This window comes from Kribbella amoyensis (assembly GCF_007828865.1).
GTDB lineage: Bacteria > Actinomycetota > Actinomycetes > Propionibacteriales > Kribbellaceae > Kribbella > Kribbella amoyensis.
This window is the reverse complement of the sequence record NZ_VIVK01000001.1, coordinates 5,852,668-5,968,010: the sequence shown is the minus strand read 5'-3', so window position 1 is coordinate 5,968,010 and position 115,343 is coordinate 5,852,668. Positions and strand designations below refer to the sequence as shown.

Below are 115,343 nucleotides of genomic sequence, written 5' to 3'. Positions count from 1 at the left end.
GTGGTCGGGCGCCAACGTGTCGCAGTACTTCGAGCGCCTGCTCACCGCACTGGCCAAGGACCTGAAGGTCAAGACCAGCACGCCGTTCGCCGAGTTGCCGGCGAAGGCGAAGAAGGCGCTGCTCACCGGCCACGACCGGCAGGTCCACGTGTCGTACAAGAACCGGTACGGCCGCGAGCGCTCGTACTACACCACCTTCGAGGGCGTGATCCCGTACGTCGAGCGCCGGCACGCGGAGGCGTCCAGCGACACCAGCCGGGAGCGCTTCGAGGAGTACATGCGCGAGGTCCCGTGCCTGGCCTGCAACGGCGCCCGGCTGAAGCCGATCTCGCTCGCCGTCACCCTCGGCGGCCGGAACATCGCCGAGGTCAGCGCGATGTCGATCGACGAGGTGCACGGCTTCCTCGCCGACATGGAGCTGACCCCGCGGGAGAAGCAGATCGCCGAGCGGGTGGTCAAGGAGATCGGCGAGCGGCTGCGGTTCCTGCTCGACGTCGGTCTCGACTACCTCGCGCTGAACCGGCCGGCCGGCTCGCTGTCCGGCGGAGAGGCGCAGCGGATCCGGCTGGCGACCCAGATCGGGTCCGGCCTGGTCGGTGTCCTGTACGTGCTGGACGAGCCGTCGATCGGTCTGCACCAGCGGGACAACCGGCGGCTGATCGACACCCTGGTCCGGCTCAAGGAGCTGGGCAACACGCTGATCGTCGTCGAGCACGACGAGGACACCATCGACCACGCCGACTGGGTGGTCGACATCGGCCCCGGCGCCGGCGAGCACGGCGGCCAGGTGGTCGTGTCCGGCACCGTCGACGACCTGCGGAACCACCCGGACTCCATCACCGGGGCGTACGTGTCCGGCCGCAAGGAGATCCCGATCCCGGCGGTCCGGCGGCCGCTGACCGAGGGCCGCGAGCTGACCGTGTACGGCGCTCGCGAGCACAACCTCAAGGACATCGACGTGACGATCCCGCTGGGCGTCTTCGTCGCGGTCACCGGGGTGTCCGGCTCGGGCAAGTCGACGCTGGTCAACGACATCCTGTACACCTCGCTGGCGCGGCAGATCTACGGCGCCCGCGCGGTGCCCGGCCGGCACACCAAGATCTCCGGCCTGGACCTGGTCGACAAGGTGATCCACGTGGACCAGTCGCCGATCGGCCGCACCCCGCGGTCCAACCCGGCGACGTACACCGGGGTCTGGGACCACGTCCGCAAGCTGTTCGCCGAGACGCCCGAGGCGAAGGTCCGCGGGTACCAGCAGGGCCGGTTCTCGTTCAACGTCAAGGGCGGCCGATGCGAGGCGTGCTCGGGCGACGGCACGCTGAAGATCGAGATGAACTTCCTGCCCGACGTGTACGTGCCCTGCGAGGTGTGCCACGGCGCCCGGTACAACCGCGAGACGCTCGAGGTGCACTACAAGAGCAAGACGGTCGCGGACATCCTGGACATGCCGATCGAGGAGGCGTCGGAGTTCTTCGCCGCGATCCCGGCTATTTCCCGGCACTTGAAGACCCTGGTCGACGTCGGGCTCGGGTACGTCCGGCTCGGTCAGCCGGCCCCGACGCTGTCCGGTGGTGAGGCTCAGCGGGTGAAGCTGGCCTCCGAGCTGCAGAAGCGCTCGACCGGCCGGACGGTGTACGTGCTGGACGAGCCGACGACGGGTCTGCACTTCGAGGACATCCGCAAGCTGCTGGGCGTGCTCGGCGGACTGGTGGACAAGGGCAACTCGGTCCTGGTCATCGAGCACAACCTCGACGTCATCAAGACCGCCGACTGGATCGTCGACCTCGGCCCCGAGGGCGGTCGCGGCGGCGGCACCCTGGTCGCCGAGGGCACCCCGGAGGAGGTCGCCGCCAACCAGGCGTCGTACACCGGCCGCTTCCTGGCCGAGATCCTCGAGGGCCGCGCCGCCAAGCCCAGCGCCAAGAAGCTGGCCACGGCGGCCAAGGCGACCGCGGCCCGCAAGGCCCCGGCCAAGAAGGCGGTGGCCAAGAAGACCGCGGCCAAGAAGGCTCCGGCCAAGAAGACGGCAGCGAAGAAGACAGCCGCCAAGCGGGCCGGCTGACCTTCTCGCTCGCCCCGCCGAGGGTTGGTTGATATTGGCAACCACCTCGTGGCGGGGCAGCGGGTGGCGCTTCCTGCCATGGCAGGAAGCTGTCGGGGGCTTCTCGGTTCGACCTGGCCGCAAAGGCTGTCGGGGCGGACCGCGCGGCTGGAACTGTGGACCGGGTGGTGCGTCCCGGGGCGAACCCGCGAGCGTCTAGATTTAGGCGGGACGTTTGAGTGCGGACGAAGGGGTGCATGTGTCGCGGCAGTACGACACCCAGCTGATCGAGTCGGTGGCCGTCCGGCGCCGGCGGCTGCGGGAGGCCTGGCTGTTCGGGGCCGCCCGGACGCGGCACACCCTGGACGAGGGCGTCACGAAGCTGTTCGCCAGCGCGGCCGTCGCGGCTGTGGTCTGCGCGGGCTGCGTCGGGTATTCCTTCATCCAGGACTCGAAGGGCAAGGACCCGAACGGACCCGTTGCCCCGAGCCCCAGTGCGCCGGCCAGTACGGGCCCGACCACCCCTGGCGGTTCGCCGACGCCGAGTGCGTCGCCGTCGCCGCGACGGACCTGAAATACCTGTGAAATCAGCGGATTCGGACCGCTTCACCAGGGAACCGGGAGCGACCCCGGCCACGTCTATGGTGAGGACGTCGGGAGCCGGCATCGAGAACTCGGAGGGACAGCAGCGGTGAGTGGACAACGTTGGGACATGGGTAAGGACACCCTGAGCACCCTTTCCAAGAAGACGGGCACCAACACCCAGGATCTCGGTGGACTGGTGAAGAAGCTGGCCGCCGCGGCCCAGCCGCTGGAAGGCAAGATCCAGGGCTCCGGGTACCAGGCGTTCCAGAGCTTCAAGGGCCGGGTCGACGGCATCGCCGCGGACCTGAACGCCGGCCTCGCCGCGATCGCCAAGGGCCAGGCCGGCATGGACGCCGCGACCCGGACCGGTGAGAGCGACATGGCCCAGGCCGCCAAGAAGGCCGAGGGCGCGGCGAACTTCGACGGCGCCAAGTTCAACAAGCGCTGAGACGGGGAGAGACACAAAGATGTCGGGACGCAACAGCTACGACAGCGGCGCCAGCAGCGAGACGCAGGCGTCGATCAAGAGCCTGTCCGGCCAGATCGAGACGCTGATCGCCCAGCACAAGTCGAACGTGAAGGCCATGCGCGGCGACGCCACCATGACCAAGGTGATGGACGACTACGGCGCGGTCGAGGAGAAGTTCAACGCGGCCGCCACCGAGGTCCAGGGCATCATCAAGTCCCTGGCGCAGACGCTGGCCGAGTTCGACGGCGCCGCGGACACGGCGTTCCAGAAGGCCTCGAAGGCCGTGCAGGACATCGGCAACACCTGACAGACACAGCAAAGAGGGTGGGGCGACCGGCGCGCTGACGGCGTGCTGGTCGTGACCCTTTGCCGCGGGACGGATCGGGTACACGGGTGAGCCCTGCTCGGGGGCGTCGAGAGGTAGAGCAATGGTCAACTGGACGGTCGAAGCCACGGCGGCGATGGAGAGTCTCAAGGGGCTCCAGACGAAGGCCGGCGGCTACGAGGGGATCGGCAAGAAGCTCAGCGATTCGCTGACGACGGCCGGCGAGCAGGCGTCGATGAGCGGCAAGGGCGGTCCCATCGGGATCGCGATCAGCGAGTTCGTCGACAAGTGGAAGGACTCGCTGCCGGGCATGGTCAAGCACACCGGCGACGTCCTGAAGGGCACCGCGGACGCGCTGACCGCCCTGGCGAACGGGCACGAGGAGATGGCCCGGATTGCCCAGCGCGGCATCCAGCGCACCGACGGGGTCAGCCCGCGCCAGGTCATCCGGAACGCAGCGGCCGCGGCCGCGCCGAAGCCGCCGCGCAACGCGGTCTGATCGGGGGAACCACGCCATGATCAAGCCCGAGGGCATCCCGAAATTTCTCGGTGACCTGACCAGGGTCAGCGCCGCGGCCACCGACCTGAGCGAGGTCGGCGGCGAGATCGTCAAGATCGCGCAGGACCTGGAGCTGACCTTCCGCAACGGCATGAACGCGCACTACACCAAGGGTCCGGAGAAGGACCGGCTGGTGGACGCGATGCTGCCGGTGAAGGAGGAAGGCGAGAAGTTCGGACCCGAGCTCACCAAGGTCAGCGGCGCGCTGCACACCTTCGTCGAGGAGGTGCAGAAGCACGTCACCGACCTGAAGAACGTCCGGACCCGTGCGTACAACTTCATCAAGAAGGTTGGGAACACGCCCGAGGACGAGATCGACGACAACGAGGACTGGGTCAACGAGGAGAACCAGCTCCACAAGGACCTGCAGGCCGCGCAGGACGGCATCAGCGGTGCCGAGACGCGGTGTGCGAACAAGATCGCCGCGCTGTACGGCGGCCGCAAGTGGGACGAGGCCAGCGGTCACCGTGACGGCGACCCAGAGCCGGAGCCGGTGGACGAGGACAAAGAGCCGCCGTGGGGCAAGCCGCTCGAGTACGACGCCCCGTGGTACGAGGACTGTGTCGACTTCGTCGGCGGGGTGCTCAAGGGCATCTTCGTCGACGGCCTGCTCGGCACCCTGGACGCGCTCACCACGCTGATCCCGATCCAGCCGCTGCTGAAGTCCCTCGGCGTGAACTCCATCTTCGGCTACGAGCTGAAGGGCTGGAGCGACTGCGGGAACGCCTGGAAGGGCGTCGGCCTGACCCTCGCCTCGGCGGCGATGTGGGCCATCCCAGGTGCGAACCTGCTGATGCACACGATGTTCCCCGAGACCGCGGCGTACCTGGACAATGTCGGCCTGACCGTGCTGAAGGGCATGGTCGCCTGGGACATGTGGGGCGAGGATCCGGGGCGAGCTGTCGGCCAGCTGGGCTTCAACATCATCACGACGGTCGGTACCGGTGGTGCCGCCGGCGCCGTTCGCGGTGCGGCCATCGCCGGCAAGTACGGCGGTATGGCGGCCAAGGTCGCCAAGGGCGTCGACGTCGGCATGAACGTCGCCAACAAGTTGCGCCCGGGTCAGCTCGCGATCAACACCGCGCTCAAGCTGCCCAAGGTCAGCGACCTGGTCATCAAGGTCGGCAACACCCCGGTGATCGGCGGAATGGCCAAGTTCAGCGGCCTGGACATTCCCACCTCCAAGGGGGGAGGTCTGCCCAACGTCGGCCGCGTCGACACCCCGAGTGTGTCCGCTCCCGACCACACCCCTGCCTCGGTCGGCTCGCACAGCTATGGCGACTCGAGCCCGTCGTCGCACAGCAGCAGCCCGTCCGGCGGCTCCGACGTACCGTCCGGCCACTCGTCGTCCCCGGGCGATTCGAGCCCGTCGTCGTCGCCGGGCGATTCGAGCCCGTCGTCGCCGGGGGATTCGGCTCCGGCCACCCCGACGAACCGCGACGCGACCCCGTCGTCCCCGGACAGCCCGAGTTCCCACAGCTCGGACTCGCCGTCCACCTCGCACGGGTCGGACTCTCCGTCGAGCCACAGCTCCGATGCGCCGGCTTCACGCAGCTCCGACTCGCCGTCGAGCCACAGCTCGGACGCGCCGGCCTCGCGTGGTTCGGATTCGCCTTCGACCTCGCACGCTTCGGACTCTCCGTCGACTTCGCGCGGGTCGGACTCGCCGTCGTCGCACAGCTCGGACAGCAGCCCGGCGAGCCATGGGTCGGACGCGCCGTCGAGCCGCAGTTCCGACGCGCCGTCGACGCACAGCCCGGACGGGTCGCCCTCGGGTACGCCGACCCACGCCGACGCTCAGACCACCCCGAGGACCCACACCCCGGACGGACCGTCGACCCGTACGCCCGACGCCCCGCACACCCCGGACGCGCCGCGCACCCACACGCCCGACGCCCCGACCCGTACCCCGGACGCACCCGCGGCCCACACCCCGGACACCCCGCGCACGCACACGCCGGACGCGCCGCGTACCCACACTCCGGATGCGCCGCACACGCCTGACGCTCCGCGGACGCACACCCCGGACGCGCCGGCCCGAAGCCACATCGATTCGCGCCTGCACCCGGATGGTCCGCCGACCCATGGTCCGAGCCGGATCCCGGAGCGGCTGAACCCGGACAGCCACACGCCGGACGCGCCGCCCCCGGGTCACATCGACTCGCGCCTGCACCCGGACGGTCCGCCCACCAGCGGTCCGAGCCGGATCCCGGAGCGGCTGAACCCGGACAGCCACACGCCGGACGCACCGCCCCCGGGCCACATCGACTCGCGCCTGCACCCGGACGGTCCGCCCACCAACGGCCCGAGCCGGATCCCGGAGCGCCTGAACCCCGACGGCCACACTCCGACCCGTACGCCGGACGGCCCGACCCACACGCCCGACGCGCAGACCCGCACGCCGGACGCCCCCACGCGTACACCGGACGGGCCGACGCACACCCCGGACGCCCCGACGCCGCGCGGAGCCGACACCCCGCCGGTAGTCGCCCCGCACGTCGGCCCCGGCCGGGCAGGCGGTCCCGACACGCCGCACGGCACCACACCGCACAACCCGAACCAGCCGCACAACCCGAACCAGCCGCACAACCCGAACCAGCCGCACAACCCGAACCAGCCCAACCAGCCGCAGGCGCCCGCACAGCCGCCTCGCCCGGTCGGACGTCCCGGACAGCAACGGCATGACGTGGATCCGGCCCGGTACAGCCCGAAGGACACGTTCGGCCGGCTGCTGAAGAAGCTGAAGGCGAAGGTCGGCGACAATCCGCTGAAGAACGTCGCGGAGTGGATCCGCGAGGGCAACCCGCATTTCAAGGGCGGCAAGGGCCACCCGAGCGCGACCAACAACTGTGGTGACAACTCGCGTGCCTTCGCCGACACCCTGCAGGGTGGCGAGCCGCGTCTCGCCAACCGCGACCTGCAGATGGGCTACGACAAGAACGGCAAGTGGGGTCCGACGCCGGGTGAGCGTCAGGAGATGTACGAGTACACCGGTGTCCGGCCGGACGCCATCCAGGTCCGGGACCCCCACGGGCGACCGATCGACCCGAGGACGCTCCAGCCAGGACCGGGCCGTGACGCGGCCGCGCATGACTACACGGTCGGCGCCTACCGGGCGATCTTCAACGAGCTGCGTAACCAGCCGCCGGGAACGGTCGCCATCATCGGCGGTAGCTGGGCGCGGAAGGCCGCGGACAGCCCTGTCAGCGGGCACTGGTTCAACGCGTTCGTCGACGACACCGGCAAGGTGAAGTGGGCGGACATGCAGTCGGGCGAGGTCTCGGACTTCCCGCCGCAGTACACGGCCGTGTTCGACGAGCTCGAGGTGATGACACGTCGGCCGGGTGGGGACTGGCAGTCTCCGATTGCCCCGAGCCACAAGGTCGACGGCATCAACCAGGTGCCCAACCCGTGGCCGGCGAACCATCCTCAGCGGCCGAGCTGGCAGCCCCAGTTCCCCCAGAACCCGCCGCACCAGCCGGCCTACCCACCGCACAACCCCCAGCAACCGCATGCTCCGCAACAGCCGCATGCCCCGCAGCAGTACCCGAACGCCCCGCAACAGCCGCATGCCCCGCAGCAGTACCCGAACGCCCCGCAACAGCCGCATGCTCCGCAGCAACACCCGCATGCGCCGCAGCAGTACCCGAAGGGGCCGCAGCAGTACCCGAACGCCCCGCAACAGCCGCATGCCCCGCAGCAACACCCGCATGCGCCGCAGCAGTACCCGAACGGGCCGCAGCAGTACCCGAACGCCCCGCAACAGCCGCATGCCCCGCAGCAGTACCCGAACGCCCCGCAACAGCCGCATGCTCCGCAGCAACACCCGCATGCGCCGCAGCAGCCGCATGCTCCGCAGCAACACCCGCATGCGCCGCAGCAGTACCCGAACGGGCCGCAGCAGTACCCGAACGCCCCGCAACAGCCGCATGCCCCGCAGCAGTACCCGAACGCCCCGCAACAGCCGCATGCCCCGCAGCAGTACCCGAACGCCCCGCAACAGCCGCATGCCCCGCAGCAGTACCCGAACGCCCCGCAACAGCCGCATGCTCCGCAGCAGCCCCACGCTCCGCAGCAGCAGTCGCATGCTCCGCAGCAGTACCCGCATGCGCCGCAACACCCGCAGCAGCCGCATGCGCCCCAGCAGTACCCGCAGCAGCCCCACGCTCCGCAGCAACACCCGCATGCTCCGCAGCACCACCCGCATGCTCCGCAGCACCACCCGCATGCTCCGCAGCAGCCGCAGTACCCGCATACGCCGCAGCAGCAGCACCCGCATGCTCCGCAGCACCACCCGCATGCTCCGCAGCAGCAGCACCCGCATACCCCGCAGCAGCAGCACCCGCATACCCCGCAGCAGCACCCGGCACAGCCGCACACGCCGATGCCGCACCAGCAGCCGCACACCCCGCAGCAGCCGCACGCACCGCAGGCGTCTTCGCATCAGCGGTCCCCCGAGGGGGAGCGTCCGCGGGATCCGCGGGAGGACTTCATGGATCGGCGTGAGCCGGTTCGTGAGCGGAACCCCGAGGGGGAGCGTCCGCGGGATCCCCGGGAAGACTTCATGGACCGGCGTGAGCCGCGTCCGGAGACTCCGCAACCGCCGACGCGGCAGGGCAATCCTGACCTGCCCGACCCACGACAGATCCCGGACCGGCTGCACCCAGATGGTCCGCCGGCGCCGCATGACCCGAACTGGCTCGACAACCGGCTGAATCCGGATGGTCCGTCGGCGCCGCACCCGGATGCTCCGGCGGCACCGCGTGACCCGAACAGATTCGACGACCGGCTGCACCCGGACGGTCCGCCCGCGCCGCACGACCCGAACTGGGCCGACAACGCGCTGCACCCGGACGGTCCGCCCGCGCCGCATGACCCGAACTGGCTCGACAACCGGCTGAATCCGGATGGTCCGTCAGCGCCGCACCCGGATGCTCCGGCGGCACCGCGTGACCCGAACAGATTCGACGACCGGCTGCACCCGGACGGTCCGCCCGCGCCGCACGACCCGAACTGGGCCGACAACGCGCTGCACCCGGACGGTCCGCCGGCGCCGCATGACCCGAACTGGCTCGACAACCGGCTGAATCCGGATGGTCCGTCAGCGCCGCACCCGGATGCTCCGGCGGCACCGCGTGACCCGAACAGATTCGACGACCGGCTGCACCCGGACGGTCCGCCGGCGCCGCATGACCCGAACTGGCTCGACAACCGGCTGCACCCGGACGGTCCGCCCGCACCGCACGACCCGAACTGGGCCGACAACGCGCTGCACCCGGACGGTCCGCCCGCACCGCATGACCCGAACTGGCTCGACAACCGGCTGAACCCCCGGCCGGACACGCCGCACTCCGGCGCGCCCGTTCACCAGCCGCCGAGGGACGACTGGGGTTCGGCCCCGGACAACCCACCGCACAACCCCGCGAACGACACCCCGGCGACGCCCGACCGGACGCCTGACACCCCGGACAAGAAGGCGGACACCCCACCCGACACCGCCGCAAACCAGGCGGAAGCCCCCGGCAGTTCCCAGGCCGGCGATCAGGACTGGACGCCGAGCCCGGAGAAGTTCGGTATCACCAAGAAGGAGGGGTTCGACCCCGCCTTCCACCACAAGGCGCTGGGTGACCAGTTCGATCCGCGGGTGCACGACGCCGACGGCACGTTCTCGGTCGAGGAACGCGCGATCGCGGACACGGTCCACGAAGAGCGTGGCTGGCGGGTCGACGCCCGCCCGCCGGACCACACGGTCGCGGGCCGGAAGAACCCCGAGTGCATGACCCGCAAGTCGCCGGAGCACGACGGCACCGTCACCGAGTACAAGACGCTGCGGCCGGAAGACGCGGGCGACGACGCGTCGGTCGCCGTGCGGCGGAACATCGGGACCGCGTCGAAGCAGGTACCGCCGGGCGGCGAGATCGTCATCGACGGCCGCAAGGTCGGTCTCACCGAGGAGGACGCTCGCCGGGGGTTCGTGCGGGCGGCCGGGCAGCCGCACAGCAAGATGGTCTCGACGGTGCACATCATCGTGGCCGACGGCCGGATGCTGACTTTCGTGAAGGAGGGCTGATGCGCGCGCGGGAGTACCTGTACGTGCGGACGACGGAGCCGGTGGCGGCTGAAGCGGAGTACCTGCGGAAGCTGTACGACCTGGAGCCGATCCCGGACGGGGCGGACGAGCCGGACGAGATCGGGCTGCGCGGCCCGGCCCGGACGGCCGACGCAACGGTCGGGTACGAGATCCAGCCGAACACCTACGTCGTGTTCGAGCCGGAGCCGCAGGAGGTGCAGGCGATCGACGGGTACCCCGTCGAGATCGCCGTCTGGCTCGGCCGGGACGAGGGCACCCAGCGCCAGGAGGCGCGGCTCGTCTTCGAGGACCACGTGCGCACCCGCCCAGATGTTCCGGTGCTGCTCTGTCACGATGTCAGCGCACTCATCGCGGCGTACCTGCCGGAGAAGGGTGTGTACGACTTCCCGCCCGGAACGACGATCGACGCGGCCCACCAGGACCGGTGGCGCGACTGGGCGCTGGCGTGAGCATGGCGCGAGGAGAGGACTGAAGGTGGCAGACGAGATCGACCAGGCCGTGCTGGCGCAGGCCCGGCAGACGTTGGCGGACTGGGTCAACGAGAACGCGGACGAGGACGACGAGCGGATGGACGCCGACTCGTTCGCCGGGTGGCAGGCCGGGACGCAGGACGAGTTCTTCGTGTTCACCTCGCCTGGCGGCTACACCAACATGCTGTACCTGGTCGGTGAAGGCGTCGTACACCCGTTCTCGTACGCGACCGAGACGCTCGAGTACGCCGTGGCCGCGGCGCGGGCCGAACGCGACGGCACCGAGCCCCCCGAGCGCCCGGGGCCGGCGATCACCTGGGAGAACTGGAACGAGGAGTAGGACCAGACGGACGAACCGGGGCCTGGCTGGTGCGGCCCCGGTTTTGCTGTCAGCGGTTGAGGAAGCGGCGCCAGGCCGACGTTCGCAGGGCCTTTGGGAGGGCTACCGCGGGGGAGTGGTCCAGGGTGACCGGTAGTTCCGCGAGGAGTTCGCCGACGAGCCAGTAGACGCCGGGGCTACAGGGGTCCTGGGCCTCGTCGTGGGACTTGGCGACCCAGCGGGCGAAGGAGTCCGCCCGGGCCTGCATGTCCTCGCGGCGATCCACCGGGCAGACCGCGAGCAGGTCGGTCGACGGGACGGCGAGCAGGGTGCCTCGGCCCTTGCCCGCGTTCGGGAGGTGCCGGTCGTGGTCGACCAGGGCCATGCCGACGGTCTGGTCGCCGGGGCGGCTGAGTACGGACCAGGGCAGGTCGTCGACGGGTTCGAGGGTGAGGCCGGCGAGGTTCTCCAGGGTCAGTTCGAGGCCGGACGGGCGGTCGGGCAGGTGGAGTCCGTGCATCACCCGGCGGACCTGGGTGAGCCGGTGCCAGCCGGATCCGACCTGCAGGCCGAAGACGATCTCGAAGTACCGGCCGAACGGGACGCTGAGTCCGGCCAGCAGGCTCGGCCGACCGGCGGACCAGCCCTGCCGGCGGAGGGTCGCGCGCTGCCGGGACACCACGTCGCCGTACAGGTGTTCGTCGGTGGCGATGCCGATCTCGTCGACGACGGCGCGGAGCCAGTCGTCGACCGTGCGCGGCCAGAGGTGATGAGGTTGCTCACGGCATCGATCGACGAGCTCGGCCAGACCGACCTCGGCGCTCGAGGTCAGACCACCGCGGCTCCAGTGCAGCTTGACGATCGGGCCGGCCGGGTCGAGTTCGGCGTCCGGCAGCAGCACCGGCAACAGGTCCGCGACCAGGTCCAGAACCTGCCGTCCGTCGAACGGTGTCTCGGTCATCGAAATGAGCCGCCTCTCCACTAGAGTCCGGTGCAGCATGCCATCTGAGGCGTTCACGTGCAGTCGAGGGGCCGGTCGGCTCAGCTGAGGAGAGAAAGTGTCGACACGACTCGTGCACCGCCCGGCGCGGAGCACCCGGAGTATCGACACCGGGCAGCCGCGGGTCATCGAGACTCCGCCGCCCGGCGCGCGCGGCAAGGCCGGTGGCAACCCGATGCAGGCGCTGATGCCGGCCGTCGGGGTGCTCGGCTCGGTCGGCATGATGAGCACGATGCGGACCGGGATGTCCGCGGTGATCGGTGTCGGGGTGTTGTTCCTCACCTTGGTCGGCACCTTCGGGATGGCGTTCTCGCAACGCGGCCGGGCCGGCAAGGAGAGCCGCGAGCAGCGCAACCGGTACCTGGACTACCTCGAGCGGCTGCGCGACGAGTTCGGCAAGATGGAGCGCGAGACCCGCAAGCAGGCACTCGCCCTGAACCCGCCGGCCGACGCGCTCGTCGACGCGGTGCGCGACCCGGCCCGGCTCTGGGAGCGGCGCCGCAGCGACCCCGACTTCCTGCTGGTGCGCTGCGCGACCGGGCGGATGCCCGTCGTCCCGGCGACCCTGGCCTCGTCCGGTTCGATGATGGACCCGCCGGACCCGTTCATGATGGCCGAGGCGGAGGCGCTGGCCCGCCGGTTCGCGCTGATGCCGGACATGCCGTTGACGATCCCGCTGGACCTGTCCGGCAACGTCAGCATCGTCGGCGACCGTGACGGCGTGGTCCGGATCGCCCGGGCGCTGCTGCTGCAGGCCGCGGTCTTCCACGCGCCCGAGGACCTGGAGATGGGCGCGAGCTTCCCGCCGTCGGCGCTGGACCTGTGGCAGTGGATCGGCTGGCTGCCGCACGCGGTCGACCCGGAGCGCCGCGAGGGCCCGCACCCGTTCCGCCGGATCGCCGCCAAGCCCGCCGAACTGGCCGACCTGATCCGCGACGAGGTCGCCGCCCGGGCGAACCTGGCCAGCGAGGCGAAGCGCGGTTCGCTCGGCGACCAGCGCCGGATGCTGCAGCGCCTCCTGGTCCTGCACGACACGTACGGCGACGTCGCCACCGAGGTCACCACGGCGGACCCGACGCTGAGCGCCGGTGACGTCGGCGTGACGGTGCTGCACCTGGTCCAGGACCGGATGCAGGAGCCGAGCAACGTGGCGATCCGGGTCACCGTCCAGGACGGCGAGGTCCTGGTCGAGGACCTGCGCGGCGGTGGGTACATGACCGCGCAGGGCCGGCTCGACGACACCCCGCTGGCGACGGCCGAGGGGTTGTCCCGCACGCTGGCGCCGCTGCGGCTGTCCGAGGAGTCGCTGGAGGAGGACGCGTCGCTCAAGACCGTCGACTTCATGGGCCTGCTCGGCATCGAGGACCCGGGCGCGGTCGACCTGGACACGATGTGGCGGCCGCGGCACGAGCGCGCGTTCCTGCGCGTCCCGCTCGGCATGGACAGCCACGGCCAGCCGGTCGTACTGGACCTGAAGGAGTCCGCCCAGCTCGGTATGGGTCCGCACGGTCTCTGTATCGGTGCGACCGGTTCCGGTAAGTCCGAGGTACTCCGCACGCTCGTCATGGGCCTGCTCGCGACGCACTCGCCGGAGGACCTGGCGATGGTGCTGATCGACTACAAGGGTGGTGCCACGTTCGCGCCGTTCGACGGCGTCCCGCACGTGGCCGGCATCATCACCAACCTGGTCGACGACCCGAGCCTGACCGAGCGCGCGTACGCGAGCCTGGCGGGCGAGGTGCAGCGCCGGCAGCAGATGCTGAAGGACGCGGGCAACGTCGCCAACATCACCGACTACCGGTTGCTGCGCCGGCAACGACCCGAGCTGCCGCCGTACCCGCACCTGTTCGTGCTGATCGACGAGTTCGGTGAGCTGCTCACCGCCCGGCCGGACTTCATCGACCTGTTCCTCTCGATCGGCCGGATCGGCCGGTCCATCGGCGTCCACCTGCTGCTCGCCAGCCAGCGCGTCGAGGGCGGCAAGCTGCGTGGTCTGGAGACCTACCTGTCGTACCGGCTGGGTCTGCGCACGTTCTCCGAGGAGGAGAGCCGGACCGTGCTCGACACCGACGACGCGTTCCACCTGCCGCCGCTGCCGGGTTTCGGGTACCTCAAGGTCGACACCAGCGTGTACCAGCGGTTCCGCGCGGCGTACGTCTCCGGGCCGTACAAGGGCCGCGTGGTCGCCGAGGAGGAGAAGGCCGCCGACGGTCCCGCCGTCCGCCCGTACCTGGTCACGCCGTACCAGCAGCCCGACCTGGAGAAGCTGGCCGCGGAGGACAAGAAGGACGAGGACAAGGACGACTCCACCGAGCGGTCCACCGGGCCGACGGTGCTCGGCGTGTTCGTCGACCAGGTGAAGCCGGCCGCGACCGCGGTCCCGCAGGTCTGGCTGCCGCCGCTGCCGAAGGTCTGCACCCTGGACCAGGTCGGCGGCCCGGTCGACATCACCGCGGCCCGCGGTCTGCAGTTCGCCGTCCAGGCCCCGCCGATGGCACCCGCGGTCGGTGTGATCGACGACCCGCGCAAGCAGAGCCAGAGCGTCTACCGGATCGACCTGACCCGGGCCGGCGGCCATTGCGCGCTGATCGGCGGACCGGCGTCCGGCAAGACCACCTTCCTGCGCACGATCGTCTCGTCGCTCGCGCACAGCTACACGCCGCAGGAGGTCGCGGTGTACGCGATCGACCTGGCCGGCGGTGGTCTGCAGCCGCTGGCCGACTTCCCGCACGTCGGTGGGGTCGCGATCCGGACCGACCGGGAGAAGATCCGGCGCACGCTCGAAGAGGTCCGCGGCATGCTGGACGAGCGCGAGCTGGTCTTCCGCGATCGCGGCATCGACACGATGGAACGGCTGCGCGAGCTGCACGCGAGCGGCCAGGTCCCGGAGCTGCCGGTCGCCGACGTGGTGCTGGTGCTGGACAACTACGGTGCGATCAAGACCACCTTCGACGACCTCGAAGAGCCGATGAGCGACCTGATCCAGCGCGGCAGCAGCTACGGCATCCACGTCGTCATCACGATGCTGCGCTGGAGCGACGTCCGGATGGCCACCCAGGCGCTGTTCGGCACGGTGCTCGAGCTGCGGCTCAACGACCCGACCGACTCGAACATCGACCGCCGGCTGCAGGAGACGATGCGCAACGCCGGAGCGGGCCGCCTCCTGACCCCTGGGAAGAAGCTGTTCGCGCAGCTCGCGCTGCCCCGGGTGGACAGCCTGCTGCAGGACGACGACCTCAGTAACGCGATGCAGGGCCAGGCGCTCGCGCTCGGCTCCGCGTGGCAGGGTCCCGGCGCGCCGAAGGTCCGGATGCTGCCGTACCGGCTGGAGCGCAAGAGTCTGCCGAACCCGCAGACCGAGGCGGTCAAGGTACCGATCGGCCTGGACGAGACCGCGATGGCGCCGGTGCTGCTCGACCTGTTCGAGCGCGACGGCAACCTGGTTATCTTCGGCGACACGGCCTCCGGTAAGACGAACCTGCTGAAGCTGGTCATGCAGCAGCTGATCGACCGGTACAGCTCCGACGAGGTGGTGTTCGCGGTGATGGATCCGCGGCGCGGCCTGCGCGGGTTCCTGCCGGACAAGTACCTCGGCGGCTACGCGACCAGCGGCCGGGTCGGCGCCGGCCTGGCCACGGGCGTCGCGGGCGAGCTGGAGAAGCGGCTGCCGGACGACCTGAGCGACGCGGCCCCCGCGCCGGTCGCCGGGCCGAAGGTGATCGTGGTCGCGGACGACTACGACCTGCTCACCAGCGGCGGCCAGGCCCCGATGGACGCGTTCCTGCCGTACATCGCGTCCGGCCGCGACATCAGCCTGCACTTCGTCATCGCGCGCCGGGCCAGTGGCGCCGGCCGCGCGCTGTACGAGCCGTTCCTGACCACGGTGATGGAGAGCGGGACGGCCGGGCTGGTGCTCTCCGGCGACAAGGGCGAGGGCGCGCTGTTCACCGGTGCGACGCCGGGCAACTTCCCGGCCGGCCGCGGACTGTTCGTCCGCCGTGGTGAGCGGCCGTCGCTGATCCAGACCGCACTGGCGGACGGTACGACGTCCGCCCCTGAGGGAGAAGGCGGAAACAAGTGAGCTACGACGTGGTGGCGCTGATCGACGGCAGACCGTCGTACCAGGACGTGCTGGCGGGGATGGTCGCCGCCGGGCCGGACTGGCTGGTCCGCGACGTGTCCGACGGCGCCGTACTGCAGCTGTGCGACCCGCAAGGTCAGCCGCTGGCCTCCTTGGAGGCGCCGATCCTGATCCAGGTCCCTGGCGAGGTGGAGCGGCTGCTCGGCCCCGAGGTCGCCGACGTGCCGACGCCGGTGTGGTGGATGGAGGTCCGGGCGAACCCGCAGGACGGCGGCCCCGAGCTCGCCGACCGGTACGCCGCGACCCTGGTCGAGCGGCTCGGTGGCCGGGTCTGGAAGCCGGCCCCGCCGCCGTTCAACCCGCCGCCCGGCACCACCGGTGCCGACGCGGCGCCGGCCGCCGCCCAGAACGATGCTGGAGGCAACAATGCCTAACCCGGTCGAGCTCAGTCCGGCGATCGACCTGTGGACCGACAAGGTCGTCGTGATCATGCAGGACCGGCCGGTCGTCGGGATGTCCGCGTGGCTGGTGGACGCGCTCGCCGCGGCCGAGGCGGCCGGTCTCGGCGTCCAGCTGGTCACCCCGGCCACGACCCGGCTGACGTTCGCGGTCCGGACCACGCTGTTCAGCAGCCGCGAGTCGCGCTGGGTGGTCACCGAGCCGAACGGCGAGGGCGCGTACGACGGTCTGGGCGGGTCCAAGCTGCAGTGGAACGGCGAGATGTTCGCCGGTGTCGCCGCCGGGGAGCAGGACAAGGTCGACATGAGCCCGACCTTCGTCGCGGTCGACCTGGAGCTGCCCTGGCAGTTGCTGGTCACCGCGCGGTTCCGGTACCAGGCGCTGGAGTCGACCGTCGTCGGCAAGGCCGCCGAGCGGCTGTTCACCGAGCTGACCGGCGTCGCGCCGGCCGGCTGGGGTACCGCCGAGCCGGTCACCCAGCCGTGGAACGTAGGCCAGCTCACCTCGTACTGCCGCCGCCGCGCGCCGAAGCCGACCTGGCTGTCTGTGGTCGGTGGCAAGGACGGCCTGAGCGCGACCGGTTCGGTCGAGATCCACCGCCGCCCGGCCGGGCTGGAGGAGGTCATCACGATGGCCGTCGCCACCCCGGACGGCCTGCCGACGCCGGACGACGTCCGGAAGGTGGGGGAGCGGCTGGCGAACTCGTTCACGCTGGTGTCGTTCTTCGCCCAGGGCGCCCGCGGCAACGGGGAGGACACCAACGAGATCCCGCACTGGACCGGCGTCCCGGCGCCGATGGCGATGGCCGTCGGCAGCGACGCGCTGGAGTCCGGCGGGCTGGCGAAGGCGATGGACCTCGGCGACGCCGTCGAGATCGTGCCGGAGAAGATCGGCCCGGCCGCCGCGCCCGTCGTCTGGTACCCGATCGGTGACGGCAAGAACCAGCTGGACTGGAACAAGTACAGCGCGCTGCTCGGCCGGCTGGTTCCGCCCGGCGCACCGGTCGGGGCGTAGGACCATCAAGTTGTTGTTGGCAACGATCAGAGAGGTGTGACGGGTGGCTGCGGTCTACAGCCGGGTGACGATCATCGGGCGGCAACGCCAGATGGACGCCGTACTGCCGGTCGACGAGCCGTTGGGCCGGCTGATGCCGGACCTGCTGCGGATGCTCGGCGAACCGGTCGATCCCTCCCCACGGCGCCGGTACCTGACCACGCCGACCGGGCAGACGGTCTCGCTCGAGCTCACCCTGGGCTCGGCGCAGATCGGTGACGGTGCCGTGCTGCGGCTGGCGGCCGAGGGCGAGGTCCCGCCGCCGCCGACCGTGTACGACGTGGCCGAGGAGGCCGTCGACGACCTCGAGCGGCGCGGCACCACCTTCCAGCGCAAGCACCGGCACTGGGCCTCGGGCGCGGCGTTGATCTTCGCCCTGCTCGCGGGCGCGATCGCGCTGGCTCGCGCGACCCAGGCCGACGTGGCCGCGTTCATCCTGCTCGTGGTCGCCATCATCACCGGCCTGGGCGGTGTCGTGCTCGGCCGCGCCGGGCAGAAGACGACCGCGATCACGCTGCTGATCGTGACCCCGGTCCTGCTCGCCGTCGTCGCCTGGAACCTCGGCCTCTCCGAGGACTGGTCGACGCCGATGCGGGCCGGTCTCACCGCGCTCGGCCTGGCCCTCGGCCCGCTGCTGTTCGCGATGGCCGGACTGGCCGGTGGTGGCCTGGTCGGTGGCGGTACGGCGCTGACCTTCGCGGTGATCTGGATCGTCGGCGTCGCGGCCGGCGTGTCCGCGGACAAGCTGAGCGCGTTGATCGCCGTGGTGGCCGTGCTGCTGCTCGGTGTGCTGCCGCGGCTCGCGCTGTCGATGTCCGGGCTGACCGCCCTGGACGACACCCGCGCTCGTGGCAAGGAGGTCGGGCGCCCGGACGTGGAGGCCGCGCTGAACGCCGCCCACGTCGGCCTGGCGTTGTCCGCGACCGCGATCGCGCTCTGGTCCGCCGCGGCCGGTGTCGTGCTCGCCCTGCACGGATCCGCCTGGACCGTGAGCATCGCGGCCCTGCTGGCGCTGCTGTTGTGTGCCCGGTCACGGCTCTACCCGCTGGCCGCGGAGGTGCTCGGGCTGTTCGCCGCGGCCGCTGTCGTGGTCGCCGCGCTGGTCCAGGATCTCTCCCAGGAATCGGTGGGTGGCACACTGGTAGCAGTCGGGCTGCTCGTGGTGGTGGCGATGGTCGGTGCGTTCGGCCTGAGCTGGACGCCGCAGGACCACGTGCAGGTCCGGCTCGGCCAGGTCCTGGACCAGATCCAGGTACTGGCCGTGGTCGCGCTGGTCCCCTTGGTGCTCGGTGCCTTCGGGGTGTTCAGCGATCTGCTCGACGTCTTCTGATCGGATGGTATGACCGGGCCGAACTGGCAGGCGGACATGATGAACCGCCTCGACGACGATTCGGCGGCGGCCGGTACTTCCGCCGCGCCCACCCCGCCCGCTGCTGAGGCGGACACGGCGCAGCAGCCTGCCCAGATGCCGGAGGCCGCTGCGCCCGAGCCGACGATGGCGCCGCCTCCTCGGCCGTCCGGTGGAGGCTGGGGCGCCCCGGTACCACCGGAGCAGCAGCAGCCACCTCAGTACCAGCAGGGGCCAGCTCAGGGTCAGGGGCAGTATCAGCAGGGGCCGCCCCCGCAGCAGTATCAGCAGCAGCCGCCCCAGCAGTCGTACGGTCCGCCGTCGCAGCAGCAGCACTACCCGCCGCAGCAGTACAACCAAGGTGGGTACCAGCAGCAGTACGCGCCGCCGCCTCCGCAGCAGCCGCAGTACCAGCAGCAGTACGACCCGAACTACGGGCCGGGGTACCCGCAGTACCAGCAGCCGCCGGTGCAGCAGTACGAGCAGCAGCAGTTCGAGCAGCCGCCGTACGGTGGAGCGCCGCAGCAGCAGCCTGCGCCGTACGAGCAGCCTTATCAGCAGCAGTACGCCCCGCCGCCGCAACAGCAGCAGTACCAGCAGCAGCCGCCGCCGTATCAGCAGCAGCAACCACCGCCGTCGCAGTACGGACCGCCGCCGCAGCAGTACCAGCAGCAGCAGCCGCCGTCAGGTGACGGGAGCTGGAACCAGCCGCAGGACTCCGGCGGCTGGGACACGCCGACGGCCGACAGCGGACCGACCGAGCACGCCTACACCCCGGCGTACCACGACCCGCTGGCCGGACCGTTGCCAGTGGCAAGCGACTCGGTGGGGTTGCAGCACGAGGACCGGGCCGGAGCGGGAGCGTTCTTCCGCCGGATCGGGCGGTTCGCGGCCGAGGCGGCGTACATCGCCGGCGCGTCCGGGCGGATGCAGCGCGATGTGGAGAACATCGCGTTGATCCGGCGCCCGATCGGGATCGGCCGGATGATCGGCGTGATCGGTCCGGTGCCGCAGAGCGGGACGTCGACCGTCACGGCGCTGATCGCGGACGCCTTCGCCTCGCAGCGGTCCGACCTGGTCCTGGCCGTCGACGCCTGCCCGCGCGAGGGCAAGCTGACGCACCGGATCGACCAGGGCATCGCCAACACCCCGGGATCGCGGGTCCAGCTGGCCCGCGCCGAGCCGACCGGTGAAGCGATCAGCGAGGTCCTTGCCTCCCGCAACGTCGGCGGGGCGAACCAGATCCCGCTCTCACTGGTCGACTGCCCGGCCGGCCTGTACGACGAGGCCACCGCGTACGTCGCGGGCGCGGCACACGCCGTCGCGCTGGTGATCCCGTCCAACCGGGACGACGCGCTGGCCAGCATCAACCAGCTGGACCAGCTCAGCTCGGCCGGTCAGCAGATGCTGGTGCAGAAGGGCCTGGTCATCATCGCGGAGAACCAGCCGGACGACCCCGAGCCGGTCCGCTGGCTCCAGTCGGCCGTCTCCGACCGCGGTATGGGCTACGTGGTCCTGCCGTACGACGCGCACCTCGCGAACGCCTGGCCGATGCGCCCGGACCGGCTCGAACCGGCGACCCGGCGCGCCGTCCTCGAGCTCGCCGCCCGCCTGGTCCAGCGCGCCACCCGCTGACCCGGTGCGCCGACGCGGCAGCGGGTCAGCTGTGTTGGTGGTGGACGCGGCTGATCTACGCCTCGGCTGAACCGTTCACGGGATCAGGTCGTTTGTCCGGGTAGGGCCCGATTTGGTCGGGTCGGGTATGAAGGCAAATAGCAGAGCGTTCAACTATTCCGAGCACAGCTCCTGGAGGTCCAGATTCATGAGCGACGACAGCACGGCCGAAGCGACCCCGCTGACCGACAGTCTGCGTGACCGGCGGGCGGTGCTGCGGGGTGCCGCGGTGGCCGGCCTCGCCGGAGTGAGCGTGCCGGTGCTCGCCGCGTGCGGTGAGGACGGCGGTTCGAGCGGCGCCGGGTCGGACCCGACGTCGGCACCGTCCGGCGCACCCTCGTCCGCGCCGTCGAGCGCCCCGTCCAGCGCGCCGACCAGCGGTGGCGGCGGGGGAGCGGTCCTCGGCCCGGTCTCGGACGTCCCGGTCGGCGGCGGCAAGATCTACCCCGACGCGAAGCTGGTGGTGACCCAGCCGACGGCCGGTCAGTTCAAGGGCTTCACGGCCGTCTGCACCCACATGGGTTGCCTGGTCAGCAAGGTGGAGAACGACACCATCGACTGCAACTGCCACGGCAGCAAGTTCAGTACGAAGGACGGCAGCGTGGTGAACGGTCCGGCCGACAGCCCGCTCGCGGCGGCGAACGTCACCGTCGACGGCAACAACATCCTCGGCCCGGCCTGACACGGGGGAAGGGCCCGGCCGTCGAAACGGTCGGGCCCTCGGGTTCCCTGCGGCCCGGTGAAGTGGGAGGACCGGGTCTAGCGCCGGGAGATCAGCGCTGGGCGCTCGGGTCCACCGCACCTACGAACAGCAGCTTGTTCGGGGAACCGGTGCCCGGGTCGCCCACCTTGTCCGGCGTCGCCGCACCGAGCAGCGCGGTCGCCACGTCGGCCGGCTTCGCGTCCGGGTGGTCGGCCAGGTAGAGCGCGATGCCGCCCGCGACGTGCGGGGTCGCCATCGAGGTACCGCTCATCTTCGCGGTCGCGTCCGGGCTGGTGATGCCGACCGACTCGACGTCCACGCCGGGGGCGAACAGGTCGACGCACTTGCCGAAGTTGGAGAACTGCGCCTTGCCGTCCTGGTCGTCGGTCGCGCCGACCGTGATAGCGCTCGGCTCCTTGGCCGGCGAACCGCCGCAGGCGTCCGAGCTTTCGTTGCCAGCAGCAACGGCGTAGGTGACGCCGGCGTCGATCGAGGACTTCACCGCGGCGTCGAGCGCCTCGTCGGCCGGACCACCGAGGCTCATGTTCGCCACGGCCGGCTTCTTGGCGTTCTTCGTCACCCAGTCGATCCCGGCGACGACGGTCTCGGTCGAGCCGGAGCCGTTGCAGTCGAGCACCCGGACACCGAACACCTTGGCGGCCTTGGCCAGGCCGTAGGTCTCACCGGCGATGGTGCCGGCGACGTGGCTGCCGTGTCCGGCGCAGTCGATCCCTTCCTGGCCGTCGCCGACCGTGTCGGTGCCGACCGACGCGCGGCCGCCGAAGTCCTTGTGCTCGGGGTAGATGCCGGTGTCGATCACGTAGACGTTCACGTTCTCGGCGGTCGACGCGGCCTCGTACTTCTTGTCCAGCGGCAGGTCGCGCTGGTCACTGCGGTCCAGGCCCCACGGCGGGTCGTCCTGGTTCGCGGTGAACTTCTGGTTCTGCTGGACGAACGCGACCCGCGAGTCGCCGGCCATCTTCTGGGCCTGCTCCTCGGTCATGGACGCCGAGAAGCCGTGCACGGCCGCGGTGTACTGCTGCCGCACCTTCGCGTCGTACGAGGTCGCCAGGCTCTGCGTGGTCGCCCGCGTGGACGCGGCGGACCGGCTGTTGGCCAGGACGACGACATAGCTGCCCGGAATCGCCGCCTGGCTGCCGGCACCGCGGATGGCGGTGCTGGGGGCAGGGGTGGCCTCGTCGGCGTCACTCGCGGTGGCGGTGAAGACGAGACCGGACACGGCGAGCGCGGATGCCGCTGCGGCGCCGAGGACGGCCCGCGCACGGCGCGGGCTGAGGAATGGGGACATGGGCGGAACTCCCTCGAGTCAGCGCAAGGCCGGGTGCCTCACGCACGGTCCTGCACGTCAACCCTGAGCGAAAAGTTACGCACCGCGCTCATCCCAGCTCGTGATACCCCGGGAGATATGGGTCAAGTTGCAACACGATCGCCGGACGGCCGTGAAGCCGATCCCTTGCCCCGCTCAACGACGACTGCCAGGTCAAGAACCCTGCCGCGCCTGGTGGTTGGCGTGCTTGCGGACCACGAACTCGTACGCCGCGTCGATCAACGGCTGGAGCTCGGCGAGAGTCTCGGCAGACGGCGACAGCACGCAGATCCAGTACTGCGGGCCGTAGACGGGGTGCGGCATCACGGTGTCGAGCCGGGTGTGGTCGACGTCGGCGGGCGGCTCCGGGAAGAGGGATCGGTACAGCGGCTTGGGCAGGCCGAGGTTGAGCCGGTAGACGCCCGGGCGGTCCAGGTCCGAGTCGGAGTCGTAGCTGTCGGCGGTCACGACGGTGGCGAACGGCTGCCGGCGTTCCGGCGGGAGATCGCCGGCCGGGTCGTAGACGAAGAAGCTGTCGCCGTTGGCTTCGAGCACCCGGACCCCGTCGAGGGTCAGGGCCGAGATCACTGCGTCGATGGTCATGCTTCAAGCGTCTCATTGAAGCTGCAGTAGAGACTTTTGCGCACCGAGGGACCGTCCGCGGGGGTTTGTCGGCGGGGCGAACTAGGGTGTTCGGGTGGCTGATCCGTCGTCGTACCGCCCGGCTCCGGGCTCGATCCCCGACTCGCCCGGGGTCTACCGCTTCAGCGATGCCGGCGGGCGGGTGATCTACGTCGGCAAGGCGAAGAACCTGCGGGCCAGATTGTCGTCGTACTTCCAGGATCTGGCCAACCTGCACCCGCGGACGCAGTCGATGGTCACCACCGCCGCCAAGGTGGACTGGACCGTGGTGTCCACCGAGGTGGAGTCGCTGCAGCTCGAGTACTCCTGGATCAAGGAGTACGACCCGCGCTTCAACGTGAAGTACCGGGACGACAAGTCGTACCCCTGGCTCGCGATAACCCTCAACGAGGAGTATCCGCGGGTGATGGTCGGGCGGGGGCCGAAGAAGAAGGGCGTGAAGTACTTCGGGCCGTACAGCCACGCCTGGGCGATCCGGGAGACCGTGGACCTGCTGCTGCGGGTGTTCCCGATGCGCTCGTGCAGCAAGGGCGTGTTCAACCGGCACCGCCAGATCGGCCGGCCCTGCCTGCTCGGCTACATCGGCAAGTGCGCGGCGCCGTGCACGGGCCAGGTGAGCGAGGAGGAGCACCGGCAGATCGTGGACGACTTCGCCGCGTTCCTGTCCGGCCAGACCGCGACGTACGTGCGCCGGCTGGAGAAGGAGATGAAGGCGGCCGCGGCCGAGCTGGAGTACGAGAAGGCGGCGAAGATCCGCGACGACCTGGCCGCCCTGGAGAAGGCGCTGGCCAAGAACGCGGTGGTGCTCGGTGACGGCACCGACACGGACGTGATCGCGCTGAGCGAGGACCCGCTCGAGGTCGCGGTGCAGATCTTCTACGTCCGCGGCGGCCGGATCCGCGGTCAGCGCGGCTGGATCGCGGACAAGGCGGACGGCACCGCGAGTACGGGGGACCTGGTGTCGCGGTTCCTGCAGCAGATGTACGCGGGGGAGACCGGCGACGCGATCCCGCGGGAGATCCTGGTCCCGGTGGCGCCCGGCGACGAGGAGGCGCTGGCCCAGTGGCTGACCGAGCTGCGCGGGTCGAAGGTGGCGATCCGGGTCCCGCAGCGCGGGGACAAGAAGGCGCTGATGGAGACCGTCGAGCGGAACGCCCTGCAGACGCTGACGATGCACAAGACCAAGCGGGCCAGCGATCTGACCGCGCGCAACCTGGCGCTGGAGGAGATCCAGACCGCGCTCGATCTGCCCGAGGCGCCGCTGCGACTGGAGTGCTACGACGTCTCCAACCTGCAGGGCACCGAGGTGGTCGCCTCGATGGTGGTGTTCGAGGACGGCCTGCCCCGCAAGAGCGAGTACCGGCGGTTCGTCATCCGCGGTGTCGACGGGCAGAACGACGTGGCCTCGATCGCCGAGGTGCTGACCCGGCGGTTCAAGCGGATGCTGGACGAGCGGTCCACGCTGAGCGACGACGAGGACCCGACGGCGAACCTGGTGGACCCGGAGACCGGCCGGGCGAAGAAGTTCTCGTACGCCCCGGGCCTGGTCGTCGTCGACGGCGGTCCGCCGCAGGTGGCGGCCGCGCGGCAGGCGATGGACGAACTCGGCCTCGGCGACATCCCGGTCTGCGGGCTGGCCAAGCGGCTGGAGGAGGTCTGGCTGCCCGACGACGAGGACCCGGTGATCTTCTCCCGGACCTCCGAAGGGCTGTACCTGCTGCAGCGGCTGCGCGACGAGGCGCACCGGTTCGCCATCACCCACCACCGGAACCGGCGCTCCCGGTCGATGGTGGAGAGCGTGCTCGACGAGGTACCAGGTCTCGGCGAGGTCCGGCGCAAGACGCTGCTGCGGCACTTCGGTTCGCTGAAGAAGCTGCGGCAGGCGACGCTCGACGAGGTGGCCGCGCTGCCCGGGTTCGGGCGGCGGACCGCGGAGTCGGTGGTCCTCGCGGTGAACGCTGCCGCAACGAAGGCCGACACGGGCCGGGCCCCGGCGATCAACATGGCCACGGGCGAGATACTGGACGACGACGGCCCGGAGCCTGCCGGGCCGCCTGACGGGGAGAACTGAACTGCTGATGGACGAGTCGAGCGGCAATCTCATCATCGTGTCCGGGATGTCGGGCGCGGGCCGGAGCTCGGTCGCGGACGTGCTCGAGGACCTGGGCTGGTTCGTCGTGGACAACCTGCCGCCGATGTTCCTCACCACGATCGTCGAACAGGTCGTCGGGACCGGTGCCTCACCCCGGCTCGCGGTCGTCGTCGACGTGCGGACCGGGATGTTCTTCGACGAGCTCGGGTCCGCGATCCAGGACCTGCGCACCAAGGGGTACCGGCCGTTGACGCTGTTCCTGGAGGCGTCCGACGACGTGATCGTGCGCCGGCAGGAGTCGGTCCGCCGGCCGCACCCGTTGCAGGGCGAGGGCCGGCTGCTGACCGGGATCCAGCGCGAACGCGAACTGCTCGGCGACATCCGGGCCGGCGCCGACCTGGTGATCGACACCTCGAACCTGAACATCCACCAGCTCGCCGCGAAGATCGTGAACGCCTTCGGCGACGAGGAGAACGTCGAGCTGCGCGCGACCGTGGTGTCGTTCGGGTTCAAGTACGGCATCCCGGTGGACGCCGACGTGGTGGCCGACATGCGGTTCGTCCCGAACCCGTACTGGCAGCCCGACCTGCGCCCGATGACCGGCCAGGACAAACCTGTGTCAGACTTCGTCCTCGGCCATCCGCTGGCCCAGCAGTTCCTGCAGAACTACGTGGACGTGCTGGACACCCTGCGGACCGGCTACCTGAACGAAGGCAAGCGGTTCGTCACGGTCGCGATCGGCTGCACCGGTGGGAAGCACCGGAGCGTCGCGATGGCCGAGGAGATCGCGAAGCGGCTGCGGGAGAAGGGGTCACCGACCTTGGTCGTGCACAGGGATCTGGGGCGGGAGTGACGCGAGCCCCACGCGTCGTCGCACTGGGCGGAGGGCACGGCCTCGCCGCCTCCCTGTCCGCCCTCCGGCAGGTCACGGACCAGCTGACCGCGGTGGTCACGGTCGCGGACAACGGCGGATCGTCGGGACGCCTCCGGCGTGAGCTGGGCGTCCTGCCGCCGGGCGATCTGCGGATGGCGCTGGCCGCGTTGTGCCGCGACGACGAGTGGGGACGGACGTGGGCCGACGTCCTGCAACACCGGTTCCGCAGTGACGGCGAGTTGCACGACCACGCGGTCGGGAATCTGCTGATCGTCGCGCTCTGGGAGCTGCTGGGCGAGGCCGTCGACGGTCTCGACTGGGTGGCCCGGCTGCTCGGCGCCCAAGGACGTGTGCTGCCGATGTCGGCCGTACCGCTCGACATCACGGCGCGCGTGATCGGCCTGGATCCCGTGCATCCGGAGGCGGTCACCGAGATCCGCGGCCAGGCCGAGGTGGCGACGACGGAGGGCCAGGTGGTCGACGTCGCGCTCGATCCGGCCGACCCGCCCGCCTGCCCGGAGGCGCTGGTCGCGGTCGCGGAGGCCGACTGGGTCGTCGTGGGTCCCGGGTCCTGGTTCACCTCGGTGATCCCGAACCTGCTGGTCCCCGCGTTGTCCCGCGGACTGCAGGAGACCACGGCCCGCCGGCTGCTCACGTTGAACCTCGGCGAGCAGAAGGGCGAGACCGACGGCTTCTCGCCCGAGACGCATCTCGAGGTGCTCGCCGCGCACGCCCCGGAGCTACGGATCGACGTCGTTCTCGCGGACGAGGGCCACGTCCCGGATCCGGCCTCGCTCCGGCGGACCGCGGACTCGCTGGGCGCCGAGTTGGTGGTGGCCGACATCGCCGACGACGAGCGCCAGCTGCACCACGATCCGGCCAAGCTGGCCAAGGTGTATCGCGAGGTCTTCGGTTAGTCACCGTAACCGCCGGCGGCCGGCGGGAGTTGGTTCGATGGTGGACGAGGGTCTTTGACAGCGGTGGGAGGATTTCTGCATGGCGATGACAGCACAGGTGAAGTCCGAGCTGACCAGCATCCAGGTCACCAAACCCTGCTGCCGGAAGGCCGAGGTCTCGTCGGTCCTGCGGTTCGCGGGCGGCCTGCACCTGGTGTCCGGCCGGATCGTGGTGGAGGCCGAGCTGGACAGTGCCCGGGCCGCCCGCCGGTTGCGCAAGGACATCGCCGAGATCTTCGGGCACCCGTCCGAGGTCGTGGTCATCTCGCCGTCCGGGATCCGCAAGCAGACCAAGTACGTGGTCCGCGTGGTCCGCGACGGCGACGCGCTGGCTCGGCAGACCGGTCTGGTCGACAACCGTGGTCGCCCGGTCCGTGGTCTCCCGCCGGCGGTGGTGTCGGGCGCGTCCTGTGACGCGGTGGCCGCGTGGCGGGGTGCGTTCCTGGCGCACGGTTCGCTGACCGAGCCTGGCCGGTCCTCGTCGCTCGAGGTGACCTGCCCTGGTCCGGAGGCGGCGCTGGCCCTGGTCGGTGCGGCTCGGCGGCTCGGCATCGGTTCGAAGGCGCGCGAGGTACGGAACGTCGACCGCGTGGTGATCCGCGACGGTGACGCGATCGGCGCGCTGCTCACCCGGCTGGGCGCGCACGAGTCCGTGCTGGCCTGGGAGGAGCGCCGGATGCGTCGCGAGGTGCGCGCGACGGCGAACCGGCTGGCCAACTTCGACGACGCCAACCTGCGCCGGTCCGCCCGGGCGGCGGTCGCCGCGGGCGCCCGGGTGGAGCGCGCGCTGGAGATCCTCGGCGACGACGTCCCGGACCACCTGCAGGTGGCCGGCAAGCTCCGCCTGGAGCACAAGCAGGCCAGCCTCGAGGAGCTCGGCCAGTTGCACGAGCCGGCCCTCACCAAGGACGCGGTGGCCGGCCGGATCCGCCGCCTGCTGGCGATGGCCGACAAGCGCGCCTCCGACCTCAACATCCCTAACACCGAAGCCAACCTGACCCCGGACATGCTCGACCCGGCCTGACCGTTCCCACGGTCGCCTGGGGTGCCGGGCGTACGGAATGCGATGCGGGCGGTGGAGTGCCGACTTCACCAGCCGCACAACTGGTATTCAACTCACGGCCCTGGGGCTTCCCCGGGGCCGTGCCGCGTCGGGGTGGTCTGCTGGCTGGCCTTCCCGGGCCTCCGGCTGGTCTGATGTGGACGGTACCAGTGGATCAAGTGGGCTGTTGAGCTAGTGTCTGCACTGAAGCGGCAGTGCTCGAAAGCTATTTTTGAGGAGACGCAGTCCCGTGACCGTTCGCGTAGGTATCAACGGCTTCGGCCGGATCGGCCGTAACTTCTTCCGCGCCGTGCAGGCGTCCGGTGCCGACATCGAGGTCGTCGCCGTCAATGACTTGACCGACAACCAGACCCTGGCCCACCTGCTGAAGTACGACTCGATCCTGGGCCGTTTCCCGGGCGACGTCACCGCGACCGAGGACGACATCACCGTCGCCGGGCACAGCATCAAGGCGTTCGCCGAGCGCGACCCGGCCAACCTGAAGTGGTCTGATGTGGGCGCCGACGTGGTGATCGAGTCCACCGGCTTCTTCACCGACGCCACCAAGGCCAAGACGCACGCCGACAACGGCGCCAAGAAGGTCATCATCTCCGCCCCGGCGAAGAACGAGGACCTGACCGTCGTGATGGGCGTGAACCACGACCTGTACGACGCCGAGAAGCACACCGTGATCTCGAACGCGTCCTGCACCACGAACTGCCTGGCCCCGATGGCCAAGGCGATCCACGACGCGTTCACGATCGAGCAGGGTCTGATGACCACGATCCACGCGTACACCCAGGACCAGAACCTGCAGGACGCGCCGCACAAGGACCTGCGCCGCGCCCGCGCCGCCGCGCTGAACATCGTGCCGACCTCCACCGGCGCCGCCAAGGCGATCGGCCTGGTCCTGCCGGACCTCAAGGGCAAGCTCGACGGGTACGCCCTGCGGGTTCCGACCCCGACCGGCTCGGCCACCGACCTGACCGTGAACGTCGGCCGGGAGACCTCGGTCGAGGAGGTCAACGCCGTCGTCAAGGCCGCGGCCGAGGGCCCGCTGAAGGGCTTCCTGCGGTACACCGAGGACGAGATCGTCTCCACCGACATCGTCACCGACCCGGCCTCCTGCATCTTCGACGCGGGCCTGACCAAGGTGCTCGGCAGCCAGGTCAAGGTCGTCGGCTGGTACGACAACGAGTGGGGCTACTCGAACCGCCTCGTCGACCTGGTCAACCACGTCGGCGCGTCGCTCTGACGATTCCCCACAGCTTGCGTCCGGAGAGCCTGGTGCTTCTTCGGGCGCAAGCGCGTTCATCGCGAGGAAGCTGAACTGTGAAGACCATCGACAATCTGGGCGACGTGGCGGGGCTGCGGGTGCTGGTGCGCTCCGACCTGAACGTGCCCATCGACGGCGACAAGATCGGCGACGACGGCCGGATCCGCGCGTCGGTGCCGACCCTGGTCCGGCTGGCCAAGGCCGGCGCCAAGGTGATCGTCACCGCGCACCTCGGCCGGCCCAAGGGTAAGCCGAACCCGGAGTTCACCCTCGCCCCGGTGGCAAAGCGGCTCGGTGAGCTGCTGCAGCCCGAGGGCATCACGGTCCGGTTCGCCACCGACGTCACCGGTGACAGCGCCCAGGAGGCCGTCCAGGAGCTCGACGAGGGCGAGGTCCTGCTGCTCGAGAACGTGCGCTACGACGCCCGCGAGGAGAGCAAGGACGAGGCCGAGCGCGGCGCCCTGGCCGACGAGCTGGCCGGTCTGGCCGACGTGTTCGTCAGCGACGGCTTCGGGGTCGTGCACCGCAAGCAGGCCAGCGTGTACGACGTCGCGAAGCGGCTGCCGCACGCGGCCGGCGGCCTGGTGCTGGCCGAGGTCGAGGTGCTGAAGAAGCTCACCGAGTCGCCGGAGCGCCCGTACGTCGTGGTGCTCGGCGGCGCGAAGGTCTCGGACAAGCTGGCCGTGATCGACAACCTGCTGGCCAAGGCCGACAAGCTGCTGATCGGCGGCGGCATGGTCTTCACCTTCCTCAAGGCGCAGGGCCACGAGGTCGGCAAGAGCCTGCTCGAGGACGACCAGCTGGACACGGTCAAGGGGTACCTGGAGGCCGCGCAGGCCAAGGGCGTCGAGATCGTGCTGCCGACCGACATCGTGGTCGCGCCCGAGTTCAAGGCCGACGCCCCGGCCACCGTCGTCGGCGCCGACGCGATCCCCGCCGACCAGCTCGGTCTGGACATCGGCCCCGAGTCGGGCAAGTCGTTCGCGGCCGAGGTCGCCGCCGCCAGGACCGTCTTCTGGAACGGCCCGATGGGCGTGTTCGAGATGGCGGCGTTCGCTGGTGGAACCAAGGCCGTCGCGCAGGCGTTGACCGAGGTGGACGGCCTGAGCGTCGTCGGTGGCGGCGACTCCGCGGCCGCCGTCCGGCAGCTGGGCTTCGCCGACGACCAGTTCGGGCACATCTCCACCGGTGGTGGGGCGTCGCTCGAATACCTGGAGGGCAAGGAGCTCCCGGGTCTCGCCGTGCTGGAAGAGGACTGAACACCTGATGGCTGATAACGCTGCCCGAACGCCGTTGATGGCGGGCAACTGGAAGATGAACCTCAATCACGTCGAGGCCGTGCATCTGCTGCAGAAGCTGAGCTGGACGCTGCAGGACAAGAAGCACGACTTCGAGCGGGTCGAGGTGGCGGTGCTTCCGCCGTTCACCGACATCCGCAGCGTGCAGACGCTGGTCGACGGTGACCGGATGAAGATCGTGTACGGCGCGCAGGACGTGTCCGAGCACGATGCCGGCGCCTACACCGGCGAGATCTCGGCGAGCATGCTGAACAAGCTCGGCTGCAGCTACGTGCTGGTCGGTCACTCCGAGCGCCGGCAGTACCACGGCGAGGACGACGCGCTGGTCAACAAGAAGATCGTCAAGGCGCTGGCGGCCGGACTGACCCCGATCGTCTGCGTCGGCGAGGGCCTGGAGGTCCGCAAGGCCGGCGAGCACGTCGACCACTGCGTCCAGCAGATCGACGGTGCGCTGGCCGGGCTGAAGCCGGAGGAGATCCGCAAGCTGGTCATCGCCTACGAGCCGGTCTGGGCGATCGGTACCGGCGAGGTGGCGACCCCGGAGGACGCGCAGGAGGTCTGCGCCGCGATCCGGAGCCGGCTGGAGGAGACGGTTTCACCCGCCGTCGCCGACTCGGTACGGATTCTTTACGGTGGATCGGTGAAGATGAGCAGCGCAGGTGGCATCATGGCCCAGCCGGACGTGGACGGCTGCCTGGTGGGTGGAGCTAGCCTGAAGGTGGACGAGTTCGCCGGCATCTGCCGTTACCTGGACCTTCAGTTAGGCTACTCCTCGTGATTCTCGCTTTCTCGATCGTCGTCGTCATCTGCAGCCTGATCCTCACGCTGCTCGTACTGCTGCACAAAGGCCGCGGCGGTGGTCTGTCGGACCTGTTCGGTGGCGGTGTGTCGTCCAGCCTGGGCGGTTCGTCGGTCGCCGAGCGGAACCTGGACCGGATCACGATCGGTGTCGGTCTGATCTGGTTCGCGGCGATCGTCGCCCTCGGCCTGCTGTACAAGCTCGGCTGAGGGGGAGTAGCTCCCGTGGCTGGTAGTGGTGGTGCGATTCGTGGCAGCCGGGTCGGCGCCGGACCGATGGGCGAGGCGGAGCGCGGCGAGTCCGCGCCTCGGCAGCGCATCGTGTTCTTCTGCGCCAACGGGCACGAGACCGCGACGGTGTTCGCGGTCGAGGCCGACATCCCGGAGGCGTGGGACTGTCCGCGGTGCGGTCTGCCGACCAGTACCGATGTGAACAACCCACCCCCGCCGCCGAAGATCGAGCCCTACAAGACGCACCTCGCGTACGTGAAGGAGCGCCGCAGCGAGCAGGAGGCCGCCCAGATCCTCGAAGAGGCCCTGGAACGGCTCCGGACGCGGCGCGCCAACGGCGAGATCATCTTCTAGACAGCGACGCAGGGCCCGGGCAGTCACCAGGACCGCCCGGGCTTTTGTGTTGCCCGCGACCCGTCAGGAGGGGCGGTACCGCGCGAACAGCTGGTTGAGCTCGGCCTGCGGGATCTGCCGCTCGGCGAACCCCAGCGTGCCGGTGGTGAGGAGCTCCTGCGCCGCCTGCCGGACCAGACCGAGGGCGGCCCGGGCGATGCTGCCACCGAGGCTGATCCGGGTGACTCCGGCGTCGAAGACGTCCGGCACGGTCAGGCTGGACGCGCCCAGACCCAGGACGACGTTGAGCGGGCCGTCGATCTCGCGGACCAGGGTGCGCAGGTCGGCCAGGTCGTTCACGCCCGGCACGTACAGGCAGTCAGCCCCAGCTTCGCGGTACCGGTTGGCCCGGCGGATCGAGTCGGCGAGCCCGGTCGGCCGGGGGAGCAGGTGGCCGTCGATCCGCGCGGTCAGGACGAAGTGCTCGCCGCCCGCTTGCCGGGCCGCCGCGATCCGCTCGACGGCCAGCTCCTCGGCGTACAGTGCCCGGCCGTCGAAGTCCTCGATGTTGCCGCCGGCCAGGCCCGCGTCGAGGGCCAGCCGGATCGTGGTCGCGACCTCCTCGGGGCTCGGGCCGTACCCGTCCTCCAGGTCGCCGTTCACCGGGACCGGGCTGGCCGCGGTGATCTCGGCGACGCGTTCGAACATCGCCTCCCGGGACAGCGCGGGCGCCCCGTCCGGCAGGGTGTGGTCACCGAGTCCGCGGGAGAACGCGATCCCGGCGCTCGTGGTCGCGATCGCGGGGAAGCCCGCCTCGGCGAGGACGATCGCGCTGCCGGCGTCCCACGCGTTCGGCATGACGAAGGACTCGGAGTGCAGGCTGCGGAAGGTACTCATCCCCGCATCCTGGCAGCCGAACAGTTCGGCCAAGACCGAACCGCCGGATCAGAAGGTCTTTACCATCCGGGCGACGGCGGCCCGCGCCTTCGGGCCGTTCACCAGGTCCGGGTCGCCCTCGGTGCCCTTCGTGTTCCAGTACAGGTAGAACGCCGGCCGGGTCACCTTCGAGGTCGGTGTGAGCCCGCTCAGGTACTTGGTCTCCCGGTCGATGTCGGACGCCCGGGCGCCGTCGCTCTTGGTGCCCTTGAACCCGCGCTCGGTCAGGCCCCACTTCGAGGCGGCGCCGGGTGTCTTGAGGACCAGCTCGTCGTACCAGCGCCGGTGCGACTCGTGTTCGGTCAGGATCGCGGTGCCGGGCTGGCTGCCGCCGCTGTAGGTGTCGACGCCGTAGAAGTCGGCCGCTACTCGCCAGGGCTTCGGGTCCTTGGTCCGGCTGCGCGAGTCGTCCCACTGGTACGCCATCGCGGAATAGCCCACCTTGACGCCCGGATTCACGGCTTTCATCACGTCCCGGACCCGCTTGAACGCTTTCGCGAAAGTCGGCCCGGACATGTTGTTCTCGGGTTCGTGATACCAGATGAAATAGGTGTCCGGTTTGTCTTTCAGCCAGACCGCGAGTTCGCGGAATCGGCGGTCGAAGCGGCCGTTCCCGGTCTTCACCGGGTCGGTCTTGATGCTGACGAACGGGATCAGCCCGGCGTCCCAGGACTTCGCCGCGACCGCGTCGTACTTCTTCCGCAGGTCGACCCCGGTGCCCTGCTCGCCGTTGACGAACTCCCGGGTCGCCTCGACGCCGGGATACCGCTGCTCGAGCTCGGTGGGGGAGACGTCGTCGTGGACGCCCATCAGGATCGGCGTTGCCGCGTGCACCGGATTCGACTCACCGGCGAGCACCAGCCCGGTCACGGCCAGCGCACCGCCGATGGCGCCGGCGACGATCTTCTTCAACACCGTACTGCCCCTGTCTGTCGGCCGTCGTGGGAATCAGGAGATTACCGATGCCGTGCGCAACGAACAGGGGCGGAACAGTTGCAGTTCGGTGTACTGGAATTTCCTTCACCATTGGTGATGGAAAAGTGAACGAATTCAGCGGGCCGGGATTTCCGCCGCGGCGGCCTCGTCGAGCAGCCACAGGGTCCGGTCGAGACCCTTCGGACCGGCGGACGGAATCTCGGTCCGATCAGCGCCACCCACGGCCAGCCCGACCGCCTTCGCCTTGTCCGCCCCGGAGACCACGAACCACACCTCGTGCGAGCGGTTCAGCGCGGGGAAGGTGAGCGAGATCCGGGTCGGCGGCGGCTTCGGCGAATCGTGCACGGCGATCGCCGCCCGGTCCGCGACCCGCAGCCCTTCGTGCCCGGGGAACAAGGACGCCATGTGCCCGTCCGGCCCGACCCCGAGCATCAGGACGTCGAACGTCGGCACCCCGTCCACGTCGTCCGGTCCCATCGCCGCGGCCAGTTCCTCGGCGTACGCCGAGGCGGCCGCCTCCGCGCCCTGGCCGGTGTCGGCCGGCATCGGGTGAACCCGGGCCGGGTCCACGGCGACCTTGGAGAGCAGGGCGTCCCTGTTCTGGGTCTCGTTCCGGTCCGGGTCGCCTGCGGGCAGGAAGCGCTCGTCGCCCCACCAGACCTCGACCCGGCTCCAGTCGATCGCGCTGGCCGCCGGGGACTCCGCCACGGCCCGGTAGACGACCGCGGCGACCCGGCCGCCGGTGAGGACGAGCCGGGGGATCCGGCCCTCGCTCTGCACGTCGGCGAGCCGGGTCAGCAGCCGGGCCGCGACGGCGTGGGCCAGGGCCTCGGCGTCGCGGTGGACCAGCGTCGTCGGCGAGGTCACGACCGCCCCGCCACCTTCTTGCTCGTGCCCTTCTTGGCGGCGGTGGCCTTCTTCGCGGTCGATTTGGTCGCGGTCTTGCGGGTCGACGAAGTCGCCGGCGTTGCCTTCTTCCGCGCCGATCGCGCCGCCGCGCTGGTCTTCTTCGCGGCGGGAGCCTTCTTCTTCGCGCCGCGGGTCCGGCCGCTCGCCGAGGCCTCGAGCTCGGCCGACGCGGCCTTGCCCTCGACCTTCGCCGTCCTGGCCGCGGCCTTCTTCGCCGCGCCCTGGGTCGACCGGCGATCCGCCGCGCTCACCTTCTTCGCGTCCGCGGGCAGAGCCTCCCGCTCGACCAGGCACGCCAGCGTCCGTGCGTACACGTCGTCGGGATCGAGACGCCGCAACTCCTCGCTCAGCAGTTCGGAGGTGTTCCGCCGCTTCAGCGCGACCGGGCGATCCGGCTGCCCGGGCACGCTGAACGTCGCCACGGCCCCGTCCGGACGAGTCAGCGCGATCGGCCCGGCCGGCGTGAACAACCGGGCCGCGGTGATCCCGGGACCACGCGACGTCTTCTGCTCCACCGGTACGCCGAGCCGGCACTGCAGCCAGGCGGCCAGCAGATCGGCACTCGGGTTCCCCCGGGCGGACACGACCTCGGCCCCGGTGACCTTCGTCGGGTACTGGTCGAGGGCCGCGGCCAGCAACGCCCGCCAAGGCGTCAGCCGGGTCCACCCGAAGTCGGTGTCACCCGGCTCGTACCCGGCGGCGCGGGCGCTGAAGTCCACCGCGGAGCGGCGGGTCGCGGCGGCGTCGGTCACCCGGCGCCGGCCGAGGTGGCCCAGCGGGTCCTCGTTCGGCACCTTCGGCCCGCCGCCCGGCCACCAGACGATGACGGGGGAGTCGGGCAGCAGCAGCGGGGTGATCACCGACTCCGGCACCTTGGCCAGCTCACCGTGCAGCCGCAGCAGCACGGCCTCGCCCGGGATGCCCTCGCCGACGCGGACCTCGGCGTCCAGCCCAGCGGCGCCGCGGCCGGGCCGCAGGATCGCTACCAGGACCCGGGACGGGTGCTCCCGGCCGGCTTCGTTCGCGGCCTTCATCGCGTCGTGGTGGGACGCCTCGTCGACGACCACCACGATCGTGCCGACCATGCCCATCGCCGGTGAGCCCGCGTGCCGGCGGGCCCGCAGCAACGCCGACGCGATCTCGCTCGACGTCGTGTCGGTCAGGTCGATGATCATGGCCGCCTCCAGGCGCGTCCGTCACGGGCGAGCATCTCGTGCGCGGAGTCCGGGCCCCAGCCACCGGAGGCGTACTGCTCCGGCTTGCCGTGCGCTGCCCAGAAGTTGATCACCGGGTCGAGGATCTTCCAGCCCAGCTCGACCTCGGTGTGCTGCGGGAACAACGGCGGATCGCCGAGCAGCACGTCCAGGATGAGCCGCTCGTACGCCTCCGGCGACGACTCGGTGAAGGAGCCGCCGTACGCGAAGTCCATGTTCACGTCCCGGATCTCCATCGCCGTGCCCGGCACCTTCGCGCCGAACCGCATGGTGATGCCCTCGTCCGGCTGGATCCGCATCACCAGGGCGTTCTGCCCCAGCTCCTCGGTCTCGGTCTTGGTGAACGGCAGGTGCGGGGCGCGCTTGAACATCACCGCGACCTCGGTCACCCGGCGGCCGAGCCGCTTGCCCGTGCGCAGGTAGAACGGCACTCCGGCCCAGCGCCGGGTGTCGACGTCCACGCGCAGCGCGGCGAACGTCTCGGTGCCGGAGTCCTGCGGGATCCCGTCCTCCTGCAGGTACCCCTTCACCTTGGTGCCGCCCGCCCAGCCGGCGGCGTACTGACCGCGGGCCGTGTGCAGGTCGAGCCGCTCGGGCAGCTTGACCGCGGCCAGCACCTTCTTCTTCTCCTGCCGCAGCGACCAGGCGTCGAAGCTGACCGGCTCCTCCATCGCGGTGAGCGCGAGCAGCTGGAGCAGGTGGTTCTGGATCACGTCCCGGGCCGCACCGATGCCGTCGTAGTACCCCGCGCGGCCGCCGATGCCGATGTCCTCGGCCATCGTGATCTGCACGTGGTCGACGTAGTGGCTGTTCCAGACCGGTTCGAACATCGAGTTGGCGAACCGCAGCGCCAACATGTTCTGCACGGTCTCCTTGCCCAGGTAGTGGTCGATCCGGAAGACCGACTGCGGCGGGAAGACCTCCTCGACCACCCGGTTGAGTTCGCGGGCGCTCTGCAGGTCGTGGCCGAACGGCTTCTCGATCACCACCCGCCGCCAGCTGCCCGGGTTCTCCTTGGTGAGACCGTGCTCGGACAGCTGCCGGACCACCTCGGGGAACAGGCCCGGCGGGATGGACAGGTAGAACGCGTGGTTGCCGCCGGTCCCGCGGGTGACGTCCAGCTCGTCCACGGTCTCCCGCAGCCGCTGGAACGCCGCGTCGTCGGTCAGGTCGCCGGGGACGAACCGGAACCCCTCGGCCAGCTGCTGCCAGACCTCCTCGCGGAACGGCGTCCGCGCGTGCTCCTTGACCGAGTCGTGCACGATCTGGGCGAAGTCCTGGTTGGTGTAGTCCCGCCGGGCGAAGCCGACCAGGGCGAACCCGGGCGGCAACAGCCCGCGGTTCGCCAGGTCGTACACGGCCGGCATCAGCTTCTTGCGGGCCAGGTCGCCGGTGACGCCGAAGATCACCAGGCTGCACGGCCCGGCGATCCGCGGCAGCCGCCGGTCCTGGGGATCCCGGAGCGGGTTCTCCGGACCGGTCGGCTCTTCTTCGAGTTCAGCGGTCATTTGCCGCCAGCCTCCGCGCTGTCGGATGCGAACAGGGAGAGCAACTGCGCGACCCCGGCGGCCGGGTCGGTCAGGTGCAACCGGAGTACCGGGCGGCCGCGCTCGGCGAGCACTCCGGCGTCTCCGGCGGCCTGGGCGGCGATCAGGGTGCCGAAGCTGAACGGGCGATCCGGGATCGCGACGTCGGCCGACTCGGCCGTGGTGATCTGCAGGAACACGCCCTGCGGGTGGCCACCCTTGTGGTACTGGCCGGTGGAGTGCAGGAACCGCGGGCCCCAGCCGAAGGTGACCGGGCGTCCGGTCCGGCCGGCGAGCGCGGGGCGGACCGCGGTCAGCGCCGCGTCCCGCTCGGAGTCCAGGTACGCCATGACGGCCAGGTACCCGTCCTCGGCGAGCTTGCCCAGCAACGTCTCGACCGCGCCCTGGAGGTTGTCGACGCCGTCCAGCAGACCCTCGGAACCGCGGACCTCGACGGACCCGTCGGTGAACGCGGCCGCCTCGGGCTCGGGCTGCGCGTCGAGCAGACCGCGCGCGGCCTGCTTGGCGCTCTCGACGTCCGGCTGGTCGAACGGGTTGATGCCGAGCAGGTACCCCGCGGCGGCGGTAGCCGTCTCCCAGAGCAGGAACTGCGCGCCCAGCGAACCGGTGGTCACCACGGTCGGCGTCCCGGACGCGACCGACGCGGAGCTGGTGTCCGCGGCCAGGAGGGCGTGGACGAGGTCGCCCGCACCGCTGTGCAGCTCGGGCGCGTCCAGGCTCTCGACGGCGACCGGCAGGACACCCTTGCCGTCCTTGCCGGTGCTCTCGGCGATGAGCTGCTCGGCCCAGTCGGGGAAGCCGACGATCGCCGAGCCACCGGCCGCGATGATCGCCTTGTCCCGGCCCGCACTGCCGGCCAGGACGGCGGCGAGCACGAGGGCCGGGTTGTCCGCCGAGTCCGCCTGCAGCGCCGGGGCCGCCTCGGCCGCCTGGTCCAGCAGTTCGGCCACGTCGGCTCCGGCGAGCGCGGACGGCACCAGCCCGAAGGCGGTGAGCGCGCTGTACCGGCCGCCGACGTGCGGGTCGGCCAGGAAGGTCTTGCGGTACCCCTCGTCCGCGGCGAGCTGCTGGAACGGCGAGCCCGGGTCGGTGACGACGACGATCCGCGACGCCGCGTCGATCCCGGCGTCGGTGAAGGCCTGGACGAACGCGCGCCGCTGGCTGTCGGTCTCCACCGTGCCGCCGGACTTGCTCGACACCACCAGGACGGTCCGCTGCAGGTCACCCGCCAGCGCCCGCGCGATCACGCTCGGGTCGGTCGAGTCGAGCACGACCAGCTCGACCCCGGCGGTCCGGGTGATCACCTCGGGGGCCAGCGACGACCCGCCCATCCCGGCCAGCACGATCCGGTCCAGGCCCTCGGCCCGCAGGTCCGCCTGCAGCGCCTCGATCTCGGCCAGCAGCGGCCGGGACGACTCGTACAGGTCGACCCAGCTCAGCCGGATGGCCGACTCGGACTCGGCCGCCGGACCCCAGACGGTCGCGTCCTTGGCCGCGATCCGGGAGGCGACCCGCTCGGTCGCCAACCGGTCCGCGACCTGCTGCCAGCCCTCCCCGTAGGCGCTGACGGTCAACTTCTCGCTCACTTCTTCCCAGCCTTCTTCAGTGCCGCGCTGACGGTGTCCTGCAGCTCCGACCAGGACGCCTCGAACTTGCTCACACCCTCGTCCTCGAGGACCTGGACCACCTCGTCGTAGGAGATGCCCAGCGCCTCCAGCCCGGCGATCACCTGGCGGTCCTCGTCGTACGAGCCACGGACCGTGTCACCGCGCACCTCACCGTGGTCGGCGAACGCGTCGATGGTTGCCTGCGGCATCGTATTGACGACGTTCGCGGTGACCAGGTCCTCGACGTACAGGGTGTCCTTGTACGCCGGGTCCTTGGCGCCGGTGGACGCCCAGAGCGGCCGCTGCGGCTTGGCCCCGGCGGTCTCCAGTTCGCGCCAGCGGTCGGTCGCGAAGATCTCCTCGTACGCCTCGAAGGCGAGCCGCGCGTTGGCGATCGCGGCCTTGCCCCGCAGCGCCTTGGCCGCGTCGGTGCCGATCGCGTCCAGGCGCTTGTCCACCTCGGAGTCGACCCGGCTGACGAAGAAGGACGCCACGCTGGCCAGTTTGGTCACGTCGTGGCCGTTCTCCACCGCCTTCTCCAGGCCGGTGAGGAACGCGGCCGCGACGGCCTTGTACCGCTCCAGCGAGAAGATCAGCGTCACGTTCACGCTGATCCCGGCCGCGAGCGTCTCGGTGATGGCCGGCAGCCCCGCCTTGGTGGCCGGGATCTTGACGAAGACGTTCTCCCGGCCGACCGCGTCCCACAGCTCCTTGGCCTGCTCGATCGTCCGGGCGGTGTCGTGGGCCAGGCCGGGCTCGACCTCGATCGAGACCCGGCCGTCCACGCCCTCGGTGTCGTCGTACACCGGCTTGAACAGGTCGGCGGCCTCCCGGACGTCGTCGGTGGTGATCGCCCGGATCGCCAGATCGGTGGAGACCCCCTCGGCGGCCAGCCGGCCGACCTGCTCGGCGTACGCGTCGGCGTCCGAGATCGCCTTGGCGAAGATGGTCGGGTTGGTGGTGACACCGACGACGTACTTCTCCTGGATCAACGCCGCCAGGCTGCCGCTGGTGAGCCGCTGCCGGGACAGGTCGTCGAGCCAGATGGAGACGCCGGCGTCGGCGAGTGCTTTCAAGCGATCGTTCATGTCCGAAGCCCTCCGAATGTTCTGTTGTGGGTGGTTCAGCCGCGCTCGTTGGTGGCGTCGGCGTCGGGGTCGGCGCTCACCGTCGGGTCGTCGCCCGGACCGATCGGCCCGGCGGGCCGGCGGCTGACCGGGGCCCCGCTGGCACCGAGCTCCGCGGCGGCGGCGATGCTGTCCTTCGCGGCCTGGACGACGGCCTCGGCGGTGATGCCGAACTCCTGGTAGAGCCGCTGGTAGTCGGCGGAGGCACCGAAGTGCTCCAGGCTGACGCTGCGGCCGGCGTCGCCGACCAGTTCCCGCCAGCCCAGCGCGATCCCGGCCTCGACCGACACCCGGGCCCGCACCCCGACCGGGATGACCGACTCGCGGTACGCGTCGTCCTGCTCGTCGAACCACTCCCGCGACACCATCGAGACGACCCGGGCCTGGATGCCCTCGTCGGCCAGCGTCTGGCGGGCTTCCACGGCCAGCTGCAGCTCGGACCCGGTGGCGATCAGCACCACGTCCGGCGTGCCGTCGGTGTCGAGCAGCGTGTAGCCGCCCTTCTTCACGTTCTCGGTGGTCGCGAAGCCGTCCTTCCCGCGCGGGAAGACCGGTACGTTCTGCCGGGTCAGCGCGAGGCCGGCCGGGCGGTCGGTGTGCTCGAGGATCGCGGCCCAGGCCGCGGCGGTCTCGTTCGCGTCACCCGGCCGGACCACGTCCAGGCCCGGGATCGCCCGCAGCGCGGCCAGGTGCTCGATCGGCTGGTGGGTCGGGCCGTCCTCGCCGAGGCCGATCGAGTCGTGCGTCCACACGTAGGTGACCGGCAGCTTCATCAGCGCGGCCAGCCGGACCGCGGGGCGCATGTAGTCGCTGAAGACCAGGAAGGTGCCGCCGTACGGACGGGTGCCGCCGTGCAGGGCGATCCCGTTCAGCACCGAGCCCATCGCGTGCTCGCGGATCCCGAAGTGCAGGACCCGGCCGTACTCGTTGCCCTGGAACTCCTTGGTGGCGTGCTCGGCCGGGATGAACGACGGCTCGCCCTTCGGGGTGGTGTTGTTCGAGCCGGCCAGGTCGGCCGAACCGCCCCACAGCTCCGGCAGCACGCCGACCAGGTCGGTCAGTACCTGCCCGGACGCGGACCGGGTGGCGACACCCTTGGCGTCGGCGTCCCAGCTCGGCAGCACGTCCTGCCAGCCCTTCGGCAGCTCACGCCGAGCCAGCCGGTCGAACAGCTCCGCGCGCTCGGGCGCCGCGGTCCGCCACGCCTCGTACTTGGGCGTCCAGCCGGCCTCGAGCGCCTTGCCCCGCTCGAGCGCCTGCCGGGTGTGCTCGATCACCGCGTCGGCGACCTCGAAGTCCTGCTCCGGGTCGAAGCCGAGCAGCTTCTTGGTCGCGGCCACCTCGTCGGCGCCGACGGCCGAGCCGTGGATCTTGCCGGTGTTCTGCTTGGTCGGCGCGGGCCAGCCGATGATGGTCCGCAGCCGGATGAAGCTCGGCTTGTCGGTCACCGTGTGCGCCGCCTGGATCGCGTCCCAGAGCGCCTGCACGTCCTCCTCGTACCCGGTGCCGCCGTTGGTCCAGTCGACGTCCTGGACGTGCCAGCCGTACGCCGCGTACCGGGCGGCGACGTCCTCGGAGAACGCGATGTTGGTGTCGTCCTCGATGGAGATCTTGTTGTCGTCGTAGATCACCGTGAGGTTGCCGAGCTGCTGGTGGCCCGCGAGCGAGGAGGCCTCCGAGGCGATACCCTCCTCCAGGTCGCCGTCCGAGGCGATCACGTAGATCTGGTGGTCGAAGACGCCGTCACCGGCCGCCGCCTCCGGCTCGAACAGGCCGCGCTCGCGGCGGGCGGCCATCGCCATCCCGACCGCGTTGCCGACGCCCTGGCCGAGCGGGCCGGTGGTCGTCTCGACACCCTTGGTGTGGCCGTGCTCGGGGTGGCCCGGGGTCAGGCTGCCCCACGTCCGCAGCGCCTTCAGGTCGTCGAGCTCGAGGCCGAAACCGGCCAGGTAGAGCTGGATGTAGAGGGTCAGGCTGGAGTGCCCGGCCGACAGGACGAAACGGTCGCGGGCCGGCCACTGCGGGTCGGCCGGGTTGTGCCGCATCACCTTCTGGAACAACAGGTACGCGGCGGGGGCCAGGCTCATCGCCGTCCCGGGGTGGCCGTTGCCCACCTTCTCCACCGCGTCCATGGCGAGCACGCGCACGGTGTCGACCGCGCGCTGGTCGAGCTCGGTCCATTCAAGCTGGGGGCTGGTCTTCTCCGTCACGCCGGCGGCGCTCCTCTCGGTGGCTGCGAACACTCCTGCAGGTCGGCGTCGTCGGGCCGTCCGGCGGCTGGGCTCACCCCGGTCGCGCCCCCGCGCGTCACCGTGAGCGAGCCTACTCGCCCGGGCGTCTTCCGCCTTCCACACCTCGCCAACCGGACAGGCGGCTTCGTTGTTCCCGAGGTGGTGACCGGCCCGGATCGCGGCTCGCGCGGGGGCCCGCGCGAGCCCTCCTACCGGCCGTCGTAGACTGTCGAATCGTCAGCGCCGGGTCCCCGGCGTCATCCCAGTGAGTTCGAGGTGTTCGTGACGGCCGTCGACCCGCGTGCAGCCGCGAGGACGTCGTACCCGGCGCCGCTGCCGACCGATCCGGCTCCCCATGAGGCGTCCGGCCCGTCGGTGCGCGACGTGATCAAGGCGTACGTCGGTCTGACCAAGCCGCGCATCATCGAGCTCCTGCTGATCACGACGGTGCCGGTGATGTTCCTGGCGGCCGGGGGAGTGCCCGGCCTGGGTGTGGTGGCCGCCACCCTGCTCGGCGGCATCCTCGCCTCCGGCAGCGCGAACACGATCAACTGCGTGCTCGACCGCGACATCGACGAGCAGATGCGCCGGACCCGCCGCCGCCCGCTGCCCCGGCACGCGGTCAGCCCGAGGTCGGCGACGATCTTCGGCGTCGTGCTGGGTGTGCTGGCCACGATCGAGCTCGGCCTGCTGGTCAACTGGCTGTCGGCCGGCCTGGCCCTCGCGGCCAACCTGTTCTACGTCTTCGGCTACACGATGGTGCTCAAGCGCCGCACCGTGCAGAACATCGTCTGGGGCGGGATCGCCGGCTGCTTCCCGACCCTGATCGGCTGGACCGCGGTCACCAACGAGCTGGCCTGGACGCCGATCGTGCTGTTCGGCGTGGTGTTCTTCTGGACGCCGCCGCACACCTGGTCGCTGGCGATGCGGTACCGGGAGGACTACGCCTCCGTCGACGTGCCGATGCTGCCCGTGGTCGCGACGCCGGTGGCGACCGCCCGCCAGATCGTCGCGTACAGCGTGGTCATGGTGATCACCTCGATCGCGCTCTGGCCGGTCGCGGACACCGGCTTCGTCTACCCGCTGGCCGCGGTCGCGCTCGGCGTGGTGTTCCTGCGCGAAGCGTTCGCGCTGCTGGCCCGGGCGCACACCGGCGCCGAGGGCGCGGCGCTGCGGCCGATGCGGCTGTTCCACTTCTCCAACATCTACCTCGCGCTGCTGTTCATCGCGGCCGCGATCGACCCGCTGGTGCGCTGACCCGTGCGGGGGTAGTTGCCCCCGGCACCCTTCCGGCGTGCGGTGGGCGCGCCGGTACGGGTCGTTGCCACCTCACCGTTCGCGGTCCGTACACGGCCACGTGCGCAGAGTCCTGCCGTTGACCTGTCCGCGCCGGAGTGCTGCCATGGTGTGACGTCCGTGGAGATCGCTCCACCTGGGGGGACGGATGCAGAGGGGGAACAGTGGGGGTCGGAAAAGCACGTCTGGCCGCGGTTTCCGCCGTGGCACTCGTCGGTTCCGTCTTGGCCGTCGCCACGCCGGCGGAAGCGACCGGGGGACACGGCAGCAGCCTGAAGCCGGTCATCACCAATCTCGATTCACCGCGCGGCGTCGCCACGCACGGCGGCAAGATCATCTACAGCGTCGGTGACGGCTCGGTCTACGAGGCCTGGAAGAACGGCAAGGTCATCCGCAAGCTGGGGCAGGTGCCGGGCGGGTTCGCGCCGGCCATCGACACGGACAAGTGGGGGACGACGTACGCCTTGACCGGTGCGGCCGGCGAGCCCGGTTCCCCGCCGGTACCGGGCGCGGCGACGCTGTTCAAGCTGGTGCCGGGCAAGGCGCCCGTGAAGATCGCCGACATCGCGAAGTACCAGATGAAGGACCCGGATCCGTACGACCAGGAGAACAACCCGACCGACTCCAACCCGTTCGGCGTGGCCGCGCTGAACGACGGGACGGTGCTGGTCTCCGACGCCGCGGGCAACGACCTGCTCCGCGTCTGGGTGAAGAGCGGTCACATCAAGACCGTCGCGCGGCTGAAGCCCCGCGTCGTCAAGGTGCCCCCGGGGCTGCCCACGACGGACCCCGAAGGCAACCCGACGAACTTCCCGCCGGCCGGTACGCCGATCACCAGCGAGGCCGTGGCCACGTCGGTGACGGTCGGCTCCGACGGCTACTGGTACGTCGGTGAGCTGCGCGGCTTCCCGGCCACCCCGGGCAAGTCGCAGATCTGGCGGATCAAGCCCGGCTCGTACAACGCGACCTGCGACCCGTACAAGCCGAACCGGGGCCACTGCCAGCGGTACGCCGACGGGTACACGTCGATCGTCGACCTGGCCGGTGGTCCGCGCGGCACGCTCGCCGTGGTCGAACTGGCCAAGGCCAGCTGGCTGCAGTGGGAGCTCGGCGGTTCGCCCGTCGGCGCGCTGTTCCTGCAGTTCCCGGGCAAGTACCACAAGGCCGGGTTCCGCAAGGAGCTCGCGAAGAACCAGCTGATCCTGCCCGGTGGCACCGCGTTCTCGCGGTGGGGCGACCTGTACGTGTCGTCGCCGCTGTTCGGGCCAGGGGCGATCTACAAGGTGAAGTAGGCCGGACGAAGCACCGGCCCGGGGCGTCAGGTCCGATCGGAGGACTTGGCGCCCCGGGTCGTGTCCGGCGCCGGTTCCGGGATCAGGACGCTGCCCAGACCGAGCCGGCGCGTTCCGGGCCGGTCCGACAGGTACGGCGCGAGGGCTTCGTTAATGGCGGCCTGGAGCTTCGGCAGGTCGTCGGGGCCGACGTAGACCTGGGTCATCCCGAAGCCCAGGTAGTCGCGCAGCTCGGGGTCCTCGGCGGCGAGGAACGTGTCGAAGCTCTCGCCGAGGTGACCGAGGAAGGTCAGGAACATCGACCGCAGCTGGGCCGTGTCCATCGCCCGGAGCTCGGCGAGGTCGGCGACCGCGAGCCGGGCACCGAGCGCCAGCGTCCGCTCCACGGTGCCGCGCACCTTTCGCTCGGCGACCACTGCGATGATGTCGGCCTCGATCAGGGCCGCGACGTGCCGGTAGAGGGTCGCCTGGGTGATGTCGGGGAGGGCGTCGCGCAGCTGCGCGGTGGTCAGTTCCCGCCCGCTGAGCTGCTGGATGATCCGCATCCGTACCGGGTGCATGACCACGTCGGCGATGGGCGATTGCTTCGCCATGCCCGACCTCCGTCTCTTCGCGATCATTATCAATCTGATAATGTTCTCGCTGTCAGATCGATGATAGTCGGGGAGGAGCGTCATGACCGCAGGACTACCCATTCGGGTGTCGGACCTGACCAAGGCCTTCGGTTCGGTCGAGGCCGTGACCGGGGTGACGTTCACCGCCGAGGCCGGTCGCGTCACGGGCTTCGTCGGGCCGAACGGGGCCGGCAAGTCGACCACGATGCGAATGCTGCTGGGTCTCACCGAGCCGGACGACGGCGTCGCCCTGTTCGGGGACACGGCCTACCGGGACCTGGCCTCGCCCACCGGCACGGTCGGCGCCGTACTCGACATCGCCGCGGCGCATCCGGCGACCAGCGCCCGGGGGCACCTCAAGACCTTCTGCGACCTGGGCGGTCATCAACGTGCTCGCGTCGACACCGTGATCGAGAGCGTCGAGCTCGGCGGTTACGCGGACCGGCAGGTGAAGGGCTTCTCGACCGGGATGCGGCAGCGGCTGGCGCTGGCGACCGCGTTGCTCGGCGATCCCGGCGTTCTGGTCCTGGACGAGCCGTCGAACGGGCTCGACCCGGCCGGCATCGTCTGGCTGCGGACGTTCCTGCGCGACTTCGCGGCCGGTGGCGGGACCGTGCTGATCTCCAGCCACGTGCTCACCGAACTCCAGTACAGCATCGACGACCTGGTCCTGATCGACCACGGCCGGATCACCTGGTCCGGCGGCCTGGCGGACTTCACCGCCCACGGCGCCACCCTCGAGGAAGCCTTCCTCGCCCTGACCGCGAAGGAGCCGACGCGATGAAGGACCTGATCCGCGGGGAGCTCACCCGGCTGTTCTCCACCCGGCTGCCGCGCTGGGCCGCGATCGCCGCGATCGGTTCGGGCGGCGGTCTCACCGGCATCCTGGCCCTGACCGGTCCGGAGAACGCGTCTCCGCCGATGCCCGGGATCGACACTCCGGAAGGCGCCGGGCTGGTGCTCAGCGTGTCCGCGTTGCTGCTGTTCGTCCCGGCGTTGTTCGGCACGATCGCGATCACGTCCGAGTACCGGCACCGCACGATCGGTACGACGTTCCTGGCCGTGCCGAGGCGGGCCCGCGTCCTGGTGGCGAAGCTGGTCGTCTACGGCGCGGGCGGCTTCTGCTACGGACTGATCGCGTCGGCCACCGCGGGCCTCGCGTTGCTGGGTGCCGCCGCGGTCCGCGGTGTCACCTTGGCCCTGAGCCCGGCGGATCTGCTGCTCCTGCTGGCGAAACTCGCCGTGGTCGCGGCCGTCTACGTGGTCATCGGGGTGGGCATCGGGGCGCTGGCCCGGCATCAGCTCGTTGCCGTCGGCATCGTGCTGGGGTACTTCTACTTCCTCGAGTACGTGCTGATGATCGTGCCTGGCGTCAACCGGCTGTACCCGTTCCTGCCCGGCGGCGCGACGTCCTCGCTGACCACGCTCACGGTGCTCACCGACACGATCGCCGACCAGACCTCGGGCAGCCTCAGTACGCCGCTGGCCCCGGTCCCGGCCGCCTTCGTGCTGCTGGCGTACGCCGCGGTGGCGTCCGTCGTCGCGGCGGTGGTCCCGCTCCGCCGCGATCTCACCTGATCAGGTCGCCGGCGTTCCGCGTTCGCCGTACACCGCGGTGACCAGGGCGATCAGCACCGCGGCGAAGAACATGTGGATCAGCACCAGGACCCACGGCAGCCCGGTGAAGTACTGCACGAACCCGACCACGCCCTGCGCCAGCTCCATCGCCAGCAACCAGGCGGCGAGCTTGCGCAGGGTCCGCGAGGTCGCCGTCACCCGGGTCGCGATCACCAGCGCGATCGTCACGCCGAGCAGCGCGAACACCACATCGGCGTGCAGCTGACTGATCACCGTCTCGTCGAACCCGTTCCGCCCGGTGTCGGGGTCACCGGAGTGCGGCCCGGCCCCGGTCACCAAGGTGCCGAGGGCAACGGCCAGCCAGACCGCCACCACGCTCGCGGTCGCCAGCGCGCGGACCACCGGGGGAGTGTGCGGGTACGGACTGGTGCGGGAGCGGCGCATCATCGACACGGTCAGCGTGATGATGATCGGTGAGACCAGGAAGTGCGCGGACACGATCCACGGGTTCAGCCCGGTGAGCACGCTGATGCCACCGATCACGGCCTGGAGCGGGACGCCGAGCGCGGCCGCCGTCGCGAGCCGGCGCAGGTCCTTGCGCACCGGCCGGTAGCGCATCACGGCCAGCCAGGTGCCGATCGCGACCACCGCGACGACGAAGCCGAGCATCCGGTTGCCGAACTCGATCGCGCCGTGCATCCCGAGCTCGGGATGCGGCACGTACGACTCGTCGGTGCACTGCGGCCAGGTCGGGCAGCCGAGACCGGACCCGGTCAGCCGGACCAGCCCGCCGGTCACCACGATGCCGATGTTGGCGACCACCGACGCCCAGCCCCACCGGCGGACGGCGTCCAGGCTCGGCTCGGGCACCAGTCGCCAGAATCCGGTGACGGGCTCGGTCTCGCGGGGCGGGGTCTCGGTGGTCATCACCGGCACACTCTAGAGAAAGCCCTGATCAGTCCCACCGGAAGGTCCGGGAGACCAGGTAGCCGAGAACGGCTGCCCACAACGCCAGGGACAGAGCGGCGGCCCACGGGATCACACCTTCCAGGGTCGAGTTCGCCAATCCGTTGGCCAGCGCCGCACTCGGAAGCAGCCGGACGATGCCCTGCATCCCGGCCGGGTACTCCTCGACCGGCGTCACGACCGCGCCGCCCACCAACAGCAGCAGGTACAGCAGGTTCGCCGCGGCCAGGGTCGCCTCGGCCCGCAGGGTCCCGGCCATCAGCAGACCGAGCGACGCGAACGCGGCCGTCCCGCAGAGCACCATCAGGATCACGCCGAGTACCGCCGCGGCGCCGCCGACCGGGTCCCAGCCGAGGGCGAAGCCGGCACCGATCAGGACGACCAGCTGGATCAGCTGAATGACCAGCACAGCCGCGATCTTGCCGGCGAGCAGCCCGGTCCGGGACAACGGGGAGGCGCCGAGCCGCTTGATCACGCCGTACCGCCGTTCGAAGCCGGTGGCGATCGCGAGCGAGGTGAACGAGGACGACAGGATCGCCAGCGCGAGGACCCGGGGGACCGCGAGATCCACGGCCGGTCCCTCACCGAGCGGGAGCCTGTCGCCGAGCCCGGTGCCGCCGAGCAGGAGGAGCAGACCGAGGGGGATGACCAGGGCCAGCAGGAGCTGCTCGCCGTTGCGGATCAGCAGGCGGAACTCCATCCGGGCGTGGGCGAGCACCTTGCGCGGCCACGGCGCGGAGCCGGGGCGCGGGGCGTACGTCGTACTCATCGGTTCTCCCGGGCGGGGGGTGCGGTGAGGGCGAGGTAGACGTCCTCGAGCGACTTGGCGCCGTGGTCGGTGAGGGTGTCCGGGCTGCCGGAGGCGATCACCTTGCCGGCCGACACCACGTGCACCTGGTCGGACAGCTGCTCCGCCTCGTCCATCGCGTGCGTGGTGAGGACCACCGTCACGCCGTCCTCGCGCAGCTCCCGGATCAGCTGCCAGATCTCCCGCCGGCCGTGCGGGTCCAGCCCGGTGGTCGGCTCGTCCAGGAACGCGATCTCGGGCCGGCCGACGATCGCCAGCGCGAACGACAGCCGCTGCTTCTGCCCGCCCGACAACCGCCGGTACGGGGTCCGGCCGCAGCTGCCGAGGTCGAGCCGGTCGGCCAACTGGGTCAGGTCGAGCGGGTGGGCGTGCAACGAGGCGACGTAGCGCAGCATCTCGAGGGCGCGGACGCCGGACCAGGCGCCACCCTCCTGGAGCATCACCCCGATCCGGGGCATCAGCTCGTCGTGGTCAGCGATCGGGTCCAGCCCGAGCACCCGGACCCGGCCGGAGTCGGGCCGGCGGAAGCCTTCGCAGCTCTCGACGGTGGTGGTCTTGCCGGCCCCGTTGGGACCGAGCACGGACGTCACTGTTCCGCCGGTGACGGTGAGACTGAGCCCGTCGACCGCGGCCTTCTCGCCGTACCGGACGACGAGGTTGCTGATTTCCACCGCGACTGGCACGGCAGCAGTCTAGGAAACGGACCCGAGTGACGTCGCTCACGCCTCGACTTGGGTCCGGGCGGGAGCGCACGGAAAGCGGATGCCGGGTTAGGGGAACCTTATTTGAAGGGCCCCGGCAATTACGCGACACTGATGTTGTGAAAAATCCTGCGACGAACGGACCGGGGCCTCGCGGCGCCGCCGCTGTTGCTGGAATCACGCGGGACGAGTCCACCCGGGACCGGGTGGCGCGGTCGATCCTGACCAACGGCCCGTCCAGCGCCGCGGTGCTCGCGGAGCGGCTGGAACTGACCCCGGCGGCGGTCCGCCGGCACCTCGACCACCTGCTCGGTGAAGGGCTGGTCGAGTCCCGCGAGGAGCGAGTCTACGGCCCTCGGGGCCGGGGCCGCCCGGCCAAGGTGTTCGCACTCACCGACACCGGCCGGCACGCGTTCCACCAGGCGTACGACGACCTGGCGGCCACGGCGCTGCAGTTCATCGCCGAGGCCGGCGGTGACGAGGCGGTCGCGGAGTTCGCGCGGCGCCGGGTCGCCGAGGTCGAAGACCGGTACCGCGAGTTGCTCGACGCGGCGCCGGAAGGCCGGCGGGCCGAGGTGCTCGCCCAGGCGCTCAGCGCCGACGGGTATGCCGCCTCCACCCAGCAGGCCGGTGCCGGCGCGCAGTTGTGCCAGCACCACTGCCCGGTCGCGCACGTGGCCGAGCAGTTCCCCCAGCTGTGCGAGGCCGAGACCGAGGTGTTCGCCCGGTTGCTCGGCAAGCACGTCCAACGGCTGGCCACCATCGCCCACGGCGACGGTGTCTGTACGACGCACATCCCCGGCGTTCAGCCGGTTTCCCCTCAATCCGACGGCGAATCTGCGAGGACTGCACGATGACGCAAACCGCTCACCCCGAACTGGAAGGCCTCGGCAACTACCAGTACGGCTGGGCCGACTCCGACGCCGCCGGCGCGGTCGCCCAGCGCGGCCTGAGCGCCGACGTCGTGCGGGGCATCTCCACCCTCAAGAACGAACCGGAGTGGATGCTCGACCTGCGCCTGAAGGGGCTCAAACTCTTCGACCGCAAGCCGATGCCGTCGTGGGGTGCCGACCTGTCCGGGATCGACTTCGACAACATCAAGTACTTCGTCCGCTCCACCGAGAAGCAGGCCACCAGCTGGGAGGACCTGCCGCCGGACATCAAGAACACCTACGACAAGCTCGGCATCCCGGAGGCGGAGAAGCAGCGCCTGGTCGCCGGTGTCGCCGCGCAGTACGAGTCCGAGGTCGTCTACCACCAGATCCGTGAGGACCTGGAGGAGCAGGGCGTCATCTTCCTCGACACCGACACCGGTCTGAAGGAGCACCCGGAGCTCTTCCAGGAGTACTTCGGCTCCGTGATCCCGGTCGGCGACAACAAGTTCGCCTCGCTGAACACGGCCGTCTGGTCGGGCGGCTCGTTCATCTACGTCCCCAAGGGCGTCAAGGTCGAGATCCCGCTGCAGGCGTACTTCCGGATCAACACCGAGAACATGGGCCAGTTCGAGCGGACCCTGATCATCGTCGACGAGGACGCCTACGTGCACTACGTCGAGGGCTGCACCGCGCCGATCTACAAGTCGGACTCGCTGCACTCCGCGGTCGTCGAGATCATCGTGAAGAGGGGCGCCCGCTGCCGCTACACGACGATCCAGAACTGGTCGAACAACGTCTACAACCTGGTCACCAAGCGCGCCACCTGCGAAGAGGGCGCGACGATGGAGTGGATCGACGGCAACATCGGTTCCAAGGTGACGATGAAGTACCCGGCCGTGTACCTGATGGGCGAGCACGCCAAGGGCGAGACCCTGTCGGTCGCGTTCGCGGGCGAGGGCCAGCACCAGGACGCCGGTTCCAAGATGGTGCACAACGCGCCGCACACCTCCAGCTCGATCGTGTCGAAGTCCGTGGCCCGCGGTGGCGGCCGGACGTCGTACCGGGGGCTCGTCGAGGTGGCCCCGGGCGCGCACCACAGCAAGTCCACGGTGCGCTGTGACGCGCTGCTGGTCGACACCATCAGCCGCTCGGACACCTACCCGTACGTCGACGTCCGCGAGGACGACGTCGCGATGGGTCACGAGGCGACCGTGTCCAAGGTCAGCGACGACCAGCTCTTCTACCTGATGAGCCGGGGGATGGCCGAGGACGAGGCGATGGCGATGATCGTCCGCGGCTTCATCGAGCCGATCGCCCGCGAACTCCCGATGGAGTACGCGCTGGAACTGAACCGACTGATCGAGCTGCAGATGGAAGGGGCCGTCGGCTGATGACCGCCACCGAAACCCTGGTCGCCGCCGGCAACCAGGCGCACTCCCACGGGCCGGGTTCGCCGGTGCCGTTGCAGGCCCGGAGCGAGCGGCCGACGTCGTACGACGTGGCCGACTTCCCGGTGCCGAACGGGCGCGAGGAGGAGTGGCGCTTCACCCCGGTCAAGACCCTCAAGGCGCTGTTCGCCGACGAGGCCGGCACCGAGACCCCGAAGGTCGACGCGCACGGTCCCGACGGCGTCGTGATCGAGACCGTCGCCGCCGACGCGGTGAAGGTCGGTACCCCGCAGGACCGCCCGGCCGCGGTGGCGTGGACGTACGCCGCCGAGGCGCTCGCGGTCCGGATCCCGGCCGAGGCCGAGCTGACCGAGCCGGTGCACGTCAACGTCGCGAGCCTCGGCGCCCGCGGCTTCACCCACCTGATCGTGGACGCCGCCCGGCACAGCCGCGCCACCGTGGTGATCGACCACACCGGCGCCGGCGAGCTGTCCAGCAACGTGGAGATCGTCGTCGGTGACGGCGCCGAGCTGCGGCTGGTCTCGATCCAGCAGGGCGACCACGAGTCGATCCACCTGGCCCAGCACGACGCGCTGGTCGGCCGGGACGCCAAGCTCAACCACGTCGCCGTCACCCTCGGCGGCAAGGTCGTCCGGGTCGGCACCAACGTCCGGTACGCCGGTCCGGGTGGCGACGCGGAGCTGCTCGGCGTGTACTTCGCCGAGTCGGGTCAGCACCACGAGCACCGGCTGTTCGTCGACCACGAGGCCACGCACTGCAAGAGCAACGTGCTCTACAAGGGCGCGCTGGCCGGCGACGACGCCCGGTCGGTGTGGATCGGCGATGTGCTGATCCGGGCCGCGGCCGAGGGCACCGACACCTTCGAGCTGAACCGGAACCTGGTACTCACCGACGGCGCTCGCGCCGACTCGGTCCCGAACCTGGAGATCGAGACGGGCGAGATCGAGGGCGCCGGGCACGCGTCCGCGACCGGCCGGTTCGACGACGAGCAGCTGTTCTACCTGCAGGCCCGCGGCATCCCCGAGGACGAGGCCCGGCGGCTGGTGGTGTCCGGCTTCTTCAACGACATCATCGGCCGGATCGGCGTCCCGGAGGTGGTCGAGCGGCTGCACGAGGTGATCGAGCAGAAGCTGGCCCGCGCCGCCGAGCTGAGCGCCGCCGGCAAGGCGGTCGTCGGCCGGTGAGCGACACCTTCGAGCGCGCCTGCGCCGCGGCCGACGTTCCCGACGAGGGAGTGGTCGCGGTGGAGGTCGGCGGCGTCGAGGTCGCGGTCGTGAAGAGCGAAGGACAGTACTTCGCGGTGCGGGACGAGTGCTCGCACGCGCAGATCCAGCTGTCCGAAGGCGAGGTCGGCAAGTGCGAGATCGAATGCTGGCTGCACGGCTCCCGCTTCGACCTGCGCACCGGCGAGCCGACCAGCCTGCCCGCGTACGACCCGGTCCCGGTCTATCCGGTCCGGCTGGACGGCGGCGACCTGCTCGTCGACGTCAAGAACCCCACGAACCAGGCATCCCTGTAACAGCGACGGAGACAGAAACCTCATGGCGACACTCGAGATCCGCGACCTGCACGTGTCGGTCGACACCGAGAACGGCCCGAAGCAGATCCTGCGCGGCGTCGACCTGACCATCAAGGGCGGTCAGACGCACGCGATCATGGGCCCGAACGGTTCCGGCAAGTCCACGCTGGCGTACTCGATCGCCGGCCACCCGAAGTACAACATCACCAGCGGCACGGTCACCCTGGACGGCGAGGACGTGCTCGACATGGCCGTCGACGAGCGCGCCCGCGCCGGCCTGTTCCTGGCGATGCAGTACCCGGTCGAGGTGCCGGGGGTGTCGGTGGCGAACTTCCTCCGCACCGCCAAGACCGCGATCGACGGCGAGGCGCCGAAGCTGCGGACCTGGGTCAAGGACGTGAACACCGCCCTGGGCGACCTGGAGATGGACCCCGAGTTCGCCCAGCGCAACGTCAACGAGGGCTTCTCCGGTGGTGAGAAGAAGCGGCACGAGATCGTCCAGCTGGAGCTGCTGAACCCGAAGATCGCGATCCTCGACGAGACCGACTCCGGCCTCGACATCGACGCGCTGAAGATCGTCTCGACCGGCGTCAACCGGTTCGCGGAGCAGGGTGACAAGGGCATCCTGCTGATCACGCACTACACCCGGATCCTGCGCTACATCAAGCCGGACTTCGTGCACGTGTTCGTCGACGGCCGGGTCGCCGAGGAGGGCGGCCCGGAGCTGGCCGACGAGCTGGAGGCCAACGGCTACGAGCGCTTCGTCAAGGCGGGCGCGAAGGCATGACGACCACCCGGACCTTCAGCAGCCCGCTGGACCTGCAGTCGGTCCGGGCGGACTTCCCGATCCTGTCCCGCGAGCTCGCGGGCGGGTTCCCGCTGGTCTACCTGGACTCGGCCAACTCCTCGCAGAAGCCGCGCCAGGTGGTCCAGGCGATCGAGGACCACTACCTGCGGCACAACGCGAACGTCGCCCGGGCCATGCACCAGCTCGGCGCGGAGGCGACCGCGGCGTACGAGGGCGGCCGGGACAAGGTGGCCGCGTTCATCGGGGCACCCAATCGGGACGAGATCGTCTTCACCAAGAACGCCTCCGAGGCGCTCAACCTGGCGGCGTACACGCTCGGCGCGGGCCTGCGGCCGGGGGACGAGGTGGTGATCTCCGAGATGGAGCACCACAGCAACATCGTCCCGTGGCAGCTGGCCTGTGAGCGGACCGGCGCGACGCTGAAGTGGTTCGGTGTCACCGACGAGGGCCGGCTCGACCTGGCCGGGATCGACGAGCTGATCACCGAGCGCACCAAGGTCGTGTCGCTGACCTGGGTGTCGAACGCGCTCGGCACGATCAACCCGATCACCGAGATCGCCGCGAAGGCGCACGCCGTCGGCGCGACGATGGTGGTGGACGCGTCCCAGGCGGTGCCGCAGTTCCCGGTCGACGTCGCCACCCTCGGCGCGGACCTGCTGGTCTTCACCGGGCACAAGGTGACCGGCCCGACCGGGATCGGCGTGCTCTGGGGCCGGTACGAGTTGCTCGCGCAGTTGCCGCCGTTCCTCGGGGGCGGCGAGATGATCGAGGTCGTCCGGATGACCGGTTCGACGTACGCGCCGCCGCCGGCCCGGTTCGAGGCGGGGACGCCGCCGATCGCCCAGGCCGTCGGGCTCGGGGCGGCGCTGGACTACCTGTCCGGCCTCGGGATGGACAAGGTGGCCGCGCACGAGCAGGCGATCACGGCGTACGCGCTGGAGGGCCTGAAGACGGTGCCCGGGCTGAAGATCCTCGGGCCGGCCGAGCCGGTCGACCGCGGGGGCGCGATCAGCTTCGAGCTGGACGGCGTCCACCCGCACGACGTGTCGACCGTGCTGGACACCCGCGGGATCGCGGTCCGGGCCGGGCACCACTGCGCCCGGCCGGTGCACGAGCGGTTCGGAATGCAATCGTCGACGCGGGCGTCCTTCTACCTGTACACGACGCCCGAGGAGATCGACGCGCTCGTCGACGGACTCGGGTTCGTCCGCTCCTTCTTCAAGGTGGACTGACTGATCATGCAACTGGACGCCCTGTACCAGGAGATCATCCTGGACCACTACCGCAGCCCGCACCACGCGGGACTGACGGACCCGTACGACGTGGAGGTGCACCACGTGAACCCGTCCTGCGGGGACGAGGTCACCCTCCGGGTCGAGCTGGCCGGTGACAAGGTCACCGCCGTGACGCACGAGAGCGTCGGCTGCTCGATCAGCCAGGCCGCCACCTCGGTGATGACCGATCTGGTGATCGGCAAGCCGGTCGCCGAGGGAATGGCGACGTACGAGAAGTTCCTCGAGCTGATGCAGGGCCGGGGGACGGTCGAACCGGACGAAGAGGTGCTGGAGGATGGTGTCGCGTTCGCGGGCGTGGCGCAGTTCCCGGCCCGGGTGAAGTGCGCGCTGCTGGGCTGGTCGGCCTGGCGGGACGCTACCGCCCAGGCGCTGGCCAAGTCGGCGCCGACATCGACAGAGGGAGTGACCCATGCCTGACCAGACCGACGAGAAGATCGAGCTGCCCGAGGTCGATCTCGAGGCGGCGCAGAACCCGGCCGGCGCGGCGGCTCCGGCCGTCGACGACGTGACCGAGGCGCTGAAGGACGTCGTGGACCCCGAGCTCGGGATCAACGTGGTCGACCTGGGCCTGATCTACGGGGTCACCGTCGACGACTCCAGCACCGCGATCATCGACATGACGCTGACGTCGGCGGCCTGTCCGCTGACCGACGTGATCGAGGACCAGACCAGGATGGCGCTCGACGGCCTGGTCAACGACTTCCGGATCAACTGGGTCTGGATGCCGCCGTGGGGCCCGGAGAAGATCACCGACGACGGCCGCGAGCAGCTGCGCGCGCTCGGCTTCAACGTCTGAGCTTTACCGAGTACGCCGGATGCGGCTGGTCAGGTGGCCGGCCGCATCCGGCGTACTGCTGTCTCGGCGCGTCAACCGATCGACATCCCGGACGCGGGCCCGGCGGCGCGGCGGGGTGGGAGGTTGTCCGGTTCCTCGAACAAGCGTGACCGGTGCATCCGGGAATCGGTCTCGGCGAGGACCGACGCCGGGACGCCCTTCTGCTGCAGGGCGTCCACGACGACCGGGGTGAACCGCTGCGGGCGGCCACCCGCAGCGAAGAGCTCGCGGAGGTCGACGCGGCCCTCGGCCAACAGGGGGAGCCGCGGGTGCAGGGTCGCGAAGGCCGCGGCGAACTTGCGATCGCGCCCGCTCGACAAGGTGCCGTCCGGCTTGGCCAGGTACCGCTGCCGGGTGCCGTCCGTGCCGCGGACCGTCAGCCGGATCCGGACGCCATGGGTTCGGGCCTGGTCGAGCGCGTCGACCAGCGGGCTGTACGGGTGCTGCGCGTCGGCGAGTGCCTCCACCCGGACCGTCCGGGTCCGGACCGACTTGGCCGGCCTGGTGCGCCCGGCCTCCATCTGGGCGCGCATCGCGTCGTAGTCGCGCCGGAACATCGTCACGTACGTCTCGCCTTGCGCGGCCCGGTGGAGCGAGGCGGAGCGTTCGACCTTGGGCTTGTTGTGCCGGTCGAGTCGCCGGCGCTCGAAGTCCAGGTGGTAGTCGACCGTCAGCTTCACGGTGACGACCTGCCCGGACTCGTAGACGCCGGTCTCGTGCCGGGCGCCGACGGTGCCGGTGTCCTTCTCGGTGACCTGGTCACCGACCGAGGCGCCGACAGTCACCTCGCCACCAGGCGACGTCGCGCTGACGGACTTGGTGGTGGGTAGCAGCCGGTTGCTCTTCGCGGTCAGCTGGGCGGTACGGAGCTGCCGGGTGTTCTCGCCGAGCTGAGTGGTCGCCTCGGCATCCGGCTCCGACACCAGCTCGACCCCGGACACCTCGGCGCGGACCCGGACCGCGACCACCCGCGTGACCTGACCGGGGACGGCGAGCGGTATCAGCTGGTGGCCGGTCGGCCGCGCCATCTCCTGGAACGTCACCGCCCGGTTCGATGCCCCGAGCAACGACTCGAGCGTGGTCCCGTGCAGCTGGACACCGGCCGGCCCGAGCAGGTCGGTCCGGGCCAGCCGCCGGGAGGCGGCGTCCAGCAGGGTGTTCGTCGGCTCGGCGCCGGTGAGGTAAGGCTGGCTGCCCTCGACGAGGTAGTTGGCCGGGAGGTCGGCTGACCGATGGTCGGAGAGGCCGGGGGAGTACGGCGGTGGCGCCGAGTCGATCACCGAGGCCGGCACGGACAGGCTCAACCGGCCGCCGGCCTCGCGTCGCGTGGGCGGTGCACCGGTCGAGTTGTCGTCGACCTCGACCATGACCCGGTAGTCCCGCTCCACCCGGGCGGTCTCCACGGCGAGCCCGGTACTGATCCGGGTGGTGAGCTCGCTGCTCGTCGCTGTGGTCGAGGTGCCGAGACCGGTGCCGATACCAGCGGTCCCGGAGGCGTCGGACGTGCCGGACAGATCGATCCTGCCGTCGTACGCCGTGCCCGCGCTGACGCTGCGATTGCGCTCGCGCAGATCCCACAGCTGGACCAGACCGAAGCCGTTGCCGCTCTGGCCGGCCGTCCCGCCTGCCTCCGACGTGACCGGTCCCGTGAACTGCACCCGGACCCGTACCCGGATGTTGCGCGGCCGGCCGGCGTCGTCGATGGGGTACTCGCGGACGAAGCCACGGGGATCCAGCATGTTGTCCAGCTGGTGCCGCCAGCGCGGACCGGAGAGCTCACCCCGCAGCGAGGCCGCGAGTACCGGGTCGTCCAGGGCCTGCGGCGAGTGCTGCTCGACGGCCGCGTACACCTCGCGGAGCAGGTCCGTGTCGTTCCCGGCTTCGTCCTGCAGCGAACTCCGGTCGACCTGGCCCGCACCCATCAACTGTTGGTAGTGCCGCGGCAACGGAACCTCGACCCGCTGCCGGGTCAGCTCGTCGACCTCGTCGAGCACCCGATCGAGTCGCTCGTCCGGCTGCACCGTACCGCCCGTCACCCGGCGCAGCAGGTCCGCAAGCCGTTCATCGGTGTGCTCGGCCGCGAGGCCGGTGTCGGTCTGCCCCTTCTCGGCCCGGTACCGGCGGACCAGGGCGGCAGTCGTCCGGCGGGGGAGATCGAGGTTGCCGTTGAGCAGTCGCTCGACGGCGTCCGACACCTTGTGCAGCGGAAGGTCGAGCTTGCCCCGGCCGTACGACCGCAGTGCATCGCGCTCAGGCAGGGTCAGGAAGACGGCGCCGGTCTCCAGCTCGACCCGGCGCGGCTCGGCACCGCCCGCGCGAAGCTCTGCCTCGAGGACCAGGTCGCCCCAGAACTGGTAGTGCTGACCGTCCCGCATGAGCGACCGCTCGACGGCGCTGGTGGCGGCCTCGGTGGTCGAAGCGGACTTGGTGGTCGACCGGGTCACACCCAGCGAAGCGCCTTGTGCCTCACCGTCCGTCGTCACCGAGCCGGTGCCCGCGCTGGCCCCCGCGGACGCACCGGACGAGGCTCCTGACGTACTGCTGGCGCTCGCGAACGTGACGTTGAGGTCGGCAACGATCGGGGACGCGCTGCCGACATAGGCGAGGTTCTCGACCCGGGTCGTGATGCCCAGGCTGGTCCGGCGTGGCGCCAGGCTCCGTTGCGCGACCGCCTGCAGCGGATCGGACGGCGCCGCGCTGACGGCGAGCCCGGTGCGGTACTCGGTGGTGAGCAGCTCGGGCCGGGTCACGAGGTTGCGGGTGGCGAGGAAGGCGCTGATGTGGTGCAGCGCGGAGCTGTCGCCCCGCCGCAGCTCCGGGACGGCTTCGGTCAGCCGGCGGACCGGGTCGCGGACGTCGACGTGCTGGATGGTTGCTGTCTGCAACAGGTTGGGGTCGACCCGGCCGGCCAGCGCGAGGACGGGCGGCTCGGGGGCGGCGCAGAACTCGCTGTCGAGGCAGACCCGGGCGCTGCCCTCCGACTGGGCGATCGGCGCGGAATCGCCGTCGGCGGTCACCTCGGTGACCGTGACGGTGTGCGGGACGTCGAAGACCGCGACCGGCGAGCTCGACTCGGTCACCGTCATCCGGTACGCCGCGTTCCCGGTGGCCCAGGCGAGCATCCGGCCGAGCGTGGTCCGGCCGATCGACAGGCCGGCGGACGGCGTGCGGCCGCTGTTTCCGGGCCCCGGCTTGTTGCCGAGCCCGAACTTCAGCGACCACGGGAAGCTCCTCGACCGGCTGCCCGAGCGGCCGGAGGCGCTGACGCCGATGTCGACGTTGACGACCATGTCGCTGTCCGCGACGCCGATCGGCTTCGCCCGGTCGAAGTGCTGCTGGACGGCGATCCGGTACGAGCGGATCCGCGGCGGCTGGCCGGTGCGGTGCTCGGTGAGCTGGAAGACCAGGCCCTCCTGGCAGGCCTGGTCGTACCCGGTCTCCAACCGGTGCTTGGCGAGCTGCTGCAGCGTGCGCTCCCAGTTCTCCGCCTGGCTCAGCAGGACCGCGGGATCCTGACCGGCGAACTTGGCCGGCAGCGGACGACCCGAGTCGTCGAGCGGCGGAATGAGGGACTGCTTGGACAGCCGCGGGAGCAGGTCCCGCAACGCGTCGTCAGCACCACTCAGCTCGCGGATCATCGCCGGGCCGGCGCCACGCAGCTGCCGCGGTCCGGTGCCGAGCCACACAGGGAGCTGTGGCGGGGCCTCGGCCGGATGCGGGTCGCCGCGCAGCAGTACGCGGCCGTCGACACCCCGACGGAGGTCGCCGTCCGCGTCCCGGCTCAGCGCGTCGTCCGGTACGGGCAGGCCGTATCGGAACGCGTCGCGCTCCGCCATCCGCAAGCAGACGTCGCCGCTGCCGTCGACCGTGAACGACTCGGCGCGGTCCAGGCGATGCACGGTCAGCTTGTGCCGCACTCCCAACTTCACCCCGACGGTCGGCGCGATCCGCTGGGTACTCCATCGGCTGCCGACGTCGGACGTCGTACTGGCTTCCTCCTCGCCCTTGCTGCGGCCCGCGCGAGCCCCCGGGGTCAGGTCCGTACTGGTCGATCCGATGTCCGCCAATGCTGTGGCGGCCGTACCGCTGACCGTCCGGGACGAGGCGAAGGTCTGACCGCCGGACGCACCAGAGTTCCCGACCCGCCACAGTTCGAGCTTGTGGTCGGGGGAACTGTCGCTGAGCAGTTCCGCGGTATCGAGGTCGGCGACGCTCTCCAGTTGCGCCCACGCGACCGGCCGGCCGCCGTTCGTGATCAGTCGCCAGACCCCACCGGGCCGGGTCGTCTCGTCCAGCCGGATCATGGCGTCGTCGGTCAGCAGTCCCCGGAGCCGGTCGTGACCGACCCGGTCGAGCGATCCGAGTCGTACCCGCAGCTCCGCCACGGCTCGGTCGGACAGCTCGTTCAGCCCGTCGGCTCGGGAGACGAAGTGCTCGGGCAACGTCGCGCCGCGTTCCTCGGGCAGGCCGACGTCGGCGAGGCTGGTCTGGTTGCCGGGCGGCCCGACCGTGTAGGTGTGGCTGTACCCGAGGTCGAAGGCGCCGGCGTCCGGCTCCCCACCGGAGTGGACGACCTGAGCGGCGGACCAGTCCGCGAGGGCCGAGTCCCGGATCCGCCAGATCCAGCGCGGTCGCGGCGAGCGGTAACGGAGGAACTCGCCCCGCAGCGCCTCGACAGCACCGCTCTGGGCGAACTCGGTGGCGCCGCCCGTGACCGTCACCCCGAGGTCGTCGGCCACCTCGGCGCCGGGTGAGGCCAGTTCGGCGAGAGCCTTGAGCTTGCTCGAGTCGGGCAGTCCGTCCGTCACGGACCGCAGGCCGGCAGCTCCCGTGGTACCGAGCCGGTCGGTGGCGGAGGTGGCGACGTTGAAGCCGCCCTGGACGACCTGCCCGACCTGCGCCTCGTCGAAGCCGACCGGGCTGTTCAGGACCTCGTGCAGCTCGCCCGGGTCGAGCTTCAGTTCGAGCTGGACGAGTTCGCTGACGTCCGCGCGCGGGTCGTTGCCGATCGTCAGCACGATGCCGTCCGGCGACAGGATCCGCCGGCTCTCGCCGCGCAGGGTCCGGTGCAGGAGGTCCGGGGTGAAGCGGAACGAGTTCTTCCGCTTCCTGAGCGCCTGGTTGAGTTCGTAGCTGAGCGCGGTGAGGTGCGGCAGCCGGCCGGAGGGGAGGCCGTTCTGCAGGACGTCCGGGGACGGGAGGGTGGCCGCCGTGGCCCACTCGTACGCGCGGACCTGTTGGGTCGCGTCCCGAGCCAGGTCGGCCAGTTGCTCGGGACCAGCGCCCGCGTCGGCAGCCCGCAGCAGCGTCCGGTACACGCCGGCAGCCGCTCCGGCCTGGTCGGCTGCCGCGACACAGGACTCGGCGATCCGGGTATGTCGCTCCGCGACGCGCACCCGGGCGACGGCCCGGACCCGGAACCGGCGGGCGCGTTCCGCGGCGGCTGTGTCGTGCAACGACGCCTGCTCGTCTGCCGTGGCGAACAGCGTCGCGGCCTGTCCCCGTGCTTCGCCCGAGCTCTCGGCCCGGGTCGCGGCCCGCTTGAGGTGGTCCGACGCCGCCGACTCGAGCTTGGTGATCTGCCGGCGGACCTGCTCCCGCAGCCGCTCGGCCGGATCGGACGGCGACTCCTGATCGGCGACGACGGTCGGTCCGGCCCAGGGGAGGACCGGAGCAGGGTGGCCCGCGCGCTGGATCGACATGACCAGGTCCTCGAGCTCGTGCTGGATCGTCAGGAGCTGCCGCGATCCACGGTCCTCGCCCTGCTCGTGCCACTCCCGGGCGAGCCGGCGGAACTCGTCGTACTGCGCCTCGATCCCCGTACCCGTCGACGGCGCCTCGGGCGTCGCGAGCGAGCGGACGTAGGTCTCCGTGTCGTGGCTCAGCGAACGGGCCGCGGTGAGAATGTCGGCCGCGAGCGACCTGCGCTCGGTCGACGGCGGAGCAGCCTGGGCGTCCATGAACTGCTTCAGCTCGGGCCAACTGGTCAGCGTGTTCCCGGTCAGCACCTCGCGGAGCAGGGCCTGCGACTCGGCACGCTGCGCGGCGGACAGGTCGCGCCGGTCCAGCAGCCGGTCGAGCGCCGTGGTCGCACCATCGGCGCGCCGGCCCCCGCGGGCCCGCTCGATCTCCGCGCCGAAGTACGCGATCGCCTCGACGGCCAGCCGGTCGTCCGTGACGCCCGCGCGGGCCCGGGCCTTGAGCCGGCGGTCCAGCCGGCGGACGACCTTTCGGTCCAGCCGGTCCTCCGCATCGCGCAACCGGACGCTGCCGTCCTGCAGGACGATCGCCGCGGGCGCCAGGAATCCCAGCGCGAGTTCCAGCGTGGCTCGCGCGCGGACCCGTGGGTCATCTCCGCTGATCGCCGCCAATCCCGACCTCTCCCCGTGTCGGACCAGCGCTCACTTTGCGTCACCGGTCATCTTGCGCGGGAGGTTAACAAGCAATTCATCGCTTTTTCGCCAGGTATCTCATTAAAGCTGGGAATATCTGCCGGTGGCATCCGTCACACCGGCACGTCGGGTGCGTTACCGTCGGCGCGTGACCCGTCTCGTCTCCGTCGCCCCGGAACGCCTCGATCGCTGGCTCACCGGCTTCGGCGAGCGGCACGGCAGCACGGCGTACGGCGTCACGCCGGAGCGGCTGACCGTGTCGGCGGAGGACGGGGCGGTCGCTGTCGTCGAGGTGCCGTTCGGGCCGTTGACCGAGCTCAGCCGGGACGGCCTGGTCGCGCATGTGCTGGCCGACCACCGGCTCGGCGTCCTGCTGGTCCGGCGAGGCGGGTACGGCGCCGGGGTGTTCGTCGGCAGCCGGTTGACCGACTCGAAGGTCGGGTCACGGCATGTCCAGGGCACGACGAAGGCGGGCGGCTGGTCCCAGCAGCGGTATGCGCGGCGGCGGGACAACCAGGCCCGGGAGGCGTTCGCGGCAGCTACCGAGGTCGCGGTACGGATCCTCGGTGGGGCCGAGCTGGACGCGTTGGTGTGCGGGGGAGACCGCAAGGCCGTCGACACCGTGCTCGAGGATCCCCGGCTGAAGGACCTGGTGCCGTTGGTCCGGCCGCCGTTCCTCGGCGTACCGGACCCCAAGCACAAGGTCCTCGAGCAGGCGGGTCAGGACGCCCGCGCGCTCCGGATCGAGCTCACCGACCCGCCGGATCAGGCCTCGCCGTAGAGCGACCGGAAGTCGTCCAGGGTGTCGCGGTAGAACTCGTGGTCCTCGGTCAGCTTGGCCCGGGTGAACAGCTCCTTGTTCTGCTCGTACACCCTGGTCCCGAGCTCGGTCCAGAACGCGTCCGCCGGGATCGCGTCCGCGCCGTCGGGCAGGAACTTCAGCGCCTCGGCCAGGCCGTCGCGGGCGAACTCCCAGTTGAGCTCGACGCGCTCGCGGTTCTGGCCCGGCTGACCGGTGTACTCAAGATCGGCGTCCTGGGCGCGCCGGGCCCAGACGGAGGCGAGGCTGACCCAGGCCCCGGCGTCCAGCAGCAGCGAGACCCCGAGCCCGAACCGCTCACCGAGCTTGCGCGCCTCGTCCTCGGTCCGGAACGGGACCTCCACCTCGCCGACCGCGGAGCTGATCGTCCAGCTCTCCTCGTTCTCGGTCCGGGTGGTGGCCGGCGGCGCGGTCGCCTCGGGGGCGTCGTCGCCCACGGCGAGCACGCTCAGGTAGACCTGCGCCTCGGCCAGGGTCCGTGCGGTCAGCATCAATTCGCTCCTGTATCGCTGTAGCTGTCTCTGACGACGAGTAGTCGCTCCAGCCGGAACCTACCCGGTTCCGCGGCTCTTACCGCCTGCCCGTCGTCGGTCCAGAACGCGTTGTCGGGCACCGCGTCGGCGCCGGCCGGGACGAACTTGAGTACTTCCTCGACCGCGGCCCGGGCCACCTGCAGGACCACGGCGGCCTCCTGGTCGCCGGCCAGGTCGGCGCCGGCCGGGACCGAACCGGCCGCCCGGTCCGCGACGGCCATCCACTCACCGGCGTCGATCAGCTCGGACGGCTCCGGCCCGCCGAAGTTCGGGAACGGGCCGACCGACTCGGTCTCCGGCAGCCCGAACAGGTACTGACGTTCGGCGCCGCAGGTCGCGCAGATACCGGCGTAGCTGATCACCAGCTCGCCGTCGGACTCCACCAGGCCGTGCTCCCAGGGCGTCTCGATCGTGCCGCAATCCGGGCACGGGTGCAGCTCCAGGTAGAGCAGCGTCTCGTCTCCGGTTCGCGCGATCGCGTACGTCGGGTCGTAGTCGCTCACTGCACCGCCAATCCGGTCCCGGTCTTGCCCTTGGTGTGCTTGCCGACCCCCGGCTTGGCGCCGTCCGGCCCGGCCATCCGCTCCCCGTGCGCCGCGGACAGCTTGTGGTCGAGCTGCGTCAGCGCGGAGGCCGGGATCCCGTTCTCCTGCAAGGCCTTCACCACGCTACCGGTGAACCGGCCGTTGTGCCCGCCTTCGTCGTACAGCGCGCGCAGGTCGACCCGGCCCTCGGCGAGCAGGGCCAGCTGCGGGTGCAGGGTGGCGAACGCAGCCCCGAAGTCCTTGTCAGGGTCCTTGCCGTCCTTGCGGTCCTTGCGGTCCTTGCCGTCCCGGTCGTCGGTCATCCTGCCGTCCGGCATCGCCCGGTACACCTGCTCGGACCCGTCCTTCTCCGTCATGGTCAGGACGACGACGACGTTGTCCTTGCGCGCCTGCGCGAGCGCGTCCACCATCGGCCGGTACGGGTGGAACTCCTCGGCGCCGGTGCCGTCGCGGACCACCTCGCTCGCGCTGACCCGGCGTTCCGGGGTCCGCTTGATCGCGGCGGCGACCCGGTCCGCGTCCCAGCCCTCCAACGGCGGCAGGCCGGCCTCCATCCGGGCCTGGATCGCCTCCAGCTCGTGCCGGAACATGGTCAGCCGGGCGACACCGGTGGCCGCGTTCTCGATGGTGTGCTCGCGGTCGACCTTCGGCTGGTTGTGCCGGTCGTACTTCAGCCGCCGCGCGTCGATGTGGAACTTCACCTGCATCTCGACGGTGACCAGCTGGCCGGACTCGAAGCTGGTCGTCTCGTTCCGGTTGCCGGTCGTGTCGGAGTCCCTTTCGGTCACCTGGTCGCTGACGTTGAAGCCGGCCTTGATCCCGGTCATCCCGTCGGCGGCCCCGACGTTCTTGCTGGTCGGCAGCAGCCGGGTGCTCTTGCGGGCCGTGTTGGTCTGGCCCTGCTGCCGGTACACCTCACCGAGCTGGCCGGTCTCGCCGGTGTCCGAGACGACCTGCAGGCCGGACAGCTCCGTCCGCAGCCGCATCGTGACGGCCCGCGAGCCGTGGCCGGGCACCGGTAGCGGCGGCGTCCACGGACCGTCGCCCAGACCGGCCCGCTCGAACGCGATCCGCCGGGTGGCCGCGGAGAAGAGCTTGCGCACGGTCGGCTTGTGCAGCTGGACGCCGGGTGCGGTGAGCATGCCCCGGCGACCCAGACCGGCACACGCCGACTTGACCAGCTGGTCCTCGTACTGCCGGTCCTCGGCGGTCTTGGCCGGGTCCGGCAGCTCCCCGTTCTCGTCGTGCAGCTGAATGCCTTGCAGGAAGTAGTAGTTCGGCAGCGGGACCGTCCGGTGGTCCGCCACCTCGGGCCGGACGACGTCGGGCGGGTTGATGTCCGAGACCGGGACCGACAACGTCATCGTGCCCCGGGCCTCCCGGCGCAGCGGGGGCAGCTTCTCCTGCTTCTCCTTCCGGTCCTGCAGGGTCCGCAGCAGCACGCCCCGGGTGTCGGCCCCGACCACCGGCGGCTCGTCGACGTCGATGATCAGCCGGAAGCCCCGTTCGACGTCCTTGGTCTCCTGGACCACGGACCGGCTCATCCGGGTGTTCTGCTCGATCCCGGTCGACGTCTGGGACGTGGTCGCCTCGGTGGTCAGTCCGGCCGAAGCGGTCCCCGAGCCCTCGCCGTCCGCACCGGTACCGCCTTCCGCGAGGCCGCCGCCGACCTCCACGCTGTACCCGGTCGTCGTGGTGCGGCTGCGGGCTTCCTCGGTGTAGTCGTAGCCCTGGGTGATGTTCGTGCTGTTCTGGGTCTTGTCGTCGGTCTCGTCCCCGGGCGGGTCCGACACGGTGGCCGGTCCGTCGAACACGATCCGGACCCGGACCTGCAGGTTGCGCGGTGCGACGGCGCCGTCGCCGTCGACGGTGAACGGGTAGTCCATCGTGAAGCCGGCCGGGTCGAGGATGTCGTCGGCGTGCCCACGCCAGCGGATCCCGCCGAGCTCGCTGCGCAGCGCCTCGCGGATCTTCGGATCGGTGAGCGCGTCCGGGACCCGCTCGGCGATGGTCGCCTGCACCTCGGCCAGCATCTGGGTCTCCTGGCCGTCCTTGACGAAGACGTCCCGGCTGACCTGCGCGGCACCCAGCGTCGTCGAGTACGAGTCGGGCAGCCGTACCTCGGTCCGCTCGGCCGCGATCTTCTCGGCCTCGACGGCGACGTCCTGGAACTTCTCCGGCAGTCCGGCCGGCTTGGCCACCGGGGCGAAGGTGCGCAGGTGCTCGGCCAGCCGCTCGTCGGTGTGCGACAGGGCGAGCTCGTCGGTCGCGCCGGCCTTCTCCGCCTGGTACCGGCGCAGCAGGCTCGCCGTGGTCCGCCGATCCAGCTTGAGGTCGCCGTTCAGCACCCGCTCGACCGCGTCGGTCACCTTCTGCAGCGGCAGCTCCAGGTCCTTGCGGCCGTACATCCTCAGCGCGTCCCGCTCCGGGATCGTCAGCATCACCGTGCCGTTCTCCAGGTCGACCTTCCTCGGCCTGGACAGCCCGGATTCCTTGATCTTGGCCTCGAGGACCAGGTCGGCGACGAACTGGTAGTGCTGGCCGGTCTTGATCCCGAGCCGCTCGATGCCGCCGATCGCGGTCTGCGTACTGGAGCTGGACGAACTGGTCGAGCGGGCTCCGCCGATGCTGGCGTTCATGCCGTCGCCGTCGGCCTGCACCGAGCCGGTCCCGACCCCGACGCCGATCCGCTGGCCGGTCGAGCTGCTCGCGGTGAAGCTGGAACTGGCCAGGGTGAGGTTGATGTCGCCGATCACCTGGTGCCCGCTGCCGACGTACTTGAGGTTCTCCACCCGGGTGGTGAGACCGACGCTCGCCTGCCGGGGGAGCAGGCCGCGCTGGGCGATCGCCTGTTCCCTGGTGGACGGCGCCGGGCTGATCGCGAACCCGGTGCTGTACTCGGTCGTCATCATCTCGGGGTGCGCGTTCAGGTTCCGCACGTTCATGAACGCGGCCAGGTGGTGCAGCGCGGCCGAGTCCTGCCGGGCCGCGGCCGGCATCTCCGCGACCAGCCGGGACAACGCGTTCCCGGTGTCCAGGTGCTGCCAGGTGGCCGTCTGCAGCAGCGCCGGCTTCACCCGGCCCGGGATGGACATGACCTGTGGCTCGCCCCGGTCGCAGAACTCGCTGTCGATCGTGACCCGGGCCTTGCTCTCGACGTCGACGATCGGGTCGGTGTCGCCGGCCGTCGTCACCTCGGTGATCCGCAGCCGCGAGGTCACCTCGAAGTCGGCCAGCGGCGCCGTGCTCTCGGTCAGGGTCACGCCGTTGACCGTGCTGCCGGTGGCCCAGCCGAAGAACCGGCCGAGCGCGCTGCGGTTGTACGACGGGCCGCCGTCGGGCGTACTACCGGCCTGGTTCTCGGGCGGGCGGTTGCCGAAGCCGAGCCGGGCCGACCACGGCAGGCCCTTGGACCGGCCACGGGACCGGACCGTGGTGTTCGAGCCGATGTGCAGGTTGGTCGCGGTCTGCGAGGTGTTCAGGCCGAGCAGGCGGGCGTTCTCGAAGTCCTGCTCCAGGTGGATCCGGTAGGTGTGGATCTGCGGCACGGACCCGGTCTTGTGCGTACTGACCGAGAACAGCACGCCTTCCTGGCAGGCCTGGTCGTACCCGGTCTCCAGCCGGTGCCGGGCGAGTTGCTGGCCGACCCGTTCGAGGTTGGACAGCTGGCTCGCGACGAGCGCGGGGTCCTTGCCGACCAGCGTCTGCATCTTCGGCCGGAACCGGTCGTCGAGCTCCGGCACGATGCCCTCGTCGCTCAGGTGCCGGACGAATTTCTTGTACGCCTCGTCGGCGCCCTGCAGGTTCTGCACCAGGGCGGCCCCGGCGCCGCGCAGCTGGCCAGGCCCGTTGCCCCACCAGACCGGCGGCTTCAGGTTCTCGTCGGTGGGCTGCGGGTCGCCCTTCAACAGCACCTTGCCGTCGACACCACGGCGCGGGTTGCCGTCCTTGTCGAGCATGAGCTCGCTGCGCGGGACCGGGCCGCCGTACCGGAACAGGTCGTTCGCGGGCACCCGCAGCACCGCGTCACCCTCGCCGTCGATGCTGAACGACTCGTCCTTGTCGAGCTTGTGCACGGTGAGCCGGTGGACCAGCTTGTACTTGACCCCGACGGTCCGCTCTGTCCGCTGCACGCTCGGGTGGATCGCCACGTCGCTGACGTTCAGGCTGTCCTCACGGGACGTGTTCCGGCCCGTCTTACCGGTCGGCCCGACGTCGACCGGCGTCGAACCGGCGTCGGCGAAGGTGTGCCCGAGCGTCCCGGCCGCCGACTGCGACGCGGTGTACCCCTCGCCGCCGGACGCGTTGGAGAAGCCGACCCGGAGCCGCTCGATCTTGTGCTCCGCCGAGGCGTCCGAGAGCAGCTCCGCGGACTCGGGGACGACGAAGGTCTCCAGCTGCGCGTACGCCACGGGGCGGCCGTTCCTGGAGATCAGCCGGCCGATCCCGCCGGGCCGGGTGGTCTCGTCGAGCCGGCTCGGGGTGTCGTCGATGATCAGACCGCGGAGCTGGTCGTGCCCGACCCGGTCGAGCCCGTTGAGCCGCGCGGCCAGGCCGGCCATCCCGTCGTCGCAGAGCTCCTCGAGCCCGTCGATCCGGGACAGCACGTGCTCCGGCAGCAGGGTTTCCCGCTCGCCGGCGAGACCGAAGTCGTCCAGCGTGACGGTGTCCTTCGGCGGCGGCACGGTGTATGTGTGGCCGTACCCGACCTCGAAGTGGCTGTTCTCGCGCAGACCGCCGGTGCTGACGACCCGCGGCTCCGACCACTCACCGAGGGCCGAGGTCCGCTTCTGGTAGCTCCAGCTCGGAGTCTCCGAGCGGAACCGCATGATCTCGCCGTTCAGGACCTCGACCGCACCGCCGACCCCGTAGTCGGCCGCGGTGCCGGTGGCCGAGTGACTCTGGCCGACGGCGAACTCGAACCCGGGGTTGACCACCTCGGCGGCCGCGGCCACCGCGTTGGTCGACGGCAGGAACGCGGTCACCGTCTTCAGGCTGGCACCGCCATTCACACCGAAGCTGTGCGTGACCGTGGTGCTGAGGTTGTACCCGCCCTGGTCGATCTGGCCGATCAGGCCCTCGTCGAACCCGATCGGCGAGTTCAGCACCTCGCGCAGCTCACCGGGATTCAGGTTGATCTTGAACTGGCTCAGCTGGGACACGTCGGCGGTCGCGTCGTTCCCGACCGTGATCGTGACGCCGTCCGGCGACAGCACCCGCCGGGTCTCGGACCGCAGCCGCCGGTGCAAGGTCTCCGCGGTGAACCGGAAAGGGTTCTTGTCCGCTTCGAGATCGGCGTTGATGGCCTTGGCCAACGCGGTCAGGTGAGGGAGCCGGCCGGAGCTGATGACGGTGTGCTGGACGTCCTTGCGCGGCAGCGTGGCCGCGACACCCTGCTGGTACTCACCGACCTTGTCTGCGGCCGCCTGAGCCAGCCCGGCGACCTCCACGCCAGGCTCGGCCCCCGTCGCGGCCAGCTCGTCGAGCTTGGTCAGCAGTTGCTGGTACGCCTCGGCGGCATCGTTCGCCTGGACGGCCGCGGCCTTGCAGGAGTTGGCGATCGCGGTGTGCCGGACGGCCTTGTAGGTCGCGTTCGCGGCGGCGACGCGATGTTTCCGGGCCCGTTCGGGCGCGGCGGCGTCCTTCTTGTCGTCCTCGACCTCGGCATCGGCGAGGAACGTGCTCGCGAGCGTGCTCGCCGCCTCGGCGCTGTCGACGCGGGCCTCGGCCCTGGTCGCCAGGTCTTCTGCCGCCTTCTGCAGCCCCTCGATCTCGGCTGCGACCTGCTCGCGCAGATGGGCCGGCGTGTTCGGCGCCGCGGTGGGCTGGGTCCGGTCCGGCGCGATGACGTGCCGCGCCTCCGGCGACCACGGCAGGACCGGGGCCGGCTGGCCCTTCTTCTCGATCGCCGCCGACAGGCCGTGCAGCTCCTGCTCGAGCCGGGCGACCTCCCGCGCGTCCGGTACCGGCTGCAGCTGCGCCTCACGCCAGTTCCGGCTGAGCATCCGGAACTGGTCGTACTGCGCGGTCGCGTCCCGGCCGCGCAGGTTGGACACGGCCGACCGCATCCGCTGGAAGATGGTCGCGGGCGGCGCCGACCGGGTGTCCAGCTTCTGCAGGGCGCCGCTGAGCTGGCTCGTCCAGACCCGCGGCAGGTGCTGGCCGGCCATCCGCGGGTCGATCCGCAGGACGTGCGGGTCCGTCATCGAACCGGACCGCAGTGTCGTGTGCGCGGCCAGGCCGTTCGGCGGCTCCCCGATCTGGACGCGGAAGTACTGCGGGTCGTGGCCGGCCGTGGTGACCACGCCGAGTTTCGGGCGGTCCACCTTCGCCGTCGGCGCGGTCAGCCCGCGCTGCAGGTCGTTCGGCTGGACCTGGAGCAGCGCGTCGAGGGCCTCGTCCTCGGTGAGATCGGGGGTGCCGGCCGGACGGCCGTCCCGGGTCAGCCCGGCACCGAGCTCGGTACCGACGGTCTGGGACCGGTTGGTGGCGGCGCGGTGCTTGCCGCCGACGGCCCGGCGGTGCGCGCCCCGGCGCCTCGGGCCGGGGGACGGGGGAGCGGCGCGGTTGGTGAGGACCTGGGCTTCGCGGTGGATCCGCCCGGCGGCCTCGACCGTGTCTGCGACGAGTGGCGGGCGCTCGGCGGCCTCGGCCGCGGCCCGCTCGGCGGCCAGTCGCTGGATCGCCGAGTCGGTGGTCAGACGGTTGTTCTCCAGCACGACGCGGAGCAGCGCCTGCGCCTCGGTCTGGGCCTGGTCGGACAGGTTCGGCACATCGAGCAGCCGGTCCAGCGCGACCGTGGCTCCGTCGACCGGGGACGAACCGCCCCGCGCGTGGTCGATCTCCGCGCCGAGCAGCGCGACCGCCTCCGCGAGCAGGCGCTCGTCGGACACCTGTTGCGCGGCCAGCTCGGCCAGCCGGCCGTCGACCCGGTCGACGGCCTCCCGCTCGAGCACGTCCCGCGAGCTCGACAGCCGGACGCGGCCGTCCTCCAGCGCCATCGCCTCGGGCGCGACGACACCGAGCGCGACGCCGAGCGCCGCCCGGGTTCGCCCGTCCGGCTGCTGCACCGGCGTAGTCATCGGCCCGTCCGGGTCCGGACCTGTGCCGAGCGCGGGACCCAGGTAAGGGTCCGGCCGCTCGCCGAGTGCTGCTTCGTCGTGGTCATCAACCAGCAGTCCCCGATCCTCATCATCAATTCAATGTGACGGCAGTGTGACCGCAAAGTAACGTTTCGGGTTCCCGCGGGCAACCAAACTACGATCTCGATCCGGATTCGGTTGGTTGTTGACGATTCGACGAATCGGTCGTTTGGTTGCCAACCGCAATTACCTGGTCCGGTAAACCGGACCCGCCATCGCCGCGAGCGGCCCGGTCGTGTCAGGCTTTGTCCGGCCAGGGCGGAACGCCCACCTCGGAGCCGGCGGCGGTGTCCGTCCGGCGGTCCTGGATCGGGAGTCGGAAGGTATGAACGCAGAGCTGGCGCCGTCGGAGTGGAGCGTTTCGGAGGCCCGCAGCCTCACCGCCCAGTTGCGGCACGTGGCGACCACCGGCGCGGAGTACGACGGTCTGGAGCTGTTCGCCGCGCTGACGGAGTACCTGGACCAGCTGTACGGCGGGGCCGGGTTCGACCGGTTGCTGGCGGCACCGGACCGGGAAGCGATGGCCCGGCGGATCCAGGGTCTGCGTGGCCGCAAGGCGCCGATCGAGTTGGACGACGACGGCGTCCCGGTGGAGGTGCCGTCCGGGGACGTGGATCCGCGGCTCGACCAGCCGGTGAACGCCGCCGTCACACTGGCCGAGGGACGACGGCTCGCGGCGGGGCTCGCGGCCGCCGACGAATGGCAGCGGGAGCTGGGCCGCGCACTGCAGGCGCTGTACACCTATCTAGACCAGTTGTACGGCGGCCCGGGTGCCTTCACCGAGCTGTTGACCCCCGGCGAACGGGCGCAGATCGCGGCCGGTGCGCCGAACCGGTAACAGCCTTGCCACGGGGTGGACCTGGGCGGGCGGTTGGTACCGTCCGGCCATTACGGTAGGCCGGTGAGTTCCTCGACCCGTCCCCCGGCCACCGGCGCTCGTGCGGCGAGCAGAGCCGCCGGCGGTACCAACCGCCTTCCCAGCAGCCGGGAGCGACGGCCCGCCCTGGCCGCGCTCGCCGTGATCCTGATCCTGCTCGGGGCCGCCGGCTCGGCCCTGATCGCGCTGCGCAGCGGCGACCGCCAGGACTTCGTGGCGATCTCCGAGCCGATCCCGCCCGGCCACAAGATCACCAAGGACGACCTGGCCCGCGGCGACCTGGCCGGCGCGACCAAGGCGCTGGTGCTGTGGTCCGACGCGGACAAGCTGATCGACCAGTACACGACCAGTGCCCTGTACCCGGGCCAGTTCGTCACCGAGGACAACTTCACCCGTGAGCCGATCCCGCCGGGTGGCGCCCTGGTCGGCGTCAGCCTGGAGAGCGGCCGGGCGCCGTCCGAGCCGATCCAGCCCGGCGACATCGTCCGGGTGATCCGGGTCCCGGCCGCGAACCAGGACGGCGCCGCGCCGTCGGTCCTGGTGAACGCGGCCGAGGTGACCGGCAGCGCGGGCGCCATCGCCGACAGCAAGACGAACGCGAACACCACCCTGAACGTGACCGTGCTGGTGCCGACCGAGCGGTCCACCGTGGTCGCCGCCGCGGCCGCCGCCAAGACCCTGGTGCTGGTGAAGTTGTCACCGGCCACCAAACCGGACGTCGCCCGCAGCAACGGAGGCGGTTGATGGCACTCGTCGCGATGGCGAGCGCGAAGGGCTCGCCCGGGGTGACGACGGCTGCCCTGGTGATGGGTGCGCTCTGGCCGCGGCAGGTGCTGCTGACCGAGTGCGACCCGGCCGGCAGTGACGTCGCGATCCGGATGACCGCCCCGGGCGGCCAGCCGCTGAACTCCGACCGCGGGCTGGTCAGCCTGGCCGCGGCCGGTCGCAAGGGCCTCGGCGACGAGGTGATCATGGCGCACAGCCAGCAGCTCGACGGCGGCCTCGACGTGATGCTCGGCGTCCGCTCGCCCGAGCAGGTCGGTGGGATGGGCGGGCTGTGGGCGCCGCTCGGCATCACCTTCAACCAGATGCAGTCGGCCGACGTCATCGCCGACTGCGGCCGGATCGGTGCCTCGTCCCCGCAACTGCCGGTGGTCCAGGCCGCGCGGCTGGTCGTCCTGGTCTGCACGGCGACCGGTTCGTCGGTGGCGCACCTGCGGGAGCGGCTGGCGACGTTGGTGCACCACGTCGACGCGCGGCTCGCGGTGATGGTGGTCGCCGATCCGAAGCAGCGCGACGGCGTCAAGCAGGTGTGGTCCGTCCTCGACCAGATGTCGGTCCGGATCGAGCACCGCTGGCACCTCGCGTACGACCCGGTCGGCGCCGCGTTCTTCGACGGGCGCGGCCACGGCCGGCTCGACCGGACCGCGTTGATCCGGACCGCGAGCGACATCGCGGCCGAGATGTCCTCGGTGCTGGCGATGCCGTCGCGGCACGAGTTCGACATGGCGCAGGCGGCGTTCCCGAACGAGCGGGAGGGCCGGCGATGAGCGTCGACCAGGAGCTGGTCCGCAAGCTGCGGGTCCAGGTGGCCGAGCGGCTGAACGAGCAGCGCCGCCGCGACCAGGTGCACGGCGTCCCGCCGATGAGCGCCGAGGACGAGCGCGAGTACGCCCGGTCCCTGATCGTGCAGGTGCTCGAGGACCACGCCCGGTACGAGCTCGCCGAGGGCCGGACGCCGCCGACGCCGGACGACGACGCGCAGATCGCCGGCGCGATCCACTCCGCGCTGTTCGGGGTCGGCCGGCTGCAGCCGCTGATCGACGACCCCGAGGTCGAGAACATCGACATCAACGGGTGCGACCAGGTCTTCGTCCAGTACGGCGACGGCCGCGAGGAGTACCCCGGGCCGGTGGCCGAGTCCGACGAGGAACTGGTCGAGCTGATCCAGGTGCTCGCCGCCCACGCCGGACTGACCAGCCGCCCGTTCGACTCGGCCAACCCGCAGCTGGACCTCCGGCTGCCGGACGGGTCGCGGTTGTCGGCGGTGATGGGGGTGACCGCGCGGCCCGCGGTCTCGATCCGGCGGGCCCGCCTCGGCCGGGTGTTCCTCAAGGACCTGGTGGCCAACGGCACCTTCTCCGACGACGTCGGCTCGTTCCTGCGGGCGGCGGTCGCGGCGCGCAAGAACATCATGATCGCGGGCGCGACGAACTCCGGGAAGACCACCCTGCTGCGCGCCCTGGCCAACGAGATCGCCCCGCACGAACGGCTGATCACGGTCGAGCGGTCGCTCGAACTCGGGCTCGGCGAGTTCAAGGACCTGCACCCGAACGTGGTCGCGTTCGAGGAGCGGCTGCCGAACTCCGAAGGCGTCGGCGAGGTCAGCATGGCCGACCTGGTCCGCCGCTCGCTGCGGATGAACCCGTCCCGGGTCATCGTCGGTGAGGTGCTCGGCGACGAGATCGTGACGATGCTGAACGCGATGAGCCAGGGCAACGACGGCTCGCTGTCGACGATCCACTCGAACAGCTCGATGGAGGTGTTCAACCGGATCAGCACGTACGCGATCCAGGCGACCGAGCGGCTGCCGATGGACGCCACCCAGATGCTGATCGCGGGAGCGCTCGACTTCGTCGTGTTCGTCCGCAAGGTGAACGACTACCAGCACGGCGGCAGCATGAGCCGGTACGTGGAGAGCATCCGCGAGGTGACCGGCTGGGACGGCCGGGTGCTGTCCGGCGAGGTGTTCGCGCCGGGACCGGACGGGCACGCGGCCGCGCACGCCCCGATCGCCTGTATGGACGAGCTCGAGCACTACGGGTACGAGCCGATGGTGCACGGGCGGTGGGCCTGACATGGACGACCGCACTCTGACGGCCCTGCTCTGCGGCGCGGTGGTCGGCGGCGGGATCCTGCTGCTGATCATGGCGATCCGCGGCACGCCGAAGCGCGAGGAGACCCCGTCGCTGTTCAAGCGCGGCAGCGGCGCCCAACAGCGGAAGAACCTGACCCGCATCGCGGCCGGCCTCGGCGTCGGCCTCCTCGTCCTGGTGGTCACCCGCTGGCTCGTACTGGCTGCCGCGCTCGGCCTGCTCGCCGCGCTCGCCGACCGGTTCTTCGGTGGTACCGGTGAAGAGCGGCGCGCGATCGAGCGGCTGGAGGCGCTGGCCACCTGGACCGAGGCGCTGCGCGACACCATCGCGGGCGCGGTCGGCCTGGAGCAGGCGATCCCGGCCACCGCGGTGAACGCTGCCCCCGCGATCAAGCCCGGCCTGAACCTCCTGGTCGACCGGCTGCGGATCCGCGAACCGTTGCCGTCGGCCCTGATGCGGTTCGCCGACGACCTGGACGACCCGTCCGCCGACCTGATCGTGGCGGCCCTGGTCCTGAACGCGCGGCTCCGCGGACCAGGCCTGCGCGAGGTACTGACCGCGCTGGCCGACTCGGCCCGCGAGGAGCTCGACGTCCGGCGCAAGGTCGCGGCCGAGCGGCGTTCCACCCGGCGGAGCGTCCAGGTGGTCGTCGCGATCACGTTGCTGGTCGCCGCCGCGCTGGTCCTGTTCAACCCGGCGTACGTGGAGCCGTACACCAGCTTCGTCGGGCAGTTCGTGCTGTTCGTCGTGATCGCGCTGTACGCGGTCGGGCTGGTCTGGTTGCGCCGGCTGGCCAAGATCGAGGTGCCGGAGCGGTTCCTGATGGGCGGCAGCGAGCGGCCCGCCAAGAAGTCCGGTGACGAGCGGATGGAGGTGGTCGGGCGATGACGTGGGCCTTCGTGACAGGCGGCCTGGTCGGCCTCGGGGTGTACCTGCTGGTCCGGATGTTCATCAAGCCCCGGGCGAACGTGCTGTCCACGATCGCGCGGATCGACGCGGGCCGCGCCGGGTACACCAGCGCGTCCACCGCGAGCGCGGCGGGGGAGCGGGTCCTCGGTGGCGTCGACAAGGCCCGCGACTCGCTCGGCCGGCGGCTGGAGGCCGAGGCGAACGCGCGTGGCTGGACGTTCGGCAAGCTGCGCCGCGACCTCGCGGTGATGAACCAGCCGTTCGCGGCGATGCTGGCGACCAAGGTGTTCTTCGCGCTCGGGGCGATGATCTTCATCCCGATCGTGCTGTTCCTCTTCGCGATGCTCGGCCTGCCGGCGCCCGGGGCGACCCCGGCGATCGTGACCCTGGCCGCGATGACGTTCGCGTTCTTCCTGCCCGACCTGGCGTTGCGGCAGGAGGCCGAGGAGCGCCGCCGGGACTTCCGGCACGTGGTCGGCAGCTTCCTCGACCTGGTCGCGATGAACCTGGCCGGCGGCCGCGGTCTGCCGGAGGCGCTGATGACGGCGTCGACGATCGGCGACCACTGGGCGATGGCGCGGATCCGGCAGGCGCTGGCGAACGCCCGGCTGATCGGCATCACCCCGTGGGACGCGATGGCCCGCCTCGGCGACGACCTCGGCGTGGACGAACTGCGCGACCTCGCCTCCGCGCTCGCCCTGGCCGGCGACGAGGGCGCGAAGATCCGCGCCTCGCTGCTGGCCCGGGCCGCGTCGCTGCGCCGCAAGGAGCTCGCGGACGTCGAAGGCAAGGCCGGAGAGCGCTCCCAGTCGATGCTCGTGGCCCAGCTGGTGATGTGCGCGGCGTTCATGCTCTTCCTGGGTTTTCCGGCCGGCGCCGCGATCCTGGGAAGTTAGCCGGACCGATGGAATGGGCAAGGGATCCAACGGGCAGAACTGTCCGTCGGACAGGGCATACTGTGGCCTGGTTTCAGGCTCTCTCGAGTGGAAGGCAGACGGATGAACGTGGAAGTGCAGTTCGTGCGCGCGATGGTCGGCTACGCGCTGGCGCGGGCCCACAACCAACGGGCCCGGGCTCGCCGCGGTGAGAGCGAGCTGGGTGCGTCCGCGCTGGAGTGGGCGATCATCTCGGCCATCCTGGTCGCCGCCGCGCTGGCGATCGGCCTGGTCGTGCGCAGCGTGATCGACAAGCGCACCGGCGAGATCCAGAAGGGCTGAGCGGTGTCGCGGGGACGTCACCGGGCGGGTCGACGGCGCTCCGAGCGGGGCGCCAGCTCGCTGGAACTGGCGATCCTCGCGCCGTCGATCCTCGCGCTCATCTTCCTCTCGATCCAGACCGCGCTGTGGCTGTACGGCCGGTCCGTCGCGCTGAACGCGGCGCAGGAAGGGGTCTCCCGGCTGCGCCTGGTCCAGCCGCCGACGTATACCGAGGCGATCGGCGAGCGGGTCCGCAGCGACATCGAGGCGTACGCCCAGCAGCTCGGCGGCAACTCGCTCGGTGACGCGCAGGTGCAGCCACCGGCGTACAACAATCCCGAGGGCCTGGTGTCGTTCACGGTCACCGGCGAGACGATCTCGCTGGTGCCCGGCCTGACCCTCACCGTGAGCCGGACCGCCACCGGCCCGATCGAACAGTTCGAAGCCGACGACAAGTGAGTGAGGCATGAAAATCCTGGGGAAGTGGTCGCCGCACGCCCACGGCGCGCCCGCTTCGCCTGCCCACCGCCGGTCCGGGCGGCTCCGCCGGCGGGACCAGCGCGGCACGATGGCGCTGGAGATGGTGATCCTCGCGCCGATCCTGCTGATCCTGTTCATGTTCCTGCTCGCCTGTGGCCGGTACTTCCAGACCTCGTCGCTGCTGGAGAACGCGGCCCGCGACGGCGCCCGCTCCGCCAGCCAGGCCCGTTCGCTCGCGGACGCGCAGGCCCGCGTCGACGAGGCGGTCAGCCGGACCCTGGACCAGTCCGTGGCCTCGTGCAAGGACTCCGCGTCGGGCACCATCACCACCGCGTTCACCGCCGGGACCCCGCTGTCGGTCGAGGTGTCCTGCACGATCGACTACCGCGACCTCGGCCTGCTCGGGATCGGCGGCGACACCCAGATCACCAAGAAGTTCTCCTCCTCCCTCGACCCGTACCGGGGTGTCCGCGATGGCAACACACCCTGACCCCGCGGCCCGCCCGACCCCGGCCGCCCGCCTGCTCGCGTACTTCCGCATCGATGCCGCCCGCAACGACCGCGGCGCGCTCAGCCCGGCCGTCGTCATCCTGGCCGTGATGATCTTCACCCTGGCCGGCCTCGTCATCGACGGCGGCCGCCAGCTCGGGGCGAAGTCCCGCGCCGTCGGGTACGCCCAGGAGGCTGCCCGGGTCGGTGCCGCGGCGATCGACCTGAAGGTGAGCGAGGCGAAGATCGACACCGCCAAGGCCGGGACGGCGGTCGCCCAGTTCTGCGCCCAGGTGACCGGCAACGACCCGGCGGTGACCCAGTGCGGGACGACGAAGCTGACCGGCGACGACCTCGCCGTCCAGGTCACGATCAGCAACAAGACCACGTTCCTGGGCATGGTCGGGATCGGCAACCTCGATGCCCGGGGCACCGGTGAGGCGCACGCCGAGCAGGGTGTGAAGAAGCCCGACGAGAGCCCGCAGATCCCGCCGATCTTCGTGATCACCAAGACCGAGGGTCCCGGCGCGCCGACCAGGACCGCGACCGAGCCGCCGATCGACCTGACCTGCCCGCGCTGGACGGTCGGATCGCCCAAGCCGACCCTGCCGGTCCCGCTGCCGTTGCCGACGACCTGTACGCCGAACGTCACCCCGAGCCCGACCGACGACCCGTCGGAGTCGCCTTCGGAGACCCCGTCGGGCACGCCGTCACCGACGCCCTCGGGTGGTGGCGGCCCGGTCGTCCCCGTTGTCCCGCAGAACTCCGTCCCGCCGATGATCGGGCAGCGGTGACGAACATGCGTCGTGTCCAGCCGAAGGAGTCACCTGTGCGACGTCTGGCCGTACCCACCGCCCTGCTGACCGCGGTCCTGCTGCTGGCCGGTTGTGGTGGCGGCGAATCGAACAACGGCTCCATGCCGACCCCGGAGGGCGGGGGAGGCGGTTCGTCCACGTCGACCGAGCCGACCGGGACCCCGACCGAGCCGTCCGCCTCGACAACCAAAGAGCCGAGCGCGCCCACGACCACGACCGCGCCGAAGGCCCAGGTGGTCGTCGTCCCCGGCAAGTACGCTGGCAACCCGGCCGTCCAGGGGCTGATGGCGAAGTACCCGGTGTACTACCAGGCCCTGATCGACCGCGACGACGCGGTGATCAAGGAGACGTTCCCGGCGTACTTCTACCTGGATGTCACCAGCAACATCAAGCTCGCCAAGTCGAGTGGCTGGGTGATGCGGCCGCCGGGCAGTGTCGTGGTGATGAGCCTGAGCCAGCAGCCGTACAACGTGGTCCGGGTGAACCTGTGCGCCTCGCAGGCCACCCAGTACTGGAACCCGAAGGCGAAGAAGTGGGCCAAGGCGGCGCCGCAGGGGATCCCCGAGGTGATCGACATGGTGAAGACCGGGATGGGCTGGTCGATGTACCGCCGGTCGAAGCCCGCGAAACCGTACGGCTGCGCCGCCGTCCGGTTTCCGGCCTAGTCCGGTGCAAGGTCACGTGATGGTAGCGGGCGCGCCCGGAAGGGCATGATGCTCCCCGGCGGCGATAACCTGCCGACAGGACGAGACTCAGGAGTGACGATGCGCAACCGGCTCAGCCGAGGGTTGATTGCCCTCAGCACCGTGCTGGCGCTGCTGGTGGTCTGGCCCGTGGCGCCCGCGAGCGCGGACACCAAGCATTTCAACGAGGGCGTCTGCAACATGTACGTCAACTCCAACGGGTTCGGCGCCTACTGCAGCGGCGGCTGGATCGGTGCCGACCTCGCGTCCTGGCGCGAACTGCTGGGCAACCGTCCGTTCGTCCCGTGCCGTGACTTCGAGGTACCGCCCGGCGTCACCCTGCCGGCGCCGCCCGAGGGCAAGGACTGGGTGCTGCGCCTCACCATCGTCGACTACGACCTCGGCACCGACGCCCCGCCGGGAGGCGCGAACGCGCACATCGAGCGCGCGATCGTCCCGGTCGATCGCGAGGACCGGGCGCAGTGCCCGACGCTGGGCTACATGGACCGGTTCTGGACGACGTTCGAGCAGGGCTACCCGCCGCCGGTGCTGCAGGTGAACCCTACGTACACGCCGCGGGTGAACGTCCCCGCGTACTTCGACCTCACGCCGGACAGCGCGTACGTCCTGAAGGAGTCGAACATCGCCCTGTTCCGGGCCGGTGGCGACAACCTGACGATGCGCGGCGTGGTCGGCCACATCACGGTCGACCCGGGCGACGGGTCGAAGCCGGTCGAGTGCATCAGCGGCGTGGCGCCGATCGGCAAGGACAGCTACGACAAGACGAAGGATCCGTTCCACCAGCTCAGCACCTGCAGTCATGTCTACAAGCGGTCCAGCGCGAACCAGCCGGACGGCATGTACACGGTCAAGCTGAAGATCCGCTGGGACGTCTCGTACTGGCGGACCGCGACCGGCGACTGGGTGCAGCTCGGCTCTGCCGAGGTCGAAGCGGTGCAGCGGCTCCCGGTGCAGGAAGTGCAGGCGATCGGTGGTTGAGTTCGGTGGGGCTACGGAGGGACGACCATGGTGAAGACCGGTGATCCGGTGCGGTCGGCACGGCTGCCGCAGCGGGGTTCGGGGAATTCGGCGGCGGACCGGCTGAAGGGCCTGGTCTCGCTGCTGGCGATCCTCGCGATCGTCGGCGGCGTGCCGTACGTGCTGCTGACGTTCTTCGGGACGCCGTGGCCGGACCAGATGCCGACCCGGGACGTGCTGTTCAGCGAGCTGAGCATCGAGACGGTGCTCGGCATCATCGGCTTCTTCATCTGGGTCGCGTGGCTGCACTTCGTGGTCTGCCTGGCCGTCGAGGCGGTCGCCGAGATCCGTGGCCACGGGTTGTCGCCGCGGATCCCGCTCGGTGGCGGTTCGCAGACGCTGGCCCGTCGGCTCATCTCCGGTGTCGTCCTGATCGCCGGTGCGGCCAGCGTGACGCTGCCGGTCGCGAACGCGGTGACCACCGCGCCGGTGAAGGCGCCGACGTCGATCAGCGTGACGCAGGGCGGTGACCAGAGCCAGGGCGCCGACTTCCGCCAGACCGAGGCGCGCAGCTCGGTGCTGAGCGGCACCACGCACACCGGTGTCCGGACGAACAACGACCAGACCGGTCAGGTCGTCAAGTACACCGAGGTCAAGCCGCCGGAGGGGCGCAACTACGACTGCCTCTGGGACATCGCCGAGCGGTACCTGGGCGAGGGCCGGCGGTACAAGGAGATCTACGACCTCAACAAGAACAAGCTGCAGCCGGACGGTCGCCGGCTCACCAACCCGGACCTGATCATGCCGGGCTGGCAGGTCCGGCTGCCCGCCGACGCCAAGGGCCCGGGCGTGCACACGGTCCGGGTGAACGTGGACCAGCCGAGCAGCACCAAGACCACCACGACGACCACCACGCAGAGCAAGCAGACGACCGAGACCAAGGCCCGGGTCCAGCCGTCGACGGAGAAGAAGACGACCACCCAGCACCAGACCAACGGCCCGAGCCGGTGGTTCGAGGAGCAGGGCGTCGAGAAGCCGTCGTCGGTGGAGATCGGTACCGCCGCGAACGACCCGACCGCGAAGAACGCGAAGCCGGACCTGCCGGGCGTGGGCGACATCGCTCCGCATGGACCGGGGACGACGGACACGCGCGCGGGCGACCCCGTGGGCGGCGGGACCAAGGTGCCGGACGTCGTGGACGCGCCGGCCGACGAGGGCATCAACGTGGCCGAGGCCGGGATCTACGGGTTCGGAGCCACACTGCTGGCCGCGGGTCTGGCGCTCGCGCTGCGGCGCCGGCGCGGCTGGGCCCAGGGGCCCGGACCGAAGTCGGCGAGCAACCGGCAGACCGAGATCGGCCTGCGGCTGGCGTCCGACGTGCCGACGGCCGAGTTCGTCGACAGGGCGCTGCGCCAGCTCGGCGCGAGCATGACGGACGCGAACCGGATCATGCCGACCGTGGTCGCCGCGCTGGTGACCGAGCGGGCACTGACCCTGGTGCTCGCGCCGGGGGAGCCGCAGACCCCGCCGCCGGCCCCGTGGCAGGTCATTGCCGACGGCACCCGCTGGGTGCTGCGGCGCGCGTACGCCCCGGACGGCGACGTGGACGCGCCCTCGCCGTACCCGACGCTGGTCACGGTCGGCCGGAACGCGGACGGCGCGACGGTCCTCGTCGACCTGGACGCGGCGAACGGCATCGTCAGCTTCGGCGGCGTCACGAACGCGTCCCGCGACGTGGTCGGTTCGCTCGCCGTCGAGCTCGCCACGAACCTGTGGTCCGAGGGCGCGCACGTGAGCATGGTCGGCTTCGGCGACGACCTGTCCTCGCTCGCGCCGAGCCGGCTGAGCTACTGGACCCGGCTGGACGACGCACTGAACGAGGTCACCCGCCGGAGCGAGGCGCAGGTGCAGGCGTGCGGCCGGCGGAACGTCGCCTCGTCGGCAGCGGCCCGGCTCGCGCAGCCGGACAAGGTGTTGTGGGGCCCGGAGATCGTCTTCGTCTCCGCTCCGCCGTCGCCGCAGGAGGAGCACCGGCTGGCGCAGCTCGCGGCCGACCCGAGGCGCAGTGTCGCCGTGATCGTCGTGGGTGACGTCCACGGTGCGCCGTGGCGGTTCGTGGTCGACGAGAAGAACCAGGCGGTCTGCCGGCTGCTCGGGCTCGAGGTCGATGCCCACAGCATCAACCCGGCCCAGTTCGCCGATCTGGTCGCACTGTTCGAGGTGGCGGAGTCCGAGGCGATGGACAAGCGGCGCGCCGAGCAGGACCTGCCCGCGTACGAGTTCTCCACGCTGGACCTGAGCCGTGCGGCGCCGGTCGAGGTGGACCTGCTCGGCCCGGTCGAGGTGGACGCGCGCGGCACGATCGACGACGGCCGGGTCCAGCTCGCCACGGAGATCATCGCGTTCCTGTCCAGCCAGGACTACGGCGTCCACCCGAACGTGCTGGCCGGCGCGATCTGGCCGCGCGGGATCAGCCAGGAACTGCGGGACGCGGCGCTCGAGCACACCCGGAACTGGGTCGGCCAGGACGCCATGTACGCCGACGAGTCGGGCCGCTGGATGCTGAACCGCAGCGTCGTCCGGGTCGACTGGGACGTGTTCCGCACGCTGGTCAAGCAGGCCGAGCTGAAGGAGGACCCGCGCGAGCAGCTGTCCACGGCGCTCGGCCTGGTGCACGGCCGCTCCTGGGCGAACCTGCCCGCCGGCCGGTACTCGTGGCTGGCGGCGTCCGGCATCGAGCGGCGGATGGCGGAGGCGGTCGTCGACGCGGCGCTCAAGCTGGCCGAGGCGAGCCTGCGCTTCAACGACGGCAACCTGGCCCGTACCGCGCTGCAGACCGGGCTGAGCTTCTCCCCGGCCTCCGAGGACCTCTGGCGCGCGACCCTGCGCCTGGCGGCCCACTTCGGCACCACCAGCGACGTCAGCAACGTGGCAAGCCAGATGTACACGGCCCTGTCCAAGCACGGCGGCCCCCGCGGCCCCGAAGCCGAGACGGACGCCCTGGTCGACGAGCTGCTCCCCGGCTTCCGCCGCCCGGCCGCCGTCGCCTGAGTACCGAAGAACCCCGCCCGCGAGGATCTCGCGCGGGCGGGGTTCTTGTTCTGTGTGGGCGGTCAGAGGTTGCGGGTGGACCAGGTGTCGCAGGCGGAGAGGTTGCCGGAGTCCATGCCGGTCTTGAACCAGCGCATCCGCTGCTCGGCGGTGCCGTGGCTGAAGTTCTCCGGGGTGACGCGGCCCTGGGACTTCTGCTGGATCCGGTCGTCGCCGACCGCGGCCGCCGCGTCGAGGCCGCGGGCGATGTCGTCCTCGGTCAGGCCCTCGATGAACGTGTCGCCGTCCTTGTCCGGGACCGTGGTCGCGTGGTTCGTCCAGACGCCGGCGAGGCAGTCCGCCTGCAGTTCGGAGCGGACCGAGTCCGAGGCCGGACCCTGGCGGGACTTGATCCGGTCCAGGTAGCCGTACAGGTTCTGGATGTGGTGGCCGTACTCGTGCGCGACCACGTACGCCTCGGCGAAGTTGCCGCCGCGGGCACCGAGCTGGGTCTGCAGCGTCTCGAAGAAGCCCAGGTCCAGGTACACCCGCTTGTCCGGCGGGCAGTAGAAGGGGCCGACCGCGCTGGTCGCCGCGCCGCAGCCGGTGTTGACCGAGCCGTCGAAGACCCGCATCGGCGCCCGGGTGTACTTCTTGCCCCGCCGCGGCAGTTCGGCGGCCCAGAAACCCTCGATCGAGTTCTGGTAGAAGACGAAGCGGCAGTCCTGGTTGTTCGCCAGGTCCGTGCCCTTCTTGCAGGAGTCGAGGTTGCCGGCGGCGGTGTTCCGGACGGTCGGCTCGTCCGCGCCGCTGCCGCCGACGCCGGGGATCCCACCGTTCAGCAGCAGGATCACCACCAGGAGGACCAGGCCCCCGATCCCTCCGCCGACCGGGATGCCCATCCCACCGGGAAGCAGCCCGCCGCCGCCTCCACCTCCGCTACCACGCGTGTCCTCGACACCGCTGGTGTCCAAGTCGGCGTCCGGGTTGAATTTCACAGCGCCTACACTAGACCTCGCCGCGGGATCTCAGCCGCCTTGCGACCAGGCGTGGCCGGCCCGCGACTCCCACCTGTCGCCCGACCCCGAGGACCCCTGCGCCGCCATGATCACCGTCTCCAACCTCGAGGTCCGTGTCGGGGCCCGGCAGCTGCTCGCGCCCGCCTCCTTCCGGGTCGGACCGGGCGACAAGGTCGGGCTGGTCGGGCGGAACGGCGCCGGCAAGACCACGCTGACCAAGATCCTCGCCGGTGAGGGGCTGCCGGCCAGCGGTTCGATCTCGTCCTCCGGCGAGATCGGGTACCTGCCGCAGGACCCGCGCACCGGCGACCTGGAGATCCTCGCCCGGGACAGGATCCTGGCCGCCCGTGGCCTGGACGAGGTGGTCCGGCGGCTGCGCAGCGCCGAGAAGTCGATGGCGAGCGCCGACGAGAAGACCCGGGCCAAGGGCATGCGCCGGTACGAGCGGGCCGAGGCCGACCTGCACGCGGCCGGTGGGTACGCCGCGGAGTCGGAGGCGGCCCGGATCGCGGCGAACCTGGGCCTGCCCGAGCGCGTACTCGGCCAGCCGCTGGGGACGTTGTCGGGTGGTCAGCGGCGCCGCGTCGAGCTGGCCCGGATCCTGTTCGCCCAGGCCGAGACGCTGCTGCTGGACGAGCCGACGAACCACCTGGACGCCGACTCGATCGTCTGGCTGCGGGACTTCCTCAAGGCGTACTCGGGTGGCGTGATCATGATCAGCCACGACGTGAACCTGCTCGAGGAGACCGTCACCCGGGTGTTCCACCTGGACGCGAACCGGGCCGAGATCGACGTGTACAACGTCGGCTGGAAGGCGTACCTGGGGCAGCGTGAGACCGACGAGCGGCGGCGCAAACGCGAGCGGGCGAACGCGGAGAAGAAGGCGTCCCAGCTGGTCGACCAGGCGAACAAGATGCGCGCCAAGGCGACCAAGGCGACCGCGGCCCAGCAGATGCTCAAGCGGGCCGAGAAGCTGATGGCGTCGCTGGAGGACGAGCGCGCGTCGGACCGGGTCGCGAAGATCGCCTTCCCGACCCCGGCGGCGTGCGGCAAGACCCCGTTGATGGCTCGCGAGCTGTCCAAGTCGTACGGGTCGCTGGAGATCTTCACCGACGTCGACCTGGCCATCGACCGGGGTTCGCGGGTGGTCGTGCTGGGGCTGAACGGCGCCGGCAAGACCACGTTGCTGCGGGTCCTGTCCGGGCTGGAGAAGTCCGACACCGGCGAGGTGATCGACGGGCACGGGCTCAAGCTCGGGTACTACGCGCAGGAGCACGAGACGCTCGACGTGAACCGGACCGTGATCGAGAACATGAAGTCGGCGGCCCCGGATCTCAACGAGACCCAGGCGCGGTCGGTGCTCGGGTCGTTCCTGTTCACCGGGGACGACGCGGACAAGCCGGCCCGGGTGCTGTCCGGCGGCGAGAAGACCCGTCTCGCGCTGGCGACGCTGGTCGTCTCGGCGGCGAACGTGCTGCTGCTCGACGAGCCCACCAACAACCTGGACCCGGCCTCCCGCGCCGAGGTGCTGAGCGCGATCCGCTCGTACCAGGGCGCGATCGTGCTCGTCACCCACGACGAGGGTGCCGTCGAGGCGCTGGAACCGGAGCGCGTCCTGCTGCTGCCGGACGGCGTCGAGGACCTCTGGACGAACGAGTACGCGGACCTCGTCTCGCTGGCCTGAGGGCCGTTTTCCACAGGTGATCAGGACCGCACGATCGGAGTAGCCGGTTCGCGTATGTTCACTGCATGATGGAATCTGGACTGCGGTTGACGGTGGACGGCCCGGTCGCCCGGGTGGTGCTGGACCGGCCGGAGGTGCGCAACGCGCAGACGCCGGCGATGTGGCGCGCGCTGGCCGGGTTCGGGCAGGCGCTGCCGCCGGAGGTGCGGGTGGTCGTGGTGTCGGGGGAGGGACCCTCGTTCTCGGCCGGGCTGGACCGACGGTTGATCATGGGTGAGACAGTCGAGGGTGAGGAGCCGTTGCTCAGCCTCGGGGCGAAGCCGGCCGATCAGGTGCACGCGGAGATCGCTGCCTTCCAGGCGGGGTTCTCCTGGTTGCGGCGGCCGGAGTTCGTGAGTGTGGCCGCTGTGCAGGGACATGCTGTGGGTGCGGGGTTCCAGCTCGCGCTGGCGTGCGACCTGCGGGTGGTGGCCGACGACGCGAGGTTCAGCATGCGCGAGCCGGCGCTCGGGTTGGTGCCCGACCTGGGCGGTACGCAGCCGCTGGTGCAGCTGGTCGGGTACTCGCGCGCCCTGGAGATCTGCGCGACGTCCCGCTGGGTCGAGGCCGGCGAGGCGCGGGAGCTCGGGTTGGCCAACATCGTCGTCGGAGTGTCGGAGCTCGGGGATACGGTGAAGGATCTGACCGAGGCGCTGCTGGCCCCGCTGCCGGGTGCGGTGCGGGAGACGAAGGCGTTGCTGCTGGGCGCGGCCGACCGGCCGTACGAGGAGCAGTTGCGGGCGGAGCGGGAGGCCCAGGCACGGCGGCTCGCGGAATTGCTGGGAAGCTTGGGCTGACCTCAAGTGTTGTCAAGGTTGAAGGGTGTCTGACGGCGAGGAGACCGGATGTCGGCGGGAATGATGCGAGGGATGGGCGGCGGGAGCGGCGCGGGCAGTTGGCGCCGGCAGGACGCCTCCGTGGTCAACCAGAAACTGGCCAAGGGAACGGTCCGGCGGATCGTGCGGTTCGCGAAGCCGTTCCGCTGGCAGATCACGTTCTTCCTCGTGCTCGTGGTGATCTCCGCCTTCCTGGTGGTCGCCTCGCCGCTGCTGTTCAAGCGGATCGTCGACGACGGCATCTCCAAGGGCGACGCGGGTCTGGTGACGGCGCTCGCCCTCCTGGTCGCGTTGCTCGCCGTGGTGGAGGCCGGGCTCGGTCTGCTGCAGCGCTGGTACTCCGCGCAGATCGGTGAAGGCCTGATCTTCGACCTGCGGACCAAGGTGTTCGCCCACGTCCAGCGGATGCCGGTCGCCTTCTTCACCCGGACCCAGACCGGCGCGCTGGTCTCCCGGCTCAACACCGACGTCATCGGCGCCCAGCAGGCGTTCACCTCGACCCTGTCCGGCGTCGTCTCGAACATCATCAGCCTGGTCCTGGTCGTCGCCGCGATGCTGGTGCTGAGCTGGCAGCTGACCGTGGTGGCGATCCTGCTGCTGCCGGTGTTCCTGGTGCCGGCCCGGATCCTCGGTCGCCGGCTGGCCGCGCTGACCCGCGAGCAGATGCAGCTCAACGCGGACATGTCGACCGCGATGACCGAGCGCTTCAGCGTCGGCGGTGCCCTGCTGGTGACGCTCTTCGGCCGCCCCGACCACGAGAACCGCGACTTCGGCGAACGTGCCGGCCGGGTCCGCGACCTGGGTATCCGCACCGCGATGCTCGGGCGCGTCTTCTTCACCGCTCTCACCCTGGTCGCCGCGCTGGCGACCGCGCTCGTGTACGGGGTCGGCGGGAACCTCGCCGTCCGCGAGACCCTGACCGTCGGGACGCTGCTCGCGCTGGTGGCGCTGCTCGGCCGGTTGTACGGTCCGCTGACCGCCCTGTCGAACGTGCGGGTCGACGTGATGACCGCGCTGGTCTCCTTCGAGCGGGTCTTCGAGGTGCTCGACCTGGATCCGATGATCAAGGACGCCCCGGACGCGAAGCCGCTGCCGGCGAACGCGGCCACGGTCAGCTTCGACCATGTCGCCTTCTCGTACCCGACCGCCGACCAGGTCTCCCTGGCCAGCCTCGAAGCGGTCGCCGTCCTCGACAAGCGTGCCTCCTCCCAGGTGCTGGAAGACATCACCTTCTCCGTCGAGCCCGGCCAGATGGTCGCGCTGGTGGGTCCGTCCGGCGCCGGCAAGACCACGATCACCAACCTGGTCGCCCGCCTGTACGACGTCACCAGCGGCGCGGTCCGCGTCGGCGGTCAGGACGTCCGCGAGGTGACGCTGGAGTCCCTGCACGACACGATCGGGTACGTCACGCAGGACGCCCACATGTTCCACGACACGATCCGCGCGAACCTGGCGTACGCCAAGCCGGACGCCACCGACGCGCAGATGATCGAGGCGCTCCGCTCGGCCCAGGTCTGGGACCTGGTCGCAGCCCTCCCGGACGGCCTGGACACCGTGGTCGGCGACCGCGGCCACCGCCTCTCCGGCGGCGAACGCCAACGCCTGGCGATCGCGAGACTGTTGCTGAAGGCCCCCCACATCGTCGTCCTCGACGAAGCAACCGCCCACCTCGACTCCGAGTCCGAGGTAGCGGTCCAAAGGGCCCTGGACACAGCCCTCGAAGGGCGCACGTCCGTAGTCATCGCCCACAGACTCTCCACCGTCCGCAACGCCGACCAGATCCTCGTAGTAGACCACGGCAACATCGTCGAAAGAGGAACCCACGAACAACTCCTGGCCCTCAACGGCGAATACGCAGTCCTCTACAGAACCCAGTTCGCCCACACCAACGGCGCGGTCGTAACAGACATCAACACCGCGGTCTGAACCACCTGCGCGGACGCCGGCCAAGCTGACTCGCGATCGACCGAGGTGCCGACAACGAGCACCAAGCGGTGCGACGGCCGGCCGGTACGCGAGCCGCGGTTACGCGGAAGCTGACCGGGGACGAGCTGCGGGCTGCGCTGGAAGGGCCTAGCGAGGCGGGGCCACGGCCCGGCTCACGGGCGGCTTGCAGCTCAGCCCAACGTCCGCCGCGAGCTTGCTGCTCAGCCTGGAGGTGCGCCGGACCTGCAGCCACTCACCAACGTGTGCGGCCGGCTGGGTGTTGGACTGGAGTAGGCGAGGAGGGTGTGGGGCGGCCGGATGGTTGGGAGGTTGGTGAGTGGTGCAGGTTCGCTCCCACCCGCGACCGCCGGCCGCCGCCTTTACCGCCTGCTTCAGCAAGTGCTGCGACCTTGCTCGCGTAGTCAGCCAGAAACTGCGGAGGTTGTGAGCGGGCGGACGTCGGCTGGCGCAGCGGGCGTTTGGACAGGAGGTGGTGGGTGCTGAGGGTTGGGGGAGCGGGTCGGGTCGGCTGAGCGGGGTGGAGGTGTGGGGAGTACCTCCTGTCGGCGTGCACCTTGGGGGTGGGTGGGATCGGGTGCGTGGGGGCTATCACGCGGGGTACGGTTGATAGTCGGGACCATTGTTCTGACGTTCGGGGAGGGTGGGATGGTGAAGTTCGGGCTCGTGCTGGCGGCTGGGTACACCGGGTTTCGGCTTGCTTACAACTCCGAGGACGGCATCCACTACGGGAAGGTCGGCGAGCAGACGCTGCGGACCGGGCTCGCGCTGTTCTTCGCCGCGCTCGCCGGGGGACTCACGTACGCGGCGCTCGTCCTGCACTGAATAACCCGCATGCCCGCGCGGCGGGTGATTTCATGTGTCCGTAGGCGCCCGTCCAGCTGAGGTACTTGAGTGCTGTTGGCAACAAAACACACGACCAGCACAACCGCCTGACCCCGACCAGCAAGCAACCACGTCGCGCCCCGGTACCCACCACATCCCGGGGCGCGACCGGATGAGTCAGCTCCTGGCTCTCCCGGTCTCGTCCTGTTCCAGCAGGTGGAGGACGGGGACGCCCAGGTGGCGGCGGGCCGAGTTGGTCCAGTCGAGGTGGAAGAACTCGGCGACGATGTGGGGTCGGGTCAGGATGATGACCTCGCGGCCGGTGACCTTGTCGACGGTGGCGCGAAGTGCGTCGATGGGGCGGTCGTGGGAGATGCCGCCGTCGGCCTGGTAGCCGAGGGCGCGGAGGCGCTGGACGCTGCGTCCGGTGCAGTCCTTGGCCTCGCTGTCGATGGCTTTCTGGGCTTCGGCGAGTTCCTGGCGCTGGTCGACGAGCCCGGCGCCGTACAGGTCGGCGGTGCCGAGGGCGCTGATGGACGCCTCCACGCCGGCTTCGGCGTTGTGGCACGGCACCAGGACGTGGTACTTGACGGGTTCGGGCAAGTCCTGGTGCAGGTCGACGACGCGTTTCGCGTCGGGCTCGGACAGTTCCTGTTCGACGAGCAGTACGACGTCGTACATTTCGGTACCTCCGGGTGCTACCGATCGGTATACGACCATCATGCCCCGTCCGCGGGCAGAATGGCGGCATGCAGCTACCCGTGATGCCGCCGGTCCCGCCGATGCTCGCCAAGGCGGTCAAGCAGATCCCGGACGGGGCCGTCAGTTTCGAGCCGAAGTGGGACGGTTTCCGCTCGATCGTGTTCCGCGACGGTGACGAGGTCGAGATCGGCAGCCGGAACGAGAAGCCGATGACCCGGTACTTCCCGGAACTGGTCGAGGCGATCCGGGCGAACCTGCCGGAGCGGTGCGTGATCGACGGCGAGATCGTCGTGGTCGGCTCGTCGGGGGACCGGCTCGATTTCGAGGTGCTGCAGCAGCGGATCCACCCGGCCGCCTCGCGGGTGAAGATGCTGTCGGAGACGACGCCGGCCAAGTTCGTCGCGTTCGACCTGCTCGCGTTGGGCGACACCGACTACACGGATCGCCCGTTCTCCGAACGCCGGGCCGCGTTGGAGGAGGCGCTCGCCCCGGCGAAGGCGCCGATCCACCTGACCCGGACGACCACCGACAAGGTGCTCGCGACGGAGTGGTTCCACCAGTTCGAGGGCGCCGGACTGGACGGCGTGATCGCGAAGCCGCTGGACGGGCTGTACGAGCCGGACAAGCGGACCATGTTCAAGATCAAGCACGAGCGGACCGCGGACTGCGTCGTCGCCGGGTACCGCGTGCACAAGAGCGGCCCGAACCGGATCGGCTCCCTGTTGCTCGGCCTCTTCAACGAAGAGGGCGTCCTCGCCAGCGTCGGCGTGATCGGCGCGTTCCCGATGGCACGGCGCGAGGAGCTCTTCGAGGAACTGCAGCCGCTGGTCACCGAGTTCGACGAGCACCCGTGGGCGTGGGCGAAGCAGGAGGAAGGCAACCGGACCCCCCGCAACGCCGAGGGGAGTCGCTGGCAGGCCGGCAAGGACCTCAGCTTCGTCCCGCTGGTCCCGGAGCGGGTCGTCGAGGTGAAGTACGACCACATGGAGGGCGTCCGGTTCCGGCACACGGCGCAGTTCGTGCGCTGGCGTCCGGATCGGAAGCCGGAGTCCTGCACGTACGAGCAGCTCGAGGAGCCGGTGAAGTTCGACCTCGGCGACGTCCTCGGCTGACCGCCGGGTCAGCTGGGACCGAGGATCCGGTCGAGGACGCCTTCGTCCAGGCCGAGGCCGGGGAACGTCGCCAGGCTGCTGATCGGGAAGTTGCCGATCATCCTGAGCAGTTCCGGGTTGCCGAGGATCCCGCGAGCGTTGCCGTCGGCATCGACCCCGACCGCGTCCCGCAAGGCCGCGGCGCCGTCGGGATGCGCGAGCCACTCGTCCAGTGTCGCCATCCCGTCGAGCCGCGGCAGGACCGGGGGACCGGTCACCGTGACCGAGGTGGCCAGCGGCAGGTCCCGCGAGGACGATCCCACCGCGATCTCGAACACCCCCGGCTCGAGGACCCAGCCGCGGTGCGTCGTCGACCAGTACGACAGGTCGCGCGCCGTGAGTTCGAAGTCCACGGTCACCCGCGTACCCTGCTCCACCTCGACCTTGCGGAATCCCTTCAGCTCCCGCGTGGGCCGGCGGACCCCGGCCTCGGGATCCCCGACGTACAACTGCACGACCTCCTTGCCGACCCGCGAGCCCGTGTTCCGCAAACCGCACGACACGCGGACCCGTACGTCGACCCCCTCACCGACCACGTCCACGGCCAGCCCGTCGTACGCGAACGTCGTGTACGACAACCCGTGGCCGAAGGGGTAGCTCGCCTCCTGCCCCAGCGCGTCGTACCCGCGGTACCCGACGAACACGCCTTCCCCGTACCGGACGTGACCCTGCTCGCCCGGGAAGTTCAGGTACGCCGGGTTGTCTTCCAGCCGCAGCGGCAGCGTCTCGGTCAAACGGCCCGACGGGTTGACCTTGCCGAGCAGCACATCGGCGACGGCACCTCCACCGGCCTGGCCCGCGAGCCAGCACTCCACGATCGCCCGTGCGTCCAGGTCCCACGTCGACAGCCGCACCGCGGACCCGTTGGCGAGCACGACCACGAGGTTCGGATTCGCGGCCGCGAGCCGGGGGAGCAGGGCGAGCTGGTTCGCCGGCAGGTCCAGGTGGGTCCGGTCGAACCCCTCGGACTCGTCGGCCGCCGGCAACCCGAGGAACACGACCACCACCGACGCCCGTTCCGCCAGCCCGACGGCCTCGGCCGCCAGCTCCTCGTCCAGCGCCGTGTCCAGTCCGAATCCTGGCTCGAAGACCACCTCGACCCCCGCCGGTACCCCGTCCCGCAACGCGTCCAACGGCGTTTCGACCCGCGTCGGGTTGACCTGCGAACTCCCGGCCCCCTGATACCGCGCCGTCCGCGCGAACTCCCCGATCACGGCCACCACGTCCCCATCGACAGGGGCCAACGGCAACAAGTCGTCCGAGTTCTTCAACAGCACCAAGGATTCCGCAGCAGCCGCTCGCGCCAACGCGTGATGCCCATCCACCTCGAAATCACCCGAGCCAACCGACGAAGCCCGCTCGACCAGGCGCAGAACCCGACCCACCGCCCGGTCGAGCACATCCTCGTCCAACTCACCAGACCGCACCGCGGCGACGATCGCGGCATCGCTGATCCCCAGCTTCGGCGGCATCTCCAGATCCAGCCCGGCCGCGAGCGCCGCGACACGATCGTGCACGGCACCCCAGTCGGACATGACCAGCCCGTCGAATCCCCACTCGTCCCGCAGCACCTCGGTGAGCAACCACGGGTGCTGCGACGCGTGGATCCCGTTGAGCCTGTTGTACGAGCACATCACGGTCCACGGCTTCGCGGTCCGGACGACGCGTTCGAAGCCGGCCAGGTAGATCTCGCGCAGCGTCCGCTCGTCCACGTCCGCGCTGACCCGCAGACGATCCGTCTCCTGGTTGTTGGCGGCGTAGTGCTTGACCGAGGTCCCGACACCCTGGCTCTGGACGCCCTCGACGAACGCGGCCCCGAGGACTCCCGAGATCAGCGGGTCCTCGGACAGGTACTCGAAGTTCCGCCCGCACAACGGAGACCGCTTGATGTTGATCCCCGGGCCGAGCACCACGGCGACACCCTGGGCGCGAGCCTCCTCGCCGATGGCCTGGCCGACCCGGCGGACCAGGCCCGGATCCCAGCAGGAACCGAGTGTGCTCGCGGTCGGGAAGCAGGTCGCCGGGAGGCTGCCGCCGATGCCGACGTGGTCGCCGTCGTCGGGTTGCCGCCGGAGTCCGTGCGGCCCGTCGGAGAGCAGGATCGCGGGGACGCCCAGCCGATCGACGGGCGCCGTGCGCCAGAAGTCCGACCCGAGGCAGAGCGCGGCCTTCTCCTCGAGGGTCAGCTGTGCCAGTACCTGGTCCGTCATGGTCGCTCCTCCAACCGGTCCGCGGGTCTTCAGCCTGTCACTACAGCACAGCCGGCCTGCTGATGACAGACCGTGCTGGACAGTGGACCTGAGGGCAGCGGACAATCCCTGCATGGCGTTCGGCAGGCTGGAACTGATGCGTCCGTCGGACGCGGAGCGTGACCGTGCGCTGGCCGTCCTCCGGGACGGCGCGAGCAGCGGCAGGCTGTCGCACGACACCTTCGTCCGCCGGATGAACTTCGTCCTCGGCGCCCAGAGCCGTCGCGAACTCGCCGACGCCGTCCAGGACCTCCCCACCCGGACGCCGCGCGCCGCCGAGCTGCTGCAGCGCATCTCCGCGTACCTTCCGCGCCTGTCCGTGTCCGGCCGGACCCAGGGGCTGCCCGCGTTGGCCCTGCCGCCACCCGGCTCACCGACGATCCGGATCGGCCGTGTTCCCGGTGCGACCGTCCGCATCCCCGACATCTCGGTGAGCCGCCGGCACGCCGAGCTCCGGCACACCGGCGCCGGCTGGATGGTCCGGGACCTCGGGTCGATGAACGGTACCCACCTGAACGGCTTCCGCATCACCACTCCGACGCCGGTCCGGGCCGGCGACCACGTCCGCTTCGGCGCGGTCACCTACCTCCTGACCTGGACCGATCCACGCTAGCTCTGCCCTCGGACCGCGGGACCTTCCGCAGACCGCGAGGCCCTCATCAGTCCTCGGGATCGTGGATCGTCGGGTGCGCGCCCGGCTGCTCGGCCCACCAGCCGTGCAGAGCCGCGGTCTCGGCGAGCGTGCTGCGGTACGTGTCGACGAACGCCTGGTGGATCCGGTTCACGTCGGTCTCCGTGATCGCTTCCGGCCGCCAGCGAAGGGCACGGCGCCAGAGCAGCGGCCGACCCACGAGCGGCCGGATGACGGCGCTCGGGATCCGGCGGACGGTCGGCGCGCAGGGTGAGACCCCGCGTCCCTCGCCGATGAGCTGCTCGATCTCGCTGCTGTCCAGGTTCGAGTAGCGGAACCGCGGGGTGAATCCGACGGCCTCGCAGCTGTCCCGCAACGCCGCGAGGTCGCCGTCCTCCTTGCCCGCGGGCGGACAGATCCAGGTGTCCTCGGCCAGTTGCTCCAACCGGATCTCGGTGCTGGAGGCAAGCCGATGGTTGGCCGGCAACGCGATGGCGAACGGTTCCGGGTACACCATCGTCCGCTCGACGATGCCTGGTGGACACGGCGGTGCGTGCGCGTCGTCGCAGCGGCCGAGCATGACCACGTCGACGACACCCGCGGCGAGCAGCTCGGTCAGTACGGCGAACGACGTGTCCACCTGCGTACTGAGCTCGCGGTCGGGCAGCAGCTCCTCCAACCGGGACAGCCACGCACCGAACATCACCGTGCGGACAGAGCCGATCCGCAACGGACCAGGCCCCGCGGTGTAGCGGCGGCTGGATCCGACGAGCTCGTCCATGTCGGCGAGCATGGACCGGGCCCGGCCGAGGACGTGCTTGCCCAGTGGGGTCGGGGCGACGCCCTGTGGACCGCGTTCGAACAGCGGTCCGCCGATCGCGTCCTCGATCCGGTGGAGCTGGGCGGTGAGCGACGGCTGCGACACCCCGAGCGCGGCGGCGGCCTTGGACACACTGCCGCTGTCGGCGAGCCGGCAGACGACGCGAAGGTGACGCAGTTCCAGCTCCATAGCGGGGAGGTTATGCCCTGCTGGGATATCACAGCCACAACTCGCAGATGCCAATCTCGTGGCGTCCCCACCAGGAAGGAACAGACCCGTGAACCGATCTGCCTACCAGGACTGACCAAGCTTCCCCGGACCGTCCACCAGGCGGTCCGGGGAGACTCGTCTCAGGGCAGCAGGACGACCTTGCCGACGGTCTCGCGGTTCTCCAGCGCGCGGTGCGCGTCGGCCGCCTTCGCCAGCGGGAACGTCGTGGTGAGCGGCACCCACCGGCCCTCGACCGACTCGGCCAGCGCCTTCGTCTCCAGCTCGCGCAGCCGGCCCATCAGCTTAGGCCCGATCGCCCAGGTCGCGGTCAGCCCGCGGTTCATCAGGTCGTCGGTACCGAGCCGCACCGGCCCGCCGCCGGACCAGCCGAACATCAGGATCCGCCCACCGATCCCCAGCAGCTCGAACGCCTGTTGCCCGCTCTCCCCGCCGACCCCGTCCAACACGACGCTCACCTCGGCGACCTGCGCCTTCACCTGCTCGGCCCAGTCGTAGTCGCTGTAGTCGATCGCGTACTGCGCGCCGAGTTCGCGGATCTGGCGCACCTTGTCCGGGCTGCCGGCCAGACCGACGACCGTGGCGCCGGCGTTCCGCGCGTACTGGACGAACAGGCTGCCCATCCCACCGGCGGCCGCGGTGATCAGGACGACGTCGTCCGAGGTCAGCGCCGCCTGCTCGAGGATGCCGATGGCGGTCCGGCCGGTACCGATGGTCGCGACCGCTGTCGCTCCGTCCAGGTGATCGGGGATCTCGTGCAACGAGCCCACCTTCGCCACCGCCTTCTCGGCGTACCCACCGGGGACCGGGCCGAGATGGACCACGACCCGCCGGCCGATCCACGCGGCGTCCACGCCCGGGCCGACCCCCTCCACGCGGCCGGCCACCTCACGCCCGGGGATCGTGGGCAATTCCGGCAGCGGAACCGGCCCGCCACCGGCCGTACCGGCTCGGAGCACCGTGTCCATCAGGTGCACCCCGGCTGCCTCGACCGTGACGAGCACCTGGTCCGCGCCCGGGACCGGATCCGGTACGTCCTCGTAGCTCAGCAGCTCGGCCGGCCCGAACTCGTGCAGTCTGATCGCCCGCATCACCGCTCCTCTGTCGCAATCATGCCGAGGACGCTAAGACCTGAAGCGCAGTTGAGGTCAAGCCGCTGTGCTTTCCAGACGTCGAACCGCGCCCTCACGCCCTGACGCTTAGCGGGCCAGGAAGCCCTTCAGCCAGAGCGCGCTGTGCTTCACCGTCCGCTCCTGCGTGGCGTAGTCGACGTGCACCAGGCCGAAGCGCCGGCTGTACCCCCAGGCCCACTCGAAGTTGTCGAGCAGCGTCCAGGCGAAGTACCCCTTCAAAGGCAGCCCGGCCGCGACCACCTCGGCGGAGATCGCGACGTGCTGCTCCAGGTACTGCTGCCGCTCGACGTCCTCGACCGTGCCGTCCGCGGTCAGCTCGTCCGGGTACGCCGAGCCGTTCTCCGTCACGTACAACGGCAGCTCGGGGGCGAGGTCGTTGATCGCCTGGAGGATGTCGCGCAGCCCGCTCGGCTGGATCGGCCAGCCCATCTGGGTCTTCGCGAGACCGGTGTCGACGGCAACGACGTTCTCGCTGCCCGGCTGGGTCGTCGGCCGGCCCGGTGCGGAGATCGGCCCCTCGGGAGCCGCGACGGTCGACGGGCAGTAGTAGTTCACGCCGAGGAAGTCGAGCGGCCCCGAGATCACCGGCAGATCCGCGTCGAACTGCTCGAACCACTGGGTCGTCCCGGTGTCCTCGAGCACGTCCTGCGGGTACTTCCCGAGCAGCAGCGGTTCGAGGAAGATCCGATTCCGCAGCCCGTCGATCCGGCGGGCGGCGTCGCGGTCCGCGTCGGAGGTCGAGGCCGGGTGGACCGGTGCCGGGTTCAGCGCGATGCCGACGGAGTTGCCGGTCGTCTTGATCTCCTGGAGCGCGAGACCGTGGCCGAGCAGCAGGTGGTGGACCGCCTTCAACGCGTCCGCGCCTTCCGTCCGGCCCGGTGCGTGCTCGCCGTTGCCGTAGCCGAGGAACGCGGAACACCACGGTTCGTTCAGCGTCATCCAGTGCGAGATCACGTCCGAGAGCGCGGTCTGGGTGAGCGCGGCGTAGTCCCGGAACCGTTCCGCGGTGTCCCGGACCAGCCAGCCGCCCGCGTCCTCCAACGGCTGCGGCAGATCCCAGTGGTACAAGGTCGCGTACGGCGTCACTCCGTGCTCGAGGCAGGTCTCCGCGAGCCGCCGGTAGAAGTCGAGCCCGGCCTGGTTCGCGGGCCCGCTGCCGGTCGGGACGACCCGCGGCCACGCGATCGAGAACCGGTACGCCTTCAGCCCGAGGTCCGCGAGCAGTCTGATGTCGTCGGCGTACCGGTGGTAGTGGTCGTCGGCAACATCCCCGTTGGTGCCGTCCAGGATCCGCCCGGGCGTGTGCGCGAACGTGTCCCAGATACTCGGCCCGCGCCCGTCCTCGGCCACGGCGCCCTCCACCTGGTACGACGCGGTCGCCGCGCCCCAGACGAAGTCGTCGGGAAACGTGCTCACTTGTCGCCCTCCAGCCAGTACCGGCGGTCCGGCATCAGCTCGGCGAGCCGGTCGAGCAGATCCTCGGGGATCTCGGTCTCCAGCGACGCGACCAGCTGGTCCACCCGGCCGGGCTTGCTGAATCCGATCACGGTGCCGGTGATCCGCGGGTCGTTCACCGAGTGCTGCAGCGCCGCCGTAGCGAGGTCGATGCCGTACTCCTGGCACGCCTTGTCCATCGCGGCCACCGCCTCCAGCGTCGCGGCCGGGGCGTCGCGGTACCCGTACTTGGCCGAGCCGGTCGGGTTCGCCAGGATGCCGCCGCCGTAGATCGCCGCGTTGATCACCGCGATGTCGGAGGCGAGCGCTTTCTCGATCAGCGCCTCCGCACTGTGGTCGACGAGGGTCCACCGGTTGTGGACGAGCAGCACCTCGAAACCGCCGAGGTCGAGGTACCGCGCGAGCTCCCGCACCTTGCCGCCGGCCAGCCCGACGTGGCCGATCTCGCCCTCGTCGCGCAGCCGCATCAGCGTGTCCACGGCGTCCCGCATGGAGTCGAAGTCGTGCGGCTCCGGGTCGTGCAGGTAGACCAGCGGCAACTGGTCGAGCCCGAGGCGTTCCTTGCTCTCGGCAACACTCGCCCGGACCCGGGCGCCGGAGTAGTCGCGGCCCTTCGGGTCCACCTTGGTGGCGACCAGGAAGCCGTCGGGCAGGCCACCACGGGCCGCAATCGTCTGGCCGATCCGCAGCTCGCTCTCGCCGTCGCCGTACCCGTTCGAGGTGTCGATCCAGCGCAGCGGGCCGTCCAGCACCCGGTCGATCACGGCACCCGCCTCGGCCCGGGTCACGTCGTACCCGAAGAGGGCCGGCATGCCGGCGAGGATGGCGCCGCCCGCGCAGACGGCGGAAACGGTCAGGCCGGTGGTCCCGAGGGGGCGGACCCAGTCGGGACTTGCAGGGGTTATCCGGTTCACGCCCTCGATCATCTCCCGGACCGCGTCGCGAAGCCGAAGCCGTCCGGATGGCGGTGGACGGCGCAGGACGGGGTGACTGGGAGTACGAGCCGGCGTCGTAGGGTTGGGCCATGCCGATCCGTCTGACTGAGCGGTGGCCGGAGGTCGGGCCGGACCGGTTGCTCTCGGAGTGTGTCCCGCCGCCGCGGTTCGCCCCGGTGCGGTTCGAGACGTACCGCCCGGATCCCGCCGAGCCGAGTCAGACCGAGGCGCTCGCCGCCCTCGTCGCCCGAGGCGAGGAGCTCGCGAAGCCCCGCCCGCAGAAGTCCTGGTGGCGCCGCAAGTCCGTACCGGCCGGGCTGCCCGGGATCTACCTGGACGGCGGCTTCGGCGTCGGCAAGACCCATCTGCTCGCCTCGCTCTGGCACGTCGCGTCCGGCCCGAAGATGTACTGCACGTTCGTCGAGCTGACCAACCTGGTCGGCGCCCTCGGGATGCGCGCGGCCGTCGAGGCGCTGGCGCGATACCGGGTGATCTGCGTGGACGAGTTCGAGCTGGACGACCCGGGGGACACGGTCCTCATCTCCCGGCTGCTGAACCAGCTGGTCGAAGCCGGTGTCCAGCTCGCGGCGACCTCGAACACGCTGCCCGACAAGCTCGGCGAGGGCCGCTTCCAGGCGGTCGACTTCCTCCGCGAGATCCAGGGCCTGGCCGGGCACTTCGAGGTCCGCCGGATCGACGGCCCCGACTACCGGCACCGTGGCGTCCCGGTCGCCCCCGAGCCGTGGACCGACGACCAGGTGGAACTGGCCGCGGGCAACCGTCCGAACGCCTCCTGCGACCACTTCGTCGACCTGTACCGGCACCTGGGCGAGCTGCATCCGAGCAAGTACGGCGCCTTCCTCGACGGCGTCGAGACGGTCGGCATCACCGACGTCCGCGAGCTCACCGACGAGAACATCGCGCTCCGGCTGGTCGTCCTGGCCGACCGGATGTACGACCGGGACATCCCGGTCCTCACCAGCGGCGTCCCGCTCGACCGGATGTTCTCGCCGGCGATGCTCAAGGGCGGCTACCGGAAGAAGTACCTCCGCGCCCTGTCCCGCCTGATCGCGCTGTCCCGAACTGGTATGGACAACATCGGGATCGATTAGGGTCCAAAGTCCCTACCCCGGTCCCGAACACGCTGAGTAGTTTTCTCTCGTCTTCCGCTGCGCAGGGTGACCACCCCGCGGCCACACCTCCGAGAGGAACCTCCCGAAATGCTTCGCCGCGTCGCGATCCTGCTGCTGGCCGCCGCCGGCTGCCTGACGGTCGCCCCGCTCCCGGCAGCCCAGGCCCAGACCACCGGAACCTGCGTCCTGCACGCCCCCACCCGCGTCGCCATCGGCCGCCCGTACATCGGCCTGCGGCTGACCATGAGCGGCCCCTGCACGGCCGGCGGCTGGGCCGCGTGGGACCTGTACCACCCGAGCCGTGGCCTGCAGGACACCGCGTTCTTCGACAACACGTCCAGCGACATGTGGGACGTGTACGACTTCCACACGATCGGCCAGCACACGTGGCGCCCTAGCGGCGCCTACGACGGTGCCTTCAACTCGCAGTCGCAGAACACGGTCGTCTCGGACGTTCGCCTAGCTGCCGGTGCGTGGATCGCGTCGTCCCGCAAGGCTGACGTCGTCACCCTGACCGGTACCTCGCTGCTCTACTCGCCGACGTCGCAGTCGTACTTCAAGCGGTCCGCGGCCGGCGTCTTCCAGTACCGCGAGCGCGGTACGACCACCTGGAAGAACCTCAAGTCCGTCCGCACCAGCTCGGCCGGCACCGTCTCGATGAGCTACCGGTACAGCAAGACCCGGGACTACCGCTTCGCCCTGTACTCCACCCCGATCAGCTGGGATCTCGGCAGCGCGACCACCACGCGCTGAAGCGACCCCAGGTCCAGATAAGATCGCGCGACCTGTGGTGCTGAGGGGGGTCCCAGTGCCGTCGCGCAAGACACTGTAAGGAGCACTACGACCAATGATTCGACGTACTCTGACGGCGGCGGTTGCCGTGATCGGCCTCGCGGCCGTCGCACCGCTGTCCGCCTCGGCGGCCCGGCCCGGTCCGGTCATGCCGCCGAGCCTGAAGGGCGAGGCCTCCGCGAGGCAGGCGGCCGGCACCTGCAACCTGTCGGTGCCGACCCGGGTGGCGATCGGCCGCCCGGAGCTGTACCTGCAGGGCAAGCTCACCGGCACCTGCACCAACCCCGACTCGGTGTCGGGCTGGTTGCTGCGGCACCCGAGCAAGGGTGACGTGAACGGGATCCTGTTCGACCGGACCGACCCCGATTTCGGGGACGGCAGCTGGTACGTGCCGGCCAACCACGCGATCGGCAACATGACCTTCGCCGGCGTCGGCAGCATCAACCCGGACGACACCGAGAACACCCAGAACAGCGTGCCGGTGACCGTCAAGCTCGCCGCCGGTGCGTGGATCTCGTCCGCGCGGACCGGTGACGTGGTGACCCTGAAGGGCACTTCGCTGCTGTACTCGGTCTCGAACAACACCTACTTCAAGCGGTCCGCCGCCGGCGTCTTCCAGTTCCGGGAGCGCGGCACGACCCAGTGGAAGACGCTGAAGGCCGGGGTGTGGACGAACAGCAAGGGTGAGGTCTCGATGGCCTACCGGTACAGCAAGACCCGGGACTACCGGTTCGCGCTGTACTCGACCTCGATCAGCTGGGACCTCGCCAGCGCGGTCACCACGCGCTGATCGCGGTTCGCAAGTCCTGACGTAAAACGCGTCCTGCCCTGTTCCGCCGGATTGCCGGGGGATGGGGCAGGATGGCTCAATGGCGAAGAAGAAGGCTGCGGGAGGCTCGTCCGGTCGGTTGCTCGAGGCATTGCGGGTGCCGTTCGGCGCGGTGGATCTGAGTACTTTCGATCCGCGCGCCACGACCGGCTTCGAGGGGGACAAGGAGGCCGGCAAGGTCGCGCTGGCCGGGTTGGGGGACGAGGTCTCCGACTGGCAGGAGCGGCTGTTCGCCGAGGGGCGCTCGGGGGGTACGCGGTCCGTGCTGCTCGTGCTGCAAGGGATGGACACGTCCGGCAAGGGCGGCGTCATCCGGCACGGCGCGGGGCTGATGGATCCGCAGGGGTTGCGGATCACGTCGTTCAAGGCGCCGACGGCCGCGGAGAAGCGGCGCGGCTTCCTCTGGCGGATCAAGCAGGCGTTGCCGGGTGGCGGCATAATCGGCATCTTCGACCGGTCGCACTACGAGGACGTCCTGATCGCCCGAGTGCGGGAGCTGGTCGCGCCGCCGGTGTGGAACCGGCGCTACGGCATGATCAACGACTTCGAGCAGGAGCTCGCCGAGAACGGCGTCCATGTCCTGAAGTGTTTCCTGCACGTCTCCGCGCAGGAGCAGAAGGTCCGGCTCGCGGCCCGGCTCGACGACCCGACCAAGCACTGGAAGTACAACCCGGCCGACATCGACGAGCGCGAGCTCTGGCCGGCGTACGCCGAGGCGTACGAGGCGGTCCTGGAGCGCTGCAACACCGACGCGGCGCCGTGGCACGTGATCCCGAGCGACCGGAAGTGGTACCGGAACTGGGCCGTCACGACGCTGCTGCTGGAGACGCTTCGCGAGCTCGACCCGCAGTGGCCGAAGGCCGACTTCGAAGTCGAGGCCGAGAAGGCCCGCCTAGCTGCGGCGCTCTGACGTCGGCGGGGCGGCACTGCTTATCAGGCGTCGGGATCGATGTCGTGGGATTGGAGTAGCCGGCGCAGGCGGTTGTTCTCGGCGTGGAGCCGGTCGATCCTCGCGTGGAGTTCGTCGTTCTCGGCGAGCAGGGATTTGAGCTCGGCGAGCAGATGGCGCCCGCGTGACCGCGTGGTCCACGGCCCCGTGCTCGCCTGCTCGACCTGCTCGGTGGCGAAGCTCTGGACGACCGCGTCCGCCGTGATACGGCGCCGGAGTACCAAGGGTGCGGCGCCGAGTTTCACCAGGGTCTGATAGGCGACGCCCTCGCCGTCGGCGAGCAGGCCGAGCAGGAGGTGCTCCGGCCGGAACTCGTCGCTGCCGAGCTTGTGCGCCTCCACCTGGGTCAGGTCGAGGACCCGTTTCGCCCGTGGGGTGAAGGGGATGTGGCCGCTGAGTTCGCCCGTGCCCCGGCCGACGACCTGGAGCACGACGGTGCGGGCCGCGGTCGCGGAGATCCCCTCGGCCGCGAGTGCCCGCGCCGCTGAGTTCGTGCCTTCCACGATCAGCCCGAGCAGCAGGTGCTCGGTCCCGATGTAGCTGTGCGCGAGGCTGCGGGCCTCCTCCTGGGCGAGCACGATCGCCTTCCGCGCGGACTCGCTGAACCTCTCGAACATCTTTTCCCCCTGTCCGGTCCCGGCGGACTCCGGCCGAGCCGCCGAGCGCTCCCGGATCCGATCCCGCAGCACCGCGGCGACGTGCGGTACGCCGGCCGCGCCGGAACGGATGCCGTCCATCAGTTCGTCGAGCTCGGTCACCGGTTCGAGCTCGAGGTCGAAGTCGTTGAGCGCGGCCAGGTGCAGCAGCACCGTGACCGCGACCCGTCGGTTGCTCGCGGCAAAGGGCTGGTCGCGTACCAGCCCCGTCCACACCACGGCTCCGGCGACGCAGACCTGCTCGATCGGCCGCAGGTAGTCGCCCGGCTGGAGCTCCGCCGAGTCGTCACCGGCCGCGCGAGCGGAGTCGAGGATGCGGCCGACGGCGTCCAGATCGGTGCCGGCGATGACGGCCTCCGTCTCGACCTGGAGCACGGTCGCGGCGATCCCGAGGACGTCGTACAGGTCGAGGTGGTGCATCAGTCGTCCTCGCGGAGCCGGCGCAGCGTCCGCTCGTGCCGGGCGAGGTTCTCGTCGAGCAGGTGGCGGAACCGATGGTCGGTCCGGCGCTGCTCGACCAGGGCCGCGATCGCCTCGCGGGCGACGTCCGACACCGACCGGCCCTCCACCTCCGCGATGGTCTGCAACCGCTCGGCGAGCGCCGGATCCAGGCGCAGCAGGATGTTCTTCGTCGCTTCCTTGGCCATGGATAGCACGATATCACGCTATCTCAATGGGGCCCAGGGATCCGGCCTGCTTCAATGGGCCCGGTGACGAACGCTGGGATGCTGCCGAGTGGTGAGTGGGAGCCGGTGGAGATCGGCGAGTCCGACGCGGACGTGTACCGGCGCGCGGACGGTGCCGAATACGCGAAATGTGCCGACCTTGCCGGAGTCGGTGAGCTGAGGGACGAGCGCGACCGGATCGTCTGGCTGGCCGGAACCGGGTTGCCGGGCGCAACGGTCGCGGACTGGATCGAGACCGACGCGGGCGCGTGTCTCGTGACGACCGCGGTGCCGGGCGTTGCCGCCGCCGACCTGCCGGCCTCCGCGTACGATCGCGCGACCGAGCAGCTGGCCGGCGTACTCCGGGCCCTGCACGATCTGGATCCCGCGGACTGCCCGTTCACCCGCCCGCTGACCGACGTGGTCCGTCAGGCCGAGGACGTCGTACGCCGGGGCGCCGTGAACCCCGACTTCCTCAACGACGAGTGGCGCGCGGAACGCCCCGAGGACCTGCTGGCCCGGATCCAGGCGGACCTACCGCGGATGCGCGAGTCCGCGGACCTCGTCGTCTGCCACGGCGACGCCTGCCTGCCGAACCTCTTCGTCGACCCCGAGACCCTGGCCCCGACCGGCCTCATCGACCTCGGCCGCCTGGGCACCGCCGACCGGTACACCGACCTCGCCCTCGTCACGACCCAGCTCCGCGACGAGTGGAACGCCGACCCGGCCCCGTTCCTCAAGGCGTACGGCCATCCCGACGCCGACCCCGCCAAGCTCGCCTTCTACCTCCTCCTCGACCCCCTCACCTGGGGCTGAGCACTTGGCTAGTGGTTCTGGTTGAGGGTGCCGGCGAGGCGTTCGTGGCGTTCGGCGCTGGCTTGGTTGAGGCCGATGATGGTGGCCTGTTTGCCGTAGCGCTCGTACTTGGTGGTGATCGCGTCCAGGGTCGCGACCGTGGAGGCGTCCCAGATGTGCGAGCCGCTGAGGTCGATGACCACCTTGGCCGGGTCGCCGCGATAGTCGAACTGATGCACCAGGTCATTGCTGGAGGCAAAGAACAGCGCGCCGGTCACCGCGTACACCTTGGTGTCCTCGTCGGGATGGGCGACCTCGGTGACGGTGGTGAAGTGGGCGACCCGGCGGGCGAACAGCACCGACGCGACCAGGACGCCGACGACCACGCCGATCGCGAGGTTGTGCGTGATGACGACCACGACGACGGTCGACAGCATCACCACGGTCTCGCTGCGCGGCATCCGGCGCAGGGTCCGCGGCCGGATGCTGTGCCAGTCGAACGTCCCGACCGACACCATCACCATCACGGCGACCAGTGCCGCCATCGGGATCTCGCCGACCAGGTCGCCGAGACCGACCACCAGGACCAGCAGGAACAGCCCGGCCAGGAAGGTGGAGATCCGGGTCCGTGATCCCGACGCCTTCACGTTGATCATGGTCTGGCCGATCATCGCGCAGCCGCCCATCCCGCCGAACAGGCCGGTGATCACGTTCGACGCGCCCTGGCCCCAGGCTTCCCGGGTCTTGGCCGACGGGGTGTCGGTCACGTCGTCGACGAGCTTGGCGGTCATCAACGATTCGAGCAGGCCGACCAGCGCCATCCCCACGGCGTACGGGGCGATGATGCGCAGCGTCTCCAGGCTCAGCGGGACGTCGGGCCGGAAGAGCGCGGGCAGGCTGTCCGGGAGCCGGCCCTCGTCGCTCACTGTCGGCACGGAGATCGAGGTCGCGACGACGATCACGGTCACGCCGAGGATCGCGATCAGCGGAGCCGGTACTGCTCTGGTCAGCTTCGGCAGCAGGACGATGGCCGCGATTCCCACCGCGACCAGCGGATAGACCGCCCACGGGACGCCGATCAGGTGCGGGAGCTGGGCCAGGAAGATGAGGATCGCGAGTGCGTTGACGAAGCCGACCATCACCGACCGCGGGATGAACCGCATCAGCCGGGCGACGCCGAGCAGGCCGAGCACGATCTGCAGTACCCCGGCCAGCAGTACGGTCGCGATCAGGTAGTCGAACCCGTGCTCCCGCATCACCAGCGCCACCGCGCCGGTCGCGGCCGAGATCATCGCCGGCCGGCCGCCGAGGAACGCGATCGACACCGCCATCGTGAACGACGCGAACAGCCCGACCCGGGGATCGACGCCGGCGATGATCGAGAAGCTGATCGCCTCGGGGATCAGCGCGAGCGCGACGACGAGTCCGCCGAGGACCTCCGTCCGCAGCCGGCGGGGCGACCGGAGCGCGGCGAGGACCGAGGTGAGGTCGTCGGCCGGCTGGGGACGGGCGGAACCGGGCGTGGCTGACTCAGGCGTCAGCGAGCTCATGCGGGACTCCAGGCGAGGGAGGGCGGCGACCCCGGTCCGGTACGGCGCATCGTTGCGCCGACGTCGGTCCGAGGCGCCCGCGTCGGGGTGGACCGAGGCGGGCGGGATCACCGCATTCTATCGATCCACCAGGCCGGGAAGGCGCGCGGGCTCGATCACCGCCGGACCATCGCAGCTCGCGCCGAGGCTCAGGCGGCGCGGGTTCAGACGGCGGCGGCCCAGCCGGTCGGGTCGTCGCCGGGTGGGATCGCGGCCAGGCCCTGCCAGAGGGCGAGGGTATCGAGCCAGTCACGTTCGAGGTCGGTGAGCGGCCGGACCGACTCGTACCCGGCGAGGAACGTCTCACGGACCGGGGCCGGCGTCGGTGCCCAATTCCTGAACAGGGTGCCGAGCCGGACGAACGAGTTCGCCAGGTCGCCGATGCCGTAGTCCCACGCGAGTTCGTCGAAGTCCAGCACCGCGACCAGGTCCGAGGCGGCGGTGAGCAGGTTCGACGACCGGTAGTCGCTGTGGATGAGCTGCGCCCCGGCGTCGACCGGCGGCAACGTCTCGACCAGCGCCCGCAACCGATCCGAGGCCGCCGGCACCTTCCTTGGATCGTGGTCCAGCCACTGCGTCACCCTGGCCCGAAGATCCAGCTCCGGCCGCCGCACCGTATCGGCCAGTACGGCGTCCTCGTACCGCGCGAGCGCGCCGTGCAGCTTGGCCAGCCAGGCGCCCGCCGTCCGTACGGCGGCCGCGTCCGTGATGTCCAGCGGCTCACCCACGATCGTGGGCTGCAGGGTGACCGACAACGGACCGAGGACGACGCGCCGCCGACCGTCGACGGAGGCCAGCGGATCCGCGACCGGTAGGCCCTGCTCGTGCATGGCGTGGATCAGGTCGGCCGTCGCGTCGAACTTGGCGAACTGCTCCCGCGCGCAGGACCACTTGGCGATCAGGTCGCCGTGGTCCGTGGACACCCAGGCGATCGCGTTGCGGTCGCTGATGACGATCCGCTCGCAGCCGTCCGCGTTGACGGCCCAGACCTCGGCCAGGATCTTGGTCAGCCACTGGGCCGCCTCGTCGAAGTCGCCGAACCCGAACCGGTCCCGCAAGGCGCTCGGCGCGTCGGTCGATTCCCACAGCATCGAGAGTCCCGGTGGCAGCATCCCCGGAGTTTACGGCGCCACCGGCCGGGGTTTGAGCGCGGATACCCCCGGGGGTACATTGGGGCCGATCGCCGAGAACCGAGGAGTTGCCAGATGTGCCGCGCAGTGAAGTGCCGCCAGTGCGGGAAGACCACCTGGGCGGGCTGCGGCCAGCACGTCGCCCAGGTCAAGCAGACGGTGCCGGCCGAGCAATGGTGTGCCGGCCATCCGAAGGGTGAAGGCGGCGGTCTGCTGGCCCGGCTGTTCGGCCGGTGATCGACTCGTACCGGTGTGGAGGTGGTGGCGATGAAGATGGACAGTGACCTGATGAAGGACCCGCTGACCCGGCTGAAGCGGGCGCAGGGTCAGTTGGGCGCGGTGATCGCGATGATCGAGAACGGCGACGACTGCGAACGGGTCCTCACCCAACTGGCCGCGGTCTCGAGTGCGCTCGACCGGGCCGGGTTCAAAATCATCTCGACCGGGATGCGGCACTGCCACGCGCAGCGTGAGCGTGGTGAGGAGCCGCCGCTGACCGAGGCGGAGCTGGAGAAGCTCTTCCTCGCGTTGGCCTGACCGCCCGGGGGTGTGAGATGGACATCGCCGTCGAGGTGATCGAGACGTCGTCGCTGGGCGACCGCAGCTACCTGGCCTCGGACGGGCAGGTCGCGGTCGTGGTCGATCCGCAGCGCGACATCGACCGGATCCTGGCCCTGGCCGCCGATCGCGGGGTCCGGATCACGCACGTGGTCGAGACCCACCTGCACAACGACTATGTGTCCGGTGGTCTGGAGCTGTCGCGAGTGACCGGAGCGGCGTACGTGGTCGGCGCGGGGGACGAGGTCGGATTCGAGCGGCTGGCGGTCCGCGACGGCGACGAGCTACGGACCGGTGGTCTGTCGTTGCGGGTCCTGGAGACGCCCGGCCACACCCATCACCACGTCTCGTACACCCTGCAGGACGCGACGACCGGTGACGTCCGGGCCGTGTTCACCGGGGGCTCGATGCTGTTCGGCTCGACGGGGCGGACGGACCTGCTCGGGCCGGAGCACACGGATGCGCTGACGCACGCGCAGTACCACTCGGTGCGGCGGATCGCGGCGGAGTTGCCCGGGAGCGCTGAGGTCCTGCCGACCCACGGATTCGGGAGCTTCTGCTCGGCGACTCCGACGAGTGGGCACGCCTCGACCGTCGAGCAGCAGAAGACCGGCAACCCGGCGCTCACGCTGGCCGAGCAGGAGTACGTCGACACGTTGCTCGCCGGCTTGGAGGCGTACCCCGCGTACTACGCGCACATGGGCGTGATCAACACCCGCGGTCCGGCGCCCGTGGACCTCTCGCCACCGCGGCCCGTCGATCCAGGCGAACTGCGGCGCCGGATCCGCCAAGGGGAGTGGGTCGTCGATCTCCGGGACCGGACCGCGTTCGCCGCGGGTCACCTGGCCGGTTCGCTGGCGTTCGAGCTCTCCACCAACTTCGTCACGTACCTCGGCTGGCTCTACCAGTACGGCACCCCGCTCACCCTGATCGGCGAGAGCGAGGACCAGGTCGCCGAAGCACGACGTGAACTCGTCCGGATCGGCATCGACGACCTCGCCGGTGCCGCGACCGGCGAGCTCGCCGTCCTCGCCGACGGGCGGCCCCTCCGCTCGTACCCGGTCGCCGACTTCGCCGCCCTGGCCGCGGCCCGCAAGGAACGCGCGATCCACGTGCTCGACACCCGCCGCAACGACGAGCACGCCCAGAGCCACGTGACCGGCTCCCAGCACGTCCCGCTGCACGAACTCGCTGACCGGCTGGACGAAATCCCCGAAGGCGAGTTGTGGGTGTACTGCGGATCGGGGTACCGCGCGTCGATCGCGGCCTCCCTCCTCGATCGCGAAGGCCACCAAGTCGTCCTGATCAACGACGACTTCGACCACGCCGCCGAGTCCGGCCTCACCTGACCACGGCGTACTCCGTGATCGCGATCGACATGGTCGCCCCGGGGATCGGTACCGAGAGCGCCTCGGCCTCGACAGCGGCGCGGTCCTCGTCGGACAACGAACCGTCCACCCGCAGATCGACCTGACCGCCCCGGCGGCCCCAGGTACCGGCGAGTCGGCCGTCCAGGAGCAGCCCGTGGGGATGGAACGTGTCGTACAGGTGGTGTCGTCGCTTCTGCCCTGGTCCGACGAACAACCTGTACCGGTCCTGGCCGACCAACCGCAGATCCGACGCGACCAGGTACCGCGGCCCGGCCGCTACCGGGGAATCGCGGAGAGCCGGCTCGTCGGTCGCGAGGATCCAGGCCGGTCGTCCTTCGAGCTCGACCAGGAGCAGCTCGTCCGCGAGTAGCCGCCAGACCTCGTCCGCGTCGTCGCGTGCCAACCCTGACCACCACGCGAAGACCTCGGGCGTCGTCGGTCCGAACGCGTGGACGTGGCGTCGGCAGAGTTCCTTGTGGGCCTCGAGGAAGTCGATGTCCGGGCGCGGGACCTCGCGGACGTACAGCGCGCTGGTCGTCCAGCGCAGCGCGATCCGTCCGCTCGCGCAGGCACCCCGGAGATTCGGGTCGGCGTGCTCCCAGGCAGAGGGTTCGCAGTCGGCGACCCGAGCGTGCAGACCTATCAACGCATCACGGGGCGCGGTGTCCTGCAGCCCGGCGTACGCGGCCTCGGCGTACGTCCCGGGTGGGAGGCGGCGGGCGAGATGGTTCACAGCCAACCGATAGCGGACGGCCTGACCGTGGGTCACCGCGAGTCTCTGTGCCATTCCCCGTGTCTAACAGGCGCCGCCGACAAGCCTTAGTGCCTGGTCGAGGCGGTCGAGGCCTTGGGCAATCTCTTCGGTGGAGGCGGGGGAGACGTAGCTGAGGCGGAGGTGGCGGGTCGGTCCGCCGGGTGGGTAGTAGGTGCTGCCCGCGCTGATCGCAACGCCCTGGTGGAGGCTCTCGGCCACGACCTGGTCGTCGGTGAGGTCCTCGGGAAGGGACGCCCACAGGTGGTACCCGCCGGGGCGGGCGGCGTGGAGGGTGAGGTGCGGGCAGCGATTCGCCACCGCCTGCACGGTCGTTTCCCGGCGGACTCGCAGCGCCGTGGAGAGGCGGCGCAGGTGGGTGGCGTACGCGGGTGAGGTCATCAGCTCCAGCGCGGTCTCCTGCAGGGGTCGTGGGACGAAGAAGCTGTTGATGACGTGGGCGTCGCGGAGCCGCTCGTACGCCGGGCCGCGGGCCGTGATCGCCGTGACCCGGAGACTGGGCGAGGTCGGTTTGGTGAGCGAGCGGATGTGGACGACCTGGCCGTACGGGTCGTCGGCAGCCAGTGGCTGTGGCAGGTCGGGTGCGTCGTCGTGGACGAGTCGGCGGGTGAAGTCGTCCTCGATCACGAAGGCCCTCGCGGCGCGAACGGCGTCCATCAGCCGCGCTCGCCGATCCGGGGCGAGGACCGTGCCGGTGGGGTTGTGGAAGAGCGGTTGGCAGACCAGGACGCGCGCACCGGAGTTCGCGAAACTCTCTGCGAGCAGCTCCACCCGGAGGCCGTCCGCATCGAGCGGGACCGGGACGCTGCGCAGTCCGGCCGCGGCGGCAGCGGCGAGCGTGCCCGGGTACGTCGGTGACTCCACGAGGACCGACTGGCCGGGTTCGGTCAGCGCCCGGAGTGCCGTGACGAGCGCGGTCTGACCACCCGAGCTGATCAGCACGTCGTTGGCGCTGATCGGGCCGTCGCGGCCGCCGATGTCGTCGGCGAACCACGCACGCAGTTCGGGGATGCCTTCGGCCGGGGAGCGCGTCCAGGTACCAGGCCGCCGTCCCGCTCGTCCCATCGCGTCGGCGAGCGCCTTGGTCGGTTGAAGGGTCTCGTGCAGGTAGCCGACGGACAGATCGATGACGCCGTCGGGTGGTGTCCACAGCATCCGCAGCATCGCCGCGGTGTCCGTTCTGGTCCCGGGACGCAGCCGGTTGCTCCCTGCGAAGGCGTCCTCCTGCCAGGACAGGTCGGCCGCGGCGACGGGTGGGCGAGGCGTCCGATCGGTGACGAAGACCCCGGCGCCCGGACGCGAGATCACCATGCCTTCGGCCATCAGCACCGTCACCGCGCGCGAGAGCGTGACCGGGCTGATGCCCCATCGCTGGACGAGGATGCGACTGGAAGGCAGTCGGCCGCCGGGCCCGCAGGAGGCTGCCACGGTCCGCAGCCGGCCGACGACGACAGCCAGACTGCTATCGTCATTCATGACGAGTGAGAATAGCGCTATCGAGTCACCGGCAGAAGCGGTATCCACCGCCGCACCCCTTCGCGCGGGGACGCTCGCGGCGCTGCTGGGCGTCGCCTCGTTCTCGCTGACCTTCCCGGCGACCGTGTGGGCGACCAGCGGAATGGGTCCGTGGACGGCGACCGGAGCTCGCGGTCTGCTGGCCGGGCTGCTCGCGATCGCACTGCTGGCCGGGCTCCGGGTCCGGCTGCCGCGTCGCGAGGATCTCGCGGGCCTGCTGATCGTGGCGGGCGGCTGCGTCATCGGCTTCCCGCTCCTCACCACGCTGGCTCTGCAGACCTCGACAACCGCGCATTCGGCCGTCGTCATCGGGTTGCTTCCCCTCGCGACTGCTTCCGCCTCGGCTCTGCTGACCAGACGCCGCCTCCCGTTCGTCTTCTGGGCCGCGGCCTTGGTCGGTGCGGCTGCGGTCGTCGTGTTCGCGGTGAGCCAGAACCGTGGAGCCGTCACGCTCGCCGATCTGTACCTGCTGGCGGCGCTGCTGGTGTGCGCACTCGGGTACGCCGAGGGTGGGCGCCTCGCTCGGCGGTTGCCGGGCTGGCAGGTGATCGCCTGGGCCGTGGTCCTCGCGCTGCCGGTCAGTCTCGCGATCACGCTCGTCGCCGTCCGCACCGAGCCGGTCGACCTCTCGCCGACGTCGCTGGGCGGCCTCGCGTACATCGCCGCGATCTCGCAGTTGGGCGGTTTCGTCGTCTGGTACCGCGGGATGGGCATCATCGGTGTCGCCAAGGCGAGCCAGCTCCAGCTCGCCCAGCCGCTCCTCACCCTGGTCTGGTCCGTCCTCCTGATGAACGAACACCTGCCCGTCGCCGCCCCGATCACCGCCGCCGTGGTCCTGCTCTGCATCGCGATCACCCAACGAGCGAAAACCTGACCCTCTTACTGCTTCCTGTGGTCTAGGGTCGCGGGATGCCGAGTCTTGGGGATCCGACGTCGCGTCTCGTGGTTCTGCGGGGGAACTCCGGATCCGGGAAGAGCACGACCGCCAAGGAACTGCGGCAGCGCATCGGGAGAGGAGTCGCCTGGGTCGAACAGGACTACCTGCGCCGCATCCTGCTCCGGGAGCACGATCGGCCGAGCGCGCCGAACATCGGCCTGATCGACCGAACCACCCGATACGCCCTCGCCCACGGGTACCACGTCGTCCTGGAAGGCATCTTCTACAACCCCACCTACGGCACGATGCTGCGCGAGCTGATCGCGGACCACGCCGGCGTGACCGGGGTGTACTACTTCCAGCTCCCGTTCGGGGAGACGGTCCGCCGGCACGCGACCAGGCCGCTCGCCGACGTGGTCGCCGTCGAGCGGATGCGCGGCTGGTACCAACCGTGCGACCTCCTCGGCGTACCAGGGGAGCAGGTGATCGACGAGACCAGCACGCTGGACCAGTCCGTCGACCGCATCGTCAAGGACCTCGACTGGACCACCGGCGGCGCGATCGCCCACGGCATCGACGATTGACCGCCTCGGAATAGTTCCCGTGCGGGTTACGCCAAGCGCAGACTCCGACCCCGTGATCTCGCGGAAGCGCGCGGCTACGGTCGGGCCATGACGAAGCTCGCGCGGTACGACACGGTGGCGGACATGTACGCCTCAGGCTGGACCGACGACCTCCGGGATCCGGTCACCGTCTCCCTGCTGGAGCTCGCGGGTGCGGTCGACGGCCGCCGGGTCCTGGAGGTCGCGTGCGGCCACGGCCGGGTCAGCCGGGGTCTCGCGAAGCGCGGCGCGTCGGTCGTCGGTGTGGACCTCTCGGCGGCGATGCTGGCGAAGGCCGCGGAAGCCGAACGCCACGAGCCGCTCGGCATCGAGTACCTCCAGGCCGACGTGTCCGCGCCGGGTCTGCTGGAAGGTGAGATCTTCGACGTCGCGGTGTGCAGCTTCGGCCTGTCCGACATCGACGACCTGAACGGTGCTCTGGTCAACATCAAGCGGCTGCTGCGGCCGGGTGGGGTGTTCGCCCTCTGCATCCTGCATCCGTGTTTCGCCGGGATCGACGGCGTCTCCGGAGCCTGGCCGACCGAGACCGACTACTACGACGAACGCTGGTGGCAGGCCGACGGCACTCTCTCCACACTGCGCCAGCAGGTCGGCGCCAACCACCGGATGCTGGCCACCTACCTCAACACCTTGCAGCGGCACGGCTTCCGCCTGGACGAGGTCGCCGAACCGAGGCCGAAGGTGGAGCCGGACTCGCCTCGGGCGGCGATGGCTCGGTATCCCGTCTTCCTCGTGCTCCGGTGCGTTACCGAGGCGGGGTCCGCGGGTGAGTGAGGACGGGCTGTACGTGCCGACAGCGGAGGTGATCGCGCGGGCGTTCGAGCTCGGCACGCCGGCTGGGGAGTTGGTGCTGGTGCGGCGCGGTGACACCGACACCTGGCGATTCGACGGGGTGGACGGCCGGTACTTCGTGAAGGGGTACTGGATGAGTACCGGCGGCCAGTTCGTGGCGGGGGAGTTGCGTGATCAGCTGACGGTCGCGATGCGGTACGAGGAACTGGCGCTCGCGGCAGGCGTGGACATGCCGCGTCCGGTCGCGCCGGTGGAGCCGTCGCTGGGTTGGGTGGCCGAGCTCGAGGGCCGGTACTTCCGGGTGAATCGGTGGATCGAGCATCGCGCCCTGCG

The 115,343-nt window shown here is 70.6% G+C and carries 99 protein-coding genes (2 of these 99 only partly in view); 67 read left to right on the top strand and 32 right to left on the bottom strand.

Translation table 11 applies throughout. From position 1 onward, the window contains the following. From uvrA to FB561_RS27850, 8 genes are all read left to right on the top strand, one after another. On the top strand, window positions 1-2,062 hold the 3' portion of the coding sequence (uvrA, locus tag FB561_RS27885; RefSeq protein WP_145811745.1) for an excinuclease ABC subunit UvrA. The gene continues 941 nt to the left of window position 1, outside the view; the window shows 2,062 of its 3,003 coding nt (coding positions 942-3,003); its start codon lies beyond the left edge, outside the window; it ends in the stop codon at window positions 2,060-2,062. A gap of 214 nt (window positions 2,063-2,276) precedes the next feature. Next, window positions 2,277-2,615 carry a hypothetical protein gene (locus FB561_RS27880; RefSeq protein WP_238335097.1) on the top strand — a complete coding sequence of 113 codons (339 nt, stop codon included), beginning with the start codon at window positions 2,277-2,279 and terminating at the stop codon, window positions 2,613-2,615. A 138-nt stretch (window positions 2,616-2,753) separates the two neighbouring features. Then, window positions 2,754-3,074, top strand: a complete 321-nt coding sequence (locus FB561_RS27875) for a hypothetical protein (RefSeq protein ID WP_145811743.1) — start codon at window positions 2,754-2,756, stop codon at window positions 3,072-3,074. A 19-nt stretch (window positions 3,075-3,093) separates the two neighbouring features. Next, on the top strand, window positions 3,094-3,402 hold the full coding sequence (locus FB561_RS27870; protein ID WP_145811741.1) for a hypothetical protein: 309 nt from the start codon (window positions 3,094-3,096) through the stop codon (window positions 3,400-3,402). A gap of 121 nt (window positions 3,403-3,523) precedes the next feature. Further along, on the top strand, window positions 3,524-3,919 hold the full coding sequence (locus FB561_RS27865) for a DUF6507 family protein (RefSeq protein WP_145811739.1): 396 nt from the start codon (window positions 3,524-3,526) through the stop codon (window positions 3,917-3,919). Window positions 3,920-3,935: 16 nt separating this feature from the next. Further along, a complete protein-coding gene (locus FB561_RS27860; RefSeq protein ID WP_145811737.1) occupies window positions 3,936-10,049 on the top strand; it encodes a toxin glutamine deamidase domain-containing protein in 6,114 nt (2,037 codons plus the stop codon). Further along, the gene (locus FB561_RS27855) at window positions 10,049-10,519 is read left to right on the top strand and encodes a hypothetical protein (RefSeq protein ID WP_145811735.1); all 471 of its coding nucleotides are present in this window, start codon (window positions 10,049-10,051) and stop codon (window positions 10,517-10,519) included. The genes FB561_RS27860 and FB561_RS27855 overlap by 1 nt, the downstream gene beginning before the upstream one ends. Window positions 10,520-10,544: 25 nt before the next feature. Further along, the gene (locus tag FB561_RS27850; RefSeq protein WP_145811733.1) at window positions 10,545-10,880 is read left to right on the top strand and encodes a hypothetical protein; all 336 of its coding nucleotides are present in this window, start codon (window positions 10,545-10,547) and stop codon (window positions 10,878-10,880) included. A 49-nt stretch (window positions 10,881-10,929) separates the two neighbouring features. Here FB561_RS27850 and FB561_RS27845 read toward each other — a convergent pair whose 3' ends face one another. Beyond that, a complete protein-coding gene (locus FB561_RS27845) occupies window positions 10,930-11,820 on the bottom strand; it encodes a hypothetical protein (RefSeq protein WP_145811731.1) in 891 nt (296 codons plus the stop codon). Between the two features lie 97 nt (window positions 11,821-11,917). On the opposite strand from FB561_RS27845, the gene eccCa reads away from it, so the two are divergent. From eccCa to FB561_RS27815, 6 genes are all read left to right on the top strand, one after another. Next, complete coding sequence (gene eccCa, locus FB561_RS27840) at window positions 11,918-15,940, top strand: type VII secretion protein EccCa (protein ID WP_145811729.1); 4,023 nt, start codon at window positions 11,918-11,920, stop codon at window positions 15,938-15,940. Continuing rightward, the gene (locus FB561_RS27835; RefSeq protein WP_145811727.1) at window positions 15,937-16,374 is read left to right on the top strand and encodes a hypothetical protein; all 438 of its coding nucleotides are present in this window, start codon (window positions 15,937-15,939) and stop codon (window positions 16,372-16,374) included. The genes eccCa and FB561_RS27835 overlap by 4 nt, the downstream gene beginning before the upstream one ends. Continuing rightward, window positions 16,367-17,413, top strand: coding sequence for a DUF6177 family protein (locus FB561_RS27830; RefSeq protein WP_145811725.1), 1,047 nt, complete (start codon window positions 16,367-16,369; stop codon window positions 17,411-17,413). The genes FB561_RS27835 and FB561_RS27830 overlap by 8 nt, the downstream gene beginning before the upstream one ends. A 43-nt stretch (window positions 17,414-17,456) precedes the next feature. Beyond that, on the top strand, window positions 17,457-18,782 hold the full coding sequence (eccD, locus tag FB561_RS27825; RefSeq protein ID WP_145811722.1) for a type VII secretion integral membrane protein EccD: 1,326 nt from the start codon (window positions 17,457-17,459) through the stop codon (window positions 18,780-18,782). Window positions 18,783-18,791: 9 nt separating this feature from the next. Beyond that, complete coding sequence (locus tag FB561_RS27820; RefSeq protein ID WP_145811720.1) at window positions 18,792-20,435, top strand: MinD/ParA family ATP-binding protein; 1,644 nt, start codon at window positions 18,792-18,794, stop codon at window positions 20,433-20,435. 187 nt (window positions 20,436-20,622) lie between these two features. Next, the gene (locus FB561_RS27815) at window positions 20,623-21,156 is read left to right on the top strand and encodes a Rieske (2Fe-2S) protein (RefSeq protein WP_145811718.1); all 534 of its coding nucleotides are present in this window, start codon (window positions 20,623-20,625) and stop codon (window positions 21,154-21,156) included. A gap of 91 nt (window positions 21,157-21,247) precedes the next feature. Here FB561_RS27815 and FB561_RS27810 read toward each other — a convergent pair whose 3' ends face one another. After that, window positions 21,248-22,486, bottom strand: coding sequence for a S8 family peptidase (locus FB561_RS27810; protein ID WP_145811716.1), 1,239 nt, complete (start codon window positions 22,484-22,486; stop codon window positions 21,248-21,250). Between the two features lie 192 nt (window positions 22,487-22,678). Beyond that, window positions 22,679-23,107, bottom strand: coding sequence for a DUF6194 family protein (locus FB561_RS27805; protein ID WP_145811714.1), 429 nt, complete (start codon window positions 23,105-23,107; stop codon window positions 22,679-22,681). Between the two features lie 94 nt (window positions 23,108-23,201). Between FB561_RS27805 and uvrC the strand changes: the two genes are divergently transcribed. The 9 genes from uvrC to FB561_RS27760 all read left to right on the top strand — a co-directional run bounded on the left by uvrC (window position 23,202) and on the right by FB561_RS27760 (window position 32,067). Next, a complete protein-coding gene (gene uvrC, locus FB561_RS27800) occupies window positions 23,202-25,217 on the top strand; it encodes an excinuclease ABC subunit UvrC (protein WP_145811712.1) in 2,016 nt (671 codons plus the stop codon). A gap of 7 nt (window positions 25,218-25,224) precedes the next feature. Further along, window positions 25,225-26,091, top strand: coding sequence for an RNase adapter RapZ (gene rapZ, locus FB561_RS27795; protein WP_145811710.1), 867 nt, complete (start codon window positions 25,225-25,227; stop codon window positions 26,089-26,091). Beyond that, window positions 26,088-27,029, top strand: a complete 942-nt coding sequence (locus tag FB561_RS27790; RefSeq protein ID WP_145811707.1) for a gluconeogenesis factor YvcK family protein — start codon at window positions 26,088-26,090, stop codon at window positions 27,027-27,029. Before rapZ ends, FB561_RS27790 begins: the two co-directional genes overlap by 4 nt. Before the next feature lie 79 nt (window positions 27,030-27,108). Then, window positions 27,109-28,092 carry a DNA-binding protein WhiA gene (gene whiA / locus FB561_RS27785; RefSeq protein WP_145811705.1) on the top strand — a complete coding sequence of 328 codons (984 nt, stop codon included), beginning with the start codon at window positions 27,109-27,111 and terminating at the stop codon, window positions 28,090-28,092. A 268-nt stretch (window positions 28,093-28,360) separates the two neighbouring features. After that, complete coding sequence (gap, locus tag FB561_RS27780; RefSeq protein WP_145811703.1) at window positions 28,361-29,365, top strand: type I glyceraldehyde-3-phosphate dehydrogenase; 1,005 nt, start codon at window positions 28,361-28,363, stop codon at window positions 29,363-29,365. 77 nt (window positions 29,366-29,442) lie between these two features. Further along, window positions 29,443-30,645 (top strand): phosphoglycerate kinase, encoded by a 1,203-nt coding sequence (locus FB561_RS27775; RefSeq protein WP_145811700.1) that lies wholly within the window; start codon window positions 29,443-29,445, stop codon window positions 30,643-30,645. A gap of 7 nt (window positions 30,646-30,652) precedes the next feature. After that, window positions 30,653-31,462 carry a triose-phosphate isomerase gene (gene tpiA / locus FB561_RS27770; protein ID WP_145811697.1) on the top strand — a complete coding sequence of 270 codons (810 nt, stop codon included), beginning with the start codon at window positions 30,653-30,655 and terminating at the stop codon, window positions 31,460-31,462. Beyond that, the gene (gene secG / locus FB561_RS27765) at window positions 31,459-31,692 is read left to right on the top strand and encodes a preprotein translocase subunit SecG (protein ID WP_145811694.1); all 234 of its coding nucleotides are present in this window, start codon (window positions 31,459-31,461) and stop codon (window positions 31,690-31,692) included. Before tpiA ends, secG begins: the two co-directional genes overlap by 4 nt. A 15-nt stretch (window positions 31,693-31,707) precedes the next feature. Next, complete coding sequence (locus FB561_RS27760; protein ID WP_133801300.1) at window positions 31,708-32,067, top strand: RNA polymerase-binding protein RbpA; 360 nt, start codon at window positions 31,708-31,710, stop codon at window positions 32,065-32,067. 63 nt (window positions 32,068-32,130) lie between these two features. Here FB561_RS27760 and FB561_RS27755 read toward each other — a convergent pair whose 3' ends face one another. The 8 genes from FB561_RS27755 to tkt all read right to left on the bottom strand — a co-directional run bounded on the left by FB561_RS27755 (window position 32,131) and on the right by tkt (window position 42,532). Next, window positions 32,131-32,943 (bottom strand): isocitrate lyase/PEP mutase family protein, encoded by an 813-nt coding sequence (locus FB561_RS27755; RefSeq protein WP_145811692.1) that lies wholly within the window; start codon window positions 32,941-32,943, stop codon window positions 32,131-32,133. A 48-nt stretch (window positions 32,944-32,991) separates the two neighbouring features. After that, complete coding sequence (locus FB561_RS27750) at window positions 32,992-33,897, bottom strand: hypothetical protein (protein WP_145811690.1); 906 nt, start codon at window positions 33,895-33,897, stop codon at window positions 32,992-32,994. A gap of 135 nt (window positions 33,898-34,032) precedes the next feature. Continuing rightward, window positions 34,033-34,785: a 6-phosphogluconolactonase gene (gene pgl, locus FB561_RS27745; protein ID WP_145811688.1), complete on the bottom strand. Its 753-nt coding sequence runs from the start codon at window positions 34,783-34,785 to the stop codon at window positions 34,033-34,035. Then, entirely contained in the window at window positions 34,782-36,002 is a 1,221-nt protein-coding gene (locus FB561_RS27740) for a glucose-6-phosphate dehydrogenase assembly protein OpcA (RefSeq protein WP_145811686.1), read from the bottom strand. Before FB561_RS27740 ends, pgl begins: the two co-directional genes overlap by 4 nt. Continuing rightward, window positions 35,999-37,549, bottom strand: coding sequence for a glucose-6-phosphate dehydrogenase (zwf, locus tag FB561_RS27735; RefSeq protein ID WP_145811684.1), 1,551 nt, complete (start codon window positions 37,547-37,549; stop codon window positions 35,999-36,001). Before zwf ends, FB561_RS27740 begins: the two co-directional genes overlap by 4 nt. Next, a complete protein-coding gene (locus FB561_RS27730) occupies window positions 37,546-39,174 on the bottom strand; it encodes a glucose-6-phosphate isomerase (RefSeq protein ID WP_145811682.1) in 1,629 nt (542 codons plus the stop codon). Before FB561_RS27730 ends, zwf begins: the two co-directional genes overlap by 4 nt. Next, window positions 39,171-40,283 carry a transaldolase gene (tal, locus tag FB561_RS27725; RefSeq protein WP_145811680.1) on the bottom strand — a complete coding sequence of 371 codons (1,113 nt, stop codon included), beginning with the start codon at window positions 40,281-40,283 and terminating at the stop codon, window positions 39,171-39,173. Before tal ends, FB561_RS27730 begins: the two co-directional genes overlap by 4 nt. 35 nt (window positions 40,284-40,318) lie before the next feature. Then, window positions 40,319-42,532, bottom strand: a complete 2,214-nt coding sequence (gene tkt, locus FB561_RS27720; RefSeq protein WP_145811678.1) for a transketolase — start codon at window positions 42,530-42,532, stop codon at window positions 40,319-40,321. Between the two features lie 303 nt (window positions 42,533-42,835). Between tkt and FB561_RS27715 the strand changes: the two genes are divergently transcribed. Both FB561_RS27715 and FB561_RS27710 read left to right on the top strand, forming a co-directional pair. After that, window positions 42,836-43,810, top strand: a complete 975-nt coding sequence (locus FB561_RS27715) for a heme o synthase (protein ID WP_420371349.1) — start codon at window positions 42,836-42,838, stop codon at window positions 43,808-43,810. A 242-nt stretch (window positions 43,811-44,052) separates the two neighbouring features. Continuing rightward, entirely contained in the window at window positions 44,053-45,141 is a 1,089-nt protein-coding gene (locus FB561_RS27710) for a ScyD/ScyE family protein (protein ID WP_170284780.1), read from the top strand. A gap of 26 nt (window positions 45,142-45,167) precedes the next feature. Here the strand turns inward: FB561_RS27710 and FB561_RS27705 are convergent, their stop codons facing one another. Then, window positions 45,168-45,734, bottom strand: coding sequence for a helix-turn-helix domain-containing protein (locus tag FB561_RS27705; RefSeq protein ID WP_145811672.1), 567 nt, complete (start codon window positions 45,732-45,734; stop codon window positions 45,168-45,170). Window positions 45,735-45,816: 82 nt separating this feature from the next. On the opposite strand from FB561_RS27705, the gene FB561_RS27700 reads away from it, so the two are divergent. Both FB561_RS27700 and FB561_RS27695 read left to right on the top strand, forming a co-directional pair. Continuing rightward, on the top strand, window positions 45,817-46,539 hold the full coding sequence (locus FB561_RS27700) for an ABC transporter ATP-binding protein (protein ID WP_145811670.1): 723 nt from the start codon (window positions 45,817-45,819) through the stop codon (window positions 46,537-46,539). Continuing rightward, on the top strand, window positions 46,536-47,333 hold the full coding sequence (locus FB561_RS27695) for an ABC transporter permease subunit (protein ID WP_145811668.1): 798 nt from the start codon (window positions 46,536-46,538) through the stop codon (window positions 47,331-47,333). The genes FB561_RS27700 and FB561_RS27695 overlap by 4 nt, the downstream gene beginning before the upstream one ends. Here the strand turns inward: FB561_RS27695 and FB561_RS27690 are convergent, their stop codons facing one another. Genes FB561_RS27690 through FB561_RS27680 form a run of 3 tightly spaced genes read right to left on the bottom strand, consistent with a single transcriptional unit; the run spans window position 47,334 to window position 49,790 of the window. Next, window positions 47,334-48,260 carry a COX15/CtaA family protein gene (locus FB561_RS27690; RefSeq protein WP_145813432.1) on the bottom strand — a complete coding sequence of 309 codons (927 nt, stop codon included), beginning with the start codon at window positions 48,258-48,260 and terminating at the stop codon, window positions 47,334-47,336. It lies immediately after the preceding gene. 28 nt (window positions 48,261-48,288) lie between these two features. After that, the gene (locus tag FB561_RS27685; RefSeq protein WP_145811666.1) at window positions 48,289-49,068 is read right to left on the bottom strand and encodes an ABC transporter permease; all 780 of its coding nucleotides are present in this window, start codon (window positions 49,066-49,068) and stop codon (window positions 48,289-48,291) included. Beyond that, on the bottom strand, window positions 49,065-49,790 hold the full coding sequence (locus FB561_RS27680; protein ID WP_337692321.1) for an ABC transporter ATP-binding protein: 726 nt from the start codon (window positions 49,788-49,790) through the stop codon (window positions 49,065-49,067). Before FB561_RS27680 ends, FB561_RS27685 begins: the two co-directional genes overlap by 4 nt. 137 nt (window positions 49,791-49,927) lie before the next feature. Between FB561_RS27680 and FB561_RS27675 the strand changes: the two genes are divergently transcribed. From FB561_RS27675 to FB561_RS27640, 8 genes are read left to right on the top strand one after another with little or no spacing between them, the layout of a single operon-like run. Beyond that, window positions 49,928-50,665, top strand: a complete 738-nt coding sequence (locus tag FB561_RS27675; RefSeq protein WP_170284779.1) for a helix-turn-helix transcriptional regulator — start codon at window positions 49,928-49,930, stop codon at window positions 50,663-50,665. Then, complete coding sequence (gene sufB, locus FB561_RS27670; RefSeq protein ID WP_145811664.1) at window positions 50,662-52,074, top strand: Fe-S cluster assembly protein SufB; 1,413 nt, start codon at window positions 50,662-50,664, stop codon at window positions 52,072-52,074. Before FB561_RS27675 ends, sufB begins: the two co-directional genes overlap by 4 nt. Further along, window positions 52,074-53,276 carry a Fe-S cluster assembly protein SufD gene (sufD, locus tag FB561_RS27665; protein ID WP_145811661.1) on the top strand — a complete coding sequence of 401 codons (1,203 nt, stop codon included), beginning with the start codon at window positions 52,074-52,076 and terminating at the stop codon, window positions 53,274-53,276. The genes sufB and sufD overlap by 1 nt, the downstream gene beginning before the upstream one ends. Next, complete coding sequence (locus tag FB561_RS27660; RefSeq protein ID WP_145811659.1) at window positions 53,273-53,611, top strand: non-heme iron oxygenase ferredoxin subunit; 339 nt, start codon at window positions 53,273-53,275, stop codon at window positions 53,609-53,611. Before sufD ends, FB561_RS27660 begins: the two co-directional genes overlap by 4 nt. A 22-nt stretch (window positions 53,612-53,633) precedes the next feature. Next, window positions 53,634-54,398, top strand: coding sequence for a Fe-S cluster assembly ATPase SufC (sufC, locus tag FB561_RS27655; RefSeq protein WP_145811657.1), 765 nt, complete (start codon window positions 53,634-53,636; stop codon window positions 54,396-54,398). Then, window positions 54,395-55,651: a cysteine desulfurase gene (locus tag FB561_RS27650; protein ID WP_145811655.1), complete on the top strand. Its 1,257-nt coding sequence runs from the start codon at window positions 54,395-54,397 to the stop codon at window positions 55,649-55,651. The genes sufC and FB561_RS27650 overlap by 4 nt, the downstream gene beginning before the upstream one ends. Window positions 55,652-55,657: 6 nt before the next feature. After that, on the top strand, window positions 55,658-56,131 hold the full coding sequence (sufU, locus tag FB561_RS27645; protein ID WP_145811653.1) for a Fe-S cluster assembly sulfur transfer protein SufU: 474 nt from the start codon (window positions 55,658-55,660) through the stop codon (window positions 56,129-56,131). A 22-nt stretch (window positions 56,132-56,153) separates the two neighbouring features. Further along, entirely contained in the window at window positions 56,154-56,510 is a 357-nt protein-coding gene (locus tag FB561_RS27640; protein WP_202880926.1) for a metal-sulfur cluster assembly factor, read from the top strand. Between the two features lie 71 nt (window positions 56,511-56,581). Here the strand turns inward: FB561_RS27640 and FB561_RS27635 are convergent, their stop codons facing one another. Next, a complete protein-coding gene (locus FB561_RS27635) occupies window positions 56,582-62,920 on the bottom strand; it encodes a hypothetical protein (protein ID WP_145811649.1) in 6,339 nt (2,112 codons plus the stop codon). Window positions 62,921-63,089: 169 nt separating this feature from the next. On the opposite strand from FB561_RS27635, the gene FB561_RS27630 reads away from it, so the two are divergent. Beyond that, the gene (locus tag FB561_RS27630; protein ID WP_238335096.1) at window positions 63,090-63,722 is read left to right on the top strand and encodes an acVLRF1 family peptidyl-tRNA hydrolase; all 633 of its coding nucleotides are present in this window, start codon (window positions 63,090-63,092) and stop codon (window positions 63,720-63,722) included. Here the strand turns inward: FB561_RS27630 and FB561_RS27625 are convergent. The 3 genes from FB561_RS27625 to FB561_RS27615 are packed head-to-tail and all read right to left on the bottom strand — an operon-like array spanning window position 63,707 to window position 71,921. After that, window positions 63,707-64,252 (bottom strand): hypothetical protein, encoded by a 546-nt coding sequence (locus FB561_RS27625; protein WP_145811644.1) that lies wholly within the window; start codon window positions 64,250-64,252, stop codon window positions 63,707-63,709. The genes FB561_RS27630 and FB561_RS27625 overlap by 16 nt on opposite strands. Next, window positions 64,252-64,797, bottom strand: coding sequence for a hypothetical protein (locus FB561_RS27620; protein ID WP_145811642.1), 546 nt, complete (start codon window positions 64,795-64,797; stop codon window positions 64,252-64,254). Before FB561_RS27620 ends, FB561_RS27625 begins: the two co-directional genes overlap by 1 nt. Next, window positions 64,794-71,921 (bottom strand): hypothetical protein, encoded by a 7,128-nt coding sequence (locus FB561_RS27615; protein ID WP_145811640.1) that lies wholly within the window; start codon window positions 71,919-71,921, stop codon window positions 64,794-64,796. The genes FB561_RS27620 and FB561_RS27615 overlap by 4 nt, the downstream gene beginning before the upstream one ends. 385 nt (window positions 71,922-72,306) lie before the next feature. Between FB561_RS27615 and FB561_RS27610 the strand changes: the two genes are divergently transcribed. The 13 genes from FB561_RS27610 to FB561_RS27550 all read left to right on the top strand — a co-directional run bounded on the left by FB561_RS27610 (window position 72,307) and on the right by FB561_RS27550 (window position 84,335). Beyond that, complete coding sequence (locus FB561_RS27610) at window positions 72,307-72,819, top strand: hypothetical protein (RefSeq protein WP_145811638.1); 513 nt, start codon at window positions 72,307-72,309, stop codon at window positions 72,817-72,819. A gap of 63 nt (window positions 72,820-72,882) precedes the next feature. Then, complete coding sequence (locus tag FB561_RS27605; RefSeq protein WP_145811636.1) at window positions 72,883-73,602, top strand: CpaB family protein; 720 nt, start codon at window positions 72,883-72,885, stop codon at window positions 73,600-73,602. Next, window positions 73,602-74,408, top strand: a complete 807-nt coding sequence (locus FB561_RS27600; RefSeq protein ID WP_145811634.1) for a CpaE/TadZ family protein — start codon at window positions 73,602-73,604, stop codon at window positions 74,406-74,408. The genes FB561_RS27605 and FB561_RS27600 overlap by 1 nt, the downstream gene beginning before the upstream one ends. Continuing rightward, entirely contained in the window at window positions 74,405-75,715 is a 1,311-nt protein-coding gene (locus FB561_RS27595) for a TadA family conjugal transfer-associated ATPase (RefSeq protein WP_145811631.1), read from the top strand. Before FB561_RS27600 ends, FB561_RS27595 begins: the two co-directional genes overlap by 4 nt. 1 nt (window position 75,716) lies before the next feature. Next, window positions 75,717-76,622, top strand: coding sequence for a type II secretion system F family protein (locus FB561_RS27590; RefSeq protein WP_145811629.1), 906 nt, complete (start codon window positions 75,717-75,719; stop codon window positions 76,620-76,622). Beyond that, window positions 76,619-77,539, top strand: coding sequence for a type II secretion system F family protein (locus tag FB561_RS27585; RefSeq protein WP_145811626.1), 921 nt, complete (start codon window positions 76,619-76,621; stop codon window positions 77,537-77,539). Before FB561_RS27590 ends, FB561_RS27585 begins: the two co-directional genes overlap by 4 nt. A gap of 102 nt (window positions 77,540-77,641) precedes the next feature. Next, entirely contained in the window at window positions 77,642-77,860 is a 219-nt protein-coding gene (locus FB561_RS27580; protein WP_145811624.1) for a hypothetical protein, read from the top strand. A 3-nt stretch (window positions 77,861-77,863) separates the two neighbouring features. After that, window positions 77,864-78,298, top strand: coding sequence for a TadE/TadG family type IV pilus assembly protein (locus tag FB561_RS27575; protein WP_145811622.1), 435 nt, complete (start codon window positions 77,864-77,866; stop codon window positions 78,296-78,298). Window positions 78,299-78,305: 7 nt separating this feature from the next. Beyond that, the gene (locus FB561_RS27570) at window positions 78,306-78,809 is read left to right on the top strand and encodes a TadE/TadG family type IV pilus assembly protein (RefSeq protein ID WP_145811620.1); all 504 of its coding nucleotides are present in this window, start codon (window positions 78,306-78,308) and stop codon (window positions 78,807-78,809) included. Then, window positions 78,793-79,602: a TadE/TadG family type IV pilus assembly protein gene (locus FB561_RS27565; RefSeq protein WP_145811618.1), complete on the top strand. Its 810-nt coding sequence runs from the start codon at window positions 78,793-78,795 to the stop codon at window positions 79,600-79,602. The genes FB561_RS27570 and FB561_RS27565 overlap by 17 nt, the downstream gene beginning before the upstream one ends. A gap of 35 nt (window positions 79,603-79,637) precedes the next feature. Next, the gene (locus tag FB561_RS27560; protein WP_238335095.1) at window positions 79,638-80,288 is read left to right on the top strand and encodes a hypothetical protein; all 651 of its coding nucleotides are present in this window, start codon (window positions 79,638-79,640) and stop codon (window positions 80,286-80,288) included. A 99-nt stretch (window positions 80,289-80,387) separates the two neighbouring features. Further along, window positions 80,388-81,305: a hypothetical protein gene (locus tag FB561_RS27555; RefSeq protein ID WP_145811616.1), complete on the top strand. Its 918-nt coding sequence runs from the start codon at window positions 80,388-80,390 to the stop codon at window positions 81,303-81,305. A 27-nt stretch (window positions 81,306-81,332) separates the two neighbouring features. Next, window positions 81,333-84,335, top strand: coding sequence for an AfsR/SARP family transcriptional regulator (locus FB561_RS27550; RefSeq protein ID WP_145811614.1), 3,003 nt, complete (start codon window positions 81,333-81,335; stop codon window positions 84,333-84,335). Between the two features lie 62 nt (window positions 84,336-84,397). Here FB561_RS27550 and ypfJ read toward each other — a convergent pair whose 3' ends face one another. Beyond that, a complete protein-coding gene (gene ypfJ, locus FB561_RS27545; RefSeq protein WP_145811612.1) occupies window positions 84,398-85,312 on the bottom strand; it encodes a KPN_02809 family neutral zinc metallopeptidase in 915 nt (304 codons plus the stop codon). Between the two features lie 106 nt (window positions 85,313-85,418). Between ypfJ and abc-f the strand changes: the two genes are divergently transcribed. The 4 genes from abc-f to FB561_RS38015 all read left to right on the top strand — a co-directional run bounded on the left by abc-f (window position 85,419) and on the right by FB561_RS38015 (window position 90,661). After that, complete coding sequence (gene abc-f, locus FB561_RS27540) at window positions 85,419-87,017, top strand: ribosomal protection-like ABC-F family protein (protein ID WP_145811609.1); 1,599 nt, start codon at window positions 85,419-85,421, stop codon at window positions 87,015-87,017. 65 nt (window positions 87,018-87,082) lie between these two features. Further along, window positions 87,083-87,853: an enoyl-CoA hydratase/isomerase family protein gene (locus FB561_RS27535; RefSeq protein ID WP_145811607.1), complete on the top strand. Its 771-nt coding sequence runs from the start codon at window positions 87,083-87,085 to the stop codon at window positions 87,851-87,853. A gap of 48 nt (window positions 87,854-87,901) precedes the next feature. Continuing rightward, on the top strand, window positions 87,902-89,818 hold the full coding sequence (locus tag FB561_RS27530; RefSeq protein ID WP_145811605.1) for an ABC transporter ATP-binding protein: 1,917 nt from the start codon (window positions 87,902-87,904) through the stop codon (window positions 89,816-89,818). A gap of 666 nt (window positions 89,819-90,484) precedes the next feature. Continuing rightward, entirely contained in the window at window positions 90,485-90,661 is a 177-nt protein-coding gene (locus tag FB561_RS38015) for a hypothetical protein (RefSeq protein WP_170284778.1), read from the top strand. 177 nt (window positions 90,662-90,838) lie between these two features. Here the strand turns inward: FB561_RS38015 and FB561_RS27520 are convergent, their stop codons facing one another. Beyond that, window positions 90,839-91,342: a hypothetical protein gene (locus FB561_RS27520; RefSeq protein WP_145811602.1), complete on the bottom strand. Its 504-nt coding sequence runs from the start codon at window positions 91,340-91,342 to the stop codon at window positions 90,839-90,841. A gap of 68 nt (window positions 91,343-91,410) precedes the next feature. Here FB561_RS27520 and FB561_RS27515 point away from each other — a divergent pair, with 68 nt between their 5' ends. Further along, window positions 91,411-92,475, top strand: a complete 1,065-nt coding sequence (locus tag FB561_RS27515) for an ATP-dependent DNA ligase (protein ID WP_145811600.1) — start codon at window positions 91,411-91,413, stop codon at window positions 92,473-92,475. Window positions 92,476-92,483: 8 nt separating this feature from the next. Here the strand turns inward: FB561_RS27515 and FB561_RS27510 are convergent, their stop codons facing one another. Next, complete coding sequence (locus FB561_RS27510) at window positions 92,484-94,724, bottom strand: glycoside hydrolase family 3 C-terminal domain-containing protein (RefSeq protein WP_145811599.1); 2,241 nt, start codon at window positions 94,722-94,724, stop codon at window positions 92,484-92,486. A 112-nt stretch (window positions 94,725-94,836) separates the two neighbouring features. On the opposite strand from FB561_RS27510, the gene FB561_RS27505 reads away from it, so the two are divergent. Next, window positions 94,837-95,376, top strand: a complete 540-nt coding sequence (locus FB561_RS27505) for a DUF1707 and FHA domain-containing protein (RefSeq protein WP_145811597.1) — start codon at window positions 94,837-94,839, stop codon at window positions 95,374-95,376. A gap of 46 nt (window positions 95,377-95,422) precedes the next feature. Here the strand turns inward: FB561_RS27505 and FB561_RS27500 are convergent, their stop codons facing one another. The 4 genes from FB561_RS27500 to FB561_RS27485 form a co-directional block, all read right to left on the bottom strand. Continuing rightward, window positions 95,423-96,403: a LysR family transcriptional regulator gene (locus tag FB561_RS27500; RefSeq protein ID WP_145811595.1), complete on the bottom strand. Its 981-nt coding sequence runs from the start codon at window positions 96,401-96,403 to the stop codon at window positions 95,423-95,425. A 161-nt stretch (window positions 96,404-96,564) separates the two neighbouring features. Next, a complete protein-coding gene (locus FB561_RS27495; protein ID WP_145811593.1) occupies window positions 96,565-97,533 on the bottom strand; it encodes a zinc-binding dehydrogenase in 969 nt (322 codons plus the stop codon). A gap of 108 nt (window positions 97,534-97,641) precedes the next feature. After that, entirely contained in the window at window positions 97,642-98,991 is a 1,350-nt protein-coding gene (locus FB561_RS27490) for a GH1 family beta-glucosidase (RefSeq protein ID WP_145811592.1), read from the bottom strand. Further along, the gene (locus FB561_RS27485) at window positions 98,988-99,944 is read right to left on the bottom strand and encodes an aldo/keto reductase (RefSeq protein ID WP_238335094.1); all 957 of its coding nucleotides are present in this window, start codon (window positions 99,942-99,944) and stop codon (window positions 98,988-98,990) included. Before FB561_RS27485 ends, FB561_RS27490 begins: the two co-directional genes overlap by 4 nt. A gap of 110 nt (window positions 99,945-100,054) precedes the next feature. Between FB561_RS27485 and zapE the strand changes: the two genes are divergently transcribed. From zapE to FB561_RS27465, 4 genes are all read left to right on the top strand, one after another. Then, window positions 100,055-101,077 (top strand): cell division protein ZapE, encoded by a 1,023-nt coding sequence (zapE, locus tag FB561_RS27480; RefSeq protein WP_145811588.1) that lies wholly within the window; start codon window positions 100,055-100,057, stop codon window positions 101,075-101,077. Between the two features lie 108 nt (window positions 101,078-101,185). Next, on the top strand, window positions 101,186-101,851 hold the full coding sequence (locus FB561_RS27475) for a hypothetical protein (RefSeq protein WP_145811574.1): 666 nt from the start codon (window positions 101,186-101,188) through the stop codon (window positions 101,849-101,851). A 94-nt stretch (window positions 101,852-101,945) separates the two neighbouring features. Then, window positions 101,946-102,680, top strand: coding sequence for a hypothetical protein (locus FB561_RS27470; protein WP_145811572.1), 735 nt, complete (start codon window positions 101,946-101,948; stop codon window positions 102,678-102,680). 79 nt (window positions 102,681-102,759) lie between these two features. Further along, window positions 102,760-103,629 (top strand): PPK2 family polyphosphate kinase, encoded by an 870-nt coding sequence (locus FB561_RS27465; RefSeq protein ID WP_202880753.1) that lies wholly within the window; start codon window positions 102,760-102,762, stop codon window positions 103,627-103,629. 23 nt (window positions 103,630-103,652) lie between these two features. Here the strand turns inward: FB561_RS27465 and FB561_RS38330 are convergent, their stop codons facing one another. Both FB561_RS38330 and FB561_RS27455 read right to left on the bottom strand, forming a co-directional pair. After that, entirely contained in the window at window positions 103,653-104,744 is a 1,092-nt protein-coding gene (locus FB561_RS38330; RefSeq protein WP_202880752.1) for a Clp protease N-terminal domain-containing protein, read from the bottom strand. Next, on the bottom strand, window positions 104,744-104,971 hold the full coding sequence (locus FB561_RS27455) for a ribbon-helix-helix protein, CopG family (RefSeq protein WP_145811567.1): 228 nt from the start codon (window positions 104,969-104,971) through the stop codon (window positions 104,744-104,746). The genes FB561_RS38330 and FB561_RS27455 overlap by 1 nt, the downstream gene beginning before the upstream one ends. Before the next feature lie 54 nt (window positions 104,972-105,025). Here FB561_RS27455 and FB561_RS27450 point away from each other — a divergent pair, with 54 nt between their 5' ends. After that, a complete protein-coding gene (locus FB561_RS27450) occupies window positions 105,026-105,805 on the top strand; it encodes an APH(3') family aminoglycoside O-phosphotransferase (protein ID WP_420371348.1) in 780 nt (259 codons plus the stop codon). Between the two features lie 8 nt (window positions 105,806-105,813). Here the strand turns inward: FB561_RS27450 and FB561_RS27445 are convergent, their stop codons facing one another. Together FB561_RS27445 and FB561_RS27440 are read right to left on the bottom strand one after the other, a co-directional pair. Then, window positions 105,814-107,334, bottom strand: a complete 1,521-nt coding sequence (locus FB561_RS27445) for a SulP family inorganic anion transporter (protein ID WP_145811565.1) — start codon at window positions 107,332-107,334, stop codon at window positions 105,814-105,816. Window positions 107,335-107,537: 203 nt separating this feature from the next. Beyond that, a complete protein-coding gene (locus FB561_RS27440) occupies window positions 107,538-108,485 on the bottom strand; it encodes a phosphotransferase (RefSeq protein ID WP_238335093.1) in 948 nt (315 codons plus the stop codon). Window positions 108,486-108,578: 93 nt separating this feature from the next. Here FB561_RS27440 and FB561_RS38010 point away from each other — a divergent pair, with 93 nt between their 5' ends. The 3 genes from FB561_RS38010 to FB561_RS27430 are packed head-to-tail and all read left to right on the top strand — an operon-like array spanning window position 108,579 to window position 110,410. Then, window positions 108,579-108,740, top strand: a complete 162-nt coding sequence (locus FB561_RS38010; protein WP_170284777.1) for a hypothetical protein — start codon at window positions 108,579-108,581, stop codon at window positions 108,738-108,740. A gap of 30 nt (window positions 108,741-108,770) precedes the next feature. Then, window positions 108,771-109,040: a metal-sensitive transcriptional regulator gene (locus FB561_RS27435; protein WP_145811563.1), complete on the top strand. Its 270-nt coding sequence runs from the start codon at window positions 108,771-108,773 to the stop codon at window positions 109,038-109,040. A 17-nt stretch (window positions 109,041-109,057) separates the two neighbouring features. Continuing rightward, window positions 109,058-110,410: an MBL fold metallo-hydrolase gene (locus FB561_RS27430; protein WP_202880751.1), complete on the top strand. Its 1,353-nt coding sequence runs from the start codon at window positions 109,058-109,060 to the stop codon at window positions 110,408-110,410. Here the strand turns inward: FB561_RS27430 and FB561_RS27425 are convergent. Continuing rightward, complete coding sequence (locus FB561_RS27425) at window positions 110,403-111,218, bottom strand: DNA glycosylase AlkZ-like family protein (protein WP_145811561.1); 816 nt, start codon at window positions 111,216-111,218, stop codon at window positions 110,403-110,405. The genes FB561_RS27430 and FB561_RS27425 overlap by 8 nt on opposite strands. A 9-nt stretch (window positions 111,219-111,227) precedes the next feature. Beyond that, window positions 111,228-112,679 carry an aminotransferase-like domain-containing protein gene (locus FB561_RS27420; RefSeq protein WP_145811558.1) on the bottom strand — a complete coding sequence of 484 codons (1,452 nt, stop codon included), beginning with the start codon at window positions 112,677-112,679 and terminating at the stop codon, window positions 111,228-111,230. Here FB561_RS27420 and FB561_RS27415 point away from each other — a divergent pair. From FB561_RS27415 to FB561_RS27400, 4 genes are all read left to right on the top strand, one after another. Continuing rightward, the gene (locus tag FB561_RS27415; RefSeq protein ID WP_145811556.1) at window positions 112,678-113,592 is read left to right on the top strand and encodes a DMT family transporter; all 915 of its coding nucleotides are present in this window, start codon (window positions 112,678-112,680) and stop codon (window positions 113,590-113,592) included. The two genes, FB561_RS27420 and FB561_RS27415, sit on opposite strands and share 2 nt — an antisense overlap. Before the next feature lie 35 nt (window positions 113,593-113,627). Then, complete coding sequence (locus tag FB561_RS27410) at window positions 113,628-114,179, top strand: kinase (protein WP_145811554.1); 552 nt, start codon at window positions 113,628-113,630, stop codon at window positions 114,177-114,179. Window positions 114,180-114,266: 87 nt separating this feature from the next. Continuing rightward, on the top strand, window positions 114,267-114,992 hold the full coding sequence (locus tag FB561_RS27405) for a class I SAM-dependent methyltransferase (protein WP_145811552.1): 726 nt from the start codon (window positions 114,267-114,269) through the stop codon (window positions 114,990-114,992). Next, window positions 114,985-115,343 carry the beginning of a phosphotransferase enzyme family protein gene (locus FB561_RS27400; protein ID WP_170284776.1) on the top strand. It continues 652 nt past the right edge of the window, so only the first 359 of its 1,011 coding nucleotides appear in the window; the start codon lies at window positions 114,985-114,987; its stop codon lies off the right edge, out of view. Before FB561_RS27405 ends, FB561_RS27400 begins: the two co-directional genes overlap by 8 nt.

Coding starts and splice junctions, on each gene's coding strand:
- whiA (WP_145811705.1), top strand. CDS start 27,109: ATGGCGATGACAGCACAGGTGAAGTCCGAGCTGACCAGCATCCAGGTC.
- FB561_RS27830 (WP_145811725.1), top strand. CDS start 16,367: ATGCCTAACCCGGTCGAGCTCAGTCCGGCGATCGACCTGTGGACCGAC.
- FB561_RS27865 (WP_145811739.1), top strand. CDS start 3,524: ATGGTCAACTGGACGGTCGAAGCCACGGCGGCGATGGAGAGTCTCAAG.
- sufD (WP_145811661.1), top strand. CDS start 52,074: ATGACCGCCACCGAAACCCTGGTCGCCGCCGGCAACCAGGCGCACTCC.
- FB561_RS27740 (WP_145811686.1), bottom strand. CDS start 36,002: ATGATCATCGACCTGACCGACACGACGTCGAGCGAGATCGCGTCGGCG.
- FB561_RS27435 (WP_145811563.1), top strand. CDS start 108,771: ATGAAGATGGACAGTGACCTGATGAAGGACCCGCTGACCCGGCTGAAG.
- FB561_RS27855 (WP_145811735.1), top strand. CDS start 10,049: ATGCGCGCGCGGGAGTACCTGTACGTGCGGACGACGGAGCCGGTGGCG.
- FB561_RS27700 (WP_145811670.1), top strand. CDS start 45,817: ATGACCGCAGGACTACCCATTCGGGTGTCGGACCTGACCAAGGCCTTC.
- FB561_RS27420 (WP_145811558.1), bottom strand. CDS start 112,679: ATGAATGACGATAGCAGTCTGGCTGTCGTCGTCGGCCGGCTGCGGACC.
- FB561_RS27455 (WP_145811567.1), bottom strand. CDS start 104,971: ATGGCCAAGGAAGCGACGAAGAACATCCTGCTGCGCCTGGATCCGGCG.
- FB561_RS27510 (WP_145811599.1), bottom strand. CDS start 94,724: ATGACGGACCAGGTACTGGCACAGCTGACCCTCGAGGAGAAGGCCGCG.
- FB561_RS27805 (WP_145811714.1), bottom strand. CDS start 23,107: ATGACCATCGACGCAGTGATCTCGGCCCTGACCCTCGACGGGGTCCGG.
- FB561_RS27565 (WP_145811618.1), top strand. CDS start 78,793: ATGGCAACACACCCTGACCCCGCGGCCCGCCCGACCCCGGCCGCCCGC.
- FB561_RS27755 (WP_145811692.1), bottom strand. CDS start 32,943: ATGAGTACCTTCCGCAGCCTGCACTCCGAGTCCTTCGTCATGCCGAAC.
- FB561_RS27440 (WP_238335093.1), bottom strand. CDS start 108,485: ATGCTGCCACCGGGACTCTCGATGCTGTGGGAATCGACCGACGCGCCG.
- FB561_RS27690 (WP_145813432.1), bottom strand. CDS start 48,260: ATGACCACCGAGACCCCGCCCCGCGAGACCGAGCCCGTCACCGGATTC.
- FB561_RS27610 (WP_145811638.1), top strand. CDS start 72,307: ATGAACGCAGAGCTGGCGCCGTCGGAGTGGAGCGTTTCGGAGGCCCGC.
- FB561_RS27570 (WP_145811620.1), top strand. CDS start 78,306: ATGAAAATCCTGGGGAAGTGGTCGCCGCACGCCCACGGCGCGCCCGCT.
- FB561_RS27530 (WP_145811605.1), top strand. CDS start 87,902: ATGTCGGCGGGAATGATGCGAGGGATGGGCGGCGGGAGCGGCGCGGGC.
- FB561_RS27820 (WP_145811720.1), top strand. CDS start 18,792: ATGACCGGGCCGAACTGGCAGGCGGACATGATGAACCGCCTCGACGAC.
- FB561_RS27685 (WP_145811666.1), bottom strand. CDS start 49,068: ATGAGTACGACGTACGCCCCGCGCCCCGGCTCCGCGCCGTGGCCGCGC.
- FB561_RS27450 (WP_420371348.1), top strand. CDS start 105,026: ATGGGCCCGGTGACGAACGCTGGGATGCTGCCGAGTGGTGAGTGGGAG.
- FB561_RS27535 (WP_145811607.1), top strand. CDS start 87,083: ATGATGGAATCTGGACTGCGGTTGACGGTGGACGGCCCGGTCGCCCGG.
- FB561_RS27860 (WP_145811737.1), top strand. CDS start 3,936: ATGATCAAGCCCGAGGGCATCCCGAAATTTCTCGGTGACCTGACCAGG.
- FB561_RS27405 (WP_145811552.1), top strand. CDS start 114,267: ATGACGAAGCTCGCGCGGTACGACACGGTGGCGGACATGTACGCCTCA.
- FB561_RS27815 (WP_145811718.1), top strand. CDS start 20,623: ATGAGCGACGACAGCACGGCCGAAGCGACCCCGCTGACCGACAGTCTG.
- FB561_RS27445 (WP_145811565.1), bottom strand. CDS start 107,334: ATGAGCTCGCTGACGCCTGAGTCAGCCACGCCCGGTTCCGCCCGTCCC.
- FB561_RS27845 (WP_145811731.1), bottom strand. CDS start 11,820: ATGACCGAGACACCGTTCGACGGACGGCAGGTTCTGGACCTGGTCGCG.
- zwf (WP_145811684.1), bottom strand. CDS start 37,549: ATGACCGCTGAACTCGAAGAAGAGCCGACCGGTCCGGAGAACCCGCTC.
- sufU (WP_145811653.1), top strand. CDS start 55,658: ATGCAACTGGACGCCCTGTACCAGGAGATCATCCTGGACCACTACCGC.
- FB561_RS27555 (WP_145811616.1), top strand. CDS start 80,388: ATGCGCAACCGGCTCAGCCGAGGGTTGATTGCCCTCAGCACCGTGCTG.
- FB561_RS27465 (WP_202880753.1), top strand. CDS start 102,760: ATGGCGAAGAAGAAGGCTGCGGGAGGCTCGTCCGGTCGGTTGCTCGAG.
- FB561_RS27705 (WP_145811672.1), bottom strand. CDS start 45,734: ATGGCGAAGCAATCGCCCATCGCCGACGTGGTCATGCACCCGGTACGG.
- rapZ (WP_145811710.1), top strand. CDS start 25,225: ATGGACGAGTCGAGCGGCAATCTCATCATCGTGTCCGGGATGTCGGGC.
- FB561_RS27495 (WP_145811593.1), bottom strand. CDS start 97,533: ATGCGGGCGATCAGACTGCACGAGTTCGGGCCGGCCGAGCTGCTGAGC.
- FB561_RS38015 (WP_170284778.1), top strand. CDS start 90,485: ATGGTGAAGTTCGGGCTCGTGCTGGCGGCTGGGTACACCGGGTTTCGG.
- abc-f (WP_145811609.1), top strand. CDS start 85,419: ATGATCACCGTCTCCAACCTCGAGGTCCGTGTCGGGGCCCGGCAGCTG.
- FB561_RS27875 (WP_145811743.1), top strand. CDS start 2,754: ATGGGTAAGGACACCCTGAGCACCCTTTCCAAGAAGACGGGCACCAAC.
- FB561_RS27550 (WP_145811614.1), top strand. CDS start 81,333: ATGGTGAAGACCGGTGATCCGGTGCGGTCGGCACGGCTGCCGCAGCGG.
- FB561_RS27415 (WP_145811556.1), top strand. CDS start 112,678: ATGACGAGTGAGAATAGCGCTATCGAGTCACCGGCAGAAGCGGTATCC.
- FB561_RS27515 (WP_145811600.1), top strand. CDS start 91,411: ATGCAGCTACCCGTGATGCCGCCGGTCCCGCCGATGCTCGCCAAGGCG.
- sufB (WP_145811664.1), top strand. CDS start 50,662: ATGACGCAAACCGCTCACCCCGAACTGGAAGGCCTCGGCAACTACCAG.
- FB561_RS27600 (WP_145811634.1), top strand. CDS start 73,602: ATGGCACTCGTCGCGATGGCGAGCGCGAAGGGCTCGCCCGGGGTGACG.
- FB561_RS27625 (WP_145811644.1), bottom strand. CDS start 64,252: ATGCTGACCGCACGGACCCTGGCCGAGGCGCAGGTCTACCTGAGCGTG.
- FB561_RS27595 (WP_145811631.1), top strand. CDS start 74,405: ATGAGCGTCGACCAGGAGCTGGTCCGCAAGCTGCGGGTCCAGGTGGCC.
- FB561_RS27870 (WP_145811741.1), top strand. CDS start 3,094: ATGTCGGGACGCAACAGCTACGACAGCGGCGCCAGCAGCGAGACGCAG.
- FB561_RS27650 (WP_145811655.1), top strand. CDS start 54,395: ATGACGACCACCCGGACCTTCAGCAGCCCGCTGGACCTGCAGTCGGTC.
- FB561_RS38330 (WP_202880752.1), bottom strand. CDS start 104,744: ATGCACCACCTCGACCTGTACGACGTCCTCGGGATCGCCGCGACCGTG.
- zapE (WP_145811588.1), top strand. CDS start 100,055: ATGCCGATCCGTCTGACTGAGCGGTGGCCGGAGGTCGGGCCGGACCGG.
- FB561_RS27470 (WP_145811572.1), top strand. CDS start 101,946: ATGATTCGACGTACTCTGACGGCGGCGGTTGCCGTGATCGGCCTCGCG.
- FB561_RS27585 (WP_145811626.1), top strand. CDS start 76,619: ATGACGTGGGCCTTCGTGACAGGCGGCCTGGTCGGCCTCGGGGTGTAC.
- FB561_RS27695 (WP_145811668.1), top strand. CDS start 46,536: ATGAAGGACCTGATCCGCGGGGAGCTCACCCGGCTGTTCTCCACCCGG.
- tal (WP_145811680.1), bottom strand. CDS start 40,283: ATGAACGATCGCTTGAAAGCACTCGCCGACGCCGGCGTCTCCATCTGG.
- tpiA (WP_145811697.1), top strand. CDS start 30,653: ATGGCTGATAACGCTGCCCGAACGCCGTTGATGGCGGGCAACTGGAAG.
- FB561_RS27505 (WP_145811597.1), top strand. CDS start 94,837: ATGGCGTTCGGCAGGCTGGAACTGATGCGTCCGTCGGACGCGGAGCGT.
- FB561_RS27615 (WP_145811640.1), bottom strand. CDS start 71,921: ATGACTACGCCGGTGCAGCAGCCGGACGGGCGAACCCGGGCGGCGCTC.
- FB561_RS27410 (WP_145811554.1), top strand. CDS start 113,628: ATGCCGAGTCTTGGGGATCCGACGTCGCGTCTCGTGGTTCTGCGGGGG.
- FB561_RS27475 (WP_145811574.1), top strand. CDS start 101,186: ATGCTTCGCCGCGTCGCGATCCTGCTGCTGGCCGCCGCCGGCTGCCTG.
- FB561_RS27590 (WP_145811629.1), top strand. CDS start 75,717: ATGGACGACCGCACTCTGACGGCCCTGCTCTGCGGCGCGGTGGTCGGC.
- FB561_RS27520 (WP_145811602.1), bottom strand. CDS start 91,342: ATGTACGACGTCGTACTGCTCGTCGAACAGGAACTGTCCGAGCCCGAC.
- FB561_RS27810 (WP_145811716.1), bottom strand. CDS start 22,486: ATGTCCCCATTCCTCAGCCCGCGCCGTGCGCGGGCCGTCCTCGGCGCC.
- FB561_RS38010 (WP_170284777.1), top strand. CDS start 108,579: ATGTGCCGCGCAGTGAAGTGCCGCCAGTGCGGGAAGACCACCTGGGCG.
- FB561_RS27580 (WP_145811624.1), top strand. CDS start 77,642: ATGAACGTGGAAGTGCAGTTCGTGCGCGCGATGGTCGGCTACGCGCTG.
- FB561_RS27500 (WP_145811595.1), bottom strand. CDS start 96,403: ATGGAGCTGGAACTGCGTCACCTTCGCGTCGTCTGCCGGCTCGCCGAC.
- FB561_RS27425 (WP_145811561.1), bottom strand. CDS start 111,218: ATGGCACAGAGACTCGCGGTGACCCACGGTCAGGCCGTCCGCTATCGG.
- FB561_RS27430 (WP_202880751.1), top strand. CDS start 109,058: ATGGACATCGCCGTCGAGGTGATCGAGACGTCGTCGCTGGGCGACCGC.
- sufC (WP_145811657.1), top strand. CDS start 53,634: ATGGCGACACTCGAGATCCGCGACCTGCACGTGTCGGTCGACACCGAG.